This window comes from Mesorhizobium robiniae, assembly GCF_040545535.1.
Taxonomy (GTDB): Bacteria; Pseudomonadota; Alphaproteobacteria; order Rhizobiales; family Rhizobiaceae; genus Mesorhizobium; species Mesorhizobium robiniae.
In genome coordinates this window covers 1-109,599 of the sequence record NZ_JBEPMC010000001.1, presented here as the reverse complement: position 1 = coordinate 109,599, position 109,599 = coordinate 1, and the positions used below count along the sequence as shown (strand labels likewise).

At 62.2% G+C, this 109,599-nt stretch carries 117 protein-coding genes, 1 tRNA gene and 2 pseudogenes (1 of these 120 only partly in view); 57 read left to right on the top strand and 63 right to left on the bottom strand.

Annotated elements, in window-relative coordinates; genetic code table 11:
- Both ABID19_RS00600 and ABID19_RS00590 read right to left on the bottom strand, forming a co-directional pair.
- A protein-coding gene (locus ABID19_RS00600; protein WP_354488250.1) for a metal-dependent hydrolase family protein crosses the window boundary here: on the bottom strand, positions 1-282 show its start. The gene continues 1,020 nt to the left of window position 1, outside the view; the window shows 282 of its 1,302 coding nt (coding positions 1-282); its start codon is at positions 280-282; the stop codon falls past the left edge of the window.
- 1,550 nt (positions 283-1,832) lie between these two features.
- A tRNA-Ile gene (locus tag ABID19_RS00590) sits at positions 1,833-1,908 on the bottom strand.
- 237 nt (positions 1,909-2,145) lie between these two features.
- Between ABID19_RS00590 and ABID19_RS00585 the strand changes: the two genes are divergently transcribed.
- Positions 2,146-2,856, top strand: a complete 711-nt coding sequence (locus tag ABID19_RS00585) for an SIMPL domain-containing protein (protein WP_354487172.1) — start codon at positions 2,146-2,148, stop codon at positions 2,854-2,856.
- Positions 2,857-3,155: 299 nt separating this feature from the next.
- Here ABID19_RS00585 and ABID19_RS00580 read toward each other — a convergent pair whose 3' ends face one another.
- Both ABID19_RS00580 and ABID19_RS00575 read right to left on the bottom strand, forming a co-directional pair.
- Positions 3,156-3,512 (bottom strand): hypothetical protein, encoded by a 357-nt coding sequence (locus ABID19_RS00580; RefSeq protein WP_354487171.1) that lies wholly within the window; start codon positions 3,510-3,512, stop codon positions 3,156-3,158.
- Positions 3,513-3,834: 322 nt separating this feature from the next.
- Positions 3,835-4,281 carry a YcgN family cysteine cluster protein gene (locus ABID19_RS00575; protein WP_352930862.1) on the bottom strand — a complete coding sequence of 149 codons (447 nt, stop codon included), beginning with the start codon at positions 4,279-4,281 and terminating at the stop codon, positions 3,835-3,837.
- Positions 4,282-4,492: 211 nt separating this feature from the next.
- On the opposite strand from ABID19_RS00575, the gene ABID19_RS00570 reads away from it, so the two are divergent.
- The 3 genes from ABID19_RS00570 (at position 4,493) to ABID19_RS00560 (ending at position 7,643) form a co-directional block, all read left to right on the top strand.
- Complete coding sequence (locus ABID19_RS00570) at positions 4,493-6,649, top strand: OmpA family protein (protein WP_435528670.1); 2,157 nt, start codon at positions 4,493-4,495, stop codon at positions 6,647-6,649.
- A gap of 467 nt (positions 6,650-7,116) precedes the next feature.
- On the top strand, positions 7,117-7,353 hold the full coding sequence (locus ABID19_RS00565) for a type II toxin-antitoxin system ParD family antitoxin (RefSeq protein WP_354487167.1): 237 nt from the start codon (positions 7,117-7,119) through the stop codon (positions 7,351-7,353).
- Positions 7,350-7,643, top strand: coding sequence for a type II toxin-antitoxin system RelE/ParE family toxin (locus ABID19_RS00560; protein ID WP_354487165.1), 294 nt, complete (start codon positions 7,350-7,352; stop codon positions 7,641-7,643). The genes ABID19_RS00565 and ABID19_RS00560 overlap by 4 nt, the downstream gene beginning before the upstream one ends.
- Here the strand turns inward: ABID19_RS00560 and ABID19_RS00555 are convergent.
- From ABID19_RS00555 to ABID19_RS00545, 3 genes are all read right to left on the bottom strand, one after another.
- Positions 7,640-8,506 carry an SDR family oxidoreductase gene (locus ABID19_RS00555; protein WP_354488248.1) on the bottom strand — a complete coding sequence of 289 codons (867 nt, stop codon included), beginning with the start codon at positions 8,504-8,506 and terminating at the stop codon, positions 7,640-7,642. The genes ABID19_RS00560 and ABID19_RS00555 overlap by 4 nt on opposite strands.
- Before the next feature lie 113 nt (positions 8,507-8,619).
- Positions 8,620-9,288, bottom strand: a complete 669-nt coding sequence (locus ABID19_RS00550; RefSeq protein WP_354487164.1) for a response regulator transcription factor — start codon at positions 9,286-9,288, stop codon at positions 8,620-8,622.
- Between the two features lie 8 nt (positions 9,289-9,296).
- A complete protein-coding gene (locus ABID19_RS00545; protein WP_354487162.1) occupies positions 9,297-10,169 on the bottom strand; it encodes a S1C family serine protease in 873 nt (290 codons plus the stop codon).
- A 168-nt stretch (positions 10,170-10,337) separates the two neighbouring features.
- Between ABID19_RS00545 and ABID19_RS00540 the strand changes: the two genes are divergently transcribed.
- Complete coding sequence (locus tag ABID19_RS00540) at positions 10,338-11,285, top strand: S1C family serine protease (protein ID WP_354487161.1); 948 nt, start codon at positions 10,338-10,340, stop codon at positions 11,283-11,285.
- A 3-nt stretch (positions 11,286-11,288) separates the two neighbouring features.
- Here ABID19_RS00540 and ABID19_RS00535 read toward each other — a convergent pair whose 3' ends face one another.
- Complete coding sequence (locus ABID19_RS00535) at positions 11,289-12,200, bottom strand: arginase family protein (RefSeq protein ID WP_354487159.1); 912 nt, start codon at positions 12,198-12,200, stop codon at positions 11,289-11,291.
- Positions 12,201-12,313: 113 nt separating this feature from the next.
- Entirely contained in the window at positions 12,314-12,736 is a 423-nt protein-coding gene (locus ABID19_RS00530; protein WP_354487157.1) for a VOC family protein, read from the bottom strand.
- Between the two features lie 66 nt (positions 12,737-12,802).
- Between ABID19_RS00530 and ABID19_RS00525 the strand changes: the two genes are divergently transcribed.
- The gene (locus ABID19_RS00525; RefSeq protein ID WP_354487155.1) at positions 12,803-13,435 is read left to right on the top strand and encodes a TetR/AcrR family transcriptional regulator; all 633 of its coding nucleotides are present in this window, start codon (positions 12,803-12,805) and stop codon (positions 13,433-13,435) included.
- Here the strand turns inward: ABID19_RS00525 and ABID19_RS00520 are convergent.
- Complete coding sequence (locus ABID19_RS00520; RefSeq protein WP_354487154.1) at positions 13,362-14,324, bottom strand: LysR family transcriptional regulator; 963 nt, start codon at positions 14,322-14,324, stop codon at positions 13,362-13,364. The two genes, ABID19_RS00525 and ABID19_RS00520, sit on opposite strands and share 74 nt — an antisense overlap.
- A 109-nt stretch (positions 14,325-14,433) precedes the next feature.
- Between ABID19_RS00520 and ABID19_RS00515 the strand changes: the two genes are divergently transcribed.
- On the top strand, positions 14,434-15,069 hold the full coding sequence (locus tag ABID19_RS00515; RefSeq protein ID WP_354487152.1) for an FMN-dependent NADH-azoreductase: 636 nt from the start codon (positions 14,434-14,436) through the stop codon (positions 15,067-15,069).
- Positions 15,070-15,219: 150 nt separating this feature from the next.
- On the opposite strand, the gene ABID19_RS00510 is transcribed toward ABID19_RS00515, so the two are convergent.
- Positions 15,220-15,510, bottom strand: a complete 291-nt coding sequence (locus tag ABID19_RS00510; RefSeq protein WP_354487151.1) for an HlyU family transcriptional regulator — start codon at positions 15,508-15,510, stop codon at positions 15,220-15,222.
- A gap of 203 nt (positions 15,511-15,713) precedes the next feature.
- The gene (locus ABID19_RS00505) at positions 15,714-16,385 is read right to left on the bottom strand and encodes a PadR family transcriptional regulator (protein ID WP_354487149.1); all 672 of its coding nucleotides are present in this window, start codon (positions 16,383-16,385) and stop codon (positions 15,714-15,716) included.
- Positions 16,386-16,657: 272 nt separating this feature from the next.
- Between ABID19_RS00505 and ABID19_RS00500 the strand changes: the two genes are divergently transcribed.
- Positions 16,658-16,915 carry a DUF2798 domain-containing protein gene (locus tag ABID19_RS00500; protein ID WP_354487148.1) on the top strand — a complete coding sequence of 86 codons (258 nt, stop codon included), beginning with the start codon at positions 16,658-16,660 and terminating at the stop codon, positions 16,913-16,915.
- 77 nt (positions 16,916-16,992) lie between these two features.
- Here the strand turns inward: ABID19_RS00500 and ABID19_RS00495 are convergent, their stop codons facing one another.
- From ABID19_RS00495 to ABID19_RS00470, 6 genes are all read right to left on the bottom strand, one after another.
- Positions 16,993-17,373 (bottom strand): thiol-disulfide oxidoreductase DCC family protein, encoded by a 381-nt coding sequence (locus tag ABID19_RS00495; protein WP_354487147.1) that lies wholly within the window; start codon positions 17,371-17,373, stop codon positions 16,993-16,995.
- 117 nt (positions 17,374-17,490) lie between these two features.
- Entirely contained in the window at positions 17,491-18,126 is a 636-nt protein-coding gene (locus ABID19_RS00490) for a sulfotransferase family 2 domain-containing protein (RefSeq protein ID WP_354487146.1), read from the bottom strand.
- 87 nt (positions 18,127-18,213) lie between these two features.
- Positions 18,214-18,507: a GYD domain-containing protein gene (locus ABID19_RS00485; RefSeq protein WP_354487145.1), complete on the bottom strand. Its 294-nt coding sequence runs from the start codon at positions 18,505-18,507 to the stop codon at positions 18,214-18,216.
- Positions 18,508-18,712: 205 nt separating this feature from the next.
- Complete coding sequence (rpoD, locus tag ABID19_RS00480; protein ID WP_354487143.1) at positions 18,713-20,740, bottom strand: RNA polymerase sigma factor RpoD; 2,028 nt, start codon at positions 20,738-20,740, stop codon at positions 18,713-18,715.
- 372 nt (positions 20,741-21,112) lie between these two features.
- A complete protein-coding gene (gene dnaG, locus ABID19_RS00475) occupies positions 21,113-23,059 on the bottom strand; it encodes a DNA primase (protein WP_354487141.1) in 1,947 nt (648 codons plus the stop codon).
- Positions 23,060-23,214: 155 nt separating this feature from the next.
- The gene (locus ABID19_RS00470; RefSeq protein WP_354487140.1) at positions 23,215-23,586 is read right to left on the bottom strand and encodes an RcnB family protein; all 372 of its coding nucleotides are present in this window, start codon (positions 23,584-23,586) and stop codon (positions 23,215-23,217) included.
- Positions 23,587-23,974: 388 nt separating this feature from the next.
- On the opposite strand from ABID19_RS00470, the gene ABID19_RS00465 reads away from it, so the two are divergent.
- Positions 23,975-25,639: a Na/Pi cotransporter family protein gene (locus tag ABID19_RS00465; protein ID WP_354487138.1), complete on the top strand. Its 1,665-nt coding sequence runs from the start codon at positions 23,975-23,977 to the stop codon at positions 25,637-25,639.
- Between the two features lie 135 nt (positions 25,640-25,774).
- Positions 25,775-26,956, top strand: a complete 1,182-nt coding sequence (locus tag ABID19_RS00460; RefSeq protein WP_354487137.1) for an MFS transporter — start codon at positions 25,775-25,777, stop codon at positions 26,954-26,956.
- 24 nt (positions 26,957-26,980) lie between these two features.
- On the opposite strand, the gene ABID19_RS00455 is transcribed toward ABID19_RS00460, so the two are convergent.
- Positions 26,981-27,874: a LysR family transcriptional regulator gene (locus tag ABID19_RS00455; protein ID WP_354487135.1), complete on the bottom strand. Its 894-nt coding sequence runs from the start codon at positions 27,872-27,874 to the stop codon at positions 26,981-26,983.
- Positions 27,875-27,988: 114 nt separating this feature from the next.
- Between ABID19_RS00455 and ABID19_RS00450 the strand changes: the two genes are divergently transcribed.
- Positions 27,989-28,837, top strand: coding sequence for an SDR family oxidoreductase (locus ABID19_RS00450; protein ID WP_354487133.1), 849 nt, complete (start codon positions 27,989-27,991; stop codon positions 28,835-28,837).
- 42 nt (positions 28,838-28,879) lie between these two features.
- On the opposite strand, the gene ABID19_RS00445 is transcribed toward ABID19_RS00450, so the two are convergent.
- Positions 28,880-29,437 (bottom strand): GNAT family N-acetyltransferase, encoded by a 558-nt coding sequence (locus ABID19_RS00445; RefSeq protein WP_354487131.1) that lies wholly within the window; start codon positions 29,435-29,437, stop codon positions 28,880-28,882.
- 239 nt (positions 29,438-29,676) lie between these two features.
- On the opposite strand from ABID19_RS00445, the gene ABID19_RS00440 reads away from it, so the two are divergent.
- Complete coding sequence (locus tag ABID19_RS00440; protein WP_354487129.1) at positions 29,677-30,129, top strand: DUF1801 domain-containing protein; 453 nt, start codon at positions 29,677-29,679, stop codon at positions 30,127-30,129.
- Positions 30,130-30,142: 13 nt separating this feature from the next.
- On the opposite strand, the gene ABID19_RS00435 is transcribed toward ABID19_RS00440, so the two are convergent.
- Entirely contained in the window at positions 30,143-31,033 is an 891-nt protein-coding gene (locus ABID19_RS00435; protein ID WP_354487128.1) for an arginase family protein, read from the bottom strand.
- 181 nt (positions 31,034-31,214) lie between these two features.
- On the opposite strand from ABID19_RS00435, the gene ABID19_RS00430 reads away from it, so the two are divergent.
- On the top strand, positions 31,215-31,673 hold the full coding sequence (locus tag ABID19_RS00430; protein WP_354488246.1) for a DUF1801 domain-containing protein: 459 nt from the start codon (positions 31,215-31,217) through the stop codon (positions 31,671-31,673).
- A gap of 72 nt (positions 31,674-31,745) precedes the next feature.
- Here ABID19_RS00430 and ABID19_RS00425 read toward each other — a convergent pair whose 3' ends face one another.
- Positions 31,746-32,195 carry a GatB/YqeY domain-containing protein gene (locus ABID19_RS00425; RefSeq protein ID WP_236387232.1) on the bottom strand — a complete coding sequence of 150 codons (450 nt, stop codon included), beginning with the start codon at positions 32,193-32,195 and terminating at the stop codon, positions 31,746-31,748.
- A gap of 264 nt (positions 32,196-32,459) precedes the next feature.
- On the opposite strand from ABID19_RS00425, the gene carA reads away from it, so the two are divergent.
- The 3 genes from carA (at position 32,460) to ABID19_RS00410 (ending at position 34,385) form a co-directional block, all read left to right on the top strand.
- Complete coding sequence (gene carA / locus ABID19_RS00420; RefSeq protein WP_354487126.1) at positions 32,460-33,662, top strand: glutamine-hydrolyzing carbamoyl-phosphate synthase small subunit; 1,203 nt, start codon at positions 32,460-32,462, stop codon at positions 33,660-33,662.
- Positions 33,663-33,735: 73 nt separating this feature from the next.
- The gene (locus tag ABID19_RS00415; protein WP_354487124.1) at positions 33,736-33,987 is read left to right on the top strand and encodes a type II toxin-antitoxin system RelE family toxin; all 252 of its coding nucleotides are present in this window, start codon (positions 33,736-33,738) and stop codon (positions 33,985-33,987) included.
- Between the two features lie 14 nt (positions 33,988-34,001).
- Complete coding sequence (locus ABID19_RS00410) at positions 34,002-34,385, top strand: helix-turn-helix domain-containing protein (protein ID WP_354487122.1); 384 nt, start codon at positions 34,002-34,004, stop codon at positions 34,383-34,385.
- A 13-nt stretch (positions 34,386-34,398) separates the two neighbouring features.
- On the opposite strand, the gene ABID19_RS00405 is transcribed toward ABID19_RS00410, so the two are convergent.
- The 4 genes from ABID19_RS00405 to mntR all read right to left on the bottom strand — a co-directional run bounded on the left by ABID19_RS00405 (position 34,399) and on the right by mntR (position 37,841).
- Positions 34,399-35,649 (bottom strand): TCR/Tet family MFS transporter, encoded by a 1,251-nt coding sequence (locus ABID19_RS00405; protein ID WP_354487120.1) that lies wholly within the window; start codon positions 35,647-35,649, stop codon positions 34,399-34,401.
- A gap of 187 nt (positions 35,650-35,836) precedes the next feature.
- The gene (ypfJ, locus tag ABID19_RS00400) at positions 35,837-36,769 is read right to left on the bottom strand and encodes a KPN_02809 family neutral zinc metallopeptidase (RefSeq protein WP_292223699.1); all 933 of its coding nucleotides are present in this window, start codon (positions 36,767-36,769) and stop codon (positions 35,837-35,839) included.
- A 332-nt stretch (positions 36,770-37,101) separates the two neighbouring features.
- Entirely contained in the window at positions 37,102-37,290 is a 189-nt protein-coding gene (locus tag ABID19_RS00395) for a hypothetical protein (RefSeq protein WP_354487118.1), read from the bottom strand.
- A gap of 95 nt (positions 37,291-37,385) precedes the next feature.
- Positions 37,386-37,841 (bottom strand): manganese-binding transcriptional regulator MntR, encoded by a 456-nt coding sequence (gene mntR, locus ABID19_RS00390; protein WP_354488244.1) that lies wholly within the window; start codon positions 37,839-37,841, stop codon positions 37,386-37,388.
- A 239-nt stretch (positions 37,842-38,080) separates the two neighbouring features.
- Between mntR and ABID19_RS00385 the strand changes: the two genes are divergently transcribed.
- The 3 genes from ABID19_RS00385 to ABID19_RS00375 all read left to right on the top strand — a co-directional run bounded on the left by ABID19_RS00385 (position 38,081) and on the right by ABID19_RS00375 (position 41,121).
- Positions 38,081-39,448: an Nramp family divalent metal transporter gene (locus ABID19_RS00385; protein WP_354487116.1), complete on the top strand. Its 1,368-nt coding sequence runs from the start codon at positions 38,081-38,083 to the stop codon at positions 39,446-39,448.
- Between the two features lie 60 nt (positions 39,449-39,508).
- Positions 39,509-40,372: a protein-L-isoaspartate O-methyltransferase family protein gene (locus ABID19_RS00380; protein ID WP_354487114.1), complete on the top strand. Its 864-nt coding sequence runs from the start codon at positions 39,509-39,511 to the stop codon at positions 40,370-40,372.
- A gap of 95 nt (positions 40,373-40,467) precedes the next feature.
- Positions 40,468-41,121 carry a dihydrofolate reductase family protein gene (locus ABID19_RS00375; protein WP_354487112.1) on the top strand — a complete coding sequence of 218 codons (654 nt, stop codon included), beginning with the start codon at positions 40,468-40,470 and terminating at the stop codon, positions 41,119-41,121.
- 84 nt (positions 41,122-41,205) lie between these two features.
- Here ABID19_RS00375 and ABID19_RS00370 read toward each other — a convergent pair whose 3' ends face one another.
- Positions 41,206-42,075 (bottom strand): LysR substrate-binding domain-containing protein, encoded by an 870-nt coding sequence (locus ABID19_RS00370; RefSeq protein ID WP_354488242.1) that lies wholly within the window; start codon positions 42,073-42,075, stop codon positions 41,206-41,208.
- Between the two features lie 98 nt (positions 42,076-42,173).
- On the opposite strand from ABID19_RS00370, the gene ABID19_RS00365 reads away from it, so the two are divergent.
- On the top strand, positions 42,174-42,773 hold the full coding sequence (locus tag ABID19_RS00365; protein WP_354487110.1) for a LysE family translocator: 600 nt from the start codon (positions 42,174-42,176) through the stop codon (positions 42,771-42,773).
- Between the two features lie 172 nt (positions 42,774-42,945).
- Here ABID19_RS00365 and ABID19_RS00360 read toward each other — a convergent pair whose 3' ends face one another.
- Positions 42,946-43,740 carry an SDR family NAD(P)-dependent oxidoreductase gene (locus ABID19_RS00360; protein ID WP_354487108.1) on the bottom strand — a complete coding sequence of 265 codons (795 nt, stop codon included), beginning with the start codon at positions 43,738-43,740 and terminating at the stop codon, positions 42,946-42,948.
- Between the two features lie 217 nt (positions 43,741-43,957).
- Here ABID19_RS00360 and ABID19_RS00355 point away from each other — a divergent pair, with 217 nt between their 5' ends.
- Complete coding sequence (locus tag ABID19_RS00355; protein ID WP_354487106.1) at positions 43,958-44,416, top strand: MarR family winged helix-turn-helix transcriptional regulator; 459 nt, start codon at positions 43,958-43,960, stop codon at positions 44,414-44,416.
- Between the two features lie 30 nt (positions 44,417-44,446).
- Here the strand turns inward: ABID19_RS00355 and ABID19_RS00350 are convergent, their stop codons facing one another.
- Positions 44,447-45,625: an MFS transporter gene (locus ABID19_RS00350; RefSeq protein ID WP_354487104.1), complete on the bottom strand. Its 1,179-nt coding sequence runs from the start codon at positions 45,623-45,625 to the stop codon at positions 44,447-44,449.
- Between the two features lie 193 nt (positions 45,626-45,818).
- Here ABID19_RS00350 and ABID19_RS00345 point away from each other — a divergent pair, with 193 nt between their 5' ends.
- The 4 genes from ABID19_RS00345 (at position 45,819) to carB (ending at position 52,019) form a co-directional block, all read left to right on the top strand.
- Positions 45,819-46,175 carry an ArsR/SmtB family transcription factor gene (locus ABID19_RS00345; RefSeq protein ID WP_352930789.1) on the top strand — a complete coding sequence of 119 codons (357 nt, stop codon included), beginning with the start codon at positions 45,819-45,821 and terminating at the stop codon, positions 46,173-46,175.
- Between the two features lie 55 nt (positions 46,176-46,230).
- Positions 46,231-46,989 carry a metallophosphoesterase family protein gene (locus ABID19_RS00340; RefSeq protein WP_354487101.1) on the top strand — a complete coding sequence of 253 codons (759 nt, stop codon included), beginning with the start codon at positions 46,231-46,233 and terminating at the stop codon, positions 46,987-46,989.
- A 254-nt stretch (positions 46,990-47,243) separates the two neighbouring features.
- Entirely contained in the window at positions 47,244-48,161 is a 918-nt protein-coding gene (locus tag ABID19_RS00335; protein ID WP_354487099.1) for an SH3 domain-containing protein, read from the top strand.
- A 360-nt stretch (positions 48,162-48,521) separates the two neighbouring features.
- On the top strand, positions 48,522-52,019 hold the full coding sequence (gene carB / locus ABID19_RS00330) for a carbamoyl-phosphate synthase large subunit (protein WP_354487097.1): 3,498 nt from the start codon (positions 48,522-48,524) through the stop codon (positions 52,017-52,019).
- A gap of 150 nt (positions 52,020-52,169) precedes the next feature.
- Here the strand turns inward: carB and ABID19_RS00325 are convergent, their stop codons facing one another.
- From ABID19_RS00325 to ABID19_RS00310, 5 genes and pseudogenes are all read right to left on the bottom strand, one after another.
- Positions 52,170-52,808, bottom strand: a complete 639-nt coding sequence (locus ABID19_RS00325; protein WP_354487096.1) for a hypothetical protein — start codon at positions 52,806-52,808, stop codon at positions 52,170-52,172.
- Between the two features lie 30 nt (positions 52,809-52,838).
- The gene (locus ABID19_RS00320) at positions 52,839-54,032 is read right to left on the bottom strand and encodes a DUF262 domain-containing protein (RefSeq protein WP_354487095.1); all 1,194 of its coding nucleotides are present in this window, start codon (positions 54,030-54,032) and stop codon (positions 52,839-52,841) included.
- A gap of 190 nt (positions 54,033-54,222) precedes the next feature.
- Positions 54,223-54,444 (bottom strand): annotated as a pseudogene (locus tag ABID19_RS34320) (RidA family protein); the annotation flags it as partial.
- Positions 54,445-54,474: 30 nt separating this feature from the next.
- Positions 54,475-54,939: a DUF6644 family protein gene (locus ABID19_RS00315; protein ID WP_354487094.1), complete on the bottom strand. Its 465-nt coding sequence runs from the start codon at positions 54,937-54,939 to the stop codon at positions 54,475-54,477.
- Entirely contained in the window at positions 54,940-55,323 is a 384-nt protein-coding gene (locus ABID19_RS00310; protein WP_354487092.1) for a DUF6152 family protein, read from the bottom strand.
- Positions 55,324-55,787: 464 nt separating this feature from the next.
- Between ABID19_RS00310 and ABID19_RS00305 the strand changes: the two genes are divergently transcribed.
- Entirely contained in the window at positions 55,788-56,108 is a 321-nt protein-coding gene (locus ABID19_RS00305) for a DUF1476 domain-containing protein (protein WP_354487090.1), read from the top strand.
- A gap of 35 nt (positions 56,109-56,143) precedes the next feature.
- On the opposite strand, the gene ABID19_RS00300 is transcribed toward ABID19_RS00305, so the two are convergent.
- The gene (locus ABID19_RS00300) at positions 56,144-56,695 is read right to left on the bottom strand and encodes a DUF4142 domain-containing protein (RefSeq protein WP_354487089.1); all 552 of its coding nucleotides are present in this window, start codon (positions 56,693-56,695) and stop codon (positions 56,144-56,146) included.
- Positions 56,696-56,840: 145 nt separating this feature from the next.
- On the bottom strand, positions 56,841-57,263 hold the full coding sequence (locus tag ABID19_RS00295) for a lysozyme inhibitor LprI family protein (RefSeq protein WP_354487087.1): 423 nt from the start codon (positions 57,261-57,263) through the stop codon (positions 56,841-56,843).
- A 197-nt stretch (positions 57,264-57,460) separates the two neighbouring features.
- Here ABID19_RS00295 and ABID19_RS00290 point away from each other — a divergent pair, with 197 nt between their 5' ends.
- Complete coding sequence (locus ABID19_RS00290) at positions 57,461-57,802, top strand: hypothetical protein (protein ID WP_354487086.1); 342 nt, start codon at positions 57,461-57,463, stop codon at positions 57,800-57,802.
- Between the two features lie 360 nt (positions 57,803-58,162).
- Here ABID19_RS00290 and ABID19_RS00285 read toward each other — a convergent pair whose 3' ends face one another.
- Together ABID19_RS00285 and ABID19_RS00280 are read right to left on the bottom strand one after the other, a co-directional pair.
- Positions 58,163-58,651 (bottom strand): GNAT family N-acetyltransferase, encoded by a 489-nt coding sequence (locus ABID19_RS00285; protein ID WP_354487085.1) that lies wholly within the window; start codon positions 58,649-58,651, stop codon positions 58,163-58,165.
- Positions 58,652-58,761: 110 nt separating this feature from the next.
- The gene (locus ABID19_RS00280; protein WP_354487084.1) at positions 58,762-59,628 is read right to left on the bottom strand and encodes a lytic transglycosylase domain-containing protein; all 867 of its coding nucleotides are present in this window, start codon (positions 59,626-59,628) and stop codon (positions 58,762-58,764) included.
- A gap of 179 nt (positions 59,629-59,807) precedes the next feature.
- On the opposite strand from ABID19_RS00280, the gene ABID19_RS00275 reads away from it, so the two are divergent.
- Positions 59,808-60,377, top strand: coding sequence for a methylated-DNA--[protein]-cysteine S-methyltransferase (locus ABID19_RS00275; RefSeq protein ID WP_354487083.1), 570 nt, complete (start codon positions 59,808-59,810; stop codon positions 60,375-60,377).
- 177 nt (positions 60,378-60,554) lie between these two features.
- Here ABID19_RS00275 and ABID19_RS00270 read toward each other — a convergent pair whose 3' ends face one another.
- Positions 60,555-60,881 (bottom strand): hypothetical protein, encoded by a 327-nt coding sequence (locus ABID19_RS00270; protein WP_354487082.1) that lies wholly within the window; start codon positions 60,879-60,881, stop codon positions 60,555-60,557.
- 325 nt (positions 60,882-61,206) lie between these two features.
- Here ABID19_RS00270 and ABID19_RS00265 point away from each other — a divergent pair, with 325 nt between their 5' ends.
- The 3 genes from ABID19_RS00265 (at position 61,207) to ABID19_RS00255 (ending at position 62,130) form a co-directional block, all read left to right on the top strand.
- Positions 61,207-61,419, top strand: coding sequence for a cold-shock protein (locus ABID19_RS00265; protein WP_023678332.1), 213 nt, complete (start codon positions 61,207-61,209; stop codon positions 61,417-61,419).
- A 259-nt stretch (positions 61,420-61,678) separates the two neighbouring features.
- Positions 61,679-61,879 carry a hypothetical protein gene (locus ABID19_RS00260; protein WP_354487081.1) on the top strand — a complete coding sequence of 67 codons (201 nt, stop codon included), beginning with the start codon at positions 61,679-61,681 and terminating at the stop codon, positions 61,877-61,879.
- Entirely contained in the window at positions 61,876-62,130 is a 255-nt protein-coding gene (locus ABID19_RS00255) for a type II toxin-antitoxin system RelE family toxin (RefSeq protein WP_354487080.1), read from the top strand. The genes ABID19_RS00260 and ABID19_RS00255 overlap by 4 nt, the downstream gene beginning before the upstream one ends.
- A 14-nt stretch (positions 62,131-62,144) precedes the next feature.
- Here ABID19_RS00255 and ABID19_RS00250 read toward each other — a convergent pair whose 3' ends face one another.
- From ABID19_RS00250 to ABID19_RS00240, 3 genes are all read right to left on the bottom strand, one after another.
- Positions 62,145-62,756, bottom strand: a complete 612-nt coding sequence (locus ABID19_RS00250; RefSeq protein WP_354487079.1) for a glutathione S-transferase family protein — start codon at positions 62,754-62,756, stop codon at positions 62,145-62,147.
- Between the two features lie 101 nt (positions 62,757-62,857).
- Complete coding sequence (locus ABID19_RS00245; protein WP_354487078.1) at positions 62,858-63,712, bottom strand: EAL domain-containing protein; 855 nt, start codon at positions 63,710-63,712, stop codon at positions 62,858-62,860.
- Positions 63,709-64,602 carry an EAL domain-containing protein gene (locus ABID19_RS00240; RefSeq protein WP_354487077.1) on the bottom strand — a complete coding sequence of 298 codons (894 nt, stop codon included), beginning with the start codon at positions 64,600-64,602 and terminating at the stop codon, positions 63,709-63,711. Before ABID19_RS00240 ends, ABID19_RS00245 begins: the two co-directional genes overlap by 4 nt.
- A gap of 203 nt (positions 64,603-64,805) precedes the next feature.
- Here ABID19_RS00240 and ABID19_RS00235 point away from each other — a divergent pair, with 203 nt between their 5' ends.
- Positions 64,806-66,008: a pyridoxal phosphate-dependent aminotransferase gene (locus ABID19_RS00235; protein ID WP_354487076.1), complete on the top strand. Its 1,203-nt coding sequence runs from the start codon at positions 64,806-64,808 to the stop codon at positions 66,006-66,008.
- Between the two features lie 65 nt (positions 66,009-66,073).
- Here the strand turns inward: ABID19_RS00235 and ABID19_RS00230 are convergent, their stop codons facing one another.
- The 3 genes from ABID19_RS00230 to ABID19_RS00220 all read right to left on the bottom strand — a co-directional run bounded on the left by ABID19_RS00230 (position 66,074) and on the right by ABID19_RS00220 (position 68,776).
- The gene (locus tag ABID19_RS00230; RefSeq protein WP_354487075.1) at positions 66,074-67,594 is read right to left on the bottom strand and encodes an MFS transporter; all 1,521 of its coding nucleotides are present in this window, start codon (positions 67,592-67,594) and stop codon (positions 66,074-66,076) included.
- A 57-nt stretch (positions 67,595-67,651) separates the two neighbouring features.
- Positions 67,652-68,047: a (R)-mandelonitrile lyase gene (locus tag ABID19_RS00225; protein WP_354487074.1), complete on the bottom strand. Its 396-nt coding sequence runs from the start codon at positions 68,045-68,047 to the stop codon at positions 67,652-67,654.
- Positions 68,048-68,197: 150 nt separating this feature from the next.
- Complete coding sequence (locus ABID19_RS00220) at positions 68,198-68,776, bottom strand: methyltransferase family protein (RefSeq protein WP_354488240.1); 579 nt, start codon at positions 68,774-68,776, stop codon at positions 68,198-68,200.
- 148 nt (positions 68,777-68,924) lie between these two features.
- Between ABID19_RS00220 and ABID19_RS00215 the strand changes: the two genes are divergently transcribed.
- From ABID19_RS00215 to ABID19_RS00205, 3 genes are all read left to right on the top strand, one after another.
- Positions 68,925-69,791, top strand: a complete 867-nt coding sequence (locus ABID19_RS00215) for an alpha/beta fold hydrolase (RefSeq protein ID WP_354487073.1) — start codon at positions 68,925-68,927, stop codon at positions 69,789-69,791.
- 400 nt (positions 69,792-70,191) lie between these two features.
- The gene (locus tag ABID19_RS00210) at positions 70,192-72,243 is read left to right on the top strand and encodes an elongation factor G (protein ID WP_354487072.1); all 2,052 of its coding nucleotides are present in this window, start codon (positions 70,192-70,194) and stop codon (positions 72,241-72,243) included.
- Between the two features lie 706 nt (positions 72,244-72,949).
- Complete coding sequence (locus ABID19_RS00205; RefSeq protein ID WP_354487071.1) at positions 72,950-73,447, top strand: methyltransferase family protein; 498 nt, start codon at positions 72,950-72,952, stop codon at positions 73,445-73,447.
- 234 nt (positions 73,448-73,681) lie between these two features.
- Here the strand turns inward: ABID19_RS00205 and ABID19_RS00200 are convergent, their stop codons facing one another.
- Together ABID19_RS00200 and trxB are read right to left on the bottom strand one after the other, a co-directional pair.
- Positions 73,682-74,578, bottom strand: a complete 897-nt coding sequence (locus ABID19_RS00200; protein ID WP_354487070.1) for a LysR family transcriptional regulator — start codon at positions 74,576-74,578, stop codon at positions 73,682-73,684.
- An 87-nt stretch (positions 74,579-74,665) separates the two neighbouring features.
- Entirely contained in the window at positions 74,666-75,640 is a 975-nt protein-coding gene (gene trxB, locus ABID19_RS00195; RefSeq protein WP_352933716.1) for a thioredoxin-disulfide reductase, read from the bottom strand.
- Between the two features lie 261 nt (positions 75,641-75,901).
- Here trxB and ABID19_RS00190 point away from each other — a divergent pair, with 261 nt between their 5' ends.
- Positions 75,902-76,378: an Lrp/AsnC family transcriptional regulator gene (locus ABID19_RS00190; protein ID WP_352933714.1), complete on the top strand. Its 477-nt coding sequence runs from the start codon at positions 75,902-75,904 to the stop codon at positions 76,376-76,378.
- A 48-nt stretch (positions 76,379-76,426) separates the two neighbouring features.
- On the opposite strand, the gene ABID19_RS00185 is transcribed toward ABID19_RS00190, so the two are convergent.
- The 5 genes from ABID19_RS00185 to ABID19_RS00165 all read right to left on the bottom strand — a co-directional run bounded on the left by ABID19_RS00185 (position 76,427) and on the right by ABID19_RS00165 (position 80,578).
- Positions 76,427-77,068, bottom strand: coding sequence for a D-glycero-alpha-D-manno-heptose-1,7-bisphosphate 7-phosphatase (locus ABID19_RS00185; protein WP_354487069.1), 642 nt, complete (start codon positions 77,066-77,068; stop codon positions 76,427-76,429).
- Complete coding sequence (locus tag ABID19_RS00180) at positions 77,061-77,633, bottom strand: D-sedoheptulose-7-phosphate isomerase (RefSeq protein ID WP_354487068.1); 573 nt, start codon at positions 77,631-77,633, stop codon at positions 77,061-77,063. Before ABID19_RS00180 ends, ABID19_RS00185 begins: the two co-directional genes overlap by 8 nt.
- 7 nt (positions 77,634-77,640) lie before the next feature.
- A complete protein-coding gene (gene rfaE1 / locus ABID19_RS00175) occupies positions 77,641-79,131 on the bottom strand; it encodes a D-glycero-beta-D-manno-heptose-7-phosphate kinase (protein WP_354487067.1) in 1,491 nt (496 codons plus the stop codon).
- A 151-nt stretch (positions 79,132-79,282) separates the two neighbouring features.
- A complete protein-coding gene (locus tag ABID19_RS00170) occupies positions 79,283-79,915 on the bottom strand; it encodes a LysE family translocator (RefSeq protein WP_127206370.1) in 633 nt (210 codons plus the stop codon).
- Between the two features lie 426 nt (positions 79,916-80,341).
- Positions 80,342-80,578: a type II toxin-antitoxin system Phd/YefM family antitoxin gene (locus tag ABID19_RS00165; RefSeq protein WP_354487066.1), complete on the bottom strand. Its 237-nt coding sequence runs from the start codon at positions 80,576-80,578 to the stop codon at positions 80,342-80,344.
- Positions 80,579-80,721: 143 nt separating this feature from the next.
- Here ABID19_RS00165 and rfaD point away from each other — a divergent pair, with 143 nt between their 5' ends.
- Genes rfaD through waaC form a run of 3 tightly spaced genes read left to right on the top strand, consistent with a single transcriptional unit; the run spans position 80,722 to position 83,623 of the window.
- Complete coding sequence (gene rfaD / locus ABID19_RS00160; protein ID WP_354487065.1) at positions 80,722-81,672, top strand: ADP-glyceromanno-heptose 6-epimerase; 951 nt, start codon at positions 80,722-80,724, stop codon at positions 81,670-81,672.
- Positions 81,645-82,652, top strand: coding sequence for a lipopolysaccharide heptosyltransferase II (gene waaF, locus ABID19_RS00155; protein WP_354487064.1), 1,008 nt, complete (start codon positions 81,645-81,647; stop codon positions 82,650-82,652). The genes rfaD and waaF overlap by 28 nt, the downstream gene beginning before the upstream one ends.
- Positions 82,649-83,623, top strand: a complete 975-nt coding sequence (waaC, locus tag ABID19_RS00150; protein WP_354487063.1) for a lipopolysaccharide heptosyltransferase I — start codon at positions 82,649-82,651, stop codon at positions 83,621-83,623. The genes waaF and waaC overlap by 4 nt, the downstream gene beginning before the upstream one ends.
- A 139-nt stretch (positions 83,624-83,762) precedes the next feature.
- On the opposite strand, the gene greA is transcribed toward waaC, so the two are convergent.
- Entirely contained in the window at positions 83,763-84,236 is a 474-nt protein-coding gene (gene greA / locus ABID19_RS00145; RefSeq protein WP_065012064.1) for a transcription elongation factor GreA, read from the bottom strand.
- Between the two features lie 262 nt (positions 84,237-84,498).
- Positions 84,499-85,035 carry a tetratricopeptide repeat protein gene (locus ABID19_RS00140; protein ID WP_354487062.1) on the bottom strand — a complete coding sequence of 179 codons (537 nt, stop codon included), beginning with the start codon at positions 85,033-85,035 and terminating at the stop codon, positions 84,499-84,501.
- Positions 85,036-85,232: 197 nt separating this feature from the next.
- Between ABID19_RS00140 and ABID19_RS00135 the strand changes: the two genes are divergently transcribed.
- The 3 genes from ABID19_RS00135 to ABID19_RS00125 all read left to right on the top strand — a co-directional run bounded on the left by ABID19_RS00135 (position 85,233) and on the right by ABID19_RS00125 (position 87,616).
- A complete protein-coding gene (locus ABID19_RS00135; RefSeq protein ID WP_352933685.1) occupies positions 85,233-85,658 on the top strand; it encodes a DUF3775 domain-containing protein in 426 nt (141 codons plus the stop codon).
- A 75-nt stretch (positions 85,659-85,733) separates the two neighbouring features.
- Positions 85,734-86,696, top strand: a complete 963-nt coding sequence (locus tag ABID19_RS00130; protein WP_354487061.1) for an extensin-like domain-containing protein — start codon at positions 85,734-85,736, stop codon at positions 86,694-86,696.
- Between the two features lie 119 nt (positions 86,697-86,815).
- Entirely contained in the window at positions 86,816-87,616 is an 801-nt protein-coding gene (locus tag ABID19_RS00125) for an extensin-like domain-containing protein (RefSeq protein ID WP_352933679.1), read from the top strand.
- Between the two features lies 1 nt (position 87,617).
- Here the strand turns inward: ABID19_RS00125 and ABID19_RS00120 are convergent, their stop codons facing one another.
- Positions 87,618-88,337 (bottom strand): gamma-glutamylcyclotransferase, encoded by a 720-nt coding sequence (locus ABID19_RS00120; RefSeq protein WP_354487060.1) that lies wholly within the window; start codon positions 88,335-88,337, stop codon positions 87,618-87,620.
- Between the two features lie 110 nt (positions 88,338-88,447).
- Here ABID19_RS00120 and ABID19_RS00115 point away from each other — a divergent pair, with 110 nt between their 5' ends.
- On the top strand, positions 88,448-89,155 hold the full coding sequence (locus ABID19_RS00115; RefSeq protein WP_354487059.1) for an LssY C-terminal domain-containing protein: 708 nt from the start codon (positions 88,448-88,450) through the stop codon (positions 89,153-89,155).
- 27 nt (positions 89,156-89,182) lie between these two features.
- Here ABID19_RS00115 and ABID19_RS00110 read toward each other — a convergent pair whose 3' ends face one another.
- Positions 89,183-90,295 (bottom strand): Gfo/Idh/MocA family protein, encoded by a 1,113-nt coding sequence (locus ABID19_RS00110; RefSeq protein ID WP_354487058.1) that lies wholly within the window; start codon positions 90,293-90,295, stop codon positions 89,183-89,185.
- 164 nt (positions 90,296-90,459) lie between these two features.
- Between ABID19_RS00110 and ABID19_RS00105 the strand changes: the two genes are divergently transcribed.
- The gene (locus ABID19_RS00105) at positions 90,460-91,374 is read left to right on the top strand and encodes a LysR family transcriptional regulator (RefSeq protein ID WP_354487057.1); all 915 of its coding nucleotides are present in this window, start codon (positions 90,460-90,462) and stop codon (positions 91,372-91,374) included.
- Positions 91,375-91,450: 76 nt separating this feature from the next.
- Positions 91,451-92,761, top strand: coding sequence for a hemolysin family protein (locus ABID19_RS00100; RefSeq protein ID WP_354487056.1), 1,311 nt, complete (start codon positions 91,451-91,453; stop codon positions 92,759-92,761).
- A gap of 342 nt (positions 92,762-93,103) precedes the next feature.
- Here ABID19_RS00100 and ABID19_RS00095 read toward each other — a convergent pair whose 3' ends face one another.
- Positions 93,104-93,898, bottom strand: coding sequence for an alpha/beta fold hydrolase (locus ABID19_RS00095; protein WP_354487055.1), 795 nt, complete (start codon positions 93,896-93,898; stop codon positions 93,104-93,106).
- Between the two features lie 143 nt (positions 93,899-94,041).
- On the opposite strand from ABID19_RS00095, the gene ABID19_RS00090 reads away from it, so the two are divergent.
- Positions 94,042-94,512, top strand: coding sequence for a MarR family winged helix-turn-helix transcriptional regulator (locus tag ABID19_RS00090; RefSeq protein WP_354487054.1), 471 nt, complete (start codon positions 94,042-94,044; stop codon positions 94,510-94,512).
- A gap of 23 nt (positions 94,513-94,535) precedes the next feature.
- Here the strand turns inward: ABID19_RS00090 and ABID19_RS00085 are convergent, their stop codons facing one another.
- Entirely contained in the window at positions 94,536-95,315 is a 780-nt protein-coding gene (locus ABID19_RS00085) for an SDR family oxidoreductase (protein ID WP_354487053.1), read from the bottom strand.
- A complete protein-coding gene (locus tag ABID19_RS00080) occupies positions 95,312-95,635 on the bottom strand; it encodes a nuclear transport factor 2 family protein (protein WP_354487052.1) in 324 nt (107 codons plus the stop codon). The genes ABID19_RS00085 and ABID19_RS00080 overlap by 4 nt, the downstream gene beginning before the upstream one ends.
- A gap of 100 nt (positions 95,636-95,735) precedes the next feature.
- On the opposite strand from ABID19_RS00080, the gene ABID19_RS00075 reads away from it, so the two are divergent.
- Positions 95,736-96,650, top strand: coding sequence for a LysR family transcriptional regulator (locus ABID19_RS00075; protein WP_354487051.1), 915 nt, complete (start codon positions 95,736-95,738; stop codon positions 96,648-96,650).
- A 102-nt stretch (positions 96,651-96,752) separates the two neighbouring features.
- Here ABID19_RS00075 and ABID19_RS00070 read toward each other — a convergent pair whose 3' ends face one another.
- Positions 96,753-97,535, bottom strand: coding sequence for a class I SAM-dependent methyltransferase (locus ABID19_RS00070; protein ID WP_354487050.1), 783 nt, complete (start codon positions 97,533-97,535; stop codon positions 96,753-96,755).
- A gap of 376 nt (positions 97,536-97,911) precedes the next feature.
- On the opposite strand from ABID19_RS00070, the gene ABID19_RS00065 reads away from it, so the two are divergent.
- From ABID19_RS00065 to ABID19_RS00035, 7 genes are all read left to right on the top strand, one after another.
- On the top strand, positions 97,912-98,835 hold the full coding sequence (locus tag ABID19_RS00065) for a hypothetical protein (protein WP_354487049.1): 924 nt from the start codon (positions 97,912-97,914) through the stop codon (positions 98,833-98,835).
- 1,369 nt (positions 98,836-100,204) lie between these two features.
- Positions 100,205-101,197, top strand: a complete 993-nt coding sequence (locus ABID19_RS00060) for an AraC family transcriptional regulator (protein ID WP_354487048.1) — start codon at positions 100,205-100,207, stop codon at positions 101,195-101,197.
- Positions 101,198-101,482: 285 nt separating this feature from the next.
- The gene (locus tag ABID19_RS00055; protein WP_354487047.1) at positions 101,483-101,848 is read left to right on the top strand and encodes a putative quinol monooxygenase; all 366 of its coding nucleotides are present in this window, start codon (positions 101,483-101,485) and stop codon (positions 101,846-101,848) included.
- On the top strand, positions 101,845-102,588 hold the full coding sequence (locus tag ABID19_RS00050) for an SDR family oxidoreductase (protein WP_354487046.1): 744 nt from the start codon (positions 101,845-101,847) through the stop codon (positions 102,586-102,588). Before ABID19_RS00055 ends, ABID19_RS00050 begins: the two co-directional genes overlap by 4 nt.
- A gap of 89 nt (positions 102,589-102,677) precedes the next feature.
- On the top strand, positions 102,678-103,328 hold the full coding sequence (locus tag ABID19_RS00045) for a DUF1579 family protein (protein ID WP_354487045.1): 651 nt from the start codon (positions 102,678-102,680) through the stop codon (positions 103,326-103,328).
- Positions 103,329-103,567: 239 nt separating this feature from the next.
- Positions 103,568-104,170, top strand: a complete 603-nt coding sequence (locus ABID19_RS00040; protein WP_354487044.1) for a histidine phosphatase family protein — start codon at positions 103,568-103,570, stop codon at positions 104,168-104,170.
- Between the two features lie 236 nt (positions 104,171-104,406).
- Complete coding sequence (locus ABID19_RS00035) at positions 104,407-105,048, top strand: hypothetical protein (protein ID WP_354487043.1); 642 nt, start codon at positions 104,407-104,409, stop codon at positions 105,046-105,048.
- Positions 105,049-105,200: 152 nt separating this feature from the next.
- Here ABID19_RS00035 and ABID19_RS00030 read toward each other — a convergent pair whose 3' ends face one another.
- Entirely contained in the window at positions 105,201-106,181 is a 981-nt protein-coding gene (locus ABID19_RS00030; protein WP_354487042.1) for a quinone oxidoreductase family protein, read from the bottom strand.
- 97 nt (positions 106,182-106,278) lie between these two features.
- Here ABID19_RS00030 and ABID19_RS00025 point away from each other — a divergent pair, with 97 nt between their 5' ends.
- The gene (locus tag ABID19_RS00025) at positions 106,279-106,680 is read left to right on the top strand and encodes a winged helix-turn-helix transcriptional regulator (RefSeq protein ID WP_354487041.1); all 402 of its coding nucleotides are present in this window, start codon (positions 106,279-106,281) and stop codon (positions 106,678-106,680) included.
- A gap of 48 nt (positions 106,681-106,728) precedes the next feature.
- Here ABID19_RS00025 and ABID19_RS00020 read toward each other — a convergent pair whose 3' ends face one another.
- A complete protein-coding gene (locus tag ABID19_RS00020; protein WP_352933638.1) occupies positions 106,729-107,334 on the bottom strand; it encodes an NADPH-dependent FMN reductase in 606 nt (201 codons plus the stop codon).
- A gap of 91 nt (positions 107,335-107,425) precedes the next feature.
- Here ABID19_RS00020 and ABID19_RS00015 point away from each other — a divergent pair, with 91 nt between their 5' ends.
- Positions 107,426-107,794, top strand: a complete 369-nt coding sequence (locus ABID19_RS00015) for a winged helix-turn-helix transcriptional regulator (protein ID WP_354487040.1) — start codon at positions 107,426-107,428, stop codon at positions 107,792-107,794.
- 487 nt (positions 107,795-108,281) lie between these two features.
- Here ABID19_RS00015 and ABID19_RS00010 read toward each other — a convergent pair whose 3' ends face one another.
- Positions 108,282-108,677 carry an acyl-CoA thioesterase gene (locus ABID19_RS00010; protein ID WP_352933632.1) on the bottom strand — a complete coding sequence of 132 codons (396 nt, stop codon included), beginning with the start codon at positions 108,675-108,677 and terminating at the stop codon, positions 108,282-108,284.
- Between the two features lie 410 nt (positions 108,678-109,087).
- Between ABID19_RS00010 and ABID19_RS00005 the strand changes: the two are divergent.
- A pseudogene (locus tag ABID19_RS00005) lies at positions 109,088-109,599 on the top strand (hypothetical protein); the annotation flags it as partial.

Sequence of the window (109,599 nt, the reverse complement as noted above, 5' to 3'; positions counted from 1 at the left end):
GTCGTTCATCGTGTCTGCCGGGCCGGTCGCAATCAGCATCGCATGCCAATGCGCATCGATCAGCCCCGGCATCAGCGTTCGACCGTTGCCGGCAATGCGCTCCGCGCCGTCGGGCTCGACGGGGTCTGTCGAGATGCGCGCGATCACATTGCCCTGGATCAGCACGTTCGACGGAGCCGAGAGAGCAGCCCCTTTTCCGTCGAAGATGCGGACGTTTTCGAAAAGGATGTCATCGGCGTTGGCAATCGCGCAAAATCCGAGCACGAGAGCGGCCGCAAGCATTTCCCTGCCTGAGCTGAGCATCACGAAAGCTGTGCGGACAGGAGAGAGTGATGCTGCCGCGTAGGGCACGGCATGCGCCAGGAACCTGATCATCTCCTGCAGTTCAAAAGATCTGAGATGCACGGCGATTCTCCAGTTCAGGAGGAATTGGCCACAGCACAGGAAGCCTCACGCCCATGTCATGAGCATCAAGATAGAAGGCTACGTTCACACTGTTTGGCAGCCGTCATGGTTGGTTACTCTGATTGCGTCGGATTATCTTTCGCACCATCAGCAGAACGCCAATGGCAATGAGAACGATTCCCGCAGCCATGTATCCTGTCGACGACGCGGTCCTGTAGGCTGACGCTGCCAGCAGGAAGCCAAGAACGACAAAGATCAACCCGATATTACCGATTAACAGGTGGGTTTTTCATCCTTTATGGTCATAGAATGCTCTCCGCCGCGTAGAGCTACCCTTAAATCCGTCTTCGATACTACTATGATTAGGGGCTTCGGTCGAGCGCCAACAGATGCGAGGCACAACAAACTCCCACTATTTGGTTAAGTAATCACCGTTCCGAAGGAAATAGCAGCCCCCAATGTCTGGACCTGATCCCGCGTTTGTCGAAGCACTTCTTCGCTAGGACTGCTCTCCCCAGATAGAAGGGCATTTGTGCGGCAGACCCTAGGCGTCCGGATCGGGTCATGATTTCCGGCTCGGCGGAAAGTCCGCTTCCAAGACAGGATATTGCCGCTGCGACGACCATTGGCCCACAGATACCGGCATTTCACGCCAGCCTAATTACCGCCGAGGCATTCTCGATCATACGTTTAACCATCCTGTTCGCACGCCGTTGCCGCCGTTCGCCGCACCTATCAATCAGCGGCCTTCCGGCCTCGCGGTAGCCGCATCGTCATAATGGCGGGTCGAGATAGACGGAGATCTGCGCTTTCTTTTGGCGAGCTGTCATGGCGCCTACAACTCCATGCCGTCATCAGGATCGAGCGAAACCTGCCGCGCCACGCCCTGCATGAGGCGAGCCAGGCGGCGATTGCGGACGGCCTCATCGTCGTCGCCATCGTCGAAGGAATGATCTCGAACTCATTGTCGAGCGGAGCCGTTTTCTCGATTGGCCGCGCGCGATTGAGCTCCGGTTGCAAGCGTCGCTCAGATCCCGTCGGATCGCCATCGTCGTTCCGGGTCATACCGGAATCATCGCGGCCTCAGGTCGGATAGGGAATGGCAGGTCGGGCCAAAATGCCTAAACAGCGCAACTGTCGTGGCCGCAACCCCAAAATTCCACAGTAAAATCAATGACTTTTCGGAAAGGCCGATGGTACCGTTGGCTTGGATCGCCTTCTAACATAAGCAATGGTTTTCATTCGATTTTTACCGCATGAACCGCATATTTGTATCACAATAGGTATCACAATACGTAGCACAAATTCATTTCGGCTTCGTGGGCGCAACCAGAGGTACGCGGTCGAAGCGGCCGCTATATAGTGACGCGACATCCTGCTTGTTTCGGCGGCGCTGAAATAAACGCCCTGCTGTCCAGAAACGGAGATGGTGGGCCCGGAGGGACTCGAACCCCCAACCAAGCGGTTATGAGCCGCCGGCTCTAACCATTGAGCTACAGGCCCCACACGCAGCTGGATTAATGTTTTTCCCGGAACCGCACAAGGCTTTCCAGACGGGCTGGCCGAGATCGCCCAAATCAGCCCATATTCGGACATTAGAGCGACGTGCGTCCACTTAGACGCACGAAGTACGCTCTAACGCTTTGAATCTACGCATCGTGCTTTCCGAAATCGATTCCGATTTTCGGGCCGATGCGGTAGTCGACAAGCGCGACTGGATCGCTGACCGAGGAGATTTTTATGACCAGACCTCTTTTTCCCTTGGCGCTCGCCGCCGCAATCGCTTTTCCGGCGATGGCCGGCGCGGCCGATTCGCCGCCCCCGCCCCGCATCGTCGTCACCGGCGAAGGCGAAGCGACCGCGGCCCCGGATCTGGCGCTGCTGACGCTCAGCGTCATGCGCGAGGCCAAGACCGCACGTGCCGCGCTCGATGCCAACAACGACGCCATGGCCTCCGTGATCGCCGCCATGAAGTCGGCTGGCATCAAGGAGCGCGACCTGCAGACGGCCGGTATCCAGATCAGCCCGCGCTACAACTACACCAACAAGCCGGACGGCAGCCAGGAAGCCGAACTCATCGCCTACCAGGTGACCAACACGCTTTCGGTGCGTATCCGCGACATCGATAAAACAGGCGAGATTCTCGACAAGGCTGTGTCGCTTGGCGTCAACCAGGGCGGCGGCATTTCATTTTCCAACGAAAATCCGGCGGCAACTGTCACCGAAGCCCGCAAGAAGGCGGTCGCCGACGCCATGGCCAAGGCCAAGACGCTGGCTGAAGCCGCCGGCGTCGGCATTGGACGGGTGTTGGAAATCACCGACCAGAACGTCGCGCCGCCACCGATACCGATGAACGCCAAGTCCTTCGACGCGGCCCGCGCATCGGTTCCGGTGGAGGCCGGCGAGAATTCCTACACGGTGCAGGTTACTGTCACTTTCGAGTTGAAGTGACCGCCGCCTGAACGCTCCGGCCGCGGTTCGGTGCTGTTGAAGCGCGGGCGACCGGCAATACCGATCTTGCTGCATCAAAAACCCCGGAGGACCGATCCTCCGGGGTTTTTTCGAGCCGCACCCTTCCGTCCTGGCGGAAAGGGGCTCCGCTACCCCAGACCGACCTTCATAGAAGGTCGTGTCTCCGGACTGACTTTCCCGAAAGTCATGTCCCGGACTGACCTTCACAGAAGGTCATGTCCCAAGCTGATCTTCGCAGAAGATCACGCTTTCCGGCCGTAGGTGACGTGCCGCCTGCGTCAGCGACGGAGGATCGGGCAGCCGCGCTCGTTGCCGAACACGACCAGCACGCGATCGCCATATTGGCGGCCCGCGACCTTGACCGTGCGGCGGTTGATATCGACGATGCGGGCGCGGCGCAGGCCCATGCGCTCCGCCTTGCCGAGTGCCCGATCCGGCGAGCAGGACCGGCGCCAGTCGCGGTCGCGACGATGGCCGCGGCGGTAGCCGTCATCGTCTCCAGTGTAGACGCCGACGCGAGGATCGTTGTCGTTGCCGAAGCCGAGATAGATGCTGTCTGCATGAGCGGGGACGGCGGCAAGTGTGCCGAGGCTGACAAGGGCCGAAAGCGTCGCCATCTTGATCGTGTTGAACATTGTCTTCTCTCCTTGTTGAGGGCTTCCGCCCGTCTTGATCGAACCAATTAGTCTTAATCAACCAATGGGAGGAGAATGCGCCTGCGTATCTGAACTTTTTACGAACCAGCCGTTCATTTCCGGTTCAGGTGCAGGGCAGGAGATCATCGCAGTCCTTCGCCTCCCGCGACCGGTTCCCGATACTCTGGACAGAAACGCCGGTTTGCCGTCGGTTCCGGCAGCGATCGTAATGCATATCGCCCAAAAGCGCGCAGCGATTTTTGGGACGACGCCTTACAAAAACTTAAGGCGGGTCGCATGAATCCTCCCGACGCGGCGCGCTTTAAGGTTCGTCGTCCAGCATGTGCTCGAAGTAATCGTCCGGCTCGGCAAGATCGGTCTCGCTGGCGCTGACCCGGCCGCGCATCGAGATGCCGGCCTCATGCACCGTCTCGGCACTTCCCGACACCAGCCTGTGCCACCAGTAAAGATCGTGTCCCTCGGCGACGAGCCGGTAGGCGCATGTCTTGGGCAGCCAGCTGATCGTGCGCACATTCTGCGGCGTCAGCCCGACGCAATCCGGGACGCGCGCCAGCCGGTTGACATAGTCAGAACAGCGGCAAGTTCCGGCATCGAACAGCCGGCAGCCGACGCTCGTCCAGTAGATCTCGCCGGTGTCCTCGTCCTCGAGTTTCGACAGGCAGCATTTGCCGCAGCCGTCGCAAAGCGATTCCCACTCGGCCGGGGTCATCGCTTCGAGCGACTTGGTTTTCCAGAACGGCGTTTCCATCGATGGGATGTGGCCCCCGCTGGCGTCAAGGTCAAGCGCGGCAACACTGCAAACCCGGCCAGAACTGTAGCCAAGCACCATAGGAATGACACGAAGTGGCCTTCAAAACGCCGGCCAATCGCCCTTCGTGGCCGTTAATGCCCGTTAACCGGAACCAATCCGGTTTATGAACAGTTTGGGCCGGGATGGGACGCCAAAAGGAGGATTTCTAATGAAACGCCAACCACGGATTCTGGCAGGCACGGCACTTGGCCTGTTGATGGCGTCCGCGCCGTTGGGCGCATTCCCGCTACAGGGCAGCGCCGCGTTCGGCCCGCCGCAGCGTACGGTAACGCCGTTGATCCTGGCGCAATCGAATTGCCCCGAAGGCGAGTCGGCGGAAGGCTGCGCACAGCAGGCAGAACCGGAGCAGAGGCCGCGCAAGGAGCGCAAACAGCAACGGCAGACGGAATCGGCTCCCGCGGAGCAGGCGGCACCTTCCGGTGACGAGCAACAGGGCAATCAACGCAGAAAGAAGCGCGAGCAGCAACAGCAAACCGAAGCCGCACCCGCCGAGCGATCCGCCGAGCAGGCCGAATCTGGGAGCGACGAACAGCCCCAGCCGCGCAGAAAGAAGCGCGACCGGCAGCAGCAGACTGAAGCCGCACCCGCCGAACGGTCTGCCGAGCAGGGCGAACCTGGGAGCGACGAACAGCCCCAGCCGCGTAGAAAGAAGCGCGACCGGCAGCAGCAGAATGAGGCCGCACCCGCCGACCAGCCCACTGAGCAGGCGGCGCCAGCAAACGACGAGCAACCCAAGCCGCGTAGAAAGAAGCGCGATCAGCAACAGCAGATCGAGGCAGCACCCGCCGAAGAGCCAGCCGGACAAACAAAGCCTCGCGAGAAGGCCGCACCTGCCAATGACAACGAGCCGGTCGCGCCGCGCAGGAAGAAGCGGGACCAGGATCAACAGATCGAGGCCGCACCATCCGAACAGCCGGCCAAGAGGGAAAAGCCCGCCCGTGAGGCTGACCCGCAGGCAGAGCCGCTTCCCATTCCAACTGACCGGCAAGCGGCTCCTGCCGAAGGCGAACAGCCTTTGGACCAGGCAAGAAAGCGTGGCAAGAAGCCTGCCGGCGAACGGCCGGTGACAGGAGAGCAGCCCTCAACCGGCGAGCAGCCCGCCGAGGGCGAACAGGCCGCGCCGGCCGAAGGGGAAGGTCCGGCCCAGGGCGAGGCTCCCGTTTTCGACAGCCAGAAAGATGCCGTGCGCAAGCGCCGGGGCGGCAGGGACAACGCGCAAGAGACCGGCGGCCAGGACGCGGGTGGTCAGCCTACCCAGCAGAACGGCGAACAGGCGGAAGCCGCGAAGCCGGCTCCAGTCGACCAAGGACCGCCGCCGACTGACGACAGGGCGGCCCAGCAAGCGATCAAGCTTGAGAGGATGGTTCCGGTAACGGAGGAAAAGGGCAAACGCGTTGAGCGCGCGCCCGACGACGAGGACATCCGCCGCCGTCCGCGCCCGCGAGGGGTCGACGTCGTCAGGGAACTCGGCGACCGCGTTATCCTCCAGTTCAACAACCAGACGATCGTCGAAAGCAATGATGCCCCGCGCATGCACCGTGGCGCCAGGAACGTCTATTACGAGGATCTGTCGGGCGATCGCACCCGGGAAATCGTCGAGCGTGACAACGGTGTCCAGATCGTCACCATCCGCAATCGCTACGGCGACGTGATCCAGCGTTCACGCATCGCGCCCGACGGACGCGAATATGTGCTGAGCTATGTCGACGAGCGGTACTACGATGACGATAGCGACTGGCGCGATCCGGGGGACGACCTGCCGCCGATTCGGATCGACATTCCGCGCGAGGAGTACATTCTGGATTCCGAAGAGGTCGAGGATCCGAACGACTATTACACCTTCCTCGAACAGCCGCCGGTGGAGAGGGTTCAGCGCCTGTACTCGATCGACGAGGTCAAGCGTTCGGCCCGCGTGCGCGACATCGCCCGCCGCATCGACCTCGACACGCTGAACTTCGAATTCGGTTCAGCCTCGATCCCCGACTCCGAGGTGCAGAAACTCGAAGGCGTCGCCAGCGCCATGGAGAAGCTGCTCGAGAAGAACCCGGCGGAAACCTTCCTGATCGAAGGCCATACCGATGCTGTCGGCAGGCCGGAAGCGAACCTCGCTCTATCCGACCGTCGCGCGGAAGCGGTGGCCGAAGCCTTGACCAACGCCTTCAGCATTCCGCCGGAGAACCTGACGACACAGGGCTATGGCGAGGAGTATCTCAAGGTCGACACGTCGGAGCCCAATCGCGAGAACCGTCGCGTCGCGATCCGCCGCATCACCTCGCTGGTGGCGCCGGTCGCCAGCGCGAATTAGGCCATGGTCCCTAAAAGTGGAAACCGGTTTTCGGAAAAGACCATGGCCAACTTAAAAGCAATGATTCCAGAAACCTGAACTGGTTTCTGGAATCTATGAGGGAAGACTTAGCCCACCCCGGCTTCACCGGGATGGGCTAAGTCCAGCAATGAGCCGAGGTTGAAGGCGAATGTACGTCGCTATTTAACCAGGCATTGAATCGCGGGATCGTCCACCCCAGATTCTGGTTAGGGCTTCCCTGCCCTGTCCCGACTCCAGCGGGACACAAGAGCCCCGCCGGTACCCCCCTCGCCGGCGGGGTTTTTGCCGGCTCTATGGAAAACCGAAGCCTTACGCGCGGCCGAGACAATTCTGGGGTGGCCCTCCGCCTAAAGCAAAGAAGGCCGAGGAGTGACATCCACTTACGCACTTACGTGCTTGTTTGCCTTCCGGCAAATTGATACCATCTATTGGTATCGGAGATCATCATGTCCAAGAATACCTCCATCACACTAGGTGACCAGTACGATGCCTTTATCAAGCGGCAGATAGCAAATGGCCGCTTCGGTTCGGCAAGCGAAACCGTTCGCGCTGGCCTGCGTCTTTTAGAAGAACAGGAGCTGACGCTCGAGCGACTTCGCGCCGCCATTGATGAGGGTGACATGTCAGGTACCCCCGAACCATTCGACTTCGAGGCTTTTCTCGATTCCAAGAAGCGCGGATGAAGAGAACCGTCAGGCTCTCACCGAAGGCGAGAGCAGATCTCAACGACATTTGGGACCATTCGTTGAAAGAATGGGGCCTAGAGCGAGCGGAAGCCTATATCCTCACCATTCATTCCATCATCAATCTGATAGATCAATTTCCGGCAATGGTGAAAAGCGCCGAGAACATTCGTCCCGGTCTCTTGAAGCACCCTATTGGCTCTCACGTTCTCTTTCTGCGAATGAGCGATAAGTCCATCGATGTTGTACGCATTCTGCATCAGCGCATGGACTATCCCAGGCATCTTTAGAACAGCCTCTTCACCTTTGTGTCCGTCCGGGCAAACACCTCGTCGGGCACGAAGAAGTCACCGGCGAGCGGACCTGTCGCATTAGGCGCATAGATCGAAAAATCGCTGACGCCCTCGGCGCGCAGCACCTCCTCGTCGATATAGAAATTGCCCGTCGCTTCGCGCGACGGCCTGAGCAGGATCGCATGGGCGGCGTCGGCCATGATGTCGGGCGAACGGCTCATCGCTGCCACCGTCGCTCCACCCAGAAGATTGCGCACCGCCGCCGTATCGATCGTCGAGATCGGCCACAGCGAATTGACAGCGATGCCGTCCCTGGCGAACTCCGCGCTCATGCCCAGCGTGCACATGGACATGCCGAACTTGGCCATCGTGTAGGCGACATGGTTCTTGAACCATTTGGCCTTCATGTCGAGCGGCGGCGCTAGATTCAAGATGTGAGGGTTGTCAGCCAACTTCAGGTGCGGAATGCACATTTTGGAAACCAGGAATGTGCCGCGCGTGTTGATCTGGTGCATCAGATCGTAACGCTTCATGTCGGTTTCCAGCGTGCCGGTGAGTTGGATGGCGCTGGCATTGTTGATGCAGATATCGATGCCGCCGAATTTTTCGACGGACCGGGCGACCGCATCGGCCACCTGCTCCTCCTCGCGTATGTCGCATAACGCCGGCAATGCCTTGCCGCCGGCCTGCTCGATCTCTTGCGCGGCCGTATAGATCGTACCCGGCAGCTTTGGATGCGGCTCGGCGGTCTTGGCAGCGATCGTCACGTTGGCGCCGTCGCGCGCGGCGCGCAGCGCGATCGCCAGCCCGATGCCGCGCGACCCGCCGGAGATGAACAGCGTTTTTCCCTTGAGCGACATGTCTTCCGCCTTCCTTGCGACATCACAGGCGTGATCCTTGCGCGGCAGTTGCATGCGGCGCAAGGCCCAACGCGCCGGATGTGCGTTACGCTGCGTCGGCTTGGACGGACAAGTTAGACCAGCACCAGGCCTTGCCGCATGGCGATGGCGATCGCGTCGGTGCGATTGGCCGCGCCTAGCTTGATCAGGATCGCCGCGACGTGGAACTTCGCCGTGTGTACGGAAATATTCAGCCGGCGCGCGATCACCTTGTTGGGCGCGCCTTCGGCTAGTAGCGCCAGTACTTCGCTCTCGCGCGGCGAGAGCGCCGGCCTGGCGGTCCCATCGTCGACCGGCTCCTCGTCCAGCGGGTCTCCGTCATGGAAGGCGAAATCATCATCATGCCGGCCAGATACGCGGCGGCCACCGCTTGAAATCCTGTAGCCTGCCGCGGCAAGCCGGACGGCAGCGGCGATCAACAGGTCGTCAGCTGCCGCCGGCAGGACGGCGAAAAGATTGTCGTCCGGCGGCTGGTGGCCGGCCCGCCGGGACAGCAGCACCCGAGGTATGGCGGGATCGATGGCCGTGCCTTGCAGGTTCCGCTCGTCGACTATGGCGATGTCCGCTCGCTCGCCGCCATCGCTGCTGCCGGCCGTAATAGGCAGCAGATCCCCGCTCGCGGCGAGCGCGGAAGACAGGTGCTCGGCATGCGCCGCATCGCCAAGCGCGATCAGCACGGTTAGCCGCCGCTCCGCCACCACGCCATCCGCGCTCCTGTCCCTTATGATCGCCTCAACAGCCATCGATCCTCTCAACTCAGCGGCTTTTCGCCGATCGTCAGCACGACATCGCGCTGCTCGCCGCCGCGTACCACGCCGAGTGTCACCGACGCGCCGGCACTGTCCGGCCCGAGCCTGCGGATCAACTCGCGCGGACCATGCACGGCCTCGCCGTTCCACGACACGATGATGTCGCCGAGATGCAGTCCGGCCGCTTTTGCAGGACCATTGTCGTCGAGGCTCATCACCATGGCGCCATGCGAGTCGCCGTTGCGGATCGGGTGCAGACCAGCGCCGAGGTAGCCGCGCGCGACATGGCCCTTCTCGCGCAGCGTCGCCACTGCCCGTTCGATCGTCTCGTAAGGCATGACCAGCGCCCGCCGGCGCGGCCCGAACAGGAGCATGCCGATCAGTGCGCCCTTTGCGTCGAGCACCGGGCCACCCTCGAAACGGCCACCGGCATTGACGGCCAGATTGATGCGCCGATCGATCGTGCCGCCGCGCATTGAACGCCAGGCCGGACCGACCTCACCGACCGTGCCGAACACGGCAAGTGCGGCACCTTCGCTGTTGCCGATGGCGACGGCAAGACTGCCGGGCCGCACTGCATCCGCCCTGGCAAGCGCAGGCGCCGTAGCCGCGCCGGCTGGCCTAAGCAGAGCCACGCCCGTCGACGGATCACGGCCAACCAACTGGGCCTTCACCGTCTCGCCCGAGGCCAAAGTCAACTCGATCTCCTCGTCAGCCTCGACCGCTTCCTCGGCCGTGACGAAATAGCCGTCACGCCAGTAGAAGGCGGTCGCCGTGCGATGGTGATGGGTGGCGAAGCTCGCCGCTGCCGGCGCTGCTGTTGCCGCGATGTCGGCAATGGCGTCGGAGAATGCGCTCAGGTTGAAATCGCTCATTACTGTCTCCTGGGTTCTTTCATGCCCCAGATATCGCTCGGCTGCACGTTGGCGGGTACTCGCCTGACGGCTAGTTGAGCTGCGCACTGGCCATGTGGTCAGGTCGCGGCCGCACGAGCCGCTCCGCACATATAGTCACGATAAAGCCTGAAAACACGGAGCCCACCCATGGCCCTCGCCGCTGCCAACTTTCAACCCGACGACCACTTGCTCGATACCTATTCGGCGACGGTCGCCGATGCTGTGGACCGCATCGGTCCCGCCGTCTGCCGTATCGAGCGCGTCGGTGGTGCCGGCGGCCAAGGCTCGGGCTTCGTCATCACGCCGGACGGGCTCGTCGTCACCAACTTCCACGTCGTCGGCGATGCCCGCGCCGTTCGCGTCACCATGCCGGACGGCGTCTCCAGGGAAGGCCGTGTTCTCGGCCGCGACCCCGACACCGATATCGCGCTGGTGCGCGCCGACGGCAGCTTTGCCGATATCGCGCCGCTCGGCGATTCCAAGCGCCTCAGGCGCGGCCAGATCGCCATTGCCATCGGCAACCCGCTCGGCTTCGAATGGACCGTCACATCAGGCGTCGTCTCGGCGCTCGGCCGCTCGATGCGCGCCTCCACCGGCCGGCTGATCGACGACGTCATTCAGACCGACGCAGCACTCAACCCCGGCAACTCAGGCGGACCGCTGGTGTCATCGGCGGGCGAGGTCATCGGCGTCAACACCGCCATGATCCACGGCGCGCAAGGCATCGCCTTTGCGGTTGCCTCCAACACCGCCAATTTCGTCATTTCGGAGATCATCCGCTTCGGCCGCGTGCGCCGCGCTTTCATCGGTGTCTCGGCCGACACGGCAAACCTGCCACGCCGAGCCGCCCTCCTCTCGCAAGTGTCGAGCAGCACGGCGGTGCGCCTGCGCAGCGTCGAGGCGAACAGCCCGGCGGCCAAGGCCGGCCTCAGGGAAGGCGACATCATCGCCGCAATCGACGGCCGCCCGGTCACCGGCGTCGACGATCTGGTGCGCATCCTCGATGCCGAGCGTATCGGCCGCGAGACGCTATGTACGGTGGTGCGCCGCTCCGGCATCACTCAGATCACGGTGATGCCGGTGGCGCGAAGCTGACGATTATCGCGTTGCAAAGATCCGACCGAGCAGCGAAACCAGCAGCACGGCCAGTTCGCCGGTCGGATCGAGGTCCGGATCGAAAATGGTCATGTCCATTCCAGCGCAGCGCGGATCCGCCACCAGCGCCGCGAGGATGACAACGAGATCGTCGGGGTCGATACCGGGGCTGCCCGGTGAATCCACCGCCGGCATCACTGTCTGATCGAGCGCGTCGACGTCAAAATGCAGCCAATAGGGCCAGCCGGTTCGCGCCAGCGTGGTCCAGGTCTTTTCCAGGACTTTTGCCGCGCCAAGCTCTCGCACGGCAAAGACATCGATCAGCGTCATCCCCGTCGAGTTGATATCGGGCCAGGCAAAGTCGGGGGTGCGGTTCTCGCGTTCGCCGATCTGAATCACCTGTTCGTCCGCAACAAGGGGGCTTGCAATGCCAGGCCAGTCGGTCAGCAACGGCTCGCCACGCCCGGTGGCAAGCGCAAGGTCCATGCCGGCGGCCGAGCCGAGCGAAGCGTTGATGTCGTAGTTGCCCGGATGGCGGAAATCGCTGTGGCCGTCGACATGCACCAATGCCAGCGGACCGGATCGCCGTGCAGCGGCCAGTGCGCCAAGCAGGACCGAGCAGTCGCCGCCGACGACCAGCGGGAACTCGCCTCTTTCCAACGCGCCGGCTGCAGCTTCGACGAGCTCGAGATTGAAGCTGCGTATCGCGTTGCCGTTGCGTAGCCGGGTGCCTGGCTGCGGCTCCGTGCTGTAGGCGGGCCGATCAAGATCAACCACTTTGAGGGGCGAAAGCGTCTCGACCAACCCGGCCTCGGTCAACGCCTGCGGTGCACGCCACGTCCCCGGTATATGACCTGACCGCAGCGGGCGGAGGCCAAGGTTTGAGGGTGCGCGGACAAGGCAGATTTCACGCATGGAATAGGTCCAAGGCTGACGAGCCTCAGCATAAACCGCAAAGACATGACCGGCCACGCGGCTGAAGCCTTCACGTCACATCTACAGACAGTTCCTGCCAGCAGCTATCCCGCTTAGCCCGCCGCCCCTTCAACAAACTGCTCCAGAAACTCCGCGCTCGGCGGGATCGGCTTGATCACGTCGATCAGCACGCCATTGGGATCTTTGGTGATAAAATGGCGCTGGCCGAAGGGTTCGTCGCGGAGCGTTCGCAGGATCGGCAGGCCGGCAGCAAGGATCCTTTCGTAGACTGCATCCGGGTCTCTGACTTCGAAATTGATCAGCAGGCCTGACGTGCGACCGCGTCCTTCCTCCGGGATCGTCTCATGATCGCCATGGACGATGCCGAGATTGACGCGGCGATCCTCGGCGGATTGCAGATGCACGTACCAGTCGCTCTCGAACAGCGGCTTGAAGCTGAAGTGCTTGATATAGAAGGCTTTCGTGCCGGCGACGTCGCCCGTCATCAGCACCGGATAATAGCTCGTCGTCTTCATCTTTCTTTCTCCCGTCAAATAACATACAGTCTGCATGTAAGTTGAATTAACATACAGGCTGCATGTATGCAACAGAAATCCGCACGCCGCTCCAATCGCGATCGCACCGAAGCGACGCGCACCGACCTGATCGCTGCGGCGCGAAAGCTGTTCACCGAAAAGTCCTATGCCGAGACCGGCACGCCGGAGATCGTGGCAGCGGCCGGTGTCACGCGTGGCGCCCTCTATCATCACTTCGCCGACAAGCAGGCGCTGTTTGCCGCGGTGGTCGAGCAGGAGGCGGCGACTGTGGCGGAAGAGATCGAGCGCGCCTCGCCACCCTCGCTGTTTGCCCGCGACGCGCTGATCGCCGGTTCGGATGCCTATCTTGCCGCCATGCGCGCGCCTGGCCGCACTCGGCTGCTGCTGCTCGACGGACCGGCCGTGCTCGGCCGGGCCGCCATGGACGACATAGACAATCGCCACGGCAACCGTTCCTTGCGCGAGGGCCTCGTCGCGGCGATGCGTGCGCAGACCATGAAGAGATTGCCGGTGGACGCGCTGACCGCGCTGCTCGCCGCCGCCTTCGACCGAGCGGCGTTGGCCATTGAAGCAGGCGCTTCGACCGAGGATTACCGCACCGTCCTCATGGCGCTGATTGACGGACTGTCTCCAGCTCCGGCTCATCCTCAGGCACCTCGTTCGGCTCGAACTCGTTGAAACAGCCAAGCTGGCGCTTGAACTGGTCAATCAGCCAGGCCGCGGCCGGCTTCGGGCTACGGTCGGCGCGGTGCATGGCATAGAGTGGCGAGCGGACTTCGCTATACGGCTCCAGATCGAGCTCCATCAGCCGGCCGTTGGCCAGATCGTCGGCAATCAGCCATCGCGGCAGCCCGCCCCAACCCAACCCTTCGCGCATCAACGCATGCTTGGTTCGCACATCGGTCAGCCGCCAAGTGCGGTAGGCAAAGACGCCGTAATCGCGCCCTTTGGTGCGCTCGGACTGATCGCTGACGACAAGTTGGGTGTGTTCGCGCACCTCCTCGAGCGGCACCGGCCTGGGAAGCAGCGCCAGCGGATGGGTTGGCGCGGCGGCCGGCACCATCGACATGAAGCCAATGCGCACAAGATGCGCGTCAACCTCGCCCAGCAGGCCGCCAATTCCGAGATCGGCCTGTCCGTTGGCGACATGATCGGGGATCAGGCCGAGCGTGCCCATATGCAGGCGCAGCATCACGGTCGGAAATTGCGCCTCGAACGCCTTCAGCACGCGCACCAGCACGGTGGAGGGCAGCGCCACATCGACCGACAGCGCGACTTCAGCCTCCAGCCCTTGCTTATGTCCGTCGACACGCGAGCGGATGCGCTGCAGCACACCGACCATGCGCCGCGCGTCCTCCAGCGTCGCCCGGCCGACATCGGTCAGTTGCGGCTCGCGCGTGCCATCGCGCTCGAACAATTTCAGCCCAAGCTGTGCCTCGAGATTGGCGATGGCATAGCTGATGACCGACTGCGCGCGGTTCAGCTTGCGGCCGGCGGCCGAGAAGCTGCCGGTATCGGCCACCGTCACCAGGATTTGCAGTTGATCAAGCGTCGGATTGGGTTGCATTGCCTTATCCAAATTATAGATGGGTAATATAGAAAATATACCAGTTTTTTAAATGGGTAAATGGACCCATATCTGGCGGGACAAATCATTCCAACTCTGGAGAGCCGCCATGTCCATCCTTCTTGTAACGTCGAGCCCGCGCGGCGCTGCCTCGCATTCGACCCGCATCGCCACCGAACTTGCCGAGAAGCTGCTTGCCGCCAATCCTTCGGCCAAGCTGGTCGTGCGTGATCTCGTGTCAAACCCGCTGCCGCATATCGATCCGGACTATTCGACCGGCATCTATACGCCCGTCGAAGCCCGCACCCAGCGCCAGGCCGAAGTCGTCGGCGTTTCCGACGGCGTGCTGGAGGAGCTGTTTGCGGCCGACACCATCATCCTGGCCACCGGCTTCATCAATTTCGGCATCTCATCGACCCTGAAATCCTGGGTCGATCACGTCGCCCGCTCCGGCAAGACTTTCGCCTATGGCGAGGACGGCCCGAAGGGCCTCGTCACCGGCAAGAAGGTCTATATCGTCCTTGCCTCGGGCGGCATCTATTCGGAAGGCGCCGCCGTGCAGTTAGACCACGCCATCCCTTACCTGCGCAGCGTGCTTGGCTTCATCGGCATGACCGATGTCGACGTCATCCGCATCGAAGGCGTCGGCATGGGACCGGACGCAGTTACAGCCGCTCTGGCCAAGGCGTCAGCCAAGGTGGATGCGGTGGTGGCCTCGACCGGAGCAGTCGCCGCTGCCGCGTAAAGCGCGAACACTGGTAACCAGAACTGAGAAGGCAGGCGCCGGAGCACTTGCCTTTTCACTTGTCGCCTGATGCCCGATGCAGCTCAAGGGCAGCGACAAGGCCTCTATCCGACGCCGCTTCGAAGTCGCGCGACATCGCCGTTTGCTACGCTAACCGAACATCTTCTCGCCCTGCTCATCGACAAGCTGGATGCCCTTCTTGATCGAGATGTCGACAGCGTCGTCGAGCCCGGCAAAGCGGTCGGCACGGATGAATTTGTGTTCCTTCATCACCCCGTCGATCTCCTTCGAAACCACGCCGCAGGTCTGATACTGGCCTTCGGCCTTGTAGGGCGTGGCGCTGATCAGGAATCCCTTATGCTCGATCTGCTTTGCCGGGGCGGCACTTTTCGGTTCGTCAGCGTCACTACCGCCACCGAAAAGACGCTTCAGAAATGACATGGGTATCCTCCAACGGCAATCACCCTGCACCACATAGCGCGGCGCAGGGTGATTTTCACTACCGGTCATTGGCGGAACCGGCAAGGCCGCATTAGAGCGACGTGCGTCCCACTTGGACGCACAAAGTGCGCTCTAAAACTCTGTATCTACGCATCGTGCTTTCCGAAAATCGATTCCGATTTTTGGGCCGATGCGGTAGGACGTCAGCGGCGTGACAGCGCCTCGAGGGCCTCGGCGGTGTCTACCAGGATGCTCATCGCCTGAGCCTGCTTGTCTTCGGGTGCATCGACGATTTCGCTCAGTGCTGCGCGCAACCGGTGGCGCACGGCGCGGAATTCGTCGCGCTTTTCCGATCGGCCGCGGCCACGACGTCCGCCTTCCTCGCCATCATCGTTCCAGCCGAACCAATCGCGCGCCTTGGCCATCTTGCGGCCGAAACGCTCGAGATGGTCGAGCACGTGGTCGATCATCTCGCGATTGTCGTTGAGATGTGCTTGTCCTGCCTCGGTGATCGAGAACACTTTCTTGTTGCCTTCTGCCGACGAGACGGCATAGCCCGCCTCTTCCAGGAACGTCAGCGTCGGATAAACCACGCCTGGGCTCGGGCTATAGACGCCGCTGGTGCGCTCCTCCAGCGCCTTGATGATGTCGTAGCCGTGACGCGGCGCCTCGGCCAGCAGCGACAGCGTGATCAGCTTGAGATCGCCGTCGGCCAGCATACGTCCGGCGCGGAACATGTCGCCTGGCCCGCCGCGTCCGCCGCCCCTCATACCATGCCCGAATGGGCCGAAGCCGCCGCCACGGCCGCCGAACTTGCCGGCCATATGCATGAAGACGCGCTCGGCGCGCTCGCCGAAATGATGATGTCCGTGCATTGTCTGCTCCTTGAGTTATATCTTACGATATGTCGTAACTAGGCAGGCAAGATGATGAAGTCAAGATATATCTTACGATGTATCTGAAAATGACGCCAGCGGGATTGATTTCGCCAGCGAGCCTGGCTAAACGGTGCGCGAGGGTCGAAGACCGTTCCGTAAGCGTCTGACGTTAAGCAACGCATCCACCCCGGTCCTTGCCGGGCAGTTACGCCGAAAGACCGGCGATATGGATGCCATGCGCCAGACCGGACACTTCAGGAAAATCCGAAATGACCCTAAAAACCGGGCGCAGGAAGTTGCCTGCGCGTTATGCGGCAATCGTAAGCCCGCTGGTGTTGTCGTTGCTGATGACCTTCATCGTCTCGTTCATCTCGACATTGAAAAGCCTTGGGCCGCAGCCCGATCTGCCGGCCACCTGGCTGACCGCCTGGGCATTGTCCTGGCTGGTGGCGTTTCCGACACTGCTGCTGGTGCTGCCCGCGGTGCGCCGTATCGTCGGCTGGCTGTGCGAGCCTGCAACCAGTTAGGCGGCCTATAACGAGGGCTCGGAAGTATCTCCGGGCCCTTCGGTAGGTGCCACGCGCGGCTTTCGGACGAATACCGGTTACCAGCGGCCTTTGCGCCGGTTCCAGGCATAGAGAAGATCGGCGAAGCGATCGTAGGCATAGCGCGTCAACGGCAGCGCGGCGCGGTTGCCGAACAGCGTGGCCAGCCAGCCCTCGCCCGGCGTTGCCAGCCAGACGGCAATTGCCACGTCGGCGCCGACCAGCAGTTTGCCGTCCGCATCGGTTGCGTGCAGCCGGCGGCGGATGTCCTCCAGCGACACGCCGTATCCGGCGAGTGCCGCCGGTTCGGCATTGATGTCGCGAAACGCGATCCGCCCAGCCTTGATCGCCTCGACCAGCCGCCGCTTCTGCCTGACAATGCCGGCATCGCAGACCGGACAGCGGGTGTTGTACCAGATGGTTAGCAGAGGCTTTGGCATGTGCTTCGAGACACGAGCTGAAGGACTGCGCTGACTATCCGGGAAATGCCTTCGCCCGCAACGTCTCGGACCATCCTGGTCGCGATCGTGTCGATGAATTGCGGACATCTGGAAAAATCAGAATTCGTAGCCGAAGCGCTCGAAATCCCTGAAATAGAGCCGCCGCACGATGCTTTTCGCCTCGTCATCGTAGACCGCGCGATAATCGTAAGGTGCATTGGCGTTTGCTCGGGGAAGCTTTACCTCGTTCGGCAGATCGAGCCGTTCGACCAGGGCGTTGAACTGCTCGGCCAGTGTTTCAAAGCGCAAAACCTCGTCGATGATGAGGTTTCCGCGACTGTCCGAAATCCAGCTCGTCTGGTCCACCCGCACCAAACGGTTCTTGCGTTCGAGATAGCGCAGGAAAGCCTTGAAATCCAAGACCCTGGCTCTGTTCCAGCGCCGGCCGGAGAGATAGTCCCGGCGGAAATAATAGGTCGAGACGGCAAGTTCATAGGGGTTGCGCACGACGGCGAACTTGTAGGCGCTGTCATAGATCTCAGCCGGCAGCTTGTGCTTCACCCAACTTGCTTTGTCATGCTGCCTGAGGAATACGTTTGGGGGCGTTTCGCGCACGGGAAGGTGTGACAGCAGCCGACGCCACTGCGTTCGCTTTGGTTTGAGGCTCCACGGCCCGAGCGCACGGGTGACCGAGGTTCCGGCCGTCTTCGGGATATGGATAAAAATAAAATTCTTTTCGAGCGAAAGCAGCATTCCTCCTCATGATCGGACGATCGGGCGCCGTCAAGCGGTGCCTGGTCGTCCGATGCTCGGACTTGCGTCGTCTACAGGCGCAGCGCCTCACCCGAGCGAGGCGATGATTTCGCGATAGGCCAATTCCGGGAAAGCCTTGAGCGTCCGCGTCCTCACATTGCCGCCTGTCGCCAGCATCAGCGAGAAACGAGCCAGCACCGCATCGTCGGGCGCTTCGACGACCGCCACCATATCGCATTCGCCCATGGTGAGATAAACCGCCTTGAACGAGCCGCCCATGTCTCCCAGCAGCTTCTTGGCGGCATCGAGCCGCTTCGGCGACTCGCGCACATTTCTGGCGCCCTGCTCCGTCCAGTTGATCAGCACGATATAGTTTGTCATGCACACCTCCCTCCGGGGCCTCGGAGCACGGCGTCACTGCCGGGGCGGGCATCCGGGTTTGTCGCCCAGAAAATGCATCCGACGCGCAATTATCCTCCCGCAACGGGTGCGCTGCAAGAACAACGCACCGTCTGCGAGATAATCCCAGCCACAAACGAAAAGGGCGCCGCAGCGCCCTTTTAAATTGGTTATCCGGTGCTCGGCATCAGCTGTCGAGGAAGCTTCGCAGCTTGCGCGAGCGGCTCGGGTGCTTGAGCTTGCGCAGCGCCTTGGCTTCGATCTGGCGGATGCGCTCGCGGGTGACCGAGAACTGCTGGCCGACTTCCTCCAGCGTGTGGTCGGTGTTCATGCCGATGCCGAAGCGCATTCTGAGCACACGCTCTTCGCGCGGAGTGAGCGAGGCAAGCACCCGCGTCGTCGTTTCGCGCAGATTGGCCTGGATCGCCGCGTCGATCGGCAGGATCGCCATCTTATCCTCGATGAAATCGCCGAGATGCGAATCCTCCTCGTCGCCGACCGGCGTTTCGAGCGAGATCGGCTCCTTGGCGATCTTCAGCACCTTGCGCACTTTTTCCAGCGGCATGGCGAGCTTTTCCGCCAGTTCTTCCGGCGTCGGCTCGCGGCCGATCTCATGCAGCATCTGGCGCGAGGTGCGCACGATCTTGTTGATCGTCTCGATCATGTGCACCGGAATGCGGATGGTGCGCGCCTGGTCGGCTATCGAGCGGGTGATCGCCTGCCGGATCCACCATGTCGCATAGGTCGAGAACTTATAGCCGCGGCGGTACTCGAATTTATCGACCGCCTTCATCAGGCCGATATTTCCTTCCTGGATCAGGTCGAGGAACTGCAGGCCGCGATTGGTGTATTTCTTGGCGATGGAAATGACGAGGCGCAGATTGGCCTCCACCATTTCCTTCTTGGCGATCGCGGCTTCGCGCTCGCCTTTCTGCACCTGGTTGACGATCTTGCGGAATTCGAGGATCGAGATCGCCGTTTCGGTGGCGAGGTTCTGGATCTCGGCGCGCAGGTCGCGGATCGCGTCCTTCTCGTTCTTGGTGAATTCCTTCCACCCGCGCGAGGTCAGATTGCCGATCGAGCGCGTCCAGTTCGGGTCGAGCTCCGAGCCCTGATACTCCTTCAGGAATTCCTCGCGGCGCACGCCATAGCTTTCGGCCAGCCGCAACAGCTTGCCTTCGTTCTGCACCAGCCGCTTGTTGATGTCGTAGAGCTGCTCGACCAGCGCCTCAATGCGCGCCGTGTTCAACGACAGCGACTTCACCGCCTTGATCAGCTGGTCCTTCAGCTCCTTCAGCCGGCGATCCTGGCTGGGCGACAGCGTGCCGGCTGCGGCCAGCCGGTTCTCGACCTGCTGGTCCTGCAGCTTGCGCAACTTCTTGTAGGTGTCGGCGATGACGTCGAGCGTCTCCATCACCTGCGGACGCAGTTCCGCTTCCATCGCTGCCAGCGACAGGCTCGCTTCGTCCTCGTCTTCCTCGTCGTCGTCGGTCAGACCGCGCGTGTCGGCGCCGACATTGGTGATGTCGTCCTCGTCCTCGCGCGACGCGCGACGCGGCTTCTCCTCGGCCTTAGGGGCTTCCTCGATCCGCTCGACCACCGGCGCCTGCTTGGCCTCCGGTCCGGCATAGGTCGCCTCGAGGTCGATGATCTCGCGCAGCAGGATCTTCGATTCGTTGAGCTCGTCGCGCCAGATGATGATGGCCTGGAAAGTCAGCGGGCTTTCGCACAGGCCCGCGATCATCGTCTCGCGCCCGGCCTCGATGCGCTTGGCGATCGCGATTTCGCCCTCGCGCGACAGAAGCTCGACCGAGCCCATCTCGCGCAGATACATGCGAACCGGATCGTCGGTGCGGTCGGTCGGCTCTTTCTTGGTGGTCGTCGCGGCAACGGCGGTGCCGGTCTGCTCGGCCAGTTCGTTGGCATCTTCCTCGGCGTCGGCGGCCGCGTCAGCGGCTTCGGGCTCCTCGCCCTGCTCGTCGTCCTCGACCACGTTGATGCCCATGTCGGAGAGCATGGCCATCGTGTCCTCGATCTGCTCGGAGGTCACTTCCTCCGAGGGCAGCACCGAATTCAGTTCGTCCATGGTGACATAGCCGCGCTTCTTGGCGGCCTTGATCATCTTCTTGACAGCATCGTCGGAAAGGTCGAGCAGAGGGCCATCGGTGGCGCCTTCGCGTTCGGTCTCGACCTCTTCCTTTTCTTTTGTCGCCATTCTTTATTTTCTCCAAGCGGCCAAGTATCAAAGCCGCGTAAGCTGCCGTACCGGTTAAATCAGATGCGTTCGCTCTCGAACGCGCTTCCCCGGGCCAGTAACTGCATCTCTCGTTAAGTCCAGATTAACCCTGGTATCTGTGGCAGGCTGACTGCCTGTCCAGTGACCGGTACCTCACATCGCTGCATTTCCCGTCGACGCCGGCGCGGGTTAACGTTTCGAATCGTCCTGATTCCGTCATTCTGCCAGAAGGTCAAGCGCCTCTCGCATGATTCGCATGAAAAAAGCGAATCAATTACCCGACTTAAAGCGCCGCGGCTGATTCGACGCGCAAGCACGGTTCTGCACTTTCACTCTTTCGTAAGCTTCGACCTACGCCCGCCCGGCCCTGCCCGAGGACACGCCAAACCCTTCGATCAGCGCTTCCGTTGCTTGCACATCACGAAATTGCGCCTGTATCTCGACGAGATGCCGGTAGTTTTCGTCCGTGGGATCGCTGGCGAGCGCCGCTTCCGCCTGTTTCAGCTCCTTATGTAAGGTGCGCGCGCTGCGCTGCAAGTGGAGCGCCTGGCTGAAGGCGTCGCGGGCATCGTCAAGTCCGGCCGTTTCCAGCGCCGGCCATTGCCGCGCCCGCTTGATCAGCGCCACCACGCGCGCCCAGATCTCGCCGCAGCCGGCCCGTTCGATCGTCGCGATCACAGCGTTGCGGTCGTTGGCCATGTCATGCGCCATCGCATCGAGAATGGCTGCATGCAGCAGCTTCAGATCGGTGTTGGCCAGGTCGAGGAACTCGACATGTGCGAAATTCTCGTCGATCAGCGCCGGATGATTGACGAGAGCTGCAATGATCGTTGCCTCGCGCACCGACATCCCCTCACTGCCGCGCCTGACCAGCGCCGAGCGGCCGAGGCTTTCGGTGATCGCGGTGCGCCCACCGCCGCTTCGCGCGAACTGTCCGCCAGGAGCTGAGCCCTTGCCCCCCTGAAAGCGGTCGCCGGGCCGCCCATCTTGACGACGCTCTTGGCGCCCGCGCTGGGCGCCGAAAAAGCTCAGCACCCGCTCACGCATTTCCTGTTGGTAGTGGTAGCGCAGGCTCTCGTCGCGGATGCGGCTGGTCAGTTCGCGAAGCGTCTTTTCCAGTTCCGCCCGCCGCTCCGGCGTATCGAAGATGCCGCCGGCCGTTTCGCGCGCCCACAAAAGATCGGCGAGGGGCCGCGCCTCGGAAAGCACGACGCGAAACGCGTCCGGTCCTTCGGCCTTGACCAGATCGTCGGGATCCTTGCCTTCGGGCAGAAGAGCAAAGCGCACCGAGCGGCCTGCCTGAACCGCCGGCAGCGCCATGTCGGCGGCGCGCCATGCCGCCTTCAGCCCGGCTTGGTCGCCATCGAAACACAGCACCGGCTCACCGGCCATGCGCCACAGCAGCTCGAGCTGGTTTTCGGTCAGAGCGGTGCCGAGCGGCGCCACGGCATTCTCGAAGCCGGCCTGCGCCAGCGCGATCACGTCCATGTAGCCTTCAACGGCGATGACCGTGCCGCCCTTGGCCAACGCCTTTCTCGCGCGAGCGAAATTGTAGAGCACATTGCCCTTGTGGAAGAGCTCGGTGTCGGGCGAATTCATGTATTTGGCCAGCGCATCGGGGGCCAGCGCCCGCCCGCCAAAGGCGATTATCTTGCCTCTGGAATCCGGGATCGGGAACATTATGCGGTCGCGGAACCAGTCGTAGGAAACCGGAACGTCGTCGCCATGGCGCACCAGCCCGCATGCCTCGATATCGGCCTTGGGCACGCCCTTGGCGGCAAGATGCTCCTTCAGCGCGTTGCGGCTGTCGGGCGCATAGCCGAGCCGGAACGATTGCTGCGTCGCCGGCGTCAGGCCGCGGTCGCGCAGATAGGCGCGGGCTTTTGCGCCTTCCGGTCCCTGCAGCCGCTCCTGGAAGAAGGCGGTCGCCATCTCCATGACATCGGTCAGGCTGGCGCGTTCCTTTTCGCGCCGCTCCTCCTGGGCATCGCGAACCGGCATCGGAACGCCGGCCATGTCGGCGATCTTCTCGACCGCTTCGGGAAAGCTCATCCCGTCGAGTTCGGTCAGAAACTTGAAATGATCGCCCGAAACCGAGCAGCCGAAGCAGTGGTAGCGGCCCTTCTTGTCCTCGCAATGGAAGGACGGGCTCTTCTCGCCATGGAAGGGACAGCACGCCCAATAGTCGCCGCGCGGCGCGTTGGTCTTCTTCCTGTCCCACGCCACGCGCTGGCCGATTACCGATGAAATCGGCACGCGATCGCGTATCTCGTCAAGAAAGGCAGGTGGAAAGCGCATCGGGAACGGCTCGTTTACCCTCCATATAGTCACGCCGGCGAAACCCGACGACTCCTAATGCGCCACCATACCCGGTTTTCACAGGGCAAAAGAAGGCGGCCGTTGCCGGCCGCCTTCTTTCCAATTCCGGCATAGTGCCGGTCGACGTCTGACGGTCAGTGCGCGGCGATCGCGCCGAAGATGATGCCGGAGACGACGCTGACCAAGAGATAGTCGTTGCCGACGCGGATCCACTCCTGGCCACGGCCGGGGCGACGCAGGCCATAATGGCGATAGTCGCGGATCGGCTGATGGCGTTTCCAGCTGGAATATCTCTGGCCATTGCGCCAATGGTTCCTCTTCACCACGACTTTCTTCTTCACCACGACACGCTTCTTCACGTCGACATGCTTGTCCGACTTCTTCCAGTCGATCTGGCTATAGTTCGACTGCGGTGCATTCGGCGCGTTCAGCGGCGCTGCCTGGCCCTGCAGGGACGTCGCAGCCAGCATCGAGAGGGCAACTGCGGAAAGGATGATGCGTTTCATGATGGGGTACTCCTTGGTTGTCGATGCCTGAGGAATAGAGCTCGAAGGATGAACCGAAACTGAACATGAAGATTACGTTTTTGTAATGATTTCTTACATTTAGGCTGGCTAACTCAACATTCTCTTCAAAGGATATCTGAAGCTGTCGCCCGCATTCGGGCGCGCGGCCATCCGGAAGCCGGCCGGCAATGCAACCATTTTGCGATCCATCCATTTCCGACACGCCCTGTCGCGTGCCAGCCACCGCCGAATAGGGCAAAATTTATTATCCGGCTAAAATTAATCGGAGTAGTATCGACCCTTGCAATGTCCTTGATTCGCACCCTCTTTTGCCCTTTTGCCGTCATGGTGCCCGCATCGCTGGCTCCTGTCGGGCTGCGAGCCTGATATGAGCGGTTCGGTCGTTTTGCTGCATCTTGCCGGCGCGGTGGCGCTGATGCTGTTTGCCACTCGCTTGGTGAAGACCGGCGTCGAGCGTGCCTATGGCGATGTGCTGCGCCACAAGCTGCGCGCCACCATGCGCAATCCTTTCATGGCAGTTCTGGCCGGCTGCGGCCTGGCGATCGCGCTGCAAAGCTCCACCGCCGTCACCTTGCTGGTCGGCTCCTTCGCCGGCGCCGGCATCGTCAGCGGCATGTCGGGCCAGCTTGCCGTGCGCGGCGCCGAGATCGGCTCGGCGCTGGTGGTCAAGCTGCTCACCTTCGATCTGTCGCTGCTGGTACCGATTTGCTTGGTCGCCGGCACTGTCATGTTCATGGCCACCGAGCGGCGCGACTGGCGCCAGTTCGGCCGTATCCTGGTCGGCATCGGCCTGCTGCTTTTGTCGCTGGAAATGATCGGCCAGGCGTCGGAGCCGCTGCGCCAGAGCACGCTGATGCCGGTCATCGTCAATTACTTCTCCGGCGACCCGGTCACCGCTTATCTCCTGGCGGCGCTGGTCACCTGGCTGTTCCATTCCTCGATCGCCGCGGTCCTGCTCATGGTAACGCTCGCCGGTCGCGGCTTCATCCCGCCCGAACTCGGCATCGTGCTGGTGCTCGGCGTCAATCTCGGCTCGTCGATCATCGCGCCGCTGCTCACCCGCAACGCGGAGCCGGGCGTGCGTGTCGTGCCGATCGGCAATCTCCTGATGCGCGGGATGGGCTCTCTGGCCATGCTGGTCCTGTTCCTGTGGTTGAAGCCGCCGGTCGCTTTTCTCGGCGCCACTGTGCCCGACCAGATCGTTAACGCCCATATCCTGTTCAACGTCCTGATCCTGATTGCCGGCCTGCCGCTGGCCGGTCTCGTCTACCGCGCTTCGGAAAAGATCGTGGCGCTCGGCACCAGACAAGTGCCGGCCGAGGCGCTCGACGTCGTCGAACTGTCCGCGCTCAACGACAGCGCCCTCGACGTGCCGAGCCAGGCGCTGGCCAACGCCACCCGCGAAGTGGTGCGGGTCTGCGAGACGGTCGAGATTATGCTGAAGCGGATCATCGAACTCTATGAGAGTGCCGACGCCGACAAGATCAAGGCGCTGGCCGCTCTCGACGACCGCGTCGACAGAAAACACGCCGCGATAAAGCTCTATCTGGCCAAGGTCACCAAAAATCCGCTGAGCGAAGACGAGGCGCTGCGCTGCCAGGAACTGATCGGCGCCTGCGTCAAGCTCGAACAGGTCGGCGACATCATTGTGCGCAACATGCTGGTGCATGTCAGGAAGAAACTCGAACGCGGGCTGGAGTTCACGCCCGAGGGCTGGCGCGAGCTTTGCGCGTTCCACGCACTGGTACTCGCCAATGCACGGCTCGCCTTCAATGTGCTGGTCTCGCGTGATCCGGAGACCGCCCGTCAACTGGTGCTCGAGAAAGACCGGCTGCGAGACCGCGAGAAGGAGACCAGCGCCAGCCATTTCGTGCGGCTGCGCGACGGCACCGCCAAGAGCGTCGAGACCAGTTCGATCCATCTCGACACCATCCGCGACTTGAAGCAGATCAACTCGCTGCTCGCCTCGATGGCCTATCCCGTGCTCGAGGAACGCGGCTTGCTCACCGGCTCGCGGCTGAAGGCTGGATAGGCCTTGACGTTGTTTTCCCTTCTCCCCTTGTCGTGGGATCAAGAAAACCTAAAGCGGCGTCGATAATTTCTGGATTGCCCGCAGCTCTCGTTCGTGATTTGAGGCCATCTCATTCAAGGATCGCCTTCCCGCGCCATGCTCCCCCTTATCGCTCTGTTCATCGCTGCCTTCGCATTCGGCACCACCGAGTTCGTCATCGCCGGCGTGCTGCCGCAGGTGGCGGATGGCCTTGGCGTCTCCATCCCGACTGCCGGCTACCTCGTCTCCGGCTACGCCGGCGGCATTGCCGTCGGCGGACCGCTGCTGACGCTCGCCACCAAGGCGATTTCCCGCAAGGCCTTGCTGCTTGGCCTTGCCGCAGCCTTCACCATCGGCCAGGCCGCTTGCGCACTTGCACCCGACTTCGCATCCATGTTGCTGTTGCGGATTGCGGTAGCCGTGGCGCATGGCGCCTATTTCGGCGTCGCGATGGTGGTGGCGGTCGGCCTGGTCCGCCAGGACCAGCGTGGAATGGCCGTTGCGCTCATCCTGTCGGGCCTGACTGTTTCCAATGTCATCGGCGTGCCAGCCGGCACGGCGATCGGCAATGTCTGGGGGTGGCGCGCGACATTCTGGGTGATGTGCGCGCTTGGCGTGGTGTCCATCGCAGCGATCACCGCCCTGCTGCCGCGCAAGACGGGTTCGTCGCGCCAGTCCGTCAGCTTTGGCAGCGAGGTTCGCGTGCTCGCACGCCAGCAGGTCTGGACGTCGCTGATCCTCATGCTGATGCTGATGATCGGCCAGTTCGGCCTCTTCACCTACATCACGCCGACGCTGCTTGAAATCACCGGCCTCGACGACGATCTGATACCCTGGGTGCTCCTGCTCAACGGGGTCGGCGCGACGATCGGCGTCTTTCTTGGCGGGCGGCTCGCCGACTGGAAACTGATGCCGTCGCTCATCACCATGCTTTTCCTGCAAGCGGTGACACTTGCCGTCATTTACGCCGTCAGCCCGTACCCGGTGCCGATGGTGGTGGCGATCATTGTCTGGGGCGGTCTCAGCTTTGCCATCGGAACGCCGATTCAGACCCGTATCCTGACCTGGACGGCGGATGCCTCCAACCTCGCCTCATCACTCATCCCGGCGGGCTTCAATGTCGGCATCGCGCTGGCCGCCTCACTCGGCGCCGCCATGCTCAATGCCGGCTACGGCTACCGCAGCCTGCCGGTGGTTGGCGCGATCGCCATGCTGGTCGCTGTGGCGGTCGCGCTCGCCTCGCATGTTTCGGAATGGCGCAGCAAGGCCGCACCACCCCTGCCGGCCGCGGCCGAATAGACGACACCGCGCGGGATAGGCTCCTTAGCCTGTCTCTTTCAGCACATCGATGAAGGCGCGCAGGGCCGGCGGCACAAGACGATGACCCGGATAGTAGAGGTATAGGCCGGGAATAGGCGGACACCAATCGTCCAACACACTGACGAGCGTCCCCTGCTCGATGTAGGCCTGGGCAGACCTGTCGGAGATGTAAGCGATTCCCAAGCCACCGACCGCTGCCTCAGCCATCAATTCCATATGATCGAGAGTGAGCATGCCCGGGACATCGATCGAGATTTCCTGGCCATGCTTCTCGAATTCCCAGCGATAGGGCTTGCCGCTCGGCAGGCGGAATCGGATGCAGCTGTGATCCTTCAGGTCGTCCGGCACTCTCGGGACCTGGCGGGCGGCGAGGTAGGCCGGCGACGCGACGGCAATGAAGCGTGTCTCGCCGCCGAAGCGTACCGCGACCATGTCTTGCGGCACAGCCTCGCCAAGCCGGATGCCCGCGTCAAAGCCTTCGGCGACAATATCGACCAGTCTCCCCTCGGTGACCAGATCGAGCGAAACCTGCGGGTATCGCGCAAGAAAAGCCGGTATCACGGATTTGAGCAGCAGTCGGGCTGCGATCTCGCTGGAATTGATCCGTAGCGTTCCTGCCGGAAGCTTGCGGAAATTATCCACTTCCGCAAGCGCCGCGTCTATATCCCGCAACAGCGGCTGCAGGCGCGCGACGAGCCTTTCGCCTGCTTCCGTCGGCGCCACGCTGCGCGTCGTACGATTAAGCAGGCGCACGCCCATGTCTCGCTCCAGAGCCCGCATCATGTGGCTGAGCGTCGAGGGCGACAGGTCGAGATCGTCCGCCGCCTTGCGAAAGCTGCGGCGGGAGACAATTGCGGCAAGTGCAGTCAGTTCGCGAAGGCCGGGCCCGTCGTTCATGGGAAATTTTCATCAACTTATGCAAGATTGGATGGATAGTACCATGAATCGGAAGGGAATATCTTGTGTGGAGATTGCCGCGATCACGCGGCTTGGCGAACAAAGGCTTCTCCCATGACCAAGATTTCTCCCGCGACCAGAACATGGTTCATCACTGGCACCTCCTCCGGCTTCGGGCGGCTCTTGACGGAAAGGCTTCTGGCCCGTGGCGACCGGGTGGCCGCGACCGTACGCAAGCCGGAGGCGCTTGCCGGCCTGAAGGCGGATTACGGCGATCGCCTTTGGATCGCTTCGCTTGACGTTACCGACACCGAGGCAATGCGGCGGACGGTCGACAAGGCTTTTCACGATCTGGGCCGCATCGATGTCATAGTCAGCAATGCCGGCTACGGTCTGTTCGGCGCAGCTGAAGAACTGGGTGACGACCAGATCCGTGATCTGATCAATACCAACCTCATCGGCTCGATCCAGCTCATCCGCGCCGTGCTCCCGCATCTAAGGAAACAGGGCAGTGGCCGGATTCTGCAAATCTCCTCGGAAGGCGGGCAGATGGCTTATCCTGGTTTCAGCCTCTATCACGCCACCAAATGGGGCATTGAGGGCTTTGTCGAATCCGCCCGGCAGGAGGTCGCGCCGTTTGGCATCGCCTTCACGATTGTCGAGCCCGGACCGACGCGGACGAACTTTGCGGCCGGCCTGGTCAGCGCCGAGCCTACCGTTACCTATGAGAACACGCCGGTTGGTGACCTGCGCCGGGCTTTTGCCGAAGGCCGCTTCGAAGTGAAGGGCGATCCAGAGAAGATGGTCGAAGCGATGATCGCCTCTGTAGAGCAAGATCCCGCTCCCCGGCGGCTGACCTTCGGCGCCGCCGCCTACGCCTCGATCAGCAGCGCTCTCCAGGCCAGGCTCGCCGAACTCGAAGACCAGAGGGATATTGCATTGTCGATGGATTTCGACCGCTGACGGATGGGGTCAGGGAGGGCCGACCCAACGCCCATCACCCCCCTACAACTCGATCCGGAACCGCAAGCTTTCGGCGCCGCCATAGGCAGCGTCCTCGAAGAAACGCCCGACCAGCTGGCCGCCATTGGCCAGCACCACCTTCTGTGAGGCGAGATTACTCGGCTTGGCAGTGATCTCGACGAAGGGCAGGCCGAGCGCCCTCGCTTCGCCGAGCATCAGCCGCAGCGCCTCGGTCGCATAGCCGCGTCGCTGCTTCCACGGCACCACCGCATAACCGATATGGCCGAGCACATGCGGCGGCAGCTCGGCGGTGCCGCGCTGCCAGCGCAAGCCGATCGAGCCTGCGACTTCGCCATCCCAGATCCAACGCCGGAATCCCGGCAGGCGCTGCACTGTCGATCCGTCCGGCAGATGGATTGGAGGTCCCTTGGCCTCCCGGTCGTCGAGACCGGCGAGGAAAGCCACCAGATCCTTTTCGATGGCCGCAAGCTGTTCGCGCACCGCCTCCATCAGCCGCACATTGTCCGGCGACCAGCCGCGCTCAAGGGCGGCCTTGTAGGACGGCAGATGTTCAAGCGCCGGTCTGACGAGTTCGATCATGACATGCGGCCGATCCGCTGGAAGCCACCAGCCATCCAAGTCGATTCCCTCAGCAAAAGCATAGACCGCTCGCCGCCGGCAGGCATCCCTCCGCGACGTCTGCTTTTTGGAAGAGAAGCCGCCGCCACTGCGTGCTTATCGATTTGGGCGGAGATCAATCGGAGTAGCAAGTTGACCTTCAGGGGCAGCTTTCTAAAATCAAGCAATACCGACTAGGTCTACCAATTGGAGCGAACACAATGGCCGGCAACACGTCTGAGAAGTCGGCGAAGGCCGCCGAGCGGGTCGCGACGAAGCCGACCCTCCTCTCGGGCGGCAACCCTCAGATCCCGAAGGGCTACGGCGATGCTCCCGTGCAGGCCTACATCGCGGCCATGCCGGGGTGGAAAAGCGATGTGGGGCGGCGCCTCGACGCGATCATCGTGCGCACCGTCCCCGGCGTGCACAAGGCAGTCAAATGGAACTCGCCGTTTTATGGCATCGAGGGCCAGGGCTGGTTCCTGTCGTTCCATGTCTTTGCGCGCTACGTCAAAGTGACCTTCTTCCGAGGCACGTCGCTGCGCCCTGTTCCTCCAGGGGAATCCAAGCACAAGGAAGTGCGCTACCTCGACGTTTATGAGGACCAGCTCGACGAAACTCAGTTCGCCGCCTGGGTGAAGCAAGCCAGCCAATTGCCCGGCGAACGGCTGTGAGACGCATCTCGGACTAGCCAAGGGCGTCTAGAAGCACCTCATTCAAGCGTTTGAACGCGGTGGACTCGTCTGGCGCATGGGCCGGATTGACCTCCGTGATGGTCAGGCCGCGCCATTGCGGTAGGGCCGTCAACCGCTTCAGCACGAAGGCGGCTTGCTCCAGCTTGAGACCGTCGCAACGGCGCACATTCTCGGCAATCGGAAAATCGATGAAAGAAAGTACATCGACATCGAAGTGAATGAGCACGCAGTCAAAGCCCGCCGCCCATTCGGCCGCGCGCGTCGCCGCCGCCTCGATATCGCTCAAAGCTTCCTCGCGCGATATCGCCTCAATCGCATAATCCCGCATCGTGATGGCTTCGGGCGCAGTGATATTCTCAACGCCGAAATAGAGAAGCTGCCGAGGCACGAGCATCGGATGGGTCGGGCCGAGCCTGGCGAGCGCAGGCTCGCATCCGGGAATATCCAGCAGATGCGCGACGCCGGTCCAGTCCAAGGCGCCATCGCTCGTGTCGGGCGTGTTGAGATCGGTGTCGAAGTCTATGTAGACGAGTCCAATCCGCGCGCCGGCGGCGTTCGCTCCGGCGACGGTTCCCAGCTCCACAGTACAATCGCCGCCCAGGACAAGCACGTCCTCCTGCGCCGCGATCGCCGCCGCCACGTGGCTTGCGACCAAGTCACAGGCGTCGCCCACGCCCTCCAGGTTCATGGCCTGCGGCCGCGAGGGATCCGGCCGCCACCTAAACGATGCAACATCGCCATGATCCGTGATGGTTCTGCCTCGGCTCGCGAGCGCCTCTGCAAGCGCGTGTCGCCGAAAGGCCGCAGGGGCCTGTTCCTGCCCCGGCGAATAGGCGCCGGCGCTGGTGGCGGCGCCGATAATGTTCAATACACGCGCCGCCAATCGATGCTCCATTTTCGTATGATCTTCGTTGCAAAACGTGTCCGGAGGTAGGAAGGTTCCTCCTCGGCGTGGAGAGTTTGTCGCGAGCCGGGCGCTTCGCCCGGAATGGAAAATGGCTCGCCGCATCTATGCCGTCGTGAGACGCCAGACGCCGAACGCGCACAAATCACTGGGACCAATCATGACCAAAGCGACAACAGCCATGAAAAAGAGCGGTTCGAAGGAAGCAGAAGGCGGAGACGCTCCCTCTCGGTTGATAGATGCGAGAATCAGCGAGCTGAGCGATTGGCGGGGCGAGACGCTCGCTCAGGTCCGAAGCCTCATCAAGCAGGCCGACCCCGAAGTGGTCGAGGAGTGGAAGTGGCGAGGGGTTCCGGTGTGGGAGCACGCGGGAATAATCTGCACCGGCGAGACGTACAAGAATGTCGTGAAGATGACATTCGCCAAGGGTGCTTCGCTGGAGGACCCTTCAGGCCTCTTCAACTCCAGCCTCGAAGGCAACACCAGACGCGCCATCGATATCCATGAGGGCGACAAGATCGATGAAGAGGCATTGAAGGCGCTCATTCGCGCCGCCGTGGCACTGAACATGTCGGTGCGAGCTACCGCCCGCTCTCAGAAGAGATCGAAGAGCACTTGAGGATCATCCGGAGGGCTGGCTCCTCGCGGTCGCCTCCCCCGGCTTATGAGCATCGCTGCAGCGGGAAAATCCCTACTGCAGCAGTCCTTTGACGATGCCGCTCGCCTTGGAGAAATCCATCTGGCCGGCATATTTCTCCTTGAGCACGGCCATCACCTTGCCCATGTCCTTGACCCCGCTGGCGCCGGTCTCGGCGATGGCGGCGCGGATTGCCGTTTCGGTCTCGGCCTGGCCCAGTTGCGTCGGCAGGAAATCTCGTATGATGGCCATCTCGTCGCGCTCCTGCGCGGCAAGCTCCGGCCGCTTGCCGTCGTCGAACGCCTTGGCCGACTCCTCGCGCTGCTTCACCATCTTGGCCAGTATCTGCAGGATCTCGTCATCGCTTGCCGGCTCCTTGCCGGCGCCGCGATTGGCGATGTCGCGATCGTGAATGGCCGCCTGGATCAGCCGCAAAGTCGGCAGCCGCCGCTTGTCCTGCGCCTTCATCGCGCTCTTCAGGGATTCGGCGATTTTGCCGCGCATGATGCTTTCTCCTTCGAATGTGGCGCGGACAATAGCCTTGCCAAAAGCCCAAGGCAAATTCGGCACTGACCGGCAAATGCCTGATATCGTTCAATGAAATAAATCGATGCCGTTCGGCATGGCCGCATTGACCGCTCTGGCGCCTTATCCTATGTACTGGGCCTTGCATGAACTGAATTTTTGTTGCGCGCGCTGGCTGCGAAATCGCTGCTTCGCGCCTTTTGTTGCGCCGATCGAAGGGCGCAGCCCTTTAGGAGTGCCGCCATGGCAACGATGACTGCCCCCTGGGCCACTGAGAAGCCGACCGCCTTGCTGGTGCTGGCCGACGGCACTGTCATCGAGGGTCGCGGTCTTGGCGCTACCGGCTCCGCCGTTGCCGAGGTTTGCTTCAACACCGCGCTGACAGGCTATCAGGAAATCCTCACCGATCCGTCCTATGCCGGTCAGATCGTCACCTTCACCTTTCCGCATATCGGCAATATCGGCACCAATGACGAGGACATCGAGGATCTCAACCCGGTTGCCCGCGCCGGCGCCGTCGGCGCCGTGTTCAAGGCCGACGTGACCAATCCGTCCAGCTATCGCGCTGCAGCCGGCCTCGACCAATGGCTGAAGAAACGCGGCATCGTAGCGCTCTCGGGCATCGACACCCGCGCACTGACCGCGCTGATCCGTGAAAAGGGCATGCCGAACGCCGTCATCGCGCACGCGCCCGACGGCATCTTCGACGTCGACGATCTGAAGCGCCAGGCTTCTGCCTGGTCCGGCCTGATCGGGCTCGATCTGGCCAAGGACGTCACGTCCGGCCAGTCCTCGGTCTGGCGCGAGACGCCCTGGGTCTGGGACGAGGGCTTTGGCGAACAGACCGATCCGTCCATGCATGTCGTCGCCATCGACTACGGCGTCAAGCGCAACATATTGCGCTTGCTTGCCGGTCTTGGCGCCAAGGTCACCGTGGTGCCGGCCAACACCGGGGCCGAGGAGATCCTGGCCATGCGGCCCGACGGCATCTTTCTCTCCAACGGTCCTGGTGATCCCGAAGCCACCGGCGACTACGCCGTTCCTGTTATCCAGGACCTGCTCAAGACCGACATCCCGGTCTTCGGCATCTGCCTCGGCCACCAGATGCTGGCGCTGGCGCTGGGCGGCAAGACCGCCAAAATGCATCAGGGCCATCACGGCGCCAACCATCCGGTCAAGGACCACACCACCGGCAAGGTCGAGATCGTTTCGATGAATCACGGCTTTGCCGTCGATGCCGACTCGCTACCGAGCGGCGTCGAAGAGACCCATGTCTCGCTGTTCGACGGCTCGAACTGCGGCATCACCCTGACAGGCAGGCCGGTGTTCTCGGTCCAGCATCATCCCGAAGCCTCGCCCGGCCCACAGGATTCGCACTATCTGTTCCGCCGCTTCGTCAATCTCATCCGCGAAAAGCGTGGCGAGCCGGCGTTGGCGGAGCGCTGACACTATCTATGTGCGAGAAGTGTTGGCGATAATATCGCTTAACTTTTGGTGATAAATCTGCGATATCGTCGCCGTGAAGACGATCATCCTCTCGGTGTCGGCGGCTCGCGATCTCGACAACCTGCCGGCCGATGTCCGCGAGCAGGTCTCCGAAGGCCTGATCTCCTATGCCGTCAGCGGGCGGGGAGATGTCAAGCGCCTTGCCGGCAGGGACGGCTACAGACTGCGGATCGGCCGCTACCGGGTCATATTCGATGAAGACCGCACGACGATCCTCGCGATCTATATCGGCAAACGCAAAACGACAACCTACCGTCGGCCATAGCAGGACAGGACACCATGAACGCTCCGCAAATCATAAAGACTCCAACCGGCGAAGAACTGGTCGTTATCCCAAAGGCGGACTACGAGGCTCTGCTGCATGCGGCCGAAGAGGCTCTTGAAGACGCTGCGGATGTGGCGATTTACGATGAGCGAAAGGCTGACCTCAAAACGGAAAAACCCCTGCCTGCGGACGTGACCATGGATATTTTGCGGGGCTCCAGCCGGCTCAAGGCGCTGCGCAACTGGCGGCGCCTGACGCAAGCCGAGTTGGCGGCCACGATCGGTGTCAGTCAGGGTTTTCTGTCGGATCTTGAATCCAATCGCCGCAAGCCATCGGCGCAGACCAGCGCGATGCTAGCGAAGGCACTGGATATTCCGGGCGAATGGATTGAATTCTAGTCTGCGCATAGCCTTAGGCCACCGTCGCCGTCGTGACGTCGCTCACCGCGCTCGGCTTCTCGACCCTGAGCACGAATGCGATCAGCGACAAGGCAAGAAAAATGCCGCCGAGCACAAAGGGCGCGCCGCCGAACACCACCGGCGCTCTCGGCCCGGTGAACCAGGCGAAGATTCCGGTATAAAGCAGTGGCGTGATGATGCTGGTAATCGAAAACACGCTCGTCATCGCACCTTGCAATTCGCCTTGGGCGGAGGGCGGCACCTTGGCCGCCGCCAGGCTCCGCAGCGGCGGGTCGGCCAGCGCCTCGAGGCAGGTCGCCACGATCACCGCATAGATCATCCAGCCCTTCCATGCCGCAGCATAGCCGAAGGCGGCGAGCGCGGTAAGAGCAAGGCCGATGGCGGCGGTACGCCATTCGCCGAGCCGTGGAATGACGCGCGGCAGGACAAAACCCATCACCAGTGCCCCGCCAAGACCGAAGACGCCGAGCGAAAGGCCGATCTGGTGTTCGCTCCAGCCATAGCGGTAACTGCCGACGAACGACCACACGGCAGGGTACATCATGTGGCCGAGCGTCATCAGGAAGAACACCAGCCCGATCCAGCCGATGCCATGATAGTTGCGCATCTGCTTCAGGGCGCCGAGAGGATTGGCGCGGCGCCACTCGAACCGACGTCGATGGTGCTGCTCCAGCGTTTCCGGCAAGAAGAACCAGCCGACGATGAAGTTGATGAGGGCAAGCCCCGCCGCGCCCCAGAACGGCACGCGCGGCCCGAATTCGCCAAGCAACCCGCCAAGCACCGGGCCGATGATGAACCCGACACCGAAGGCGATGCCAAGCAGGCCGAAATTCTTCGCCCTGTTCTCGTCGGTGCTGACATCGGCGATGAAGGCGGAGGCGGTCGAGTAGCTCGCGCCGCTGATACCAGCCAGAACCCGGCCGATGAACAGGACCGAATAGGACCAGGCGACCGCGCAGATCAGATTGTCGATGGCGAAGGTCAGCACTGAGGCCAGCAGGATCGGGCGGCGCCCGAAGCGGTCGCTGAGATTGCCGACCAGCGGCGCGAACAGGAACTGCATGGCCGCGTAGACGAAGAACAGCCAGCCCCCCTCGATCGCCGCTTCGCTGACACCAACGCCGGTCAGCTCCTGCAGATAGGCCGGCAGCACCGGCATGATGATGCCGATGCCGGTAATGTCGAGCAACAGCGTGGTGAAAACAAGCGCAAGCCCCCGCCTGGCGGTTTTGGCTTCGATCATGACGATATCTCCTGGAGCCGCCTCGGAGCGAAGGCGGAAGAGCTCGTTGTAGGCGAGTCAGCCACGTAGAACAATAAGGGAACATGGCAGGAATTTTGTTCCTGACATCAACTGTCGACTTGAGTGCGGCCACGTCCTGCAGCGCCGCCCGCCGCTTCAACGGTCATTTCAACGGGGTTCGAACACCTCAGATCGGGGTGTTGAACGTATCGCAATCCGAGAGCTTGCCGCTCCTGTAGCCGCGTGCCAGCCATGTCTGCCGCTGCTGCGACGTGCCATGGTTGAAGCTTTCCGGAATGACGTAGCCCTGCATCTTCTTCTGCATCGTGTCGTCGCCGATCTGCTGGGCGGCGTTCAGAGCCTCTTCCATATCGCCCTGTTCCAGGATGCCTTTTTGCCCGGTGAAATGCGCCCAGACGCCGGCGAAGCAATCGGCCTGAAGCTCGACCTGCACCGACATATGGTTGGCCTGGGCCTCGCCCATCTGCTGGCGCATCTGGTTGAATTTGGGCAGGATGCCGGTCAGGTTCTGCACGTGATGGCCGACTTCGTGCGCGATCACATAGGCCTGGGCGAAATCGCCCGAAGCGCCGAACTGTCGGTCAAGCTGCTGGAAGAAGGTGGTGTCGAGATAGACCTTGTGGTCCCCGGGACAGTAGAACGGACCGGCTGCCGAAGAGGCAAAGCCGCAGGCCGAGCGGATCTGCCCGCTGAACAGAACCAGCTTCGGATCCTCGTAGGTCAGGCCGTTGGCCTGGAAAATGCCGCTCCAGGTATCCTCGGTCTCGGCCAGGACCGTCGAGACGAACTGCTTCATCTCGTCGGAGGCCGGCGCACCTGTGCCCTGCGCACCGCTGTTGTCGGTGATCTGACCGCCGCCGCCCGGCAGCAGGCCGCCGTCGCCGCCAGCCAGAATCTGCATGGGGTCGATGCCGCAGGCCTTCAGCGCGAAGAACACCACGACCAGGATGACGATGGTAGAAATGCCGCCGCCGCCGGCGCGGCCGCCGATTGGGATGCGGAACTGGCCGGGCCTGCCGCCAGGCAGGTTGAACCCGCCACCGCTCTGACCACGTTGGTCCTGGACATTGTCACTTTGACGACGACCCTTCCAGAGCATGGCGAATCCCCCGTAATATATTTCCGGTCTATCGAACCGTGTCTCGGCTCACCGGACCCGACAACAAATATCCCAACGGCTGCATCAAGTCACAGCATTTTTCGCATGAAGGGCGCTCCGCAGCGCTGCAGCCGTCACGGCACGCTGTGCTAAGGCAGACGGGTCGCAACATCAGGGTTGTCGGCTTCAATCGAGCGAATGGTGCGGCGCGGCTCCGGCGTCGTGCGCATGCAGAGAGTCGATCCCGGCGCGTCGCTATGCTCCCGCTGGTGCGGGCGCCACGCTGCTCGCGGACACTTTTTTGGCGCCTTTCCGGGGCCTTGGGTGTTACGTCAGATCTTCTGCTTGGCGCCGGCGCTCTTTCCATCCGAGCTCTTCGAGCGCTCATCGAAGCGGGCCGCCCCTTTCCTCAGTTGATGCCCGGTTTCCGCTTCCGTCTTGCGCTCGTCCTTCGCCGCAGCTTGCTTCAATCCCTTGGCAGCTTGCTTGCCCTTCAGTGTCGGTGCCTGTTCAACGCCCATCGTATCCTCCTCGGCCTCGCGCCAATCGCGTGGCACGATCTCAAACGCAGCGGCAACGCGGCGGTTCCGACAGGACTGTCGACAATGCGGTGGACTTAGCGTGTCGCCGTCATTGCCTTGCGAAACGCTTCAAGCGTCTCGGCGCTGACATGGTGCTCGATGCCCTCGGCATCGATACGCGCCGTTTCGGCGCTGACGCCGAGCGAGCGCAGGAAGGCTTCCACCGTCTGGTGGCGAATGCGGCTCTCCTCCGCGACCTTGCGGCCGGCATCGGTCAGGAACACGCCCCGGTAGGGTTTCCGGGAAACGAGCCCATCCGCGCACAGCCGCGTCAGCATCTTGGCAACCGTCGGCTGGGCGACGCCGAGCCGCGCCGCGATGTCGACCTGGCGCGCTTCGTTGCCGTCCTCGATCAGGTCGGCGATGAGTTCGACATAATCCTCGACCAGCGCGCTGCGCCGCGCCTCGCGCGTCTGCCTGAACCCCTGCGAGTGACTCTCGGCGTCAGGCAGCGGCTTTTCGCGCGGAACCGGTCTGTTCTTCAGCGCCAATATGCGCTCCTCCTCGATTGTCGGCGGATGCACCGGCATTTGCACATTCATAGCACGGGCTTCCATTCTTCCGGCCGTTTATTTGCATTCGACGGCGGGCGCAACCAGCGATCCCGTTCCCCCTGTCCCACCGGGCAGAAGCACTCAAAAGCACAAACAATGAATTATAGCATATTGCATAATGTTCGACCCTGACATAGATAGAAAGGCAACTAGCCGATCCAGCGGAAAATCCCCCAATGTCAGAAACCGAAGCCGCAGCAGCATCCCGAAGGATGTGGCGATTTGCCCGGCCGGAAGACGACGAACAGCCAAGCCTGCGCGAGGTCAACGCCTCGATCGCCGTGCCGCAGTCCGGGGTCTGGTTTCGTCGGCTGTTCGCCTTCATGGGCCCTGGCTACATGGTTTCGGTCGGTTACATGGACCCCGGCAATTGGGCGACCGACCTGGCCGGCGGCGCCCAGTTCGGCTACACACTGCTCTTCGTCATCATGCTGTCGAACCTGATGGCGATCCTGCTGCAGGCGCTCGCCGCCAGGCTCGGCATCGCCACCGGCCGCGACCTCGCCCAGGCCTGTCGTGCCTATTATCCGCGGCCGGTCAATTTCATGCTGTGGATCGCCTGCGAGCTGGCCATCATCGCCTGCGATCTGGCCGAGGTCATCGGCACTGCGATTGCGCTACAGCTGCTGTTCGGAATTCCGCTGATCGGCGGCGCTGTCTTGACCGCCCTCGATGCTTTCCTCGTTCTGCTGCTGATGAACCGGGGCTTCCGTTACCTCGAGGCCTTCATCGTTGCACTCTTGATCATCATCTTCGGCTGCTTCGCCATCCAGATCTTCGCCGCCGCTCCGCCGGTCGGCTCGATCCTGCATTCCATGTTCGTGCCGTCGTCGGAGATCGTCACCAATCCGGCGATGCTCTACATCGCCATCGGCATCATCGGCGCCACCGTGATGCCGCATAATCTCTATCTGCATTCCTCGATCGTGCAGACCCGCGCCTATGAGCGCACCGATGAAGGCAAGCGCGATGCCATCAAATGGGCGACCACAGACTCGACCATCGCCTTGATATTGGCGCTGTTCGTCAACGCCTCCATCCTGATCGTCTCGGCGGTGGCATTCCACGGCACCGGCCATCACGACGTCGCCGAGATCGGCCAGGCCTTCGAGCTTCTGTCGCCATTGCTTGGCCTCGGCATCGCTTCAATCCTGTTTGCGGTGGCGCTGCTTGCCTCCGGCCTGAATTCCACGGTGACAGCGACGCTCGCCGGCCAGATCGTGATGGAAGGCTTCCTGCGCCTGCGCATCCCGCAATGGGCGCGCCGCCTGCTGACGCGCGGCATCGCCATCATCCCGGTGGTGGTCGTCACCGCGCTCTATGGCGAGAAGGGAACCGGCCAACTCCTCGTCTTCAGCCAGGTGATCCTGTCGATGCAGCTCCCCTTTGCGGTGGTGCCGCTGGTGCAGTTCGTCTCCGACAAGCGCAAGATGGGCAATCTCGCCATTCCGCGCGCCGTGGCGGCGCTGGCCTGGGCGGTCGCCGCGCTCATCCTGGTGCTCAACTTCAAGCTGCTCTATGACACCATCGCCGGCATTGGCTGAAAATCTCGCCCAGCCAGGACGGATGCGACAGATCGGCAATCCGCGCTATCTTGCCAGGCCATGACGCAGATTGCCGAAGCTCGAAAATTCTACGCGCGGCTGCTGGCCGCCCATGCCGGCTCGGCCGATCCTCGCCTCGATGAGGTTTTCGCTGAGGTGCCGCGCGAGGCCTTTCTCGGGCCTGGGCCGTGGACGATCGTTGCCGGCAACGGCAAGATCGAAACGCCGAGCGCCGACCCGGTCCACATCTATCAGAACGTGCTGGTGGCGCTCGATGCTGCCAAGGGCATCAACAACGGCGAGCCGTTTCTGCACGCTATGTGGATCGGCAAAGTGGCGCCAAGACCCGGCGAGGCGGTCACCCATATCGGCGCCGGCACCGGCTACTACACAGCACTGCTGGCACGGCTGGTGTCGCCAGGCACCGTCACCGCCTTCGAACTGGAGGCCGATCTTGCCGACCGCGCGAGGCAGAATCTCGAACCCTATGGCAATGTGTCCGTCATCGGTGGCGACGCAGTGACCGCAGGCCTGCCGCCGTCGGACATCATCTATGTCAATGCCGGCGTCGTGGCACCCCCAGCCGACTGGCTGAAGGCGCTGAAGCCCGGTGGCCGCATGGTCTTTCCCTGGCGACCGGCCGAGCGCGTCGGCCTGGCGGTTTTGGTGACCCGCACCAAAAAGGGCTTTGCCTGCCACCCCTTCATGCGGTCATGGTTCATCCCTTGCGTCGGCGCCTCGCTCTCAGGCCCGATGGCGAAAATCCCTGACCGCGACAGGGCCGCGCGCAGCCGCTCGATCTGGCTGACGGCCGACAAGGCGCCGGACCGCACCGCCATCGCCGTCATCGGTGACGTCTGGTTCTCGTCGAAAGACATTCGCAGCCGACCGGCAAGCGGAAATCATCGGGGCCGGGCGGGCTAAAGTGCCAGAAATTTTGCCGGCGCTGTCGGATGAGCGCCTGCTCGCCCGTCCTTCGACCGAAATCTGACGACACGGATGAAAAAGGAGAACATCCAATGAGAAAGATCACCGCCTCGACATTCGTCAGCCTCGACGGCGTCATGCAGGCGCCTGGCGGGCCGGAGGAAGACCCGGTCGGCGGCTTCGAATTCGGTGGCTGGACGTTCCATTACTGGGACGAAGTGATGGGCGCCGCGATGGACGAGACGTTCTCGAAGCCTTTCGCGCTGCTTCTCGGCCGCAGGACCTATGACATCTTCGCCGCCTACTGGCCCTATCAGCAGAGCGGCCTGATCGCCGACAGTTTCAACGCCGCCACCAAATATGTGGCGACGCACAGGCCGGACTCGCTGACCTGGCAGAACAGCCAATCGCTTGGCGACAATGTCGTAGCCACGCTGCGCCAGCTCAAGCAGGAAGCTGGCCCGGACCTGCTTATCCAGGGATCGAGCGAGTTGATCCAGACCTTGCTCGCCAACGGCCTGATCGACGAGATCACTCTGCTGATCTTCCCGTTGGTGCTGGGCAAGGGCAAGCGGCTGTTCGGCAATGACGCGCTGCCGGCGGCCTTCCAGCTCACCAAGTCGCTGGCTTCGAGCACCGGCGTCATTATGGCACGCTATGAACGCGGCGGTGAGATCAAGACCGGATCCTTCGCCCAGGAACAGCCGTCCGAAGCCGAGATCGAGAGACGCAAGAATTGGAAGTAGCACGGAACCTGGGTTCCTCGCTCCCACGAATGTGGGGCGAGGTGCCCAAGTCCTGCGACGCTGGCGGTTGGCGGCGAAGGCCTATCACGCCGCCTGTTGCCGCCGCGCCAGCCCGTCGCGGATGCACGCAGCAAATTCCCGCGCGGCGGGACCGACACCATGCTTGGGCAGGTGCAAATTGATCGAGAAATTCGGCAAGGCCGGCAGCTCCGGATCGGCTGACAGAATGTCGAGATCGCCAGGCACGGTGGAGGCCAGCCAGGTCGTGACGGCCAGATCCGAACGCACCGTCGCCGTTGTCGCGTCGAGGTTGCCGTTCTCGAACACGGTCCGCCATTCCAGCCCATGCTCGTTGAGCGCCGCCAGCACCGCCGGGCGGAAGGCGCAGGTGTCCGCCACCATCGAAACCGGTAAAGGTCGTTTGCGGCGGGCTATGCCGCCTCTGGCGCCGACCCAGACCAGCCGGTCGACGGCAAGACACTCGCCGACGGACGGGCCGACCGGTTCCTCGATCACGGCAAGATCTATCGTGCCAGCCGCCAGGGCGGCCGCAAGCTCCGGCGACGAAGCGCAGACCAGCGAAATCTCGACCTGTGGATAGGCCTCGGCATAGGTCTTCAGCACCGGCGCGAGCATGGTGCCGACCAGATCATACGGCACGCCGAGCCGCACCTCACCGGCGACTGCGCTGGTCGCCATCTCGGCCCAGATCTCGTCATTGAGCGAAAGCAAGCGCTTGCCCTTGCCGAACAGCTGTTCGCCGGAACGGGTCAGTCGCAGCCCGCGCCGGTCACGCTCGAACAGGCTGCAGCCGAGGACCTCCTCCAGCCGCTTGATCTGCTGGCTGACGGCGCCCTGCGTCAAATGCAGCGCGTTCGCCGCCGCCGTCATGCTGGCCTTGTCGGCGACGGTGACGAAGGTCCGGACCAAGGCCGTGTCGAGATTGCGGATCATGGTTGGCATTATATTCTCTAATGCTAACCATGACAAACATTGCATTTACTGATGCATGACAATGCTTAGCATGCCGGATTCCCAACAGAGGAAACAGCATGTTTGAGGCCATCCTTCCGCTCGTCCTGTTTGCGCTGGTCTCGACCTCCACGCCCGGCATGGCCACGACCTTGTCGACTGCATCAGGGGCACAGTTCGGCTTTCGCCGCTCGGTTCCGCTGATGGCCGGCAGTGCGGCCGGCCTGGCCACCGTGGCCGCGGCAGGTGCGGCCGGGCTCGCCGGCCTGTTGGCGGCGGCTCCGTCCCTGCAGCTGGCGATGAAGATAGCCGGATCGCTCTATCTGATCTGGCTCGCCCTCAAGATCGGCCGCAGCGGCCCACCCAATCTGGACGTGACCATGGCAAAGCCGAACAGCTTTTTCGGTGGCGCCGGCCTGCAATGGATGAACCCCAAGGGCTGGGCGATGGGACTGGGCGCTGCGGCATCGTTTGCCGCACTCGCCAACGGGCCGCTGCAGCTTGCTCTTCTGCTCGGGGCGGTCTTCGGCCTGGCAGCCGCACTGTCGCTGTCGGCGTGGTGCGTGGCCGGCGCGCTGCTCGCCCGGTTGCTTAGAACCGAGCGACAGTGGCGGGTGTTGAACATCGTGCTCGGCCTGCTGCTCGCCGCCTCGATCATCCCGATGTGGCGACCAGCCTAGAGCAATTCCAGGAAAAGTGCGTAGCGGTTTTCCGTTCGGAATTGCGTAAAAACAAACACTTAGAGCGGGTCAGCGATTCTATCAAAAGCTGAACCGCTCTAGACGCTTGAATTCCTCGTCCCACCAACGTGGGGCGAGGAACTCAAATTCTGCGAGGGCGCCACCTCGACCCTCACGCCGCGTAGCGTGCCGCCGGTTTGTCAGCATGCAAGCTGCCGTAGAAGGCTTGCCGAGCGCCAAGGAAGGTGTCCAGCTTGGCCGCATCGGCAAGCGCTGGTGCAGTGACGGCTTCTCCCCTGGCAAGGCCGACAAGTGCTGCATCCACCAGATCGTCGGCCGTCATGATGATCTCCTTCGGGAGGCTGTCGATATCGCTGCCCGCAAGTTCCCAGAATTCGGTTCGCGTGGCCCCTGGCAGCACCACCTGCGCCTTCACCCCGGTGCCGGAGACTTCGCGCTGCAAGGCCTCGGTGAAATTGACGACATAGGCCTTGGTGCCGCTGTAGATGCCGCCGAACGAGGTGTCGAACGCCAGCACCGAAGCGATGTTGACGATAGCGCCACGGTTGCGCGACAGCAGTCCCGGCAGCACCGCGCGCGTCAAGCGTGTCAAGGCGATGACATTGACCTTGATCATCCGCTCCGCCACATCGGCGTCGGCCGTTGCCACGACCTGCACGCCCCCAAGGCCGGCATTGTTGACCAGCAGCGTTACGCTGTCGTCGGCCGATATCACCTGCTCGACACGACGCAAATCGCCGTCGTCGGCGAGATCGGCGCTGATCACGCCAACCTTGCGGCCGTATTCGGCGCGCAGCTTGCCGGCCAGTTCCTCGAGCCGATCGGCACGCCGGGCCACCAGCACCAGATCATAGCCCTGCCCCGCCAGCCGGTCTGCATAAACCGCGCCGATGCCCGACGAGGCGCCGGTGACAACCGCCGTGCCCTTGTTGTTCTGTCCACTCATTGTCCTGTTCCTTTTTTCGGTTGATCTGCTTCGCTTCGAACCGGCTGGAGGCACGGTGGGCGATCGCCCTCGCCTGCCGGTAAAGCCGTGCGATTCACTTAGTGGCATATGCCACTGTTGCCAAGTAGGTATATGCCACTATCTTGTCAATGATTGACGCTGGGATTATTTGTAAGGCAGCGAACCGGCATCATGTCGCCGTCGCCGAGGACCTATCATGTCGAAAGACCCCATTCCGGGCCTGACCCTTTGCAACAACGCCGTGCTGCGCCGCGCAACGCGCAAGCTTGGTCAGTTCTATGACGATGTGGTCGCCCCGTCGGGTCTGAAGGCCACTCAGCAAGGCCTGCTCTACCAGATCCATATCGGCGACGAGCCGGCCATGGGCGCCATCGCCGCGGCCCTGGTCATGGACCTGTCGGCGCTCGGCCATACTTTGAAGCCGCTGATCCGCGACGGTTATGTCGAGACATTCACTGATCCGGCTGACCGCCGTATCAAGCGCGTGCGGCTGACGCCGCAGGGCCTGGTCAAGCTCGATGAGGCCATGAAGCTGTGGCACGTCGCCCAGCAGCGTTTCGAGGACATGGTCGGCAAGGAGCAGGCGGCAATGTTGCGCGCGGCGCTGGACGACATCGCCGCGCTGGATTTCGGTATACCGCCGGCAGCGCCCTGAGGTCTCCGGCGGTCGGCGGTAGCCAAAACTTTATTCGGCCGGCATGGCCACCGCCCGGGCCGCCCGGTGGCCGGCCAGCATCACGCCAAGGCCTAGAATCGGGAACACTGCTGCGACCAGGCCGAGGTCGGCCGGCGCGCCATAGCGCAGCACCGCACCGCCGACGACGGCGCCCAGCGCCACGCCGAGATACAGCGCCGAGCCGTTGAGCGACAGCACGATGGGCGCCGCGTCGGGCGCCAGCCTGATGATGCGGCTCGCCTGCGCCGGCGGGAACGCCCAGCCGACGATACCCCACGGCACCATCATCGCCATCAGCGCCGGGCCGGCGATGCTGTGCGGCAGGAATGCCGGGATGACCGAAAGCATGACCAGCATCACCGCGCTCAGCGCCAGCGACCAGCTGACGGTGCGCGTCGCGCCGAAGCGGTCGGCCGCCTGCCCGCCGGCAATGTTGCCGATAACGGCGCCGACACCGAAAGCAAGCAGCATGCCGGGCAGCGCGATCGGGCTCAAGCCCCCGCCTTCGATGGCCAGCGGCGCGACAAAGGCAAAGACGGTAAAGGCGCCGGTGAGCGCCAAAAGCGTGGTCAGCAGGATCGATGGCACGCCGGGGCGAAGGGCTGCGGCCAGCCGCTGCCTGAGCGGCAGCTTGGTGCCGACGATGCCGCGCGGCAGCCGGTACCACAGGATCGCGCCGGCCAGTGCGCCGAGCCCGGCGATGGCAAAGAACGTGCCGCGCCAGCCGGCAACCGTGGCAACAAGCGCGCCGAGCGGCGCGCCGACCGCCACTGCGACCGTGGTGCCGCCGACGACAACGGCAATGGCGCGGGCGCGGTGATGATCATCGACAAGCGCCACGGCCGTCCCTTGCGCCGTCGCGGCAAACAGGCCGGACGACAGCGCCATGACGATGCGCGCGATCAGCAGCAATTCGAACGACGAACTCAGCGCCGCCGCCAGATTGCCCAGTACGAAAAATACCAGCGTCCATAGGATGACGCGCCGCCGGTCCCATTCGCCGGTGAGCGTCGCCAGGATCGGTGTGCCGAGCGCATAGGCGAGCGCGAAGGCGGTAATCAGCGTGCCGGCGAGTGGAACCGAGATGGCGGCGTCGGCTGCGATGTCGGGCAACAGGCTTGAAATGACGAAGCCCTCGGTCGCGATCGCGAACGACCCGAGCGCAAGCCAGATGAGGCGCTTGTCCATGGCAACAGATCCTTAGTTCAAAACTTATTGAACAATTGTACATTATGGGGCATGGTGTCAATGAAGCCTCGCGAAAATAGCTGACCCCTGCTGACAACCCGGTGTCAGGATAGGGCATGAACGTAGGAACCGTGTGTACTCGCAAAGGAGGAGATGCGTTGAAATCAGCCCCGATTGCGCTTAATTCCTGGGCATGACCCTGCCTCATCCCACCGCCGACCAGATCAGCCTGCCGAACGTGCTTGCCGTCCTTGGCGATCCCACACGGCTGGCCATCGTGCGCTATCTCGCCAGCAAGGAAGGCGTGCCGCTGAACTGCAGCCAATTCCTCGATCTCGGCTCGAAGACCAATCTGAGTTATCACCTAGCCAAATTGCGCGAGGCCGGCGTCACCCGCGCCGAGGTGGTCGGCACCAGCCGGCTGATCACACTGCGCCGCGACGACCTCGACGCCCGCTTTCCGGGCCTGCTCGACAGCGTCATTGCCGCTGCCGTCGACGATACCGCGCTGCCCGCGGTCGGCGGCCACGAGGTTGAAATGCCTGCCTAGCCCCTGCAAGGCGGATCTTCGCGACCAGTCATTCGTCAACTCACGGAGCCTCCCATTGCGCATAGCCGTCCTCGCCGACATCCACGGCAACGTCCTCGCCCTGGATGCCGTGCTCGCCGATCTCAAGCAGCGTGGCGGGGCAGACCTTGTCGTCAATCTCGGCGATTGCGTCTCCGGCCCGCTCTGGCCGCGCGAAACCATGGAGCGGCTTGAAACGCTCGACCTGCCGACGGTGCGCGGCAATCACGACCGCCGCGTCGCCGTCGACCCGGCCGACGACCAGATGTGGCCGTCCGACCGCTACGCGCAGGAGCGGCTGACGGCGGCGCAGCGCGAGGCGCTGTTCGCCTTGCCCCTCACGCTGGAGATCGCGCCGGGAGTAACCGCCTTCCATGCCCGGCCTGACCACGACGAAAAATATCTGACCGATACGATAGCCGGTGGCCAGCTGGTGCGCGCACCGCTGGCCGCTATCAAGCGACGGCTGGCCGCGCTCGATCCCGCCTGCCGCATCGTGCTGTGCGGCCATAGCCACCGCAGCGAACTGATCCGTATCCCCGATGGCCCGGTCGTCTTCAATCCGGGTAGCATCGGCTGCCCCGCCTATGACGATTCGACCCCGCCGGCGCATGTCTCCGAGCAAGGCTCTCCGCATGCTCGCTACGGCATCGTCGAGCTGGGCGAGCCGGGCCGCCACGACCGTTTCGAGGCCATCGCCGTCGACTATGACCACGAGGCGGCAGCGCGGCAGGCCGAACAGGCGGGACGGCCGGAATGGGCCTACGCGCTACGCACCGGATTTATATCAGGCTGAACGCGGAACGCGTTCATGCCGGGTTGAACGCGGAACGAGTTCATACCCCAAGCTGAAAGCGGAACGCGTTCATGCCACCAGGCTGAGCGAGGCACGAGCTCATGCCTCATGCCAGGCTGAACCGCCTTCACGCCGAGGTCGCATTTTCGGGCTTACATAGCGCCATGTCGTCCCTTATAAAATCGACCTGGCATGCGGTGGCGTTTCGGTGCCTGGCCGCCTCCGTAACGCATCTATCGCCCACGGCCAAAATGATGAGGCGCACAGTTACGCTCCGACCGATACTGTACGCGCTGATTGCCGCTCCTCTCCAGCTGACGGCGCTGGTGCCGGCCAAGGCCGAGGAGGCACCTTTCGTTTCCATCGTGACCGACCTCGCTCCAGGCGATCTCCTGAACGTCCGCGCCACGGCATCGGCGATGGGCAAGATCAAGGCGCGGCTGCCGAACGGTACGAGCGTGAACAATCTCGGTTGCAACGACGTCAATGGCTATCGCTGGTGCAAGGTCGCAGAGATTGACAATCCGCAACTGACCGGATGGGCTCCCGCGCGCTACCTGAACCCCGAGAATCCGGCGGCCGTTTCGGATGAGGACACCGAAACCACCGGCGAAAGCCCTACAACCGAAGCCTCCATCCCGGAAACTGCAGATCAGCCGCTTCCCGACCTGACGGCACGCCTGAGCGCAACCGAACCCGAAACCGCCGTGACAGCGGCTGAGGCAATCGGCAGGGCCGCCATCGAGGACGCCCTGGCGCTCGCGGCCAACGGAAATCCGTCGACCGGGGAGGTGCCGGCGGCGGCAGCGGAGCCCTCGCAGAATCGCGCCGCCAATGCGGCGCCTCCGGCCGACGCACAAACCGTTGCGCGGCTGCAGCCGCCAGGACCGCCGGCTGCTGGCGCCAGAAACAAGATTCCTTGCGCGCGCTACGTCGGCCAGCCGATGACCAGTTGCGAAGCAAGTGTCGCGCGCCTGGCCGACGGCAAGGCCGCCATCACCGTGACCTGGCCCGATGGCGGCACGCGCGTCATCAGCTTCGCCGCCGGCCTGCCGGCCAGTTCCGATGCATCAGGCGAATTCCGCTTCACCCGCGAGGGCAGCCTGAACATGATCCGCGTCGGCGTTTCCGAACGCTTCGAGATTCCTGATGCTTTGGCGACCGGAGGGTAGGCAGATTCGGGATGCCGGAGGGACAGCGCCCCCCTCTGTCCTGCCGGAATCCCCCCACGAGGGGGGAGATTGGCTGTTTCACCGACAGCGCCCTTCGAGGTTGGCGATTGGCGAAGTCAAAAGATGAAGGCCGATCTCCCCCCGTGTGGGGGAGATGTCCGGCAGGACAGAGAGGGGCGCGACGGAACGAGGCGCCTGTTTGCTCAGGCAGCCCCGCACAACCCGCATTTTAGGGGGTTACATCAGGCAAAACTCTTCCCTATAAGGCCCTCCTAGCCTGATACCAGAATCGCGAGCACAACCGGCCGGGTCTTCCCGTCCGGTTTTTCGTGCAAGCCGCCTGCCGAACGGACACTCGATATGCCAAGACGTACCGACATCAAGTCGATCCTGATCATCGGGGCCGGCCCCATCGTCATCGGTCAGGCCTGCGAGTTCGACTATTCCGGCACCCAGGCCTGCAAGGCGCTGAAGGAAGAGGGTTTTCGCGTCATCCTGGTCAATTCCAACCCGGCCACCATCATGACCGACCCGGAACTGGCCGATGCCACCTATATCGAACCGATCACGCCGGAAGTCGTGGCCAAGATCATCGCCAAGGAGCGGCCCGACGCGCTGCTGCCGACCATGGGCGGCCAGACCGCGCTCAACACCGCTCTGTCGCTGCGCCGCATGGGCGTGCTTGAACGCTACAATGTCGAGATGATCGGCGCCGACGCGACCGCAATAGACAAGGCCGAGGACCGCGCGCTGTTTCGCGAGGCGATGAAGAAGATCGGCCTGGAAACGCCGAAGTCGATGCTGGCCAACGCCACCGACGTCAAGAACGCCGACCGCAAGACGCATGAGGCCGAGCGCGCCGCGCTGAAGGCCGAGAAGCCCGAAAACCTCGACGCCGCGCTCGACGCGCTGGAGACGCGCTGGAACCTCGGCGAGGGCGACCGCAAGCAGCGCTACATCAGCCACGGCATGGCGATCGCAGCACAAGCGCTCGACCATGTCGGCCTTCCCGCCATCATCCGCCCGTCCTTCACCATGGGCGGCACCGGCGGCGGCATCGCCTACAACAGGGCCGAATTCTACGAGATCGTCCAGTCCGGCCTCGACGCCTCGCCGACCACCGAAGTGCTGATCGAGGAGAGCGTGCTCGGCTGGAAGGAGTATGAGATGGAGGTTGTCCGCGACAAGGCCGACAACTGCATCATCGTCTGCTCGATCGAGAACATCGACCCGATGGGCGTGCATACCGGTGATTCGATCACCGTTGCCCCTGCCCTGACGCTGACCGATAAAGAATACCAGATGATGCGCAACGCCTCGATCGCGGTGCTGCGCGAGATCGGCGTCGAGACCGGCGGCTCCAACGTGCAATTCGCCGTCAACCCGGCCGACGGGCGCCTGGTGGTGATCGAAATGAACCCGCGCGTCTCACGCTCCTCCGCGCTGGCCTCCAAGGCGACCGGGTTTCCCATTGCCAAGATCGCGGCAAAACTCGCCGTCGGCTACACGCTGGACGAGCTGGAGAACGACATCACCGGCGGTGCCACGCCCGCCTCGTTCGAGCCGAGCATCGATTACGTCGTCACCAAAATCCCGCGCTTTGCCTTCGAGAAATTCCCCGGCGCCGAGCCGGTGCTGACCACGGCGATGAAGTCGGTCGGCGAGGTCATGGCCATCGGCCGCACTTTTCAGGAATCGCTGCAGAAGGCGTTGCGTGGACTGGAAACCGGCCTGACGGGTCTGGACGAGATAGAGATTCCCGGCCTGGCGCACGGCGCGGCAAGTCACGCCGACGACCGCAACGCCATCCGCGCCGCCCTAGGTACGCCGACGCCCGACCGGCTGCGCATGGTGGCGCAGGCGATCCGCATGGGCACCTCGCTCGAAGATGTGCACGCCATGTGCAAGATCGACCCGTGGTTCCTCGAACAGATCGCCGGCATCCTCGCCACGGAGGATCGCATCCGCGAGCACGGCATTCCAGAGGACGCCGTCAATCTGCGCATGCTGAAGGCGATGGGGTTCTCGGATGCCCGCCTCGCGTCCCTGGTCAGGAAAGACGTCGAAGAGATTCAAAAGATTCGCGAAAAGCTCGACGTTCATCCTGTTTATAAACGCATCGACACCTGTGCCGCCGAGTTCGCTTCGCCCACCGCCTACATGTACTCGACCTATGAAGTGCCCTTCGCCGGCGCTCTCGCCAACGAGGCGCACGTGTCAGCGCGGAAAAAGGTCGTCATCCTCGGCGGCGGCCCGAACCGCATCGGCCAGGGCATCGAATTCGACTATTGCTGCTGCCACGCCGCCTTTGCGCTGCGCGATGCCGGCTTCGAGGCGATCATGGTCAACTGCAACCCGGAGACCGTGTCGACCGATTACGACACCTCCGACCGGCTCTATTTCGAGCCGCTGACGCCGGAGGACGTGCTGGAGATCCTGCGCGCCGAACAGGCATCGGGCGAGTTGGTCGGCGTCATCGTCCAGTTCGGCGGCCAGACGCCGCTGAAACTTGCCGATGCGCTGGAGAAGGCCGGCATCCCGATCCTCGGCACCTCGCCCGACATGATCGATCTGGCCGAGGACCGCGACCGCTTCCAGAAGCTGCTGCACAGGCTCGGCCTCAGCCAGCCGAAGAACGGCATCGCCTATTCGGTCGAGCAGGCCCGCCTCGTCGCCGGCGAGCTCGGCTTCCCGCTGGTCGTGCGCCCGTCCTATGTGCTGGGCGGCCGCGCCATGCAGATCATCCACGACGAAAGCATGCTGCAGACCTACCTGCTCGACACCGTGCCCGGCCTGGTGCCGGAGGACATCAAGCAGAAATACCCCAACGACAAAACAGGCCAGATCAACACGCTGCTCGGCAAGAACCCGCTGCTGTTCGACACCTATCTCAGTGGCGCCATCGAGGTCGATGTCGACTGCCTGTGCGACGGCAAATCGACCTTCGTCTCCGGCATCCTGGAACACATCGAGGAGGCCGGCATCCATTCGGGCGACTCGGCCTGCTCGCTGCCGGTGCACTCACTGCCCTCGGAGTTGGTCGACGAGCTGGAGCGCCAGACGGCCGCCCTTGCCCGCGCGCTCAATGTCGGCGGGCTGATGAACGTGCAATATGCGATCAAGGACGGCACCGTCTATGTGCTGGAGGTCAACCCGCGCGCGTCGCGCACCGTGCCGTTCGTCGCCAAGACCATCGGGCGGCCCATCGCGAAAATTGCCGCCCGCATCATGGCCGGCGAAAAACTGGAAGACGCCTTCGCCCATTACGGCGCTATGCCCGACCCCAGAAATCCCGGCCACATCGCGGTCAAGGAAGCCGTGTTCCCATTCGCCCGCTTCCCCGGCGTCGACATCCTGCTCGGCCCGGAAATGCGCTCGACCGGCGAGGTCATGGGCCTCGACCGCGACTTCGCGCTCGCCTTCGCCAAGAGCCAGTTAGGGGCGGGTGTTGATCTCCCCCGCTCCGGCACGCTGTTCGTCTCCGTGCGCGACGAGGACAAGAAAGGCATCCTGCCGGCGGTCAAGCGCCTCGCCGGCCAAGGTTTTAAGGTAATGGCCACCTCGGGCACCGCCCGCTTCCTCGCCGAAAACGGCGTCGCAGCGGAGAAAATAAACAAGGTGCTGGAAGGCCGCCCCCACATCGAGGACGCCATCCGCAACCGCCAGGTGCAGATCGTCTTCAACACCACGGACGGCCAGAAGGCGGTCTCGGACTCAAAATCGCTGCGCCGGGCGACGCTGATGCAGAAAGTGCCGTACTACACGACGCTGTCGGGCGCGGCCGCGGTGGCGGAGGCGATTGCGGCGCTGCGGGCGGGAAGCCTGGAGGTCAGGCCGCTGCAGGAGTATTTTGCGTAGGCGATTAGCCAATCTCCCTCCTTGTGGGGGAGATGGCCGGCAGGCCAGAGGGGCGCGCTGTCACGCTGGCGTTGCGAGTGTTCAAGGGCCGCTCAACTTGCTTGCCGCCAACACGCCAATCTAATGTCACAACTCATGCGAAAGGTTCTATTATTTTGGAGCCTTTGAGGCCCTCAAAAGGCGATCGAATTCGGCGTCGATTGTCTCCAACGAGGCAATAATCTTCTGCAGTGTGGTATATTCGTCCTTCGGATCGACTGCCTTCTGTACGTGACCCTTCCCACTTGTATGTGCCACTGCTCCCCGAGCCTCTCCAAAATTATTCATTGTCTGCAAAAATATTGGATCACACCTTCCCATATAGAATCCGATTGGGACGAACATTTCCATAATATTTCTTTCTTTAACCCCATGATTTTCGAACTTAATTCTCTTATGAAACTCCGATACGCACTTCGAAAATCGATCGTCAATCGACGTTTTGCTCGGCCATTCTTTTAATTTATTTTGCTCGATTGCGTGTAAAGTCTCAGGTGGACGATCTGTCGATCTTCCGCCGAAACCGATCAAATGGAATGTAACAACGGAAACAAATTTATTCGTCTCCCAAGCATCAAGAGCTGTTGCGGCCACTTCAAGAACACGGTCTTCAAAATACGTCTCCACCTCCGCATGTGTCAGAACACGAAAAGAAAGCGCACGGGTCGTTACGCGTAGCGGATCTTTGTAAGAGCCGGTCGGATCGAATTTGGATGGCAAAAGCATGCGCTTCAATTCTCTGACGCGCATCTTAAGATCGTTAAGGCGAGTCGACGCCATCTAGTGAAAGCCGTCGAACGTTATACGCGAGCTCCCGTCTTTCCTAGGTTCGAGAGCAGGCACCTTAATGTCTTGTTGAAGAGCGGCACGAAGTCCGACCCCCCAAATTGACAACCGGTCGAACGTGTGCGGGATGCCGGCTGTATCACTTTCGATGGCCTCCGAGAACGACGCATCAGCGAGGCATGAGGTGTATAGCTGTCGGACTTTCTCAGCGTTAGCCGCCATAGCCGTTCTGATTTCATAATCCGCAGCATAAAAAACAAGGGCATCGAAAATTGCTCTGTTGAAAGATCGCGAACCAGGCTTTCGGGCCAACGTGTCATCGCCAAATATATCCATAAGAACATCAACAGCCGCGTTAAATTGCTCAATATCGAGGCCAACAGAAACCTGAACCTTTTCCCAAGTTTCGTTAAGAGCCATACAAGTGTTGTCCAGAAATTCTTTCATCCTCCCTGAGTACCCAGGAAGGAACCGCCGATAAGCCAAGTACCGAACAATAAGCTCTACGTCTCGCATACGAGGATCCGGCGTCGTTCTACTCATTAGTCTCTGGACGTGGACCGACGCAATCGCGGTGTCATCAATAAAGTCTGAAAATGGCCCAGGCACCATAGCTTGGCGCAATTCTTGAGGAGAAAGTTTAACGCTTCCGGTATTCAATCGAAGGAATACGGTGTGAAGAAAATTCGTATTTGGCCAATTTCGAATTACAACCGTCCGAATTGTGTTATTAAAAAAAGCGTTCAGATCATCCCTTCTTGCTGGGTCCTTTTCCAATTGAGAGAAATTCTTACGAATAAGATCCGTTCTAACTTCCAGCCCCGAAAGTCGAAAAGCATTCTTCGCACCTTCGGCGTTTCCCGTAAATTGCAACAGAGAAAGCAATCTCTGCTTCCCATCCAATACAATAAATTGGCCTCTTTGATTTTTCTTTTCCGCGAGAACTATCTGTGGGATGGGAAATCCTAAGATAACACTTTCAATAAATCTACCTTTCCCTCCAATCGACCAAGCATCTCTCCTTTGGAAACGAGGGCTCATGTCGATGTTTTTATTAGTCAATTGGGATATGACAGTTTGAACCGTCCAATCGGACGAATATAGAACAGCTTCTGAAAAAGAAGCTGTATCTTTTGGGTCTAGGACCGCATCGTCCTCGTCGACAAATTCAAGATCTGCTTCCGCCATCGCTTCTCTCATCTTTCCCATGTCTTAGCCAAGAATTAGCTCGTTACCGCAAGGCCGACGGCATTGGTAGCACTGATTTGAGCAATCGGGCAGGGCTTGAACAGCTCGATCGGGTCTTAGCCAAGCTCTGGCGGCGAGCCAACCAGAGTGCCAGCGTAACGCCAGGAAACTGGTCTTCACGACCTCACCCTCACCCCGCTGCGATACACTCGATCTCAATATCGAACTCCATCGGCCATGACGCCACTGGCACGAAGGTCCGCGATGGCGGGTTCACGTTGAAATACTGGCATAAACCCGATTGATGGCGCGGTAGAAGCCGGAGTTGAGGGCGTAGGTGCGCCCCATCGCCACGTTCTCCGGCGGGGTGCGACGGCTCGGTCTGCCGTTCGATGTCGCCGCGCACCATCTCGCGGCTTGACGGCCTGTGCCGCCCCTCGCCTCAGTTGAGAAACCCAATAAACCGTCCGGCGAAAAGCACGGATGTCCACAGAACCAGCGAGAGCACCGCCAGGATGGCGACGGTCCCGCCGGCCGGCTCGTCACCGCCTTTTGCGCGGCGCATGAAGACGAGGAAGTTGGCGCCCGCGAGGAGGATGAGTGTCATCTTGGCGAGGAAAATCGGCATCGCCGCATACTCCCTCGCCCTGACTGAAAACAGCAGCGCCCCAGTAACAAGCGCCCCAGTGAACGCGCTCAACGCCACACGGCGCAGCAGCGCGACGAACGCCGCCTGCGGCAGCGGTCGGAAGGCGCCGAGGACCCTGAGGTCCATAAGCCAGACACTGGTCAGGAGCGCGCCGATCGACATGATGTGCAGCGCGTTGACTATGGGGTAGGCGATGAAGGAAGCCTTCAGTGCCCGCACGAAGGCGAGTTGCTCGATGCCGGCCAGCAGCCCGTCCATTCAGGCCGGCGGCACGCGGTCGGGATAGACATCGTAGGTCTTGCCGCCGACGATGATCCGGACTGCTTTCATGCGCTTTTCCTGCTCGTCGAGCGAGCGGTTGCCGATCGCGGTCACCTCATCGCCGACCTTGGCAACCTCCTCGGTGAAGCCGGCGGCAATCGTTCGGGACGGCGGCGCCATCTCCACCCGCCAGGCCTCTCCCTCTGCGTCGACGTCCAGCGTGGCGTGCGGATTGCCGATATAGATGGCCGTGATCTTGCCCCGGAGTTCGAAAAACCCGTCCTCGGTCCACGACCAGCCGTGATGGGCATAGGCTGCGGTGGCGGCGGCAAGGATCACTGCCGCTGCCAGCGCGACGCTCCGAATCCCGTTGAACTGCATCGCTCGTCTCCTCGGACCATCCCGCTATTCGAGAGTAGGTCACGGCGAGGCAACGTCAAATCACATCGGTGCGACGGGCAGTCGGCGACGCCCATCTTCCTTCTCCCCTTGTGGGAGAAGGTGGATTGGCGCGTAGCGCCAAGACGGTTGAGGGGTGCTGGACGGAGTGCCGACGGCGCCAAGCTGGAGCACCCCTCATCCGACCGAGCTTCGCTCGGCCACCTTCTCCCACAAGGGGAGAAGGGAGAGCCGGCCGCAACGTCGGCACCCTTTCTGCAACGCTGGCGATTGGCGAAATCCTATGGGCAGGCGCAGTGCGTTGTGGGGCAGAGCAAACCGAAGCGATTGCCTACGGAATGAACGGTCCGGTCTTGCTTATGACGTATATGCACGCCATGTTCGGCCCGCCGCTCTTCTTGTCCATCGGATGAAGATCGGAGATTCACACCTGAACGAGGCAAACCATGAGCAGTATGAGAGACCGTCAGGAAGGCTTCGAAAAGAAGTTTGCGATGGACGAGGAGACGAAGTTCAAGGCCATGGCGCGCCGCAACAAGCTGCTCGGCCTGTGGGCCGCAGAAAAGCTCGGCAAATCAGGCGAGGACGCCGACGCCTATGCCAAAGAGGTGGTGCGCGCGGACTTCGAAGAGGCAGGCGACGACGACGTGTTCCGCAAGGTACGCGCCGATTTCGACGCGGCGGGCGTCGCCCAGTCGGATCATCAGATTCGAGGCGCCATGGCCGAACTGTTGGTGACTGCGGTCGAGCAGATCAAAACGAGCTGAACGCCGCTCGGTCTGAACCGCCCTGCTGGCTCCAGCTAGCTATGGGCGGCCACCAGATCCTTTACGTGTTTTTCGTGCATCCGCAGCGTCGGTAGCGTCTTCTTGGCGAATTCCTTCAGCGCCGGGTCTTCGCCCGACTGCGCATAGGTGGAAAACAGCGCCACCGCCTGCTTGTGCGCCTCGGTCTGCAGGGTGATGTATTTCGCCTGGAATTCATCGCCGTCGAGGTTCTTGAGCTGGTCCAGCATCGCCTGGTCCCTCGGCAACAAAGCGGGGCCGCTCGGTGTCACCGAGGCCGTGGTCTGGCTCTGTTCCAGAGCTGCCTTGAGATCCTCACCAGCCTTGGTGTGGTCCCTAACCATCAGCGCGGCGAAGTCCTTCACGTCGGCGGCGACATTTTTTTGCTCGGCCAGCCTGCTGCTTTCAATCTCGAACCGGTTGGCGCTGGCGGCCGTTTTGGAGAAGGTCTCGGTATCGACCTTGGTCTCGTCGACGGCAGGTATATCGGCCGGGGCAGTGGACTGGGCGAAGGCCGCCGGCGCGCCGGCAAGCAAAGCAAGCGTGGCAATAGCGAGATGCGGTCTCATCGAAAAATCTCCGGGTTGTGTCCTCGGAGAGTCAACGCGACACAAGCGGCGAAGTTGCGCCTTTCCTTCTCGCCACCGGGGAGAAGGTGGACGCTCCGCGGCCGGATGAGGGGATACTCCCTATGCGATTACCAATCGGCCGAAGCTACTGCGCCGCCGGTACCGGGCAGCTCGTGTCGCCTTCCTCGCAATTGAGGTAGCCCTGGAAATCCTTCAGCCGGTCGTTGGTGAGGCTCTCCCGGCAGCCGGCGACCACCATCGGATACATGCTGCCGGCGCTCTCGCGTGGGCCGCCCTGGAAATTGCATTCGGCGTCGCGAAAAGCGATCCAGGCACGCTGCGCATCGACCAGCAGCTTCTTTGACGCCGCATCGTCCTTCAGCCGGCCCTCGATCTGCCTGTAGGCGTGGTTGAGCTTCTTGTCGGCTTCGGTGAACGACTTGCCGGCGCATTCGTTCATGGTCGTTTGATCCATCGCATTGGCGCAATCGTCGGCCGCCCGCGCCGCATCAGTGAATAGCGGAACGGCGAGGATCAAGGTGGCGAGACCGGTTTTGGAAAGCCGCATCGTGTTTCTCCGATTCGAAAGCCCCGCTGTAACAAAGCCTAACCGCGCGACGAATACAGGCAAGATGCAGCCTGTCGCCATGGTGGACAGTTCCTTTCAGGCCGGCGCCGACGGCTGCGAAGCAATAGCGTTGCAGAACGGGATGCATATCACCGCATTTTTCGTTCAGGAGGATAGGTCCACATCGGGGAAAAACCATGCGCGAAGCCGACAATGACGAAATCGACCTGCGCTGTCCGCAGATCGTCGCCGACAATGCCGCCATGGGGCTCAGGCTGCGCGGCATATTTGGCCGTGGCGGCACCGAGATCGGGGTTGCGCAGGCGACCGAGCTCAAGAACCGTGATAAGCTTTCGCCCTCCACCATCCAGCGCATGGTCAGCTATTTCGCCCGCCATGAGGTCGACAAGAAGGACCGCAACTTCGGCAGTGAAGAAAACCCGTCGGCCGACTACATCGCCTGGCTTTTATGGGGCGGCGACGAAGGCCGGGCCTGGGCGCTCGAGCTTAAGCAGAAGATCGGCAACGCGCCCGTCTGAGCGATAACAAAGCAGCTTGGAACGGAAAGGTTCGCGGGCGGTGCTTGGTGGCGTACGATGAGGCGGATCCCGGACCCGCCTCGGGACCCGCCGTGGAGTGCGGCTGACACATGCCGGTGCAGCCCCCTCCGACACCCTCCGCCCGGTACTCCGACCAAACGGCGTGGCAGGGTCTTAGCACTTGCCGTCGGCGACCTATGTGAAGCAGTTCACAAACGATGCACTTTCCCCTGCGTAAGGGCAGCCGACCGGAGCCGGGCTAGAGCATCGGACCCAAAAGTGCGAAGCGGTTTTGGGAAAATCCGATGCTCAAACAAAGAGATAGAGCGGCGTTACGATTCGATTTGAGAGTCCGCCGCGCTAGTCCACCCAGTCGACTTCGAACATCCCCAGCCGCTCGTAGAGCCTGACGGCGGCGGCATTCTCAACCGTGTTGGTTTTGAGATCGACATGCGCAGCGCCCCGTGCGTGAAAGGCGGAGAAGACGTGCCACATCAGCGCTTCGGCGATGCCTCGGCCGCGCGCCTCGGGATGGACGGCAAGGTCTTTGACGAACGCCCGCGTCCAGCACAGCGCAGCACCCACCAGCCGGCCCTTGCTGTCGATGACCAGGAAACACAAAGCAGGGTCGAATTCAGCGTCGCTTGAAATCCGCGGCCACCATTCGTCGAACGGCCCGTCGGCGCCATCGTCGAACACGGTGGTCAGCAGCGCATGCAAAGCGAGCGCGTCTGTGGCCTCGAAGCCGCGCATGACGAAGCCTTCCGGCCAGCGCGGCGGAGCAAGCGCGTCATCGAGGATCTTGCGCAGCCTCACGTCGTTCGGTGCCGGCGGGCGCGGCTCGGGCATGGCGTCTATGCCTGTCGCGCAAAAGTGCGCAGCGGTTTTGCGATAACGACATGCATCAAAACAGGAACCTAAAAGCGCGTTGCATCAACCCGTCCAAACGCGACGCGCTTTTAGGCGTCGGGCTGCAGGCGGCGCCGACCACGGTCGCGGCCAAGGCCGGTTTCTTCCAGCATACCCTTGCGCTTGGCGTCGTAGTAATAGCCGCTCTGGTAGAGCCGGTCGGCGCGCTTGGCGTTGCCGCCGGATACCAGCCAGGCGCCGCGCAGATATTTTACTGCATATTTCAGATTGGTCTCAGCGTCGAACAACCCGCTCGCCGGCCCGTCATAGCCCATGCCGCGCGCCGTCGCGTGCTTGATCTGCATCAGCCCCCAATGGCCCCGATTGTAGGCCTTGGGATTGAAGGTGCTCTCGCGATTGACGACGCGGCGCACCAGATCGACCGGCACCTCATAGAAGGCGGCGTATTTCTCGATCAGCCGCTCGATCTCGCCGCGCGGCCCCGTCGAGTACTCCTTGGCAGGGCTGGTCGAAAGCAGGGCGGACGGATTGTCAGGCACTACATAGGTGGCTTGCTGAACCCCGGGCATCGTCTTGCCTGCCGCGCCAGTGACCGGCATGGCCACAGCAGCCGTCGCATAGACAGGTGCTGCGCTGGTGGGCGCGGCATCGGCCGCCATGGCTGCAGGTGCAGTTGCGGCCAGCGGAGTCGGGCCGGCAAAGGCGGCTGGCGGGGCAGGCGTTGCTGCGGGATCGACAGCCAGCGCCGCCGTCTGGACGGGCGCGACGCCGGATGATTCCGGCAGCACCGAAACCGTGTCGGGCAGTACCAGTGTAAAGCCGGCATCGCTACCGGCTGCGGCGGCGGTTTCAGTCAGGGATGGCACGACCTTCGTCTGCGAAGTCGAGGTGCAGCCGCTGAGGCCGGCCGCAGCAAGCATCACGCCGATCGCGGGAAAGATGATTTTTGCTGGCAAGCCGCGCTCGGGTCCGGTTCGTCTGTTAAGAAAATCCTTACACCAGCGCCTTTCCCCCGGCAATCCGCAGCCTGTTGTGGACTTCGGATGGTTTTCGGGTGGCAACAGCAACCTGAAAATGCGATACCTCGTTCTCGATATGTACTGGATTCCCGTCCGTTGTCGGAAAGGAGCACATCATGGAAAGCACCTCTCAAGCCACCGCCGGCCACGCGGTCTTCGAAACCGTGATCGGCTTCATGGGCATCGCCTGGAGCGAAGCCGGACTGACGAGGCTCTGCCTGCCCCAGCGCAACCGCGACGCGGTGGAACGCCGGCTCCTGCATCATGCCGGCAGCGCCGCATCGAGCGCCCAACCGCAGTGGGTCATCGAGCTGATCGCGGCGATAAAGGCCTATGCGTCAGGCGAAGACACCGCCTTCTCCGATGTGCCGGTCGATCTCACCGGCGTCGACGATTTCCGCCTCGCCATCTACGACGCGGCGCGAAAGCTCGCCTTCGGCGAGACCACCACCTATGGCGAGCTGGCCAAACGCGCAGGTCATGCCGGGCTCGCGCGGGAAACTGGTGCTGCGCTCGGCGCCAACCCGGTGCCACTGGTTATCCCTTGCCACCGCATTCTTGCCGCCGGCGGCAAGATCGGCGGTTTTTCCGCGCCGGGCGGCTCGACCACCAAGGAAAAGATGCTGGCGATGGAAGGCGTGCGCGTCGGCCCGCCGCCGCCGGCGCAGGTCTCTTTCGGCTTCTAGGACATGTCGATATTCAGGGGATGCCGGCCTGCAAATGGCGATTTCCTGCGCTTCCGGTACTCACGCACCCGAACGTGCGCTGCGTTCCGGTTCTCGGAATCCACCATTTTCGGCTCGGCCTGACCTGAATCTCAACACGCCCTGGAGCATCATCCGGACCGTATGCGATGGAAGACGCTAGTCGGGAAGAATACGCCGGCGGAAACGCCGGTCTGTGTCCACCCGCTTGCATTTGTAGACGATGCAGGATTTCGTATCGGCGCTCGGCACCGAAGCCCGTGCCCTGACCTCACCCATATTGCAGAAACGCTGACTCCGCACATAGCGGTCGTAGAGCGGCAGCCCCGGCGTGCGCGTCGACTGGTAACGCAGGATGACGGCACCTTCCCTCGCGATCGTCGCCCGCACCCTGTCGCAGCTCATGCGGCTCGGGTCATAGCGCGAGATCGCTTGCGCCTCGGCGGCCAACAGCGTCAGGCAGGCGGCAAGCAGAACAGTTTTCATGGTCCTCTCCCAAAACAGGACCGGACGCTCGAAGGCGTACGATCCTTCCCCGTGCGCGATAACCAATGCAATCCTCCGCAACGCGCGACGTTACAAGGCTTTCACGCGATTGGGGCGGCCGTTGGGCAGCGCCGCATCAGCGCCTTTTTTCGCGCAGTCTTGTTTTTTGCGCAGAAGCGGACTATATGAGGTCCATTGATATTTCGGCCGATCGATCCGGGCCTCGCGATATTCGCGTTTGCTGACGTCTATCTCCAAAATCTCGATACAAACCGGCTGGACTTCGGTTCGGTCAAGCTAAAGCAAACGTATAAGGACTATCGAAATGGCAACAGGTACGGTCAAGTGGTTTAATTCCACCAAGGGTTTCGGCTTCATCCAGCCTGACAGCGGCGGCGCGGACGTTTTCGTGCACATCTCCGCAGTCGAGCGCGCTGGGCTGTCGACCCTGGTCGAAGGCCAGAAGATCAACTTCGAGATCGAGCAGGACCGCCGCACTGGCAAGTCGTCCGCTGGGTCTCTGAGCAAGGCAGCCTGATTTTGCGAATGGCGCGCGCCGGGCGATAGCTCGGGGCGCGCGGCAAGTCACGGATGTACTGACGGTCGCGCGAGAAGCGCACCGGAGCGGAAAGATCCCGACAAGCCGAGCAGCAGATTGTTGCCGGCCCGGACCGAACGCTCCCGATCAGGCTACCAAGCATGGGAAGGCGGGATTTTGTCCCGCCTTTTTGCTGTCCGGATTTCCAATGAAACAAGCTGCCTTGGCCTTATTGTACCAATCATGGTATTTTTAGCCCATGAGCAAGCTCGAACAGATCGAAAAATCCGTTGCCGAATTGAGCCCCGAGGAGCTGAAGGCGTTTGCTGCCTGGTTCGAGGGGCTGCAGGCGGATATGTGGGATCGGCAGATCGAAGCCGACGCCAAGACTGGCAGGTTGGATAAATTTGCCGAGCAGGCACTGGCTGATCATCGCGCCGGCCGGACCCGGCCTCTGTGAATCATGTCGCCACTCCCTCATTCTGGGAGGCTTCCAGCAAATTACCTGCGTCGATCAGATCCAAAGCAGATAAGCGTTTCGACAAACTGCGCTCTGATCCTTTCCATCCATCGCTGCATTTCAAACAAGTTGGACGCTACTGGTCGGCGCGGGTTGACCAGAGCTATCGCGCCGTTGCTGTGCGCGCGCATGAAGACATGGTCTGGTTTTGGATCGGCACTCACGCCGAATATGATCGCCTGCTGAAATAGCCGTGAGGACAGAGCTATCCCAGCCATTCGATCGGCACGTGCCCCTTATCCGCCTCGACCCGTTTCAGCCAGGCCGCCACCGCCGGGTAGGCGTCGAGCTGAAAGCCGCCCATCTCGGCCGTATGCGTATAGGCGTAGAGCGCGATGTCGGCGACGCTCAATGCCTCACCGGCAAAGAACGCACTGCCCGCCAGATGCTTGTTCATCACGCCGAGCGCCTTGTTGCCGCGCTCCAGCGTCACCGCCAGCCGCTCCGGCGTCGCGTCCTTGGCCCGTTCGGGAAAAGTCAGCAGCGCCTTGCGCACCGCGATATAGGGTTCGTGGCTGTACTGCTCGAAAAACAGCCATTGATAGGCCAATGCCCGCTCGTATTTGTCGACAGGCAGGAACTGCGTGCCTTCGGCGAGATAGAGCAGGATGGCGTTGGATTCGGCAAGCAGCCTGCCGTCGTCAAGCTCGAGCAGCGGCACCATGGCGTTCGGGTTCTTGGCGACATAGGCTGGCTTGCGCGTGTCGCCGGTATGCGAGCTGACCTCGACATTGGTGAAAGGGATCCCGAGCTTGGCCATCAAAAGGCGCGGCTTGTAGCAATTGCCGCTGTCGATCATTCCGTAGAGTATGGTCATCGGTGCTCCCTCGCTCTTGCGCGACAGCCCAGGCTCTATCCCGGCGCCAACGACTCGATCCAGTGATTTGTTTTGGCGCAACCATCAGCGCCGCTGATAGATCAGCCAAACAACGGCACGACGTTGTTGGTCCTGCCAAGCAATCCGTCGATCGATAGCGGCTCCTCGTCGAAAACCGTGCCGGCCAGCGCCGGCCGGCCAAGGTAAAAACCTTGTATCAGGTCGACGCCGCCGTCCAGCGCGACACGCAGATGCGTGGATTGCTCGATGCCTTCGACCAGCACCTTGGCGCCGCGGTCGTGCAGCGCGGAAACCAGCGGCCGGAAAAATCGTTCGGCGGCGGCATGGCGACAGAATTCCGCAAACCAGGCGCCGTCGATCTTGACGATGTCCGGCTGGACAAGGGCGACCCGCTCCTCCGTCGAATGCCCGGTGCCGAAATCGTCGATGGCGATGCGAATGCCGTCACGCCGCATCTCGCGCACCAGGCTGACGAGCACCTTTTCGTCGGCCGCCTGCTCGGTGATTTCGCAGACCAGCATGCCGGGATGCAGGTCGAACTCGGCGAGATGCCGGGTCATCAGCCTGATTTCGGCCAGCGCCCGCCCGGGGTCATCATTGATCAGCGGATTGTAGTTGAAAAACAGGTCGAGCCCATCGACGCCGATGTTGCGGAAATTCCGGAGATGCAGCACCCGGCACATCGTCTCGACGAACAGCCGATCCGGCACGGGTACGCCCTGAAAAAATACTGACGGCGCGACCGGCCTGCCGGCGCGGTGCGGTTCGATCAGCCCTTCGACCGCAACAGCCGTCAAAAACCTGCCGCGCGGCGCAAAGATCGGTTGATAGGCGCTCCTCAGCCGGAACGCGCCATAGACACCGTATTCGATCCCGACCTCGTCGGCGAAGATCGCCTCGCCGACATTACGCCGCCTGTCGTGCCGCTCGGTCATGGCGCCCCCTTGCGGCCGAAAGCCCGTTTCGGCCGCAGCGAAGCCGGTACGGTCGCAGGTGCACCGCCGGCATTGGGCACTGCCGCAGGCGTCTGCCTGTCCTTACCGAAGACGTGGAAGCTGGTCGGCGCGAGCTCCGGGCGCGCCAGCGCAAATCCCTGCACCATCGAGGCTCCCGATTTTTCGGCCAGTTCAAGTTGCCAGCCCTCCTCGATGCCCTCGAACACCGTGCGGATGCCTTGTTCTTCGAAGCTTGCCACCATGGCGGTCAGCAGCGCGAAACCGGCGCCGGACTCCATCAGTTGCATGATCCAGCGAGCGTCGAACTTGACGATATCAGGCCGGAGCTCCTTGATGCGGTTGATATCGGACTCGTCGGCTCCATAATCGTCCACGGCGATGCGAAACCCATTGGCCCTGAGCGCCTCGACGAAATTATAGAGCGTTTCCTGCGACGCCGATTTCTGCTCGGTCACCTCGCAGACGACGCGGCTCGCATCGATTTCAGCCTCATGCAGCACCAGCCGCATGTCGCGCAGCGCCTTGTCGGCGATGCTGCGGTCGGTGAACACCGACGGATCGAAATTGATGAAGATGAATGCCTCTTGCGGCAGACAGACGCCGGCGTTCAAAAGGTGGAGCGTCCTTGTCAGCGCCTCGATGTGCAGGCGGTCGACCGCCGGGCAGCTGTCGAAAAAGCTCATCGGCGACTGCGGCTCGCCGTCGCGGAACGGCCGGATCAGCCCCTCGAATGCGGTGGCCGATAATTTGCCGTTGCTGAAGGCAAAGATCGGCTGGAAAGCGCTCCGCAGCGTATAGGCGCCCCAGACACCGCTGGCGGTGCCGTCATCGTGACGGACGATATGGGCAAGTCCGATGCTGCGCGACACGGTTCCTCGCTTTGCGAGACTGGCGGAATGGGTCGTGATCCAGCCGCTGGGGTTTTACCGCCGGTAAGTGAATTTATTGTTGCCGGATTTGCCGGGGATTTGGGATCTGGCTCATCCGACAATGCTTGCGCTTGTTGGAATGATGCGACATGAGAAGCCCGCGGTTGGATGGACCGCCTAAGCCCACAAGGAGCAACATCGTCATGGCCTTTCTTGCCGACGTCCTTTCCCGCGTTAAGCCTTCCGCGACCATCGCAGTGACGCAGAAAGCGCGCGAGCTGAAAAACGCCGGCCGTGACGTCATCGGGCTGGGTGCCGGCGAGCCGGACTTCGACACGCCGGACAACATCAAGAACGCAGCGATCGAGGCCATCCGCCGCGGCGAAACGAAATATCCGCCGGTTTCCGGCATCGTGCCGCTGCGCGAGGCGATCGCGAAGAAATTCAAGCGCGAGAACAATCTCGACTACCGGCCGGAGCAGACCATCGTCGGTACCGGCGGCAAGCAGATCCTGTTCAACGCCTTTATGGCGACGCTGAACCCCGGCGACGAGGTGATCATCCCGAGACCGTATTGGGTCAGCTATCCCGAGATGGTGGCGATCTGCGGCGGCACCTCGGCTTTTGCCGACACCTCCATCGACAACGGCTTCAAGCTGACAGCGGCGGCGCTGGAAAAGGCGATCACGCCGCGCACCAAATGGCTGTTGATGAACTCCCCGTCAAACCCGTCGGGCGCCGCCTATACCGAGGCTGAATTGCGCGATCTGGCCGACGTGCTGTTGAAGCATCCGCATGTCTGGGTGTTGACCGACGACATGTACGAGCACCTGATCTATGGCGACTTCGTCTTCAAGACCATCGCCGAGGTCGAGCCGAAGCTTTATGAGCGCACCCTGACAATGAATGGCGTGTCGAAGGCCTATGCCATGACCGGCTGGCGCATCGGCTATGCGGCCGGGCCGGTGGCGCTGATCAAGGCGATGGACATGATCCAGGGCCAGCAGACATCAGGCGCCTGCACCATTGCGCAGTGGGCGTCGGTGGAGGCGCTGAACGGTCCGCAGGATTTCATTGCGAAAAACAAGGCGATCTTCCAAGCTCGGCGCGATCTCGTCGTGTCGATGCTCAATCAGGCCCGCGGCATTTCCTGCCCATCGCCCGAAGGCGCCTTCTATGTCTATCCGTCCTGCGCCCAGCTGATCGGCAAGAAGACCAAAGCCGGCAAGGTGATCGATAGCGACGAAGCATTTTGCTCGGAACTGCTCGAGGCCGAGGGGGTGGCGGTCGTGTTCGGTTCGGCCTTCGGCCTCGGCCCGAACTTCCGCATCTCCTACGCCACATCGGAGGCGTTGCTCGAAGAGGCCTGCACGCGCATCCAGCGCTTCACCGCTTCGCTGATCTGATCAGGCGCATCTCGAACACCGAAACCCGGCCGCGAGCCGGGTTTCGGTGGCGATAGGCACCAGCCTCATCCTTGCCGATCGGGCTGATTGGTTTCGCGCGCCGCCTCGGCCGGCGCCAGAATGGCGATCAGAAGCCCGGCCGTGACGAACGAAACGATGGCCGCCGTTAGCATCGCCGCATGAAAGCCCCCGGCATAGGCGGCTGCGGACAGGCCGCGCAGCCCGTCCTCGCCCATTGCCGCATCGGTTGCGAAATCATGCCGCAAAACAGCCGCGCGGGCTGTCGCTCCGGCATTGGCGATGCCGGCATTTTCAAGCTGCGTCGCCAGCAAGGTCGTTGCCCGCATGCTCATCAAGGCGCCGAGCAGCGCGATGCCGATGGCGGTGCCGCCCTGGCGGGTTGCGTTGATCACCGCCGACACCATGCCCGACCGCTCGCGCGGCGCATACGACATCGCGGCAGCGCTGCCGGTCGGGATCGACAGCGCGTTGCCGAAGCCGCCGATGGCAAACAGCAAGCCTATCGTCAGATAGGGTGTCGAAGGTCCGACCCAGCACATGCCCAGCATGGAAAGACCGCTCGAAAGGTAGCCGGCGGTCATCAGCGCCGAGTGTCCGTAGCGCTGACTGAGCCTGCCGATCGCCGGCGACACGACCATCTGGACAAGAAACAGCGGCGCCATTCGCAGGCCGGTCTGTGTCGGCGACCAGCCCTGTGCCTGCTGCAGGAACATCGAATAGAGAAAGACGCTGGTGTAAGAGGTGAGGCCGAGTGCGAAGGACGCGACATTGGCGACGGCAAAGCGAATGTCGCGGAACAGGCCGAGCGGCAGCATCGGCCTTGGCGTACGCGCCTCAAAGGCAAGAAAGACCGCCAGGCCGGCCAGGCCGACAGCAACCGCCATGACCGTCCGCGGATCGCCCCAACCGTTTTCGCCCGCCGATATCAGGCCGAAGGTCAGCGCGCCGAGCCAGAAGATGCTGAGCGCCAGGCCGACAAGGTCGAGATGGGCATGCTCGGGGTGCGAAGTCTCTGCGACCGAAGCCGCACCCAGGACGATCGTGGCCAAGCCGAGCGGCAGGTTGATCAGGAAAATGCTCTGCCATCCGGCGGCTTCGACCAGGATGCCACCGACCACCGGGCCGGCGAGCAGCGAGATGGCGGCAAACGACGCCCAGCCGCCAATGACACCGGCGCGCTCGCGGGCGTCGGGAAACGCCTGCGTCAGGATCGACAGCGCACCTGGAATGATCAGCGATCCGGCGATTCCTTGCACCACCCGGCCCGCCAGCAAAACCGGCAGGTTGGGTGCCATTGCGCAGATGGCAGAACCGGCCACGAAGATGCCGATGCCTGCCAGCCAGGAGCGCTTGCGCCCGTAACGGTCGCCGATCAGGCCTGCCGATAGCATAAAGGCCGACAGGCAAAGCGTGTAGGCGTCGATCACCCATTGCAACCCAGCGAAGTCGATAGCGAGCGCATTCTGGATTGTCGGCAGGGCGACATTGACGATGCTGACGTCGAGCAGTGCGACGAATGTGCCGAGATAGACGGCGGCAACAAGAGGCAAGCGACGGTTCGACATCACGACTCCAAACATAAGTGTGGAAATCACCTCAACGGCTGCCCGTCGCGTCCCGGCTTAGCCGCCATACTGCGCATCGGTCACCGCCTCCAGCCAGTCGGCGTGGACGCCGTCGAGCGCCTCCTGCATGGCGATGTGCGCCATCGCCGATTTTGGGGCGGCTCCGTGCCAGTGTTTTTCATCAGGCGCAAAAGAGATGACGTCGCCGGCCCTGATCGCCTGTATCGGGCCGTCCCAGCTTTGAGCGAGGCCCGCGCCCGATACTACGTAGAGTGTCTGGCCTAGCGGGTGTGTATGCCAGTAGGTACGCGCGCCCGGCTCGAAACTGACCAGCACGGCGCGCAGCCGCGCCGGCGCTTCCTTCTCGATGATCGGCGTCTGCAACGCACGGCCGGTAAAGTACTTTTCCGGCGCAATAATGGTCGGTGCGCTGCCACAGGCAATGATCTTCATCGTTGCGAATCCTCAAGCTGATGGTGGATCGGTCGGCGGCGACCGTTCCTTTTGTTGCTAGAAACGGGCACTTTCGTCCGATAGCCATCATGCTGCAACCGCTTTCGCGGCTGTTCGGCGCCGGCTCTGTCGCGGGATTTGATGGGACGCCTATGCTCGCATCCGGCGGCTTCGCCGATCACGGCGCAGGCGCGGCCAGAACAAGCCGGCGCGTGCGCGGTACGCTCCATAGGCGCCGGCCAGCGCAGTGCGCGAAAACTTCCTCTCTTCGTCCAGCGCAGCGATCGTATAGATGACGACGATCCCGGCGACAGGCACCACCGCCCAGATCGACCAGGTCGCGATCCCCCATCCGATCCAGAAGATGATGTAGGACGCATAGAACGGATGGCGGATATAGAAGTAAGGGCCGTCGGTCACCAGGCTGTCGGGATTGTCGGCGTCGAACGCAAAGCGCAGCCGTGCCTTGCGGGAAATGGCGATCGCCCACCAGAACAGAACGGAGCTTGCCAGTTCGATGGCGAGCCCGCCGATCTTCGCCGCCACCGGCTGCCGTTCGATCCACAGGATCGCGAGAAAGAACAACGCCACGCCGATCACAACGGCCGAAACGATCATGGCACCTGGCGGCATGGTCGGCGACTGAAAATGAGCGCGCATGGACCAGGCATATTGACCGAGCGTCGCGATGCTGGTGATCGAGACAAGAAGATCGAGCGCGCCTTCCATCACCAATGGTCCCCTTAGATTAGCTCTCGTGGATTCGTCATTGTACCCGATTGCCGCTGATAAATCCTTTCTTAACCACAAACCTAAACAACATGGTGACCTTGAGATGCGACGTTGGCCGTCAGCCAATCCGAGGGTCTAATCCAGCATGGTCGTTTCCCACCGCACGATCCGCACCCAGCAAGCGGATTTGCGCCTCAGCCAGTCGTCGGGCTCGGGCATCCCCATCGTGCTGATCCATGGCTCGGGCAGTTCGCGGGCGGTATTCGCTCGGCAGTTCGACAGTTCCCTGGCGGCTGCCCACCGGTTGATCGCCTTCGATCTTCCCGGCCACGGTGAATCGTCCGACGCCGATGACCCGGCGACCGCCTATACGATAGCTGGCCTAGCTCAATCGGCGGCTCAGCTCCTCGACAGCCTGGGAATCGATCGCGCCGTCGTTTTCGGCTGGTCGCTCGGCGGGCACGTTGCAATTGAGCTCGCGAGTTTTCACCAGGCGGTCGCCGGGCTGATGCTGACCGGCGCCCCACCGGTGTCGAAAGGACCGTTCGGTATGCTGCGTGGCTTTCATGCCCACTGGGACATGCTGCTCGCGTCCAAGAAAGCTTACTCGGAGCGCGATGCCGAGCGCTTCGAAGCCCTATGCTTCGGCGACACCGCCGATCCATCCTTCCGCCAGGCCATCCTGCGCACGGACGGCCGGCTGCGCGCTGCAGTGACGCGGGGCATGATCACCGGCAAGGGTGCCGATCAGAAGCAGGTTGTCGAGCAGGCCGCATTTCCGCTAGCGATCGTCAACGGCGAGAATGACCCGTTTGTCCGGCTCACATATTTTGAAACGCTCGCCTACGGCTCGTTATGGGAACATTGCCACGTCATTCCCAATACCGGGCACGCTCCATTCTGGGAGCATCCGGACCTGTTCAATCCGCTGCTGGCGCGCTTTGCCGAAACGGTAGCCGAGCAAAGCAGGGACGAAGCCACGCTGGCACCACGCCGAACCCGGGCCGGCTGAAACCTGTCGGCGAGGTGGTGTCCACCCTGCGTCCGTTGCGGCAACATCCGCGACGTAAGGCGAACCTCAAATCAGGGCAATCGGGTGAAGGAAAAATCCTGTTTCCTGTCCTGTATCGGCGGTGGAAACCATTTCGCGAAGCGAAAATGGCAAGGCCGACCGGCCGTCGCGCCCTTTGGCGCGTGAAGCCAAGGTCGCAGATGCGACCGCCGGCGTTTGAAGCAGCAAGAAAGAAGGGCAATCGGGCCCACCCGATTGCCCCGAACCTCAAATCCCTTGCCCTCCCGGCTAACCCGTGGGACGATGCTTTTGGGTAGGTGGCAAACTGAAAAAAGCCCCGCCCGCGACGGCCGACAGGCCGGCCGCCGCTCCCAGGGAAACGCCTGAGTGGAGGTCAGTCATGGGAACTCGCGCCGGAGGACGACGTACGGGACCGAAATGCATTGCCATAGTCGGTCCCTTTGCAAGCGGTAAGACAACACTTCTCGAAGCCATATTGGCCCGCACCGGCGCCATTCCCCGCCAGAATCCCGTATCGTCGGGAAACACCGTTTCCGATCATTCGCCTGAGGCGCGCGCCCACGCCATGAGCGTAGAGGCGACCTTTGCCACCACCGAATTCATGGGCGAGCAGCTCACCTTTGTCGATTGTCCCGGCTCCATCGAATTCTCTTTCGAGGCAGAGCCGGTGCTCGCCGCCTGCGACATCGCCGTCGTCGTCGCCGAAGCCGACGAGAAGAAGATTCCTGCCCTGCAGCTGATCATGCGCAAGCTCGACGATCTCGGCGTGCCGCGCATCATGTTCCTCAACAAGGTCGACAAGGCCATATCAGCCGTACGCGACACGCTGAAGATGCTGCAGCCGGCAAGCTCGGTGCCGTTGCTGCTTCGCCAGATTCCGCTGCGCAAGAACGGCGTCGTCATCGGCTCGATCGATCTCGCTCTGGAGCGCGCCTACATCTATCGCGAATATGCCGAAAGCGAGATCGCCGATATTCCAGGTGACGACAAGGCGCGCGAGCTCGAGGCGCGCTTTTCGATGCTGGAGACGCTCGCCGATCATGACGACCAGTTGATGGAACAGCTCCTCGAAGAGATCGAGCCGCCGAAGGACGCGATCTTCGACGACCTCGCCGCTGATCTCCGTGACGGCGCGGTGACGCCGGTGCTGATCGGCACCGCCGAGAAGGGCAACGGCGTGCTGCGCCTGTTGAAGACGATCCGCCACGACGCGCCCGACATCGAGGCGACCCGCAAGCGCCTCGGCGCGCCTGACGGCAAGGCGACCGTGGTCCAGGTGATGAAGACCATTCACACTGCGCATGGCGGCAAGCTGTCGGTCTCGCGCATCCTGTCCGGCCAGCTTGCCGACGCCTCCGAGCTCTTCCTTTCGAATGGCGCCACGGCCAAGGTCTCCGGCATCTACAGAATGCTCGGCAAGGACCAGACAAAGCTCACCTCGACTACGGCCGGCGACACGGTCGCCCTCGGTAAGCTGGACGACGTCACGACCGGCCAGACGCTGAGCTCGGTCAAGGGCGGCATCAAGCCGCTGGTCACACTGGCGCCGCCGCAACCGGTCTTCGCCTTCGCGCTGCGCCCGAAGGAACGCAAGGACGAGGTGAAGATGTCGGCGGCCATCCAGCGCCTTGCCGAAGAAGATCCTTCGCTCAGCCTGCGCCACAATCAGGATTCGGCCGAAACTGTACTGTCGGGCCATGGTGAGATGCATCTGCGCGTCGTGCGCGAGCGGCTGGAAGGCAAGAACCAGATCCCGGTCGAGGGCCATCCGCCGGCCGTGCCTTATCGCGAGACGATCCGCAAAACGGCGCAGCAGCGTGGCCGCCACAAGAAGCAGTCGGGCGGCCATGGCCAGTTTGGCGACGTGGTGATCGAGATCAAACCGCTGCCGCGCGGCTCCGGCTTCCAGTTCACCGACACCATCACCGGCGGCGCCGTGCCGAAGACCTATATCCAGTCGGTCGAGACCGGCGTGCGCGACTATCTGAAATCCGGCCCGCTCGGCTTTCCGGTGGTCGATGTCGCCGTCAATCTCTCCGACGGCTCCTACCACGCCGTCGATTCGTCGGACATGGCCTTCCAGATGGCGGCAAAGTTGGCGATGAAGGAAGGCATGGCGGCCTGCTCGCCGGTGCTGCTCGAACCGATCATGAAGGTCGAGATCGTCACGCCGTCCGACGCGACGTCGAGGATCATCGCCCTGATCCCGCAACGGCGCGGCCAGATCCTCGGCTACGATGCGCGGCCCGGCTGGCCTGGATGGGATGTCGTCGAGGCAACCATGCCGCAGGCCGAAATCGGCGACCTGATCATCGAACTGCGTTCAGCCACCGCCGGCGTGGCCAGCTATCGTGCCGCCTTCGACCATATGGCCGAACTCACCGGCCGCCTGGCCGACGAGGCGTTGAGCGCCAACGGCAAGGCCGCCTGACACTGGACTTGGCGAACACAAGGAAACGGCGCCCGGAATGATCCGGACGCCGCTCTCTTGCGGACCGTCTTCGTGGGAGGCGAAACGGCAGGTCCGCCGCACATGCCGCCAGCGCCTGACGGCTTCAGCGGAAGAATGGTTCGGACGCGGTAGCCGCCTGAGCCCGGATCGTCCGAGTGATGCCCCCATCTCCCGCACGAACCACACCGCGTCCTATGATAGGCTTAGTCGATGCGGAGCGCCTGCGATATGTTACCTGAGGTTACATGTCACTGTTACGCGACAATTTCGAGCGGCTTTCCCTTCGAGCCGGCAGGTTTCAGGCAACAAAAAAGCCGGATCAATGAAGATCCGGCTGAGTTTGATTGGAAGTGCCTGTTAGGGCTAACCTCCAGAGGGGAACACTCTAGGGCGCTAATGGGAGGAGAACGCGCCCAGGAGATGATCTATATATGTGCTCATCATGCCCAAGAAACAAGCATCTATTTTGCAACACACACATGCAAAATGACACAGGCTGTGGTCTAACCCATTCCTTGGCCTCATAGGACCAGAAAAATCGTCGAAACGCGGCGTTCGCGAGCCGGGAATCACAGCGGAAAAGGCGAATCAACATTAATTCTCGGTGAAAACACTGAAAACGCCGAATGGCGTGGAATCGGGCAGTTCGCGTTCATTTCTGCGGCAATCTGGCAAGGAGCCACCGGTGCGGAGAGTTTCGGCGATCGCCGGCAGCGCATTGTTCTTCATCGCAGCACCCGGCATGGTCGCGGGATTGCTGCCGTGGTTGCTGACCCATCGCTATCGTCTGCCGTGGTCGACCCTGCCCGGCTTGGTACCGGTCGGCTGGGTCCTGATTGTCGTCGCCACGACCTTGCTGCTTCATGCCTTCGCCCGTTTTGCCCTCCAAGGGCTGGGCACGCCCGCGCCGGTCGCGCCGACCGAACGACTGGTCGTCGGCGGCGTTTACCGCCATGTCCGAAATCCGATGTACCTAGCCGTGCTGTCGATCATCCTTGGCCAGGCGCTGCTGTTTTCGAGCTGGGCGCTCGTTGCCTACGCCGTCATTGCGGCCGCGGCCATGGTCTCATTCGTGAAGTTCCATGAGGAACCGACGCTTGCCCGCCGCTATGGCGTCGACTACGAGGCCTACCGCCGCGCCGTTCCCGGCTGGCTGCCCCGCCTGACGCCATGGCGTGAGTGAGCCCGGAAAACGGAACCGCTTTATTTCAAGGTATGTTGAGATTCAGGTCAGGCCGAGCCGAGAACGGGGATTCCGAAACCCGGAACGGAGCGGACATTTGGGTCCGTGACTACCGGCCTACGCCGGCCGTAGCCTTAACTGCCGCGAACGCCCATGAGTGCTCCGGCCGGCGAAGGCCGGAAGCGCAGGAAGCCCTCCTTCGCAGGCCGGCATCACCTGAATATCGACATGCCCTTAGAACGACCAGCTTCGCGCCTTGGCAATGATGAAATCGCGAAAGACATGCAGTTTCGCCTGGTTCTTCATGGCATCGGGATAGGCGAAATAGGTGTCGAAGGACGGCACTTCGGTCTCCGGCAGCAACTGCACCAGCCCTGAGTCCTTGCTGACCACATAGTCGGGCAGCATGGCGATGCCGGCGCCACCCTGTACCGCGCGCTTGATCGACAATATGTCGTTGATCTGCAGCGTCGGCACTCTTTGCCCGCCTTCGAAATCACCGACCGTTTCGAGCCAGTTCAATTCCGACAGATGCGCCGGCACCGGCACGCCGAAGGTGACGATGCGATGGGCCTTCAACTCGGCGATCGACGCCGGCTTGCCGTACCTGTTGACGTAAGAAGGCGCCGCATAGAGATGGAAATGCACGGTGAACAGGCGGCGCTGGATAAGATCGGGCTGCTGCGGCTGGCGCAGCCGGATCGCGCAGTCCGCCCGGCGCATGGTGAGGTCGAGTTCCTCGTTCGCCAGGATCAGCTGCAGGCTGATCTCGGGATAGAGCTCGATGAATTCCTGCACGCGCTCGGTCAGCCAGCCGGCGCCGAGCCCCACCGTGGTCGTCACCCTGAGCACGCCGGAGGGCCGGTCCTTGGCCTCGGTCAGCCGCGACTTGATCGTCTCCAGCTTCATCAGCACGTCATGCGCCGTGCGGAACAGCATCTCACCCTGCTCGGTCAGCACCAGGCCGCGGGCGTGGCGATTGAACAGCGGCACGCCGACGTCGTGTTCGAGTGCGCTGACCTGCCGCGAGATCGCCGATTGCGACAAATGCAGCGTCTCGGCGGCATGGGTGAACGACCCAGCCTCCGCCGCAGCGTGAAACACGCGTAGCTTGTCCCAGTCCAACGCCATGATGCCCCCGTTCTGTTTTTGGCGTCTGCCTGTTTTTAGCGCCTGAATGAGAAATCAGGCTTTTGCGCGGCTTTCTCCGCCGCTTTCTTACTCCGCCGCTTCGCGGTGAACTTCGATCCCGGCGAGGTACTTTTCCGCCTCGAGCGCGGCCATGCAGCCGAGTCCCGCCGCCGTCACCGCCTGGCGGTAGATGTCGTCGGTCACATCGCCGGCGGCGAACACGCCCGGCACGTCGGTGCAGGTTGAATCCGGCGCCGTCCACAGATAGCCGTTCGGCTTCTGCTTCAACTTGCCGGCGAACAGTTCGACCGCCGGCGCATGGCCGATCGCCACGAACACGCCGTCGACCGTCAGATGCATCTCCTGGCCGGTCACCAGATTGCGCAGCTTCAGCCCTTCTACCGAGGGCGGCAGCGGCATCTTGCCGGACTGGCCGGTGATCTCGTCGACGACGGTGTCCCAGATGATGCGGACATTGTCCTTCTTGAACAGCCGCTCGCTCAAGATGCGCTCGGCGCGGAAGTCGCTGCGCCGATGAATGACCGTCACGCTCTTGGCCAGGTTGGAAAGGTAGAGCGCCTCCTCCACCGCCGAATTGCCGCCGCCGATCACCGCGACATCCTTGCCGCGATAGAAGAAGCCGTCGCAGGTGGCGCAGGCCGATACGCCGAAGCCCATGAAGGTCTGTTCGCTCGGGATGCCCAGCCATTTCGCCTGCGCGCCGGTGGCTATGATCAACGCGTCGGCGGTATAGGTGGTGCCGGAATCACCCTTGGCGCGGAATGGGCGGACATTGAGGTCCACCTCGGTGATAATGTCGTTGATAATGTCGGTGCCGACATGCTCAGCCTGTTTCAGCATTTGTTCCATCAGCCACGGACCCTGGATCGGATCGGCGAAACCCGGATAGTTTTCGACATCGGTGGTGATCATCAACTGGCCGCCCTGCTGCAGGCCGGCGACCAGCATCGGTTTCAGCATGGCCCGGGCGGCGTAGATTGCCGCCGTATAACCGGCGGGACCGGAGCCGATGATGAGAACGGGCGCGTGCTTGGTGGTCATAGCAGGGCTTTCACAACAACCGGACGCGAATGAAGCGTCCGGCACAGGGAGATCGATATCGGCCTTAATCTAGGTGTTGCAGGCGACGCCAGCAAGACGACCTGGCCTTCGTCCCCGGAAAGCTTCGGCACAAACAGACGATCCATGAACATCTTGCGCGGTAACTGTTCGAAAATCACCAGGCGAAGGGATGGAATGGACGCCGAAGTCGTTTAATTACAGAATCGCGAAAGATTCTTGCGTGAAGCGCCGAAGGTATCCATGCCGCTCAAAGCCGACCTCGATGCCATCGACTGGAAGATCCTGCGCGAGCTTCAGCAAGACGGGCGCATGACCAATGTCGAGCTGTCCGGCCGTGTCGGCATTTCGGCGCCGCCATGTCTGCGCCGCGTCAGGCGGCTGGAAGAGACCGGCATCATCCGAGGCTACCGCGCCCTGCTCAATGCGCCGGCTCTCGGCCTGGACGTCGTCGCCTTCTGCCTTATCGGCCTGCACCACCAGGCGGACGCCGAGCTGAAAACCTTCGCCGAACGCACACGCGGTTGGCCGATCGTGCGCGACGCCTGGATGGTGTCGGGCGAATCCGACTTCCTGCTGCATTGCGTGGCAAGCGACCTCGGCGCCTTCCAGACATTCGTCATCGAGGAGCTGGCCTCGGCGCCGAACGTCGATACGGTGCGGACGGCATTGACCATCCGTCGGGTCAAGGACGAGGGCCTGGTGGCTTTCTCGGCTTGATCTGGATGGCAGGGCACGCCGGACGCGATTTATCCTGACCTGGACAGATCACGGCCAGAGCGCCTCGATCGCCGCCAGCAGCCCGCTCAAGTCGCGATGGTCGCGCAGCGGTAGAACCGAAAATCCTCGCTCTCCGGACGCCTCGCCGTCGACCAGCCAGCCTTGCGACAGGCCCGCGCGCCGCCCCGCCTCCATATCAGCCGGCTTGTCGCCAACAATCAATGAACGCTGGAGATCGAGCCCGAGGCATCTGGCTGCCTCAAGCAGCATGCCCGGATTGGGCTTGCGCATCGGGTGGTCAGCGATGCCCAGCGGCCCCTCACCCGCCTCGTGATAGGCGCAGGCAAGCACCATGTCCACGAACGCGCGCCGAGTGCGCAACAGCTCCAGCACACGGCCGTTCACATTGGCAAAAACGCTCCAGTCAAAGTAGCCGCGCGCGATGCCGGACTGGTTTGTCACCACGACGACCGGGATTCCGGCCCGGTTTGCGGCAGCGATCACCGGCAGCATCTCAGGCCGTAGCACAATGTCGGCCGGATCGCTGGGATAGTCGGTATCGAGGTTGATGGTGCCGTCGCGGTCGAGGAACAGCGCCGGCGTGCCAGTTGTAAAAACCGAGGTACCGATCCGCTCCACCCAAAGACCCGGCTCAACCAGCGAGTGCGGCGTCACCGCTTTGTCAGCCATCGCAAAGGCGCGCTTCGACCATTTCGCACAGATGGTGATACAGGCACAGATGCCCCTGCTGGATGATCGGCGTGAAGGTCGAGGGCACGTTGAGCAGGATGTCGGAGAGCTGCTTGAGCTTGCCGCCAGTGTCGCCGGTCAGGCTGACCACCGTCATGTCCATCGTGCGCGCCTGTTCGGCGGCGGCAAGAATGCTGGGCGAGTTGCCGCTGGTCGAGATCGCGAGCAGCACAGCACCCGCCGATCCATGCGCCTCGACCTGGCGTGAAAACACCGTGTCGAAGCCGTAATCATTGCCCCAGGCGGTCAGCACCGCCGCATTGGCCGGCAGCGCGATGACGTTGTAGGCCTTGCGTTCCCTAAGGAAGCGGCCGACCAGTTCGCCGGCGATATGGATGGCGTCGCTGGCCGAACCGCCATTGCCGCAGATCAGCAGCGCCTTCCCTTGCGAAAGTGCGGCGACGATAGCGGTAACCGCCCGCTCCATCTCGCTGGTGACGTCGCGCTCGACCATCGCGGTGATCGCGGCCGCCGAGCGGACCAGGTAATCGTTCAGTTCGGACATGAAAACCTCAGCTTGTACTGCCGGCGCGCAACTTGCCGATGGTGCCGGTCGTGCTTTTACCGGCGACGAGATCGACCAGCACGACGCGGCCGCCCGCCTTCTGCACCACTTCTGCGCCGACCACCTGATCGATCGTGTAGTCGGCGCCCTTGACCAGTATGTCGGGCTTGAGCGCCTCGATCAGCGCCAGCGGCGTGTCTTCCTCGAAGACGACGACGGCATCGACCGAGGCAAGCGCCGCCAGCACGCAGGCCCGGTCATGCTCGTCGTTGACCGGGCGCCCCGGCCCTTTCAGCCGGCGCACCGAGGCATCGCTGTTGAGCCCGAGAACCAACCGGTCGCATTGGCTGCGCGCCGCATGCAAAAGGCTGACATGGCCGGCATGAAGGATATCGAAGCAGCCATTGGTGAAGCCGACGCTCAGCCCTTCGGCCTTCCACGTCGCGACCAGCCGTGCGGCGGCAGCGGCATCGAGGATCGCATCCCTGTGGGCAATCGGTCCGTGCGAGCGAAACAGCGCGCCGCTGAGTTCCTCGACCGTCAGCCGCGCGGTACCGCGCTTTCCCACCACCACGCCACCCGCCGCGTTGGCGATGGCGGCAGCCATGCTGCGGTCGGCGCCGGCGGCAAGAGCCAGTGCAAACGTCGCGATGACAGTGTCGCCGGCGCCTGAAACGTCGAACACTTCTCGCGCCTGCGTGGCGATGTGGCGGGCATCGTCCGCGCCGACGACGCTCATGCCTTTTTCGCTGCGCGTCGCGACGACGAAATCGAAGCCATGCGCCGAGATCAGCTCACGTGCCGCGGCCACAATCTCGTCATCGGCAAACACCGCGCGTCCGACCGCCTCGCCAAGTTCCTTGCGGTTGGGCGTGATCGCCGTCGCCCCGGCATAGCACGCATAGTCGCGGCCCTTGGGATCGACCAGCACCGGCTTTCCTGCTTCACGGCACATCGAGATCAACTCGCCGGCGACGCCGTCGAGCAACATGCCCTTGCCATAGTCGGACAGGATAACGATGTCGGCTTGCGCGAGCGCGGCGCGGAAATGCCGGATCAGCGTCGCCCGCTCCGCGTCGCCCAGCGGCTTGATTTCCTCTTCATCGAAGCGCAGTACCTGCTGGTTGAGCGCGCTGAAGCGGCTTTTCGACGAGGTCATGCGGTTCGCGTCCTGTGCGAGGCCGCCAGTGCCGACACCAAGCTCGGCGAGCATCCGCATGAGATTGTCGCCGGCATGATCGTCGCCGATCACCGAGACCGGAAGCGCCGCAGCGCCGAGCGACACAATGTTGGAGACGACATTGCCGGCGCCCCCTATCGCCAACGTTTCACCACGCCCGCGCAACACTGGAATAGGCGCTTCAGGCGAAATCCGCTCGATGACGCCGTTGACGAAACGGTCAAGGATGAAGTCGCCGACCACCAGCACGGTGACGCCGCTGAACCGCGAAATGGCGCGGTGAAGGGGTTCGGGAGAAGGCAAATATTGCTCGCTCATGTTATCCGCGACGTGCGATGGGAGCCAGTCCCGATGCCGTGAAAGCGCTGGACTGGCGGGGCTGGTCGTTCATGGCGAAGCCGATATACCGCAATTCCGCCTAAGGCAACGGCAGGCGCCGGGCCGATCCCGGCAAATGGCGGCCGACGGATCAGCTTTTCTGCAAAGCGACATGAACGCCCAATCCGACGAGCACCGCACCGCCGGCACGCCGCATGAGGCGCTGCGCGTGGCTCGAGCGCCGCAGCCTGGTGATCAGCGCACCTGCCAGCACCACGCACATGACATCCGCCGAGGAGAACATCAGGTTGACGATCGTCCCGAGAACGAGGAACTGGAGCCAGACGGGAAATGTCGCCGACGCGTCGATGAATTGCGGCAGGAACGCCATGAAGAAGATTGCCGTCTTGGGATTGAGCACCTCGACGGTGATGCTCTCGAAAAAGGCGCGGCGGGCCGACTTCGGAACAATGCCCGGGATTACCGCATCGTCTTGCGCCCTGGCGCGGAACAGCGATACGCCCAGCCAGATCAGATAGAGTGCGCCGGCCAGCTTGACCGCCACGTAGAGCGTCGGCACGGCATGGAAAAGCACGGACAGTCCGGCAGCCGCGGCGATGACATGCACATAACCGCCAAGATGAATACCCAGCGCCGCCGTCAGGCCGGACCAGCGGCCGCGAGCCATGGTTTGCGCAGCAGCGTAAAGCATCGCCGGGCCGGGTATGTAAGCGAAGATCGCTGTGGTGGCGAAAAAGGCGATAAGCAGTTCGGTCGACGGCATCTCTTCTCCTTCATATCCGGTTGCAGGCGATTCAGTCCGCGCGCGGGATGGCCTGTACGGACAGCGGCAATGAAAACGGACATGACTTTCTTGTGGAATGACGGACTGAATGCGCCGATCCGCGCACTGGGTTCGAAGTAGGCTGAAGATTCCAGGATATCGTGGTTGTATTCGTCGACTATGACCCAAAGGGGGATAGGGTCAAGCCCGGCACGGTGACGTTCAATCTCCGGAACGCCAACAGCGACGCGATCGCGGCCCGGCGGCTTGGAGATGATTGCAAGGATAAAGAGGTTCGTGCCGCCGGCTTTCCCCGGAAGGACGGCCACGAAGGCGACCGGTCGCGACTTTCGACCTTCGGTCTCGCCGCCTCCATGTTGGCGATGCCACAGATACGGATATCGCCAGACGTCGGCGGTATTGGGTTTAATCACGATCCAACTCGGCGGCGTATTCCTCAAGCATCTCGACATGTTCGGATGGGGCATCCTTAGCCGCGTAGGCCCGGCGGCTATCCTTGGAGAATTGAGCCTCGTAGGTCTCGATGCTCATCAGGACATATCTAGGCTTGTTGTGACGAGTGATAGAGACGGGCTGCTGGCTGGCAGCCGCGAGCACGTCTCCAAGCTTCTGTTTCAGATCCGTCGATGGATAGTGTTTCATGGCCACTCCGTTTTGTGCATAATAGACAAAACAGACAAAATAGACAAGAAAGACGATGACACAGGGCAATCGCCTGCTTTATCGACAGTCCCGCCAGCCTCCCCTATAAGGGCCGGAATCGGCACAAGATACCAGAGGCTTTCATGATCATCGTCACGGGCGGCGCCGGCATGATCGGCTCCAACATCATCGCCGCGCTCAATGCAGACGGGGTTAGCGACATCCTCGTCGTCGACGACCTGACCGATGGCCACAAGATCGCCAATCTCGCCGATCTCCAGATCGCCGATTATCTCGACAAGGACGATTTCCTGACGCGGCTGGAGGCCGGGGACCTCGGCCGCATCGAGGCCGTCTTCCACCAAGGTGCCTGCTCGACCACCACCGAGTGGAACGGCAGGTTCATGATGGAAGTGAATTACGCTTATTCGAAGCGGCTGCTGCATGCGTGCCTGGCACTGCGCGTGCCCTTCCTCTACGCCTCCTCCGCTTCGGTCTATGGCGGCGGCGCCGAGTTTCGCGAGGAGCCGGAATGCGAACGCCCGCTCAACGTCTATGCCTATTCAAAGAAGCTGTTCGACGACTATGTCCGCCGCATCGTCTTCAGCACAGACCATTCGCCTGTTGCGGGCCTGCGCTATTTCAACGTCTATGGGCCGCGCGAAGCCCATAAGGGCGCCATGGCCTCGGTCGCGTTTCACCTGTTCAACCAGGTCGAGCAGGGCCAGAACCCGAAGCTGTTCGGCGCCTATGACGGTTTCGGACCCGGCGAGCAGAGCCGCGACTTCATCCATGTCGGCGATGTCGCCGACGTCAATCTGTGGCTATGGAAGCGGGGCTCAAGCGGCATCTTCAACTGCGGCACGGGCCGTGCCCAGCCGTTCCGCGCCATTGCCGAAACGGTGATTGGCGCGCTTGGCAAAGGCGAGATCGAGTTCATCGACTTCCCCGACCATCTCAAGGGCAGCTACCAGAGTTTTACCCAAGCTGATATGTCCCGGTTGCGCGCCGCCGGTTACAATGGTCAGTTTCGCACAGTGGAAACCGGCGTCAGAGACTATGTCGAATGGCTGAAAGCCCAACGATCCTCGTGATCGGCCCACGCTGGGTGGGCGACATGGTGATGGCGCAGTGCCTGTTCTCGGCGCTGAGAGAGCGTCACCCCAACGCCGCGATCGACGTGCTGGCCCCGGCATGGGCGGCGCCGCTGGTCAAACGCATGCCCGAAATACGCCAGCAGATCGATCTGCCGCTGAAATCCGGCGCACTGGAATTCCGCATCCGAAGGCGCTTCGGCCGCCTGCTGCGCGGCCACTACGACATCGCCTATGTCATGCCCGGCAGCTGGAAGTCGGCGCTGGTGCCGTTCTTTGCCCGCATTCCGCGCCGTGTCGGCCATCTCAAGGAAATGCGCTACCGGCTGCTGACGGATATCGTTCCCTTGCCCGACCATATGAAACGGCGCACGGCGCAGGCCTATTTCGGTCTCGCGCAGGGAGGTACGTTCCGCGCTCCCAAGCTCGCCGTCGACACGAAAAACCAGGCTGAATTGCTGAGCCGTTTCGGGCTGAAGGCAAAAGAATTCGTCGCGCTGATGCCGGGCGCCGAGTTCGGCCCGGCAAAACGCTGGCCGAGCGAACGCTATGCCGGCCTTGCGCGCGAGATGATAGCAAAAGGCTTTAGGGTCGCGCTGTTCGGATCGAAGAACGACGCCGAGGTGACAGCGGAAATCGCCACGCTTGCACCAGGCGTTGTCGACCTCGCCGGCCAGACGCGGCTGGAGGACGCCATCGACCTGATCGCCGCGGCCAGGCTTGCGGTGTCGAACGACAGCGGGCTGATGCATGTCGCCGCCGCGGTCGGCACGCCGATCGTTGCCGTCTACGGGTCGACCTCGCCGCAGAATACGCCGCCGCTCGCCGAGCAGCGCGAACTTGTCTGGCTCGGCCTGTCTTGTTCGCCCTGCCACCGGAAAATCTGCCCGCTCGGCCATCTCAATTGCCTGAAAACGCTCGAGGTGGCACAGGTCGCGGCGGCAGCGGAACGGCTGCTGGAAATGCCGGCCGCCGCATGAGGGTGCTCATCGTCAAGACATCCTCGATGGGCGACGTCATCCACACCTTTCCGGCCGTCGAGGATGCACGCCGCAGCCGGCCGGATGTGTCGTTCGACTGGTGTGTGGAAGAGGCTTTTGCCGGCATCGTGGCCCTACATCCGGCGATCGCAACCATCCACACTGTGGCGATCCGGCGCTGGCGCACGCGCCCGCTCGTCCCCAGCACATGGCGCGAAGCGGCAAGATTGCGCCGCGCCTTGCGGGATTGCCGTTACGATCTCGTCATCGATGCGCAAGGATTGCTGAAATCGGCCCTGGTGGCGAAACTGGCTGCGGCGCCGATCGCCGGCTTCGACCGATCGAGCGCCCGCGAACCTTCGGCGACTTTATTCTACGACCGCCGCTACGCGGTGCCGCGCGATCTGCACGCCATCGAACGCACAAGGCGGCTGTTCGGGCTGGCGCTTGGCTATGAGCCGGATTTTTCAAGACTCGAGTCCGGCATCGTGCCGTCGGCCGGCAGTTCGGATTTTGCCGGCGAAAAACCGGCCTTCCTGCTGCACGGCACCAGCCGCGAGGACAAGAAATGGCCGGCCGGCGACTGGGTCGAAACTGCCCGGCTTCTCGTAGAAAGAGGAATGACGCCGGTCACCACCTGGTCTAACGACAGGGAAAAGGCGGTTGCCGAAGCGATTGCCGAGGCCGTTCCGCAAACCGTGTCGGTGCCGAAATCACCGCTTGCCGAGATCGCCGCGATCATCGGCCGGTCGGTGCTGGTCATCGGCGCCGACACCGGCCTCACCCACCTCGCCAGTGCATTCGGTCTGCCGACCGTCGCCGTGTTTCTGGCGACGGAGCCAGGCCTGACCGGCCCGCGCGGACCGTTCTCGTCAACGCTACTGGCCCCGCCCGGCAGCCGCGTCCTGCCTGCGGAAGTGCTGGCAGAGGCCGAGAGGCTGCTGGCACTCAAAACGCAACCACCGACGTAGGCCTTTTAAGAATTCGCTCCGGCGAGTCGGATGGCGTGGTTTTCGAGAACCGGAGCGGAGCGTACATTTGGGTACGTGAGCACCGGAAGCGCAGAAAGCCGCGTTAGCCGGCCGCCGGAGTAGAATTATCAAAAGGCCTTCAGATGAACTGCACCTGGACGATCTCATAGCCCCGCGCACCGCCCGGCGCATTGACCTCGATCGCATCGCCGACTTCCTTGCCGATCAGCGCCCGCGCGATCGGTGAGGAGATCGAGATGCGGCCGGACTTCACGTCCGCTTCCTGGTCGCCGACAATCTGGTAGGTCTTCTTCTCTTCCGTGTCCTCGTCGACCAGCACCACGGTGGCGCCGAACTTGACCTTTTCGCCGCTGAGCTTGGTAACGTCGATCACCTCGGCGCGTGCGATGAAGTCCTCAAGCTCGTTGACGCGGCCTTCATTAAGGCTCTGCGCCTCTTTCGCCGCGTGATACTCGGCATTTTCCGAAAGATCGCCATGCGAGCGCGCTTCTGAGATTGCTTCGATGATGCGCGGCCGCTCTTCCTGCTGGCGCCAGCGCAGTTCTTCCTTCAATGACGCGAACCCCTCGCCTGTCATCGGGACCTTGTTCATGATGCCTGACCTTTCCTGCCGCCGCCCCCGCATTCCGGGAGCGACCTTGTCGATGGGTACAAAAAGAAAACGGTCCGGCAGCCTCGGGCTAACGGAACCGTCTCACCGCAATTTCCCTAGATATAGCAATCTTGGCGCGTTTTTCACGCCCAAAAAAGGGGGTTTCTGAAAATTCATCGACCGTTTGTGGAAATGCCGCCACGCCGGCAACAAAAACCGGCTGCGATTGCTCACAGCCGGTTGAGGAGGATTGGGATCCGAATCAGCTCCTTATGAAATGGTCGATCTGCTCCGACAGCATGCCGTATTCACGAGACCCCTTGCCGGCGCGCTTCTCGATCTCGCGGAGCTGTTCCTGGGCTCCGGCGAGATCGCCGATCTGCAGATGAGCCTCGCCCAGATATTCACGGACCAGCGTATAGTTCGGGTCGATGCGCAGCGCTTCCTCGTAATAGCCGAGCCCGACGGTGACGCGTCCGGAATGGCGATGCGAGTAGCCGAGATAGTTGAGGATGCGTGGGTCTTTCTTGTCGGCAGCCAGGCTGAGCACCGCGATCGCCTCGTCATAACGTCCGGCCATCGCCAGCGCGTGGCCGGCTTCATAGATGTTGTCGTCGTCCAGCATGCCTTGCTTGGGCGCCACGCACTTCTTCAGCTTCTTGTCCCAGACCGTGCCTTTCTTGCACTGGGTGGTGGTCTGGTCGCTCCCGCCTCCACCTTCACCGGCCGAAAACGCCGTAACCGCAAACAGCGGCAGGGCGGCAACCGCCAGAACGTGGATCAGCAATCGTCTGCGCATCGAAGCCTCCTTGAAGCATGACAATGCAGGACTAACGCCGGGCAAAAGCCTTTTCATCCCGGAAAAGTCATAGCCGCTGAAAGCTTTTTTAAACGATCTGTGCCGGTCGGAAAATTGAAGCGTCGAACATGACGTGACGAGCGCTGCAAATTCGCTATCATCCGGAAGACGGCAAACGGAGTATCCGGAGACGGCCAGTGCAGCGGCGCCTTGAAAAGGAATGGGAACTTTCGATCGGTCCCGACACGGTGCGCCTGTTCATCCTCAAGGCGAAGGCGCTGAGCGCTGCCGTCAACGAAGACTATGCCGATGGCGCCGAGCACGAGGTAGAACTCGATGGCGAAGCGCATGACAACCACCATCATGACGGTCTGGCGGAGGAAAGTTCCGAAGATCTCACCGAAGAGGAACTGCGCGAACTGATCAACGACCTCAATGTCGACGAGGCGGCCGAGCTCGTAGCACTGGCCTGGGTCGGCCGCGGCGATTATGACGCCTCGGAATGGGCCGACGCGCTGGCGGCCGCGCGCGAGCGCGCCAACAAGCGCACGGCGAAATATCTGCTCGGCATGCCGCTGCTGGCTGACTGGCTGGAGGAAGGACTGGAAGCGATCGGTGCGTAACACCGCGGTCACCTATCGTGATCGGCCAACCCTTCATTCAGGGCAACTTCCGCATTCGCCCGCCGTTAAGATCGAATGGCGGCGTTCCCCCTTCCCGGATTGATCAGATTGGCGCTGCCTTTGGCAGCGGCGATACTGTTCGCAGGGGCGGCGGCCCAAGCTCCGGAATTGCCCGACACCGTGCCCGTCCCGGAGCTCAATCAGTCGCAATCGGTCCAGCAAGCCCCACCTGCCAACGTGCCGGTTCCCGAGCCGCGTCCTGCGGATGCACCAAAGCCTGATCAGCCCGCGACCGGCACGCTGAGCCCGGAGAAATCGGACCAGCATAAGGAAAGCCGACCGGAGCCGCCGGCAATCGCTCCAACGCCGGGCGAAAAGCCCGCCGAGGCGGAACCGCCGCCCACCGTCCCGAAACCGCCGGAGAAGCCGGCGCAAGCGCAGGAAAAAGAAATCCCTCCCGACCCGCGCTCGGCCTCTGTGCCGCAGGAAAAAATGCCGGAGGAAGAACTTGCCTGCCGCAGGCGGCTGAAGTCGATGGGCGTCGACTTCGAGGAACGCAAGGCCGAGCACGATGCGGCCGTCGGCTGCTCGATCCCCTATCCGATCGCGCTGAAGACGCTGGGCAAGTCGTTGGGTATCAGCCCCGAAGCCGAGCTGAACTGCGGGATGGCCGAGGCCGCCGCGCGGTTCGCCGCCGATATCATCCAGCCGGCGGCCAAGGCCGAATTCGGCGCCGAGCTAAAGTCGATCGGCCAGGCATCCGCCTTTGTCTGCCGACACCGCAATGGCGGCGGGAAACTGTCGGAGCACGCCTTCGGCAACGCGCTCGACATCGCCAGCTTCACCTTGTCCAACGGAAGAAAGATCGATGTCGGCCCTGTGCCGTCGGAAAAGGACGCGAAATTCCTGAACGCGGTGCGCAAGGCAGCCTGCGGACCGTTCAAGACAGTGCTCGGCCCGGGCAGCGATGCGGATCATTCGCTGCATCTCCATCTCGATCTTGCACCGCGCCGCAACGGCGGCACCTTCTGCCAGTGACATGATGCCGAACCGACATGCAGCGCCGCAATTTGGCCGCAGCGGTAAACGCGGCCGCTGATTTTTCCTTTACTCTTGGCGGCTAAGCTCTGTCTCATCTAGGGACAGGGAACCTGCCAATGGCCGGGATATTTCGCGCAGCGTTTGTCGCCGTGCGGCAAACCAGACGCGCGCGCATGGTTGCCGGCGCGCTTGCCATCGCAGCGATCTCGGCCTGCACTACAGGCAGCGTGCTTTCGCTGGAACCGGCGGTCGATGTCGGCAGCCAGACATCAGCCGTTCCGAAATACGCAGGCATGCAGAGCCTCGTTCCATCCAACCCATACATGACCGCCGCCTATCCGCGGATGGACGAGCCGATGGCGCCGCCCGAACAGATGCCGGCCAGCGAGATCGACTGCCGCAAGGAGTTGAAACGCCTCGGCGCCGTCTACACCGACCTTGCGCCGATCCGGGAAGGCCAGTGCGGCATCGACTATCCGGTCAAGGTCTCGGCTATCGGCAGCATCCAGATGAAGCCGGCCGCGACGCTGACCTGCGATATGGCCGCCACCTTCGCCGGCTGGACCAGGAATGAACTGGTCCCGTCCGCCCGCTGGCGTTATTTCTCCGGCGTCAAAACCATTCGCCAGGGCTCGAGCTATTCCTGCCGCAGGATCGCCGGCGAAGGCGTGCTGTCGGAGCACGGCAAAGGCAACGCCCTCGACATCATGAGCATCGAGCTCAGCAATGGCAACGACATCGACGTGCGCAAGCCCGGCCTGTTCGCCTTCCGCACGCGCGGCTTCCTCAACACGGTGCGCGCCGACGGCTGTCAGTATTTCACCACAGTGCTCGGCCCCGGCTACAATTACGACCACCGCAACCATTTCCATTTCGACATCAAGAACCGCAAGAACGGCTACCGCGCCTGCCGCTAGATCAGACGCGCAGGGTGGCGCCTGTGGAAGCGGCGATTTGCTGTGCTACCAAATCCTGGATGCGCCACAGATTCCTGTCCCTGATGCCGCTTTCTTCGAGCTTGCTGACGGTCCGAAACAGATACTGCGCCGATGAGCCCCAATGCCCGGCGGCGCGCGCCAGCGTCTGCGCTACCTCATCAAGCGGCAAGCGTCCGGCATAAGCCCTGCCGTCCGGCGCGGCGACAAAGGCCAAGGCACGCAGCGGCCCATCCTGGGTGCGGACCGTAATCCAGCATGGCACGTTGGTTGGTGGGTTCGCATCGATTTCGCGCCGCATCAACTGGCCGAGCTGTCCGAAATGGTCTTCCGCTGGCAGCCGGTAGACGATACCATTGCAACTGCCTCCCCGATCAAGAACCAGCATCAGCGCCGGCAATTCACGGGTTCCACGCCAGCGGGTCAGCTTCAGGCAGAATGAGCGGTGCCACCCCGGCGCTCTGGCCGGGCGCTGCTCGATGTGAGTGAATTCGGGATTCCAGATCAGCGAGCCGTAGGCAAAAACCCACAGCGTTTCGGGCCGGTATTCGGAAAGCAGACGTTCGACCAGATCATCGAACTCCGCGTCTGTATGCTCGCTGGTACCGGGTTCAGGGCCTGGGTCCGGCTCGATCCGCTCGACCCGAGCGACAAGTTCGGCAGTCAAGGCCATTGACTTGCGGGTTATCGGCTTCCGGCTCATTTTGCCCAGTGTCCCCAATGACGACCGAAGATAGATTGGCCGTACATCGATAGCCATTGATTTCCAGGGGCTATCGCGAGAGAGATACTCGCCACCATTGGGCGGCAATCATGAGCCGACGAAGCCTTCGACGACGCGCAACGACCTGGCTGGTGGCGTTCTGTGCCGGCTATCTCGTGCTCGCCTACTTCGCCGCGCCGGAATTCTGGACCTTGCGGGACCGCAACTTCCGCTCGCAGCGCTTCGAGATGGTGACGCGCACGCCGCAAGGCATTGCGGGCGATCCGATCAATGTCGGCCTTGTCGGTACCAAAAAAGAGCTGGTCCACGCCTTCGCCGTCGCCGGATGGGATACCGCCGACGCCATCACGCTGAAGACCGCGATCGAGATCGGCGAAAGCGTGCTGTTCAATCGGCCCTATCCCGACGCGCCGGTCAGCCGGTTGCTGTTCGAAGGCCGCGCCCAGGACCTGGCCTTCGAGAAGCCGGTCGGCGACAGTGCCGACCGCCGTCACCACGTCCGCTTCTGGCAGACCGACTCGACCGGAGACGATGGCCGGCCGCTCTGGCTGGGTTCGGCAAGCTTCGATCGCGGCGTTGGGCTCAGCCACGACACCGGTGCGATCACACACCATATCGATCCCGACATCGACGCCGAGCGCGATTTCCTGATCCGCGACCTGTCTGCCGCAGGCATGCTGATCTCGACCAGCGAGATACCAGGCATCGGTGCGACAAAGGCCGGGCGCAATGGCGGTGGCGATCCCTATTTCACCGACGGAAAGACGGTGGTAGGCGTGCTCAGGCAGTTGCCATAGGCGCGTTGCTGGCGATCCTTGGCCCGATCACGCCAGCGCGGTGCGGCTTCCGCTTTCGGCTGCTCTCTCGATCGCGGCGATGATCCGATGCACTGCGACCGCATCCTCGAAGCTCGGCGCCGAGCGGGTACCCTCGCGCACATCCCTAGCCATCCTCGCATAAACGCGGGCGACGTTCCCCGGCTCCACATCCTCCGGCCAGCCGGAACGGTATGAGGCGGGGACCTCCAGCGGCCGGAACACCTTCTCCCCGTTCCGCGCGCCCTTGAGGGAAAGCTGCACCATCTGCGTATGGCCGGAAGGACCCGATATCAGGATATCGCCTTCCGTGCCGTTGATCTCCCAGACCAGGCCGTTGTCATCTCGCGCCGCGCCGCCTCGGTAATGGATGGACAGGGGCGCTCCGCTGGCGAGGACCCCGCTGACCAGCACCTGGTCCGGGGCGGACACGGGCAGCGTTTCCCGGGTATCGACGGCGAGCGCTATGGGCCGCCGCGTCGCCAGCACAGCGGATACCTCCGCGATGTCGCCGAGCACATCCCTGAGCGCCGCCAGCGTGTGCCCCACCGGGATCGTCAGCATGGTGGCGCCGTTGGCGCGATCCAGCAGATAGGCGTAGATCTTCTTTTCGGAGATGGAGCCGCCCCAGCCGCCGCCCCGCGCGACCAGAGTGGTCGACAGCACCTCGCCGACGAACCCGTCGGCGATCAGATGTCGCAGATATTCAATTTCGGGAGCAACGCGCGCTTGGGTTCCGACCACGCCCAAGACACCCTTGGACCGAGCAAGCGCGGCAAGTTCCTCGGCCTCGGCCAGCCCGTTGCCAAGCGGCCATTCGCAGTAGACGTGTTTGCCCGCGCCGATCGCCGCTTTCACAATCTCCAGGTGAGGAGGCACCTTCACCGTGACAGTGACGATGTCGATCTCCGGCGCCGCGATCAACTCGGCGACGCTGGCGAAGGCCCGCGGCAGCCCGGTCGCTCCGGCCGCCTTCTCGGCGCTGGCCAAGCTGGTGTTGGCGACGCCGACGATCTCGAAGCTCTCCGATAGGGCATTAAGCGCAGGAATATGGGCCCGTGCCGCCCAGCTCCTGCCCGGCTGCAATCCGACGATACCGACCCTGAAGCGTTGTCCTGGCATGGTGTTCGGTTCTCCTTCAAGCAGCCTTGGCTTTGCCGTCAAAATTGCGAGATCGGCAGTGGCTACGCCGGACATCTATGCGGTTTTGCTATGGAATAAAGATCTCCTATGGTGCATGTTCGGAAACAGATTGACGAGAAAAAATCTACAAATGGAGAGCGGCGTTGGAACCAGCCGGCCTGCAAGGCGTCCTCGCATTCGTACGGACGGTCGAGGCCGGCAGCTTCACCGCCGCCGGTCAGCGGCTGCATGTGACCAAGTCGGCGGTCGGCAAGGCGGTCGCGCAATTGGAACAGCGACTGGGCGTTCGCCTGCTCAACCGCACGACCCGCAGCCTGAGCCCGACAAGCGAAGGCTTGGGCTACTACGAAGCCTGCGTCAGGGCGCTGTCCGAAATCGAAGCGGCCCAGTCATTGCTCGCCGCACGTCGGCTGGTGCCTTCCGGCCGGCTTCGCGTCGACGTGCCCCTGGCTTTCGGCCGTAGATGCGTGGCACCCGTGCTCTTCGAAATCTCCAGGCAATTTCCGGATCTGACGATGGAAATCTCCTTCAATGACCGGCGCGTCGACCTGATCGAAGAAGGCATCGATCTGGCGGTCCGCATGGGCGATCTCGATGACAGCCTGTCGCTCGCCGCGCGCCGCATCTACGCCCAGCGCTCGGCCATCTGCGCGGCCCCCGCCTATCTCGAAAAACACGGCCGGCCGGGGTCGTTCGAGGATCTCGCCAACCACAGCGTTATCGGCTACGGCCGCGACGGCATTGTCCGACCCTGGACCGTAAGGCATGCAGACGGCCATGTCGGAAAATTCGTGCCAAGGGCGCGGCTTGTCCTGGGTCACGGCGAACCGATGCTGGATGCAGCGCTTGCCGGCTGCGGCATCGTTTTTCTGCCGAGCTGGCTGGCGGCCGACAGCCTCAGGAGCGGCGAACTCGAGACGGTCCTATCGGACTGTCTCGTCGAAGACATCGTCGTGCATGCCGTCTGGCCGGTGACACGCAGCCTGACGCCAAAGGTCCGTGTCGTCGTCGACTCCCTGATCGAGCATTTTTCCTCGCCGCCATGGGATGCCGCGTGAGATGGTTGCCTCCGCCGCCACGAAAAATGATGCTCCTCTATTTTCGAAGACCTCGTCGCAATGCTATTGACCCCTCATGCTTTACGCTGAAATCGCTATCGTGGTCGTCCTCATCTGCGTGAACGGCCTTCTGGCAATGTCCGAGCTTGCCATTGTCTCGTCACGGCCTGCTCGCCTCAAGGCGATGATCGACCGCAACGTCACCGGTGCCGGACGCGCTTTGGCGCTCGGCTCCAATCCAGGCAAATTCCTGTCGTCGGTGCAGATCGGCATCACCCTGGTCGGTGTTTTATCAGGCGCCTTTTCCGGCGCCACGCTCGGCGAGCGGCTGTCGGTGTTCCTGGCATCGACCGGCATCCGCGAAAGCCTTGCCGATCCGATCGGCGTCGGCATCGTCGTCGCCCTCATCACCTACTTCTCGCTGATCATCGGCGAATTGGTGCCCAAGCAGATCGCGCTGCGCGATCCGGAGCGCGTCGCCGCCAGGGTTGCTCCGGCGATGACCATCCTTGCCACTGTCTCGGCACCGCTGGTGTTCCTGCTCGACATCTCCGGCCGCGCCATGCTGTGGCTGCTCGGCCAGCGTGGTGAAAGCGAGGAGAAGGTCACCGACGAGGAGATCAAGATGCTGGTCGCCGAGGCAGAACATCACGGCACCATCGAATCGGACGAACGGCGCATGATCGCCGGCGTCATGCGGCTCGGCGACCGCGCTGTCCGCGCGGTGATGACGCCGCGCACCGAGGTCGACTGGATCAACCTGCAGGCCGACGACGCAGCGACCCGCAAGCTCCTGATGGAGACCCAGCATTCGCGACTGCCGGCCGGCGATGGCAGCGTCGACGCCATGATCGGCGTCGTCCAGACCCGCGACGTGCTGGCCGCGATGCTTGGCGGTCGCGCGCTCGACCCGCGCCGGCACGTGCGCGCCGCTCCCATCGTCCACGACCAGGCCGACGCGCTGGATGTCCTTTCGACACTCAAGGAATCCGACGTGCCGATGGCGCTGGTCCATGACGAATACGGCCATTTCGAAGGCATCGTCACCCCGGCCGACATACTGGAAGCCATCACCGGCGTCTTCCGGGCGGACCTCGACGCTGGCGACGAGGAAAACGCCGTCAAGCGCGAGGACGGCTCATGGCTGCTCGCCGGCTATATGCAGGCCGACGAGATGGCGGACATTCTCGGCATCGACCTGCCGGAGAATCGCGACTACGAGACCGTCGCCGGTTACGTCCTGTCGCACATGCACCATCTGCCGGCGACCGGCGAATGCGTCGATGCGCAGGGCTGGCGCTTCGAGGTCGTCGACCTCGACGGCCGCCGCATCGACAAGCTCATCGCCACGCGCCTGCCCGGCGGCCATCGCGAAATCGTGCGGTGACAAACAACACGATTTATACACCGGTTCGAATGCCAGCTCTCGGCCCGTGGCGGGTCGCCATACCGTCACCGGCATAAGGCAGCTTCGCGCCTCAAACTCGGTCGTTCGCCGATATCCGAATTAGCCTGAAACCGGACATTCCTCGACCGCCTCGGTCGTGGCGAAGAAGTGCCGGCGCAGTCCTCTGCCGGATTGCCGCCTCAAGGAGACAACCGACAGCGGTCTGCGGACGTTGGAGAGAAAACACTCTCAAAACAGAACCGCCGGATGATCCACCCGGCGGCCGTATTTTCGTTTTGACACCTGAAAGCTCGAAATGTCCGCACACGGCGCGTGGCCGAACTATCGCGCTTCGACAGATCCCTTGCGGGCAGCTTCGTCGATCACGTCAGCGACGACCTTTGGCTGGGTCATAAAGACCGCATGGCTTGCCGCGACCTCCGTGATTGTCGCGCCGATGCGCTTCGCCATCGCTTGCAACATACGCTGATCGAAGGCCTTGTCATCGGTTGCAATTACTGCCCAGCTCGGCTTGCTTCGCCAGGCGGCATGCTCGAGCTTGGTTGCGAAGGCGGACATGTTTATCGGCACCTGAGAGTCCCGCATGAAAGCGGCATCCGCGTCCATCGTGTCGTTGGCAAAGCCAATCTTGAACCTGTCGGGAGAAACGAAGCCGAAGCCGTCCGCGGTAGTTTCGATGACAAATTCAGGCGGGGTCTGGTAACCCTCGTACTGCTGCGCAGTCGTCTCTCCGGCATCTGGCGACAACGCCGATACGTAAACCAGGCCCGTCACGTTTGAGTGGGTACCTGCTTCCGTTATCACCGTGCCGCCCCAGGAATGCCCCACAAGGACCGCAGGTCCATCCTGACGGTCAAGAATGCGTTTGGTTGCGGCAACGTCGTCCGCAAGCGAGGTGAGCGGGTTCTGGACGATCGACACACGATAGCCGCGGGCGGTCAGTTCGTCATAGACGCCGCGCCAACCCGATCCATCAGCGAATGCGCCGTGCACCAGCACCACGTTCTGGACGGTCTGGTTGTCGGGAATTCTCTCGGCAGAGTGAGTGGTCGTGGCTGCGGCAATTCCTGCGACAGCGGCAGTTGCGGCCAGAAGGTTGGTCGTCCTGGAAGTCATGCTGATCTCCTTTTACTTATCCGATAACAATTATCGCGATATCTTTATCTACGGTTCCAGCCGCGACATGTCCAGCATAATTTTTATCGCGATATTCTTTTTTCGGATCGGGTAGGCTATATCAGGCCCAAGGAGAGCCAACCATGCCAACGAAAAAACCCAACAACCCATTGCCGCTCGACGATCAGCTCTGTTACGCGATCTACTCTGCCGGCATGGCCATCCAGAGGGTGTACAAGCCACTGCTGGACGATTTAGGCCTGACCTATCCCCAATACCTCGTACTCAATGTCCTCTGGCGCGAGGACGAGCTGACCGTTGGCGGCATCGCCGAAAGGCTCGCGCTGGAGTCGAGCACTCTGACGCCGTTGCTCAAACGGCTCGAAGCGGCAGGACTTCTGCGCCGGACACGGAACCCCGCGAACGAGAGGCAGGTAGTGGTTGAGCTAACTGATAAGGGACGCGAACTCAGATCTCGTGCGGGCTGCCTTGCTGACGCTCTGCTTTCCTCCTCAGGGCAAAGCCCAGCGCATCTCAATCAGATCAACCGTGACGTCAGGGAGCTACGTGACGCGATCTATGAACATACTGGCGTCTGGAGGAGCACGGCCTAAGCCGGCAAGCAGGGGAGGCTTTTTTACACTGTAGGCACGGTTCCTCCGTCAATTACGTACTCCGCACCCGTGATCGAAGAGGCACGATCGGAAGACAGAAAGGCAACGAGATTGGCGATCTCGGTCGGGCTTGAGGGGCGACCGAGGGGGATCCCACCGAGGGAGTCCATTATGATCTTCTTGCCCCCTTCAACGTCGGTGCCTGCCTCATCCGCGAGACGTCGGGCGAGTTTGACGGAAGCCTCGGTTTCTATCCAGCCCGGAGACACGCGAACGACACGCACGCCTTTCGGCGACACCTCCTTGGAGAGGCTTTTGCTGTAGGTCGACAACGCCGCCTTCGCCGCGGCGTATGCGGTCGTGGCTTCTGGCAGGGGAAGCAGCCTCTGGATGGAAGAGACGTGGATCACCACGCCGCTTCCCTGCGCGATCATTCCCGGTATCAGTTCTCGGTCGAGCCGCACGGGGGGAAACAGGTTGAGATCGAGTTCCTTGTGCCAATCACTGTCGCCCAGCGCCGAGAAGCCGCCTGCCGGCGAGGAAGAACCGCCGAGCATGTGAACGATAATATCGACGCCGCCCAACTGACCCCTGACGGCTTCGGCCACCGTGAAGCAGCCTTCGCTGGTGGAAAGATCGGCAGCCACGAAAAGGTCCGCCGAAGAGTTCGCGGGGAACGAGCGGGCCGTCGTCAGCACACGCGCGCCGAGTTCGCGGAACAGGTCGACGGTTGCGGCACCGGCCCCCTTTGTGCCGGAAGTGATCAGGGCGCGCTTGCCTGATAGATTCAGGAAGTCGCTCATGCGCCGATCTCCAAGGCTGCGATCTTGTCGCCCATCAGACGGAAGACGTAGGTGAGATTTGCAGGGCTGCCGGGAAACTCGCCGGTGACTTTGGCGATCACCTTCGTCCCATGCTCGTCAGTGAGGGCTTCGACCGGATCGGCGACGTGCCGATACCTGGCTTTCGAGTATTCCCACCAATTGCCGATGGCATAGTGCCCGGAGTGGGAACGGCCCTCGTCATGGACAGCGGCCCCCGGCGCGAAGCAGGCCAGCAGAGCCTCGCAGTTGTTCTTCCGATCCGCGTCGAAATAAGCCTGGATCGCCTGCGGCAGTTGCATCTCTCATCTCCTCTTGGGGTTGTTCGCTCCACAAGTAGGCGTATTCCGATGTTCGGATAATTGGGATAAACATGGATGTCGAATTGCGGAAAGTGGGATAATGGCGAGGCTTGGCCTTCACGATCTGGAAGCTGTCGTAGCCGTTGCTCGCAGGTCCTCTTTCCGCGGCGCGGCGCTTGACCTGGGAATGTCGACGACTGCCCTTAGCAATGCCGTCGGCAAGTTGGAGGCCCACCTTGGCGTTCGCTTGTTCAACCGAACCACCCGCAGCGTATCTCTGTCGGATGCCGGTCGCCTGTTCGTCGAGAACGTCGGTCCTGCGTTGCAGGACATCCACGGTGCCATGGATGCAGCGCGCTCAAAGCAGGCAAACCCCACGGGAACGCTCCGCATCAATTCCTATGCCACTGCCGCGCGAGAAATCCTCTCACCCCTGCTTCTGGAGTTCATCAGGCGTTACCCGCAGGTCCATATCGATCTGGTGACCGAGGGACGGCTCTTGGACATCGTCGCGGAAGGCTTCGACCTGGGCGTGCGTCGCGCCACCCTCGTGCCGAGTGACATGATTGCGATCTCGCTCGGTCGGCCGCAGAGAAATGTGGTCATAGGCTCGCCCGACTATTTCAAAAGCCATGGTACGCCTTCCACGCCGACCGACCTCCTTCAACACAGGTGTATCCGTATCCGGCTGCCGAATGGCGCGCTCTTTCGCTGGCGCTTCGAGAAGGATGGGGAACCGCTCTTGATCGATGTGAACGGACCGATGACTTTGGATGAGGCAAGCCTGTCCCGCGGCACAGTGCTCGAAGGCGTGGCGCTGGGCTACGTAATGGAACGTGACGTGCGCGAGGATATTGAGGCAGGGCGGTTGATCAGCGTTCTGAAGGAATGGCTGCCGCCTACCGACGAACTCTGCATCTATTACCCGGGACGACGGAATCCATCCGCGGCGCACAGAGCATTCGTTGAGCTAGCACGGGAACTCGGCTCAAAAGGCCGAAACACGGCTCTCTAAGCGCCGTTCCGCTTTGCGCCGGAAGCGGTCATTTCAAGCTATTCGGCCAACCAACGCCCGCCGCTGCCCGCTCCGTTCGGACACGGCAATGACCGCTCGTGACTACTCGCTCGCCCGCTGAGCGGTGATGATCCACGCACGCGAGTCGAAAAACACACCGTCGGCAGTCAAGTGCGCGTCCAGCAAGGCGCGTAGCCTCTGCAACGCTTTGTCAGCCGCCGCCGTGCCGACGCCCGCCAGTGCTTGCTGCGCAAACCCGAAGCCGACAACAGCGTCATACGCCGCATCGACATCCGGACCATAGAAGACCGGCTCATGGACCTCGGCAAAGTCAAGGAACGCAAAGCCGGCCGCGGTCAGGACGCTGGTGGCGGCAGCGGGATCGCTGAGCGAGAACGCGCCGTTGGCGCTCACAGGAGCGACCGAGTCCGGAGCTAGCGCACGGGGAATGGCGGTGGCCCATTCGTTGCGCTCCCGGCTCTGCCACACCATCCACACCAAGCGCCCGCCCGGCCGCATCGCCCGCGCGATGTTGACGAACGCAGCGGCCGGATCGGCAAAGAACATCACCCCAAATCGGCTGATGCAGAGATCGAAATGATCAGCGGGGAACGCCTGGACCTGAGCGTCGCCCTGTTCAAATCCGACGTTCCGTAACCCTTGCTCTGAGCTACGCTCGCGAGCAACCTCAAGCATCTCTGCTGATACGTCGATACCGATCACGCTTCCCTTGACGGCGATGCGAGCAGCGTCACATGTGGTTTGCCCTGCACCACAGCCAATATCGAGCACGCGGTCCCGTGGTCCGGCGTTGACGGCAGCACGAAAGTGTTCGTTGTGCTTTCGCAACTCCGCGTCGTAGAAATCAGCGCGATTAAAGGCCATCACCTGTACCTGTCTTGGCGGGATGGCCAACCTAGCTCAGGGCCGAAGCGCGCGGCAATATGGCCTGCGGCATTGAGCAGGCAGCCTTTCGAAAATTTCAGACAACTCCCAGGAGAAACAACTCCCAGAGTAAATGAACAAGATTTCGTTCGTTCGAATGACGAAAAGTAGGAAATCGGAGATAACCTCGAGGTGGCGCGTCATCCAGTGCCGCGACGTGCAGTAAGTGGAGAATACAATAGCGGTGAGCCGCGGTCAGTGAGTTTCAGTGATGGGTCATGTGCAGAGCACCAGGTCAAAATGTCGCCGCTGTGACTTCACCTCCATTAAACCACCGCCTTTGAATTTCCTTCACGCGACACATGGCAGGGCCGCCATGCTGTACCTCGTTCCGCTATTTCTCATTCTGCTGTTGGCATCTCCGGCAAACAGTCAGGTGGCGCCAGATGCGTCAGAGATCGCCGCTGCTAACGACAGCTCGCCGGTCGCGGTTTCGCAAGAATTGGGCAAGGCGCAACTCGGCGCGCTCGGATCCGAAGAAGCCTTACGCCGCGAATTGGCCGCGGCACGAGCGGAACTGGCTAAGCAGGCACAAGCCCTGAAAGAGCAGCAGCAAATAGACGAAGCGCTGGAGAGCGCGCAGCGCGTTATCGAACGCTTTAGGGCCGAAGCCGTTCTCTGGGACCGCGAGAAGGCTGCCGGAGCGCACCCCTCTGTTGAAGCCTCTCAAGTGGCTGCGAAGCGGGCGCTTGATGAGGAGAGGCACAAGGTTGAACTCTTGGAACAAGAACTCACCACGGCTCGCCAAACTATCGACGCTCTTAAGACAGGCGCAAACCTGGCCGCGGTCGAGAAGACCAACGCAATAAAAGACCGAGCGGTGGCTGAGACCGCTCTAAGGCAAGCTGGAGAAGCACTCGAACTGGAACGCGAACGAGCAGGTGCAGCCGTACGCGACCTCGATATTGTTCGCAAGGAACGCGACGCTTCAAAGCAGATCTCGGCAGCGTTGAGTTCGGCGCTGGAGAAAGAGCGTCAAAGGGCTATCGGTCTAGCTCGCAGCCTCAGTGCTGCGCGTGAGGCCATCGACATCGTCAAGGAGAAGCGTCGCACTGTGGTGGCGCGCGCGCCGAAATCACGTACCCCACTTGCAAGTACGCTATCGCGTTCGGGCGTCCAACCAGCCCGTAAACCGGGCTTGCCGAAAAAACAGAAAGTGAAGGTCCAAAAGTCACGCCATCCTGTTCTGCCGGCAACCATCGCTCTTCCCGCCGCATTGCTCCCGACGCGACCAATGTAAAGCTCGACCTACGCCAGTGAAGACTAGCGCGTGAAATGGATGCCGCAGGGGAGTACGACAATGAAAAAGTACGTCGCAGCCGCATTGACGATCGGGATCGCAATCGGGCCTGCCTCGGCGCTTGACGCAGGTTTAGGCGGTAAGGCCGGCGGTCTCGGGCTCGGTGCTGGCGTGAGCGTCGGTTCGCAAGGCGCATCTGTGGGGGTCGGCACGAGCGTCGGCGGTCTTGGGGTCGATGCTGGCGTGAGCGCCGGTTCGCAAGGCGCATCTGTGGGGGTCGGCACGAGCGTCGGCGGTCTCGGGGTCGATGCTGGCGTGAGCGCCGGTTCACAAGGCGCATCTGTAGGGGTCGGTACGAGCGTCGGCGGTCTTGGGGTCGATGCTGGAGTGAGCGCCGGTTCGCAAAGCGCATCTGTAGGGGTGGGCACGACCGTCGACGGTGCAAGTGGAGCAAACGTTGGAGCTTCGGTCGGTGCAGGTAACGTGTCCGTCGGCGCAGGCGTTAGTGCCAGCGGCAGTCCATCGACAGTGGGCGACCATCCGTCCGCCGAAAACGGATCGGCTACCGCTCCCGGTAGTCCGGCCGCAATCACGACAGCCACTGCCTCTGCTAAGACCAACAGGCAACGGATGGCCCTGCCACCCGTGCTTAGGCCTTCCAAAGCCGGTGAGGGTGGCTCCACCAGGGGCTATCCCCTTGGGTCTCTGGGACCCCTGAAATCGAAACCGGGTACGCCAGCTCAGGTCGTACGAGCCTGCCGCGCGGCGATCAAATCCGCTGCAACGCCGCTTGGCGCCGTCAGTGTCCACGCGGTAAGCGCAGGTGTCTTGCGTCAACGCCGAGGCGCACTCACGGCGCCGATCGAGGTGCGAATAGACTATGCAAGACAAGGCGGCATCGAAGTTCGGCGGGCGCGAGTCGGCTGTCGCCTCAACACGGCAGGCAGGGTCACTGCAATAAAGTAGCTCCGGGCCTGTCCCTGTGAGTGGGACGCAAGGTGCGCTGCCGAAGTCGCTTGAGTTGGGTCGGTAATCAACCTGTGCCCGCGAGTCTGAGTTTGCCAGCCCGGCCAGCATGCGTCCGCGTACTGGCCGCAGACCTAGCAGTAGACGCGCTATCGCAACAATCCTGGCGAAGCCAAGTTTACTTTTGGACAGTACGCCTCGTACCGGCGCAATGCGGACGAATTCCACGATCAGCGTGTCGGCAATTTAATCGACCACAATGCTCAAGGCACCAGCACGCCCTCGCCGGCCGAGCGGCGCTCGTCCAGCAGACGGATGCGCCTCCGTAGCATATTCTGCTGCCCACCAAGAGATAACGGGATGCATAAAGAGTATGCCAAGGTTTGAGGCAAAAGGAGTGCGTATGGACGATCCGCTTAGATCCATAAATCGGCCCGGTCTTGGGCGTGCAACGATGGGCTACCAGCCGGCCGAGAATGATTTGTTGAGCGAGGTGCTGCGCGACCTGCGCCTTGCCCATGCGAGATATGGCCGCAGCGAGTTGACGGCGCCCTGGGGCATCGCCGTGCCGTTCAGGGAGGGCGTTCGATTTCATGCGATGCTCGAGGGTCAGTGCTGGATACAAGCCAAGAGCTTGCCACCGCTGCTGCTGGAATGCGGCGATGTGCTTCTTCTTCCCCACGGGACAGAGCACACCATGTCCGACCGGCCCAAAGGGAGAGCCTTGCCACTGGAGGATATCAAGCCGGCGTTGATCGGGAATGGAACCTACGAGTTGAAGTCCGGCGGCGGCGGTCCGCGATCGCTGATCGCATGCTGCACGATCGGCTTTGAGGGGCCGACGGCAAATCCGCTGCTGGAACTGCTGCCTCCGGTGATGCATATTCGCTATGCAGAGCACAGCGATACTGACCTGCCAAACCTCCTCTCCATGATGGCGCGGGAGGCTGATGGGCAAAGAATCGGATCGGCAACGGTAATGGCGCGCCTTGCCGATATTGTCATGACGCAAGTAATCAGATCTTGGGTCGAGACGTGTTCCGACAATCTGACTGGTTGGCTGGCGGCTGTGCGGGATCCGCAAATCGGGTCTGCGCTTGCAAGAATCCATCGCTCCCCCGGGGAAGACTGGCCAGTCGATCGCCTGGCCGCATTGTCTGGGCTGTCGCGATCGAGGTTCTCACAGCGATTCAAGAGTCTATTGTCCGTATCCCCCGCCCGCTATCTCCTGCAATGGAGGCTTCGGCTGGCGGAATCCTGGTTGCGGAACGGATACATGTCGCTGTCCCAGGTCGCCTCGGAGTTGGGATATGAGTCCGATGCATCCTTCAGCAGGGCATTCAAACGCTTCATAGGCGTCTCGCCAGGCGCGGTCCGAGATTCCGGCCGCGGGTGAGCATAACAGAGACCGGATCGGTCCTGCATATCGCCTGATGCGATCCACAGCCGATGTAATCGGCGCGACAAACGGTCAGACATTCAAGCGTTTCTGCCATAGCGGCGCCGCGCCAGGATCTGCAAATTCTCAATTCCGGAATCACTCGACCCATTCGCGAGCGAAAGTACGGATTGCATCGCGGTGATTTATCGAAGGAGCGATCGTCGGCATTTCAAGTGCGCCATGAATGCATGACGCGTGAGTTGCAGAATACCTCCTAGGCCCATCCAGTAGGAGACCCACATGGCGTTGACGTTGCCTGATCTTCCCCCACCAGCAACTGGCGAAGGCACGCCCTATTGCATTATCGCCAAGCATCGCGCCGCTCCTGGTCAAGGCGAAGCGCTCGTTACCCGGATGCTTGAGGATCTCGAAGCGACGAGATCAGAAATTGGCTGCCTTCAGTTCCACATCCATCGGGATCGATCTGACCCCGACCTCATCGTCATCTACGAAGTCTGGCGCAGTATCGCTGCACTCAAAAGTCACTTCGGCGAGGCCTATGTCCAGAGGTTCGTCGCCGATGCCGGCGAATATGAGCCTGGCGACATGGAGACGCAGTGGCTCGAGATGCTGAGCCCATATGCCGGCGGCAGAGATCCACGATGATCGGTGACGCGCAGCCTCTTTCGAATCAGCGCGTCGTGATCGTCGGCGGTACAAGCGGCATGGGTATGGGAGCGGCCCGCGCAGCCTCTCAAGCAGGCGCCGAGGTCATTGCGCTCGGACGGCGCCTGTCGGCGAAATTGGCTGCAGAGCAAAGCGCCCACGGTTCGATCACGTTCCAGTCGCTGGACATGACCGACGATGCGGCGGTCGAGCAAGTGTTCGAAACACTGGGAGCGCTCGACCACCTTCTCATCACCGCAACTCCACCGGTGCCTGGAGGAACCTTCCTCTCCCAAACGATGGCCGACGCGCAGGCGGTTCTGCATGGCAAGCTCTTGGGCAGTTGGTCTTGCGCGCGGCACGCGGCGCCCAAGATGCGGAAAGGCGGTTCGATCACATTCACTACCGGTGGCTTGGTGACCAGGCCTCGCATGGGCGCTTCGATGATGATGGTCGCGTTCGCTGGTCTGGAGGCGCTGACACGAGCCCTTGCGCTCGAACTCGGTCCGATCCGCGTCAACACCATCCGTCCAGGCGTCATAGACAGTGAGATGTGGGCCGGCATGCCGCAAACCGAGCGCGAGGCGTTTTTCGCGTTGGTGCGCGAGCGCTTCCCAGCAGGTCGGGTTGGAAAAGTCGACGATATCGGCAAGGCCGCACTTTTCCTGATGACTAATGATTTCGTGACCGGAGCCATTCTAGAGGTTTCTGGTGGCGAAACGCTGGTCAGCATCGAATGATCTAGCAGATTAAGCCATACGGCAATTTTACAACGGTCACCGTCAATCAAGCACGTTACATAAATTTCAGATAAACAAGTGGACCGCAGATGAAAAGTATCATTGATACACTACACGTTTCCCTATTTGTCGTCGCGTTCGCCCTCCCCGTTCCTTTCGGCGCATTGGCTCAAGATGGCTCGGCCGCGCCCTCGACGCAGTCCGAGTTGCCCAAATGGCTTAGTCGCGGATTGCCGGGTCAGGCGCATGAGGTTTTGGCGCCACTAGTTGGCACGTGGCGGGTCCAGTTGAGCTTCTACGGCACGCTCGGCCGCAGCCCCGATCAGCCGCCGCTCGTGACGGACGACCTCATTAGCCGTCGGCAGTGGTTGGCAGGCGGCCGTTACATCGAAGACACGATGGAGGGGACGCTGGATGGTGCGCCAATCTGGCGCAAAGGCTGGCTCGGCTACAGTATCATGGACGACCGATACGAGTGGATCACGATCGATCCTGTCAATACAACCATGATGTACTACGAAGGCGCCGCCGGATCGGGAAATCAAAGGCCCATCAGCATGTCCGGGGCCTTCACCGACCAGGGTGTGGCTGGCGAAGACACAGTCGGCAAGTCGGTCGGCATGCGCACAGTAATCAAAATCGAGAACAACGATCGCCATGTCTTCGAACTCTATTTCACACGTCCCGGACAGCAAGAGGCCTTGGCCACGCGCGGCGTCTATACACGGCTGAAAGAGTGAGCGTCCGTTCGAGGGCGGCCCGGCGTCTCATTAGCTCGCTCGGTGCTTGACCGCGCCTGGTCTGAACCATGGAGCCGAGAGTTTGTATGCAGATAGCGGCAAAATACCCCCAAGGCCAATAATTGTCGAACCGGCAGCAATGTCCAGGTTCACGTCCTGAACCCCTGATTTAGAATGTGAGCTGGGCGGTTCACCAACATCTAAACTCAGGATGCATCATGCCTAGGACTGTTCGCTATTTGACCCATCCGCAGGTTCGGATCGAGCCCGAGAAGAGCGTGCCAAACTGGTCGCTGAACGAGATCGGCGCGGGGCGGGTCGTCGCCTTGGCATCGCGTCCTGGATTGCTCGCCCTGACACGGCGGGTAGTTTGTAGCAACGAAACCAAGGCGATCGAGACCGCGCAACCGATTGCAAATGCTCTCGGCGTTGATCTGGAGATGCGCCCTCGCATGCGCGAGAATGACCGCAGTGCGACCGGCTTCCTCCCTCCAGAAGAATTCGAGAACACAGCAGATGCCTTCTTTGCCAATCCGTCGCAAAGCGTTCGCGGCTGGGAGACGGCTCAGGATGCGCAGCGCAGGATCGTGGAAGAGGTCGAGACCTGCCTCTCCAGTCCCGGGGAAGGCGATGTGCTGTTCGTCGGGCACGGCGGCGTCGGCACGCTCTTGTTTTGTGCCTTATCGGGCTTTGCCATCGATCGCCGGTTCGACCAGGGACCGGGCGGTGGCGGGTGCTGGTTCGAGTTTGAAGTTGAGAAGCGCAAACCGTTGGGCGGCTGGCAGCCAATGGAAGTACTGTCGTACGGATCCCTAGCCCCTGATATCACGTCCAGTGGCTGACTGCCGCCCAGATATGCCGCCCCGTCGAGGAGACCAGACCAATGCCAATCATCACCGTCCGATACGTAACAAGCAACGAGGTGAGACCCGAGGACGTGGCCAGTGCGGCGTCGGCAGCATCCACCAGCTTTTTGCGCAAACGCGCTGACCTGACAGCCGTCGCGTAGGCCTGGGTCGACGGTTCTGTCGCTCAGGATGCGCCAGCGGCGGCATGCTCACCATAGGAGACATATGCAATGGCCGACACGACAACACCCCAGACCGCGCTTCTCACGGCCCTCGCGACAGAGCATTTCGTGCAGCAATCGGCGATCAGCGCAACGATCAGCGAAATGGCGTCGCGAACGACCATCTACATCATGTCTCTATCGAGCGCTCTAGTGGCGACGGGCTTTGTCGCGCAGTCGCCTGAATTCCTTCAGCCGTTTCTCCTAGCCGTGCTGCCATCACTCTTTTTGCTGGGTAGCTTCACCGTCCTAAGGTTGGTCGATATAGCCGCCGAGAACATGCAGGCCCATATCGGCATCGCCCGGATCAGGGCCTACTATCGAACGCTGGGGGACGATGCTGCTTTTCAGTTTTCCAAAGAGTTCGGCCGTTGGCCAGAAAACGACGCCGAACCGTCGCTGCGTTCCGGGCCGCTCCTGGCGCATCTGACGACAGCCGCGACGATGATCGCTTTCGTAAATGGCATTGTCGCGGCGGCGGGCGTGACCCTTCTAGCGCTATATGTCGGATCAGCGTTGGCGCCTGCACTGTGCCTTGGTGCCGGCACAACAACCGGCTTGATGATACTTTTCTATTGGTACCAACGCCTTCGAACGAAAGGCATGGTCCGCCTCGCCAAAGCTTACGGCCCTGAAAAGAGCGTTCTTTGAGCGAAAGGTCAATGCAGTATTGGCGCAACCACGACTTCCAGCGTGGTCACCCGCGCTGTCTGCTTCCAGGAATCCGCAAAGCTGATCTTTACGGCCGACATAGGCGCAAAGCGGACAAATTCCAGCGTGTGGCAGTTTAACTGACTACGATACTAAGGTATCAACACGACCTTGCCGGTCGAGCGGCGCTCCTCCAGCGAGCGATGCGCTTCGGCCGCCCGGTCGAGCGGATAGCGCCCGCCTTGCGTTACGGCAAGCTGGCGGCTCGCGGCCAGGTGGAAAAGCTCTGACAGGCTGGCCCTGAGCACATCGGGCGAGAGCAGCGGCAGCAGGGCGAACCCTCTCAACGACTGGTTCTGGAGGATCATCGCTTCCATCTCCGAGGCATCGATCGCGTATCTGCCCAGCGCCGCAAAGACCAGCTCTCCGCCAGGCGCGAGCGCCCGCAGCGATGCCGCTGTCATCGAGCCGCCGACAATGTCGTAGACGATATCGACGCCGGCGCCGCCTGCCGCTTCACGGACGCGCGTCGGCCAATCCGGCGTGCTGTAGTCGACCGCGGCATCGGCTCCAAGCGACAGGGCAAGATCGAGCTTGGCCCTGCTGCCGGCGGCCGCGATCACCGCGCTGGCGCCTTGGCGTTTGGCGAGCTGGACCAGCAGAGATCCGACACCGCCTGCAGCTGCAGTCACCAGCACCGATTTGCCGGCCGGCGGGCTTTGCCGCGGCAGATAAAAAGCCGTCAGCCCTTGCACCATCAAGGCCGTCGCGGCTTCGAACGAGAGTGTATCCGGTAGAGGCACGGCCAGATTGGCATCGATCGTCACATACTCGGCATATCCGCCGAACGGGCGCTTTGAGGCAAATAACGGCGCCGCCACACGTTTGCCCAGCAGTCGTTCGTCCACCCCTTGCCCAAGCACCTCCACTGTGCCGGCGGCCTCGACGCCGAGAACCATCGGCAAGTCCGGCGTCACCGCATAGCGATCCCCGCGCATCAGCGCTTCGAAGAAATTCACACCGGCCGCATGAACGCGGATCAGCACCTCGCCGGCCTGTGGCTCAGGCTTCGGCATCTCGACGACATCGAGGACGTCGGGACCGCCGAAACGGTTCAGTTGAATGGCTCTCATGGCATGCACCCGTCGCTATGGCATTGGCTGCTCTTTGCCACTATCTGCCTGATCGCGACTACACACTCATTTGTCCGCTGCTGACCAGGAGGTGACCATGGCCAAGCTGACCAAAAGACTGCCCATGCTGCCGGCGGAACGCGCTTTGAAAGTGATCTCGGGCCGATGGAAGGCTGTTATTCTCTACCATCTCTTCGACGGCCCCCGGCGTCTGTCGGTGCTGAAGACGCTGGTGCCTGATATCGCGCAGAAGGTGCTGATCCAGCAGCTTCGCGAAATGGAAGAACACGGCCTGGTCTGCCGCGAGATCTTTGCCGAAATTCCCTCACGCGTCGAATATTCGGCGACGCGCCTCGGCCTCAGCCTCGAGCCTATCCTTCTGGCGCTCTGCGAGTGGGGTCAGCACCATGCGGATGAGCTGAATGAAATGGACCGCCTTGCCGATTGCATCATCAGGCCTCGGCAGGTAGAGCAGCCGGTCCCCGCCCTCAGAAACTAAAAGGGGCGACGCAAGCGCCGCCCCAGATCCTTGGGAAGAAACCGTCGTTCAGGCGGCTCTGACTTCCTCGGCGACGGCGTCGGCCTGACGCGCCGCCTTCAGTACCTTGGCCCACCATGCGACGTCGTTGACCAATGCGGTGGCTGCCTGGTTCAGGTGCTCGATCTCTTCGAGCTTCTTCTCACCTTGCCGGACGGCAAGGAAATCGCCCCAGGCGATATGGACTGCGGACTTGACCGGCGCCATCTGCAACTCGACGGCGTAGAGACGGAGTTGCTCTACGGCGCGCGAGCCACCGACGCTGCCATAGCCGACGAAGCCGGCGGGCTTCTTGTTCCATTCATTGGCGGCGTAGTCGATGGCGTTCTTCAGCACGCCCGTCGGGCCGTGATTGTATTCGGCGGCGGTGAAGATGAAGCCGTCGAACTCGGCCACCTTCTTTTGCCAACGCTGCGCCACCTCGTTCTGCGATGGCGCCCACGCGGAGGATGCGACCTCGTCGAAGAACGGCAGCGGGAAGTCGCGCAGGTCGACGACTTCGACATCGATGTCGGCATGCGACTTGGCGATCTTGGCGATCCATTGAGTGGGCACATCGGCGAAGCGCGCGGCACGGGTTGAGCCAATGATGATGGCGATTTTCGGTTTTGACATAGAGGGGCTCTCCTTGCAGGAAATAGTGGTATCGTTTGGATACCTAAGCTATATGTTATACTGACAGCTTGACGCGCAAGGAGGCACTTTTTTGTTACCTAGGCACCCGCACCGCTCCGAAGACTGCCGCGCCGTGTCGGAGATCCTGCAACGCGTCGGCGACAAGTGGACGGTGCTTGTCGTCGGCAAGCTCGGCGAAGGGCCGCTGCGCTTCAACGAATTGCGTAACGCCGTCGGCGGCATCTCGCAAAAGATGCTGACCACCACCTTGCGCGGGCTGGAGCGCGACGGCTTCGTCACCCGGACCGTGTTCCCGACCATTCCGCCACGCGTCGACTATGAGCTGACCGACCTGGGCTACGAACTTCTGGTGCCGGTCGGTGCACTCGGCGAGTGGGCGCGCAAGAACACCGAACGAGTGAAGGTGGCGCGCGAAAAATTCGACCGTATGCATGCTTGAAGCCCTTGATCTGCAAGGGTTTTGCATGGTCCCCTCTCCCGGACAAACCCTACTGCCGCAGCTGCACGTCGGACTTCTCGATCCGGTCCATTTCGGATCGGGAGGGCGGCTTTTACCGCCGATCGTCCAGGTCGTCTCTTTTGCGGCAATTGCTCACCGTCGTGCCGCTGGTGTCCCACGTCGTCGCCGCGCAGATTTCGCACTTGACTGCCTGCCCGTCGATGGTGCGGTTCGCGACGTGGAACTGGCACCTGAGTCACCTTGCTCGACTTCAGCAAACGCGGTTCTCGACTGCAGGCAGAGCAGCGCTGCCAAAAGCGCTCGCCAAAGCAGCGTTCAGGATGTGTTGACGCATTGTCTTTCCTCCAAGGTCCCCTTCGGTCGCGCCGCAGGCACTTACAGGCAAAGACGGTGCGCGATGATTGCCCGCATCCCCCAGCGCGGCAGGGGCGGCCAACCAAAGTTCGGGCTTCCGAAATCGGGCTGATCAGCTTTCCGGTGGAACCGCCTTCGGCCTGCCTTCGCCATCCAGCGCCACCATGACGAAATCGGCATGAGTGACCTTCTCCATCAGATCGGAGAGGTAGCGCTGTGCCCAGGCCTCGACCTTGAGCGTCATCGAGGTGCGGCCGACGCGTTCGACATGCGTGTAGATGCACAGGGTGTCGCCGATCTTCATGGCCTTGGCGAATGACATTTCCTTGACGGCCGCCGTCACCACGCGGCCCTTGGCGCGCTCGGCGGCGCGGATGCCGCAGGCAAGGTCCATCTGCGCCATCACCCAACCGCCGAAGATATCGCCCGCCGCGTTGGCGTCCGAGGGCATGGCCAGTGTCCTGAGCGTCAGATCGCCGATCGGCCGGCCGTCAGCATAGTGCACCATGCGCCAAATCCCTTCGATTGTCTCGATCCCGTATCGGGCCGGCGATGATGCGTCAACGCGCCGCCAGCCGGAAACGTCGCAGTTTGAAACGCGGCTATGGGGGTGGACTATTGCCCTTTGACTCATCGATCGGAACGAGCAGGTAGCGCCATTTCCGGACCAACATCGAGGCGACCTTGTCGCTCGCGATGCCGTACGCAGAGGTCCAACGTTGTTTTTCGTTCTTGAAGATCGGTCTGATCATCGACAGCGGTCCCGTGAAAACTCATCAAAAGCGTCGCGCTTCTCGGGGCCTTCCCGGCTTCGGCCGGTGAAGCGCCGCGCCCTGGCCATATTCTCGACGGAAAAACGCCTCGAAGCGCCCGGGAATCGACCGATTGGGAACAATCTTACCTGTTTCAAGGTTGAGGATGCGCAAGGGACTGCTCGACGGGATCGTTGCCCAGATGAAACGTCATTTTCGGATTCTTGTGGGTGCCGCGGTCGGCCTCATGTTGACACCTGCTCCGCTTCCCGCATTTTCGCGCGACGCCCAGCCGCACGCCGCCCCTCTTATTCTGGCCCAAGCCCAGTCGCCCGAAGAGGAAAAGCAGCTGCGCAGGAAGAAACGAAAGGAGGCCAGACGCGACGAGCAACCGACTCCCCGGGCAGAAAGGCCGGCGCAGCGCGAGCGGGCCGAGCGGCCTGCGGCGCGGGAGCGCGAAGCCGTTAAACGGCGTACCGCCAAACCCGAGCCCGCGATCGCCGAGGAGCGCCAGAAGCGGCGCAAGGTGCGCGAAGCTGTCAAACGGCGTGCTGCCGAACCCGAGCCCGCGATCGCCGAGGAGCGCCAGAAGCGGCGCAAGGTGCGCGAAGCTGTCAAACGGCGTGCCGCCGAACCCGAGCCTGCGATCACCGAGGAACGCCAGAAGCGGCGCAAGGT

Coding starts and splice junctions, on each gene's coding strand:
- ABID19_RS00585 (WP_354487172.1), top strand. CDS start 2,146: ATGACCAGACCTCTTTTTCCCTTGGCGCTCGCCGCCGCAATCGCTTTT.
- ABID19_RS00580 (WP_354487171.1), bottom strand. CDS start 3,512: ATGTTCAACACGATCAAGATGGCGACGCTTTCGGCCCTTGTCAGCCTC.
- ABID19_RS00575 (WP_352930862.1), bottom strand. CDS start 4,281: ATGGAAACGCCGTTCTGGAAAACCAAGTCGCTCGAAGCGATGACCCCG.
- ABID19_RS00570 (WP_435528670.1), top strand. CDS start 4,493: ATGAAACGCCAACCACGGATTCTGGCAGGCACGGCACTTGGCCTGTTG.
- ABID19_RS00565 (WP_354487167.1), top strand. CDS start 7,117: ATGTCCAAGAATACCTCCATCACACTAGGTGACCAGTACGATGCCTTT.
- ABID19_RS00560 (WP_354487165.1), top strand. CDS start 7,350: ATGAAGAGAACCGTCAGGCTCTCACCGAAGGCGAGAGCAGATCTCAAC.
- ABID19_RS00555 (WP_354488248.1), bottom strand. CDS start 8,506: ATGTCGCTCAAGGGAAAAACGCTGTTCATCTCCGGCGGGTCGCGCGGC.
- ABID19_RS00550 (WP_354487164.1), bottom strand. CDS start 9,288: ATGGCTGTTGAGGCGATCATAAGGGACAGGAGCGCGGATGGCGTGGTG.
- ABID19_RS00545 (WP_354487162.1), bottom strand. CDS start 10,169: ATGAGCGATTTCAACCTGAGCGCATTCTCCGACGCCATTGCCGACATC.
- ABID19_RS00540 (WP_354487161.1), top strand. CDS start 10,338: ATGGCCCTCGCCGCTGCCAACTTTCAACCCGACGACCACTTGCTCGAT.
- ABID19_RS00535 (WP_354487159.1), bottom strand. CDS start 12,200: ATGCGTGAAATCTGCCTTGTCCGCGCACCCTCAAACCTTGGCCTCCGC.
- ABID19_RS00530 (WP_354487157.1), bottom strand. CDS start 12,736: ATGAAGACGACGAGCTATTATCCGGTGCTGATGACGGGCGACGTCGCC.
- ABID19_RS00525 (WP_354487155.1), top strand. CDS start 12,803: ATGCAACAGAAATCCGCACGCCGCTCCAATCGCGATCGCACCGAAGCG.
- ABID19_RS00520 (WP_354487154.1), bottom strand. CDS start 14,324: ATGCAACCCAATCCGACGCTTGATCAACTGCAAATCCTGGTGACGGTG.
- ABID19_RS00515 (WP_354487152.1), top strand. CDS start 14,434: ATGTCCATCCTTCTTGTAACGTCGAGCCCGCGCGGCGCTGCCTCGCAT.
- ABID19_RS00510 (WP_354487151.1), bottom strand. CDS start 15,510: ATGTCATTTCTGAAGCGTCTTTTCGGTGGCGGTAGTGACGCTGACGAA.
- ABID19_RS00505 (WP_354487149.1), bottom strand. CDS start 16,385: ATGCACGGACATCATCATTTCGGCGAGCGCGCCGAGCGCGTCTTCATG.
- ABID19_RS00500 (WP_354487148.1), top strand. CDS start 16,658: ATGACCCTAAAAACCGGGCGCAGGAAGTTGCCTGCGCGTTATGCGGCA.
- ABID19_RS00495 (WP_354487147.1), bottom strand. CDS start 17,373: ATGCCAAAGCCTCTGCTAACCATCTGGTACAACACCCGCTGTCCGGTC.
- ABID19_RS00490 (WP_354487146.1), bottom strand. CDS start 18,126: ATGCTGCTTTCGCTCGAAAAGAATTTTATTTTTATCCATATCCCGAAG.
- ABID19_RS00485 (WP_354487145.1), bottom strand. CDS start 18,507: ATGACAAACTATATCGTGCTGATCAACTGGACGGAGCAGGGCGCCAGA.
- rpoD (WP_354487143.1), bottom strand. CDS start 20,740: ATGGCGACAAAAGAAAAGGAAGAGGTCGAGACCGAACGCGAAGGCGCC.
- dnaG (WP_354487141.1), bottom strand. CDS start 23,059: ATGCGCTTTCCACCTGCCTTTCTTGACGAGATACGCGATCGCGTGCCG.
- ABID19_RS00470 (WP_354487140.1), bottom strand. CDS start 23,586: ATGAAACGCATCATCCTTTCCGCAGTTGCCCTCTCGATGCTGGCTGCG.
- ABID19_RS00465 (WP_354487138.1), top strand. CDS start 23,975: ATGAGCGGTTCGGTCGTTTTGCTGCATCTTGCCGGCGCGGTGGCGCTG.
- ABID19_RS00460 (WP_354487137.1), top strand. CDS start 25,775: ATGCTCCCCCTTATCGCTCTGTTCATCGCTGCCTTCGCATTCGGCACC.
- ABID19_RS00455 (WP_354487135.1), bottom strand. CDS start 27,874: ATGAACGACGGGCCCGGCCTTCGCGAACTGACTGCACTTGCCGCAATT.
- ABID19_RS00450 (WP_354487133.1), top strand. CDS start 27,989: ATGACCAAGATTTCTCCCGCGACCAGAACATGGTTCATCACTGGCACC.
- ABID19_RS00445 (WP_354487131.1), bottom strand. CDS start 29,437: ATGATCGAACTCGTCAGACCGGCGCTTGAACATCTGCCGTCCTACAAG.
- ABID19_RS00440 (WP_354487129.1), top strand. CDS start 29,677: ATGGCCGGCAACACGTCTGAGAAGTCGGCGAAGGCCGCCGAGCGGGTC.
- ABID19_RS00430 (WP_354488246.1), top strand. CDS start 31,215: ATGACCAAAGCGACAACAGCCATGAAAAAGAGCGGTTCGAAGGAAGCA.
- ABID19_RS00425 (WP_236387232.1), bottom strand. CDS start 32,195: ATGCGCGGCAAAATCGCCGAATCCCTGAAGAGCGCGATGAAGGCGCAG.
- carA (WP_354487126.1), top strand. CDS start 32,460: ATGGCAACGATGACTGCCCCCTGGGCCACTGAGAAGCCGACCGCCTTG.
- ABID19_RS00410 (WP_354487122.1), top strand. CDS start 34,002: ATGAACGCTCCGCAAATCATAAAGACTCCAACCGGCGAAGAACTGGTC.
- ABID19_RS00405 (WP_354487120.1), bottom strand. CDS start 35,649: ATGATCGAAGCCAAAACCGCCAGGCGGGGGCTTGCGCTTGTTTTCACC.
- ypfJ (WP_292223699.1), bottom strand. CDS start 36,769: ATGCTCTGGAAGGGTCGTCGTCAAAGTGACAATGTCCAGGACCAACGT.
- ABID19_RS00395 (WP_354487118.1), bottom strand. CDS start 37,290: ATGGGCGTTGAACAGGCACCGACACTGAAGGGCAAGCAAGCTGCCAAG.
- ABID19_RS00385 (WP_354487116.1), top strand. CDS start 38,081: ATGTCAGAAACCGAAGCCGCAGCAGCATCCCGAAGGATGTGGCGATTT.
- ABID19_RS00380 (WP_354487114.1), top strand. CDS start 39,509: ATGACGCAGATTGCCGAAGCTCGAAAATTCTACGCGCGGCTGCTGGCC.
- ABID19_RS00375 (WP_354487112.1), top strand. CDS start 40,468: ATGAGAAAGATCACCGCCTCGACATTCGTCAGCCTCGACGGCGTCATG.
- ABID19_RS00370 (WP_354488242.1), bottom strand. CDS start 42,075: ATGATCCGCAATCTCGACACGGCCTTGGTCCGGACCTTCGTCACCGTC.
- ABID19_RS00365 (WP_354487110.1), top strand. CDS start 42,174: ATGTTTGAGGCCATCCTTCCGCTCGTCCTGTTTGCGCTGGTCTCGACC.
- ABID19_RS00360 (WP_354487108.1), bottom strand. CDS start 43,740: ATGAGTGGACAGAACAACAAGGGCACGGCGGTTGTCACCGGCGCCTCG.
- ABID19_RS00355 (WP_354487106.1), top strand. CDS start 43,958: ATGTCGAAAGACCCCATTCCGGGCCTGACCCTTTGCAACAACGCCGTG.
- ABID19_RS00350 (WP_354487104.1), bottom strand. CDS start 45,625: ATGGACAAGCGCCTCATCTGGCTTGCGCTCGGGTCGTTCGCGATCGCG.
- ABID19_RS00345 (WP_352930789.1), top strand. CDS start 45,819: ATGACCCTGCCTCATCCCACCGCCGACCAGATCAGCCTGCCGAACGTG.
- ABID19_RS00335 (WP_354487099.1), top strand. CDS start 47,244: ATGAGGCGCACAGTTACGCTCCGACCGATACTGTACGCGCTGATTGCC.
- carB (WP_354487097.1), top strand. CDS start 48,522: ATGCCAAGACGTACCGACATCAAGTCGATCCTGATCATCGGGGCCGGC.
- ABID19_RS00325 (WP_354487096.1), bottom strand. CDS start 52,808: ATGCGCGTCAGAGAATTGAAGCGCATGCTTTTGCCATCCAAATTCGAT.
- ABID19_RS00320 (WP_354487095.1), bottom strand. CDS start 54,032: ATGGCGGAAGCAGATCTTGAATTTGTCGACGAGGACGATGCGGTCCTA.
- ABID19_RS00315 (WP_354487094.1), bottom strand. CDS start 54,939: ATGGACGGGCTGCTGGCCGGCATCGAGCAACTCGCCTTCGTGCGGGCA.
- ABID19_RS00310 (WP_354487092.1), bottom strand. CDS start 55,323: ATGCAGTTCAACGGGATTCGGAGCGTCGCGCTGGCAGCGGCAGTGATC.
- ABID19_RS00305 (WP_354487090.1), top strand. CDS start 55,788: ATGAGCAGTATGAGAGACCGTCAGGAAGGCTTCGAAAAGAAGTTTGCG.
- ABID19_RS00300 (WP_354487089.1), bottom strand. CDS start 56,695: ATGAGACCGCATCTCGCTATTGCCACGCTTGCTTTGCTTGCCGGCGCG.
- ABID19_RS00295 (WP_354487087.1), bottom strand. CDS start 57,263: ATGCGGCTTTCCAAAACCGGTCTCGCCACCTTGATCCTCGCCGTTCCG.
- ABID19_RS00290 (WP_354487086.1), top strand. CDS start 57,461: ATGCGCGAAGCCGACAATGACGAAATCGACCTGCGCTGTCCGCAGATC.
- ABID19_RS00285 (WP_354487085.1), bottom strand. CDS start 58,651: ATGCCCGAGCCGCGCCCGCCGGCACCGAACGACGTGAGGCTGCGCAAG.
- ABID19_RS00275 (WP_354487083.1), top strand. CDS start 59,808: ATGGAAAGCACCTCTCAAGCCACCGCCGGCCACGCGGTCTTCGAAACC.
- ABID19_RS00270 (WP_354487082.1), bottom strand. CDS start 60,881: ATGAAAACTGTTCTGCTTGCCGCCTGCCTGACGCTGTTGGCCGCCGAG.
- ABID19_RS00265 (WP_023678332.1), top strand. CDS start 61,207: ATGGCAACAGGTACGGTCAAGTGGTTTAATTCCACCAAGGGTTTCGGC.
- ABID19_RS00260 (WP_354487081.1), top strand. CDS start 61,679: ATGAGCAAGCTCGAACAGATCGAAAAATCCGTTGCCGAATTGAGCCCC.
- ABID19_RS00250 (WP_354487079.1), bottom strand. CDS start 62,756: ATGACCATACTCTACGGAATGATCGACAGCGGCAATTGCTACAAGCCG.
- ABID19_RS00245 (WP_354487078.1), bottom strand. CDS start 63,712: ATGACCGAGCGGCACGACAGGCGGCGTAATGTCGGCGAGGCGATCTTC.
- ABID19_RS00235 (WP_354487076.1), top strand. CDS start 64,806: ATGGCCTTTCTTGCCGACGTCCTTTCCCGCGTTAAGCCTTCCGCGACC.
- ABID19_RS00230 (WP_354487075.1), bottom strand. CDS start 67,594: ATGTCGAACCGTCGCTTGCCTCTTGTTGCCGCCGTCTATCTCGGCACA.
- ABID19_RS00225 (WP_354487074.1), bottom strand. CDS start 68,047: ATGAAGATCATTGCCTGTGGCAGCGCACCGACCATTATTGCGCCGGAA.
- ABID19_RS00220 (WP_354488240.1), bottom strand. CDS start 68,776: ATGGAAGGCGCGCTCGATCTTCTTGTCTCGATCACCAGCATCGCGACG.
- ABID19_RS00215 (WP_354487073.1), top strand. CDS start 68,925: ATGGTCGTTTCCCACCGCACGATCCGCACCCAGCAAGCGGATTTGCGC.
- ABID19_RS00210 (WP_354487072.1), top strand. CDS start 70,192: ATGGGAACTCGCGCCGGAGGACGACGTACGGGACCGAAATGCATTGCC.
- ABID19_RS00200 (WP_354487070.1), bottom strand. CDS start 74,578: ATGGCGTTGGACTGGGACAAGCTACGCGTGTTTCACGCTGCGGCGGAG.
- trxB (WP_352933716.1), bottom strand. CDS start 75,640: ATGACCACCAAGCACGCGCCCGTTCTCATCATCGGCTCCGGTCCCGCC.
- ABID19_RS00190 (WP_352933714.1), top strand. CDS start 75,902: ATGCCGCTCAAAGCCGACCTCGATGCCATCGACTGGAAGATCCTGCGC.
- ABID19_RS00185 (WP_354487069.1), bottom strand. CDS start 77,068: ATGGCTGACAAAGCGGTGACGCCGCACTCGCTGGTTGAGCCGGGTCTT.
- ABID19_RS00180 (WP_354487068.1), bottom strand. CDS start 77,633: ATGTCCGAACTGAACGATTACCTGGTCCGCTCGGCGGCCGCGATCACC.
- rfaE1 (WP_354487067.1), bottom strand. CDS start 79,131: ATGAGCGAGCAATATTTGCCTTCTCCCGAACCCCTTCACCGCGCCATT.
- ABID19_RS00170 (WP_127206370.1), bottom strand. CDS start 79,915: ATGCCGTCGACCGAACTGCTTATCGCCTTTTTCGCCACCACAGCGATC.
- ABID19_RS00165 (WP_354487066.1), bottom strand. CDS start 80,578: ATGAAACACTATCCATCGACGGATCTGAAACAGAAGCTTGGAGACGTG.
- rfaD (WP_354487065.1), top strand. CDS start 80,722: ATGATCATCGTCACGGGCGGCGCCGGCATGATCGGCTCCAACATCATC.
- waaF (WP_354487064.1), top strand. CDS start 81,645: ATGGCTGAAAGCCCAACGATCCTCGTGATCGGCCCACGCTGGGTGGGC.
- waaC (WP_354487063.1), top strand. CDS start 82,649: ATGAGGGTGCTCATCGTCAAGACATCCTCGATGGGCGACGTCATCCAC.
- greA (WP_065012064.1), bottom strand. CDS start 84,236: ATGAACAAGGTCCCGATGACAGGCGAGGGGTTCGCGTCATTGAAGGAA.
- ABID19_RS00140 (WP_354487062.1), bottom strand. CDS start 85,035: ATGCGCAGACGATTGCTGATCCACGTTCTGGCGGTTGCCGCCCTGCCG.
- ABID19_RS00130 (WP_354487061.1), top strand. CDS start 85,734: ATGGCGGCGTTCCCCCTTCCCGGATTGATCAGATTGGCGCTGCCTTTG.
- ABID19_RS00125 (WP_352933679.1), top strand. CDS start 86,816: ATGGCCGGGATATTTCGCGCAGCGTTTGTCGCCGTGCGGCAAACCAGA.
- ABID19_RS00120 (WP_354487060.1), bottom strand. CDS start 88,337: ATGAGCCGGAAGCCGATAACCCGCAAGTCAATGGCCTTGACTGCCGAA.
- ABID19_RS00115 (WP_354487059.1), top strand. CDS start 88,448: ATGAGCCGACGAAGCCTTCGACGACGCGCAACGACCTGGCTGGTGGCG.
- ABID19_RS00110 (WP_354487058.1), bottom strand. CDS start 90,295: ATGCCAGGACAACGCTTCAGGGTCGGTATCGTCGGATTGCAGCCGGGC.
- ABID19_RS00100 (WP_354487056.1), top strand. CDS start 91,451: ATGCTTTACGCTGAAATCGCTATCGTGGTCGTCCTCATCTGCGTGAAC.
- ABID19_RS00095 (WP_354487055.1), bottom strand. CDS start 93,898: ATGACTTCCAGGACGACCAACCTTCTGGCCGCAACTGCCGCTGTCGCA.
- ABID19_RS00090 (WP_354487054.1), top strand. CDS start 94,042: ATGCCAACGAAAAAACCCAACAACCCATTGCCGCTCGACGATCAGCTC.
- ABID19_RS00085 (WP_354487053.1), bottom strand. CDS start 95,315: ATGAGCGACTTCCTGAATCTATCAGGCAAGCGCGCCCTGATCACTTCC.
- ABID19_RS00080 (WP_354487052.1), bottom strand. CDS start 95,635: ATGCAACTGCCGCAGGCGATCCAGGCTTATTTCGACGCGGATCGGAAG.
- ABID19_RS00075 (WP_354487051.1), top strand. CDS start 95,736: ATGGCGAGGCTTGGCCTTCACGATCTGGAAGCTGTCGTAGCCGTTGCT.
- ABID19_RS00070 (WP_354487050.1), bottom strand. CDS start 97,535: ATGGCCTTTAATCGCGCTGATTTCTACGACGCGGAGTTGCGAAAGCAC.
- ABID19_RS00065 (WP_354487049.1), top strand. CDS start 97,912: ATGCTGTACCTCGTTCCGCTATTTCTCATTCTGCTGTTGGCATCTCCG.
- ABID19_RS00060 (WP_354487048.1), top strand. CDS start 100,205: ATGGACGATCCGCTTAGATCCATAAATCGGCCCGGTCTTGGGCGTGCA.
- ABID19_RS00055 (WP_354487047.1), top strand. CDS start 101,483: ATGGCGTTGACGTTGCCTGATCTTCCCCCACCAGCAACTGGCGAAGGC.
- ABID19_RS00050 (WP_354487046.1), top strand. CDS start 101,845: ATGATCGGTGACGCGCAGCCTCTTTCGAATCAGCGCGTCGTGATCGTC.
- ABID19_RS00045 (WP_354487045.1), top strand. CDS start 102,678: ATGAAAAGTATCATTGATACACTACACGTTTCCCTATTTGTCGTCGCG.
- ABID19_RS00035 (WP_354487043.1), top strand. CDS start 104,407: ATGGCCGACACGACAACACCCCAGACCGCGCTTCTCACGGCCCTCGCG.
- ABID19_RS00030 (WP_354487042.1), bottom strand. CDS start 106,181: ATGAGAGCCATTCAACTGAACCGTTTCGGCGGTCCCGACGTCCTCGAT.
- ABID19_RS00025 (WP_354487041.1), top strand. CDS start 106,279: ATGGCCAAGCTGACCAAAAGACTGCCCATGCTGCCGGCGGAACGCGCT.
- ABID19_RS00020 (WP_352933638.1), bottom strand. CDS start 107,334: ATGTCAAAACCGAAAATCGCCATCATCATTGGCTCAACCCGTGCCGCG.
- ABID19_RS00010 (WP_352933632.1), bottom strand. CDS start 108,677: ATGGTGCACTATGCTGACGGCCGGCCGATCGGCGATCTGACGCTCAGG.